This is a genomic window from Burkholderia reimsis (assembly GCF_003294055.1).
In the GTDB taxonomy this organism is placed as follows: domain Bacteria; phylum Pseudomonadota; class Gammaproteobacteria; order Burkholderiales; family Burkholderiaceae; genus Burkholderia; species Burkholderia cepacia.
On record NZ_QMFZ01000031.1, the window covers coordinates 1 to 104344 of the forward strand.

The window sequence follows — 104344 nt, forward strand, 5'->3', positions numbered from 1 at the left end:
CGCGGAATCTGCACCCCCCCGAATCCACCACCCGCCCAAGGACTCGACACCCGCACCCAGCACGACGAATCCTGATTGCTTTGCCCATACCGATCCCAGCGGAATTGCAGCTTCACGCGCCCATACTGATCGGTCCAGATTTCCTCCCCCGGCGGCCCGACCACGGTGGCCGTCTGCGGCCCGTTGGTGCGCGGCCGCGGCGTGTCGCGCGGCGACCGGTAAGGCAGGCTCGACGGCTGCACGAGCATCATCGTCTGATGCACGACAGCCTCCGCGCCCTGGTCGCTCGCATACGCGTTCTCCTGGAAGCGGTACTGGCACCGCACGATCAGGTATTCGCGGTTCTGGTCCGCACGCGGACAATGCGCCAACGTGAACAGGTAACCCGGCGCAGCACCACGCACATCGGTATCGGCACTCGCCCGCTCATGCTCAGCCTGCTGCTCCTCGAGCCGCACGCGGCTGTAATGCGCACCGGGCGCATCGTCGCGATACCCGCCCGGCCACTCGAACGACGCGAAGCTATCGTGATCATGACCACGCGGATCGACCTTCTGCGACGAAAGATCGGCGCGCGGCTTCGTGTAGTCGTAGTCGGTGGTCTGGTGCTTGCCGACGCTCACTTCCTGCGCGGGCAGCCAGCCGTCGATATGCTCCTCGTCAGCGATCGCGGTGCGGTCACGCGCGATGTACGGAATCGTCTCGTAGCCGGGCAGCGCCGTGTGCGACGACATCGCGTCGCTGAGCATCAGCGTATGCGTGTCCTCCGCATGGCGGAACCAGTAATAAATGCCCTCGAACTCCATCAGCCGCGACACGAACGCGGCGTCGGTCTCGTTGTACTGAACGCAGTAATCGCGCGGCACATACGTCTCCGCCAGGTGGCTCTCGATCGGAAAGCCGTACGTCGACAGGACCTCCTGCACGATCTCCGGCACGGTCTTGTTCTGGAAGATCCGGCAATCGGAGCGGCGCGTCGCGAGCCACAACCAGGGCCGCACGATCAGCTCGTAGCCGTAGTACCTTTCGGCGCGCCGGCCGGCGAGCGACGCGCGCGCCACGATGCCGTTCAGGTAGCGCGTCGACAGGTCCTGCTGTTCGATCCGGACCGTCACGGGTTTCCCGAGCATGTTCTTCAGCGACAGGTTGTGACTGTCGGCGAGCGCCTCGATCCGAAATTCGAACAGCCGGCCGAGTTCGTCGCTGCCATCGAGCGTATGGAACTTGAGGTCGTCGCCGTGCGGGCTGTCGAGTGTGAATACGCGATTCAAGTCGTTTCCTCCTCGTCGAACCGGTAGGCGAATTCGCCGTCGGCCGCGCCCAGCTCGATCGACGACAGCGTGCGGCCTTCGAGCGTCGCCTGCAGGATCGCGCGGCCGATGCGCGGCATCACGGTATGCGTGAGGATCGCGTCGACCATCCGGCCGCCGGACTCGATCGTCCGGCAGCGCTCGACGACCAGCGCGGTCGCCGCGTCGGTGCAGCGCAGCCGGATGCCGTGATGCGCGTCGATCCGTTGCTCGATCCATCGCAATTGCAATGCGACGATGCGCGCAAGCGTCGCGTCTGTGAGCGGGTAGTACGGCACGACGGTCAGCCGGCCGAGCAGCGCGGCGGGAAACACGTCGAGCAGCGGCGCGCGCAGTGCATCGGCGAGCGTCTGCACGTCGGGCAGGCGCTCGGGATCGCGGCACAGCTGCATCACGCGCTCGGCGCCGACGTTCGACGTCAGCAGGATCACCGTATGCCGGAAATCGATGTCGCGCCCTTCGCCGTCCTCCATCCAGCCCTTGTCGAACACCTGGAAGAAAATCTCGTGCACGTCGCGATGCGCCTTCTCGATCTCGTCGAGCAGCACGACGCTGTACGGGCGCCGTCGCACGGCCTCGGTGAGCACGCCACCCTGCCCGTAGCCGACATAGCCGGGCGGCGCGCCCTTCAGCGTCGACACGGTATGCGCCTCCTGGAATTCGCTCATGTTGATGGTGATCGCGTTGTGTTCGCCACCGTACAGCGTGTCGGCCAGCGCGAGCGCGGTTTCGGTCTTGCCGACGCCGGACGGCCCGCACAGCAGGAACACGCCATGCGGTTTCTTCGGGTCGTCCAGCCTGGCGCGCGCGGTCTGGATGCGCTCGGCGATCAGTTCGACCGCATGCTTCTGGCCGACGACGCGTTCGCCGAGCGTATCGGCGAGCTTCAGCACGGCCTGCGTTTCGTCGCGCACCATCCGGCCGAGCGGAATGCCGGTCCAGTCGGCGACGACGGCGGCCACGGCGTGCGTGTCGACGGCGGGCAGCACGAGCGGCGCATCGCCCTGCAGGTCGGCCAGCGCCTGCTGGGCGGCCGACAGACGGGTTTGAGCGGCGACGCGTGCGTCGGCGTCGAGCACATGCGACGGGTCGTCGTCGAGCAGCAGCGCGCGGGCATCGACGATCGCTGTCAACGCGTCGCGTTCGGTCTGCCAGCGCGTGTCGAGCCGGTCGAGTTCGGCATGGGCGGCGGCGATGTCGTGATCGATCGCATCGCGCCGCGCGGTATCGCCGGTGCCGAGCGCGCATTCGCGCCCGATCCGCTCCTGTTCGACGCGCAGGCTGTCGATGCGGCGGCGCGCATCCTCGACCGGCGCGGGCACCGCGTGCTGGCTGACGGCGACGCGCGCGCAGGCCGTGTCGAGCAGGCTGATCGCCTTGTCCGGCAACTGGCGGGCGGGAATGTAACGGTGCGACAGCGTGACGGCGGCCTGCAGCGCGTCGTCGAGCACGAGCACGCGGTGATGCGCCTCGAGCTTCCCGGCCAGGCCGCGCAGCATCGTCAGCGCGGCGGCCTCTTCCGGTTCGTGCACGTGCACGAGCTGGAAGCGTCGCGTCAGCGCCGGGTCCTTCTCGATGTACTGCTTGTACTCGGACCACGTGGTCGCGCCGATCGTGCGCAGCAGGCCGCGTGCGAGCGCGGGTTTCAGCAGGTTCGCGGCGTCGCCGGTGCCGGCCGCCCCGCCCGCGCCGACGAGCGTGTGGACTTCATCGATGAACAGGATCGCCGGCCGCTCGGACGACATCGCTTCGTCGATCACGCCGCGCAGCCGGCTCTCGAACTCGCCCTTCACGCTCGCGCCGGCCTGCAGCAGCCCGATGTCGAGCAGGTACAGCGCGACGTCGCGCAGCGACGGCGGCACGTCGCCGGCGGCGATCCGCAGCGCGAAGCCTTCCGCAACGGCCGTCTTGCCGACGCCGGCCTCGCCGACCAGCAGCGGGTTGTTCTGCCGGCGCCGCAGCAGGATGTCGACGATCTGGCGAATCTCGGCGTCGCGCCCGACGACCGGGTCGATCTCGCCGGCCCGCGCGCGGGCGGTCAGGTCGACGGCGAAACGTGCGAGCGCCGGGCCGTCCGAGGCGCCGGCCGCGCCGCGCATCGCCGTGCCGCCGCCCGGCGCCGCTTGCCCGGCCGGCGGCGCCTCGGGCGAGCCTTCGACGATCGATTCGAGCGCGTCGGCGAGCACGTCCGGCACGATGCGCTCGAATTCGCGCGTGATCGCCAGCAGCACGTTGCGCAACTGCGGCGTCTTCAGGATGGCGAGCAGCAGCACCGCGCCGCGAATGCGCGTCGCGTCGTACTTCAGCGTCGCGTATACCCACGCACGTTCGACGGCGTCGTCGATATGCACGGACAGATCCGACACCGAGCCCGCGCCGCGCGGCAGCTTGTCGAGCGCGGCGACGAGCCCGCGGTCGATCGCGGTGTCGTCGATCGCGAAGTGGCGCAGCACGCGCGGCAGGTCGCCGTCGGGCCGTTGCAGCATCTGCTTGAACCAGTGCGCGAGCTCGACGTACGGATTGCCGCGCAGCCGGCAGAAGCCGGTCGCCTGCTCGAGCGTCTCGTAGAGGAACGGATTCAGTTTTCCGAACAGGTTGACGCGGCCGATATCGGACATGACGGTTCCCGTTTAGGCGGTTTCGCGATGAAGGGGGGCGCCGGTGCGCCGCACGTCGTAGCGGACGACGAGGTCGCGCGCGGGGCCCGGTTCGAGCCGCTGCCCGAGCCACGCGGTGCGGCCGATGCCCTGCGGTGCGCCGAGCGCGATCGCCGGCACCGCGTCGGCCGCCAGTTCGAGCAGCACGTCCCAGTCGAACTCGATGCCGACGTATTCGCGCACCCAGTGCGCGAGCTGCCGGGCATGCGGGCCGCCCGGCAGGAAGCGGCGGTACGCGTCGAGCGACAGCGGGCCGAGCACGATCCGGAAGCGCGACTGCGCATCGCGCACCGCGATGCCGAGCGCGACGGCGCCCAGCCGCAACGTCGGCCGCGTCGCGCGGATCGTGCAGCGCTGCGACCGCTCGATCGCGACCCACTGCGGCACGTGCTCGACGATGCGGGCCTCGACACCGAAATGCCGGCGCAGGATCTGCACGAGCCCTTCCGGGTTGCGCGTGTGCCGGACGAGATGGCCGGCATGGAAATAACGCGCATGCGGCGCGAGCGTGTCGGCGTCGGCATGCGCGGCGGGATCGTGGTCGTGTGCCGCGCGCCCGATCAGGCTCGCGACATACCCGTCGAAGCGCGCGCGTTCCGGGCGATCGAGGCTCACCGTCGGCTGCGCGTCGGCCCACGCGCGGTAGAACAGCAGGATCAGGCGGTGATGAAACAGGTCGGCGAACGCGGCAAACGTCGGGTCGTCGTGCTGCGCGGCGCGTTCGTGCGCGTATTCGGTCAGGTGCGTCGGCAGCGGCCCGTTCGGGCCGAACAGCCCGAATCCGTGAATCGCAATGCGCGGCGGCACGGTGCCGTCGTCGGACACGCCGGCGAGCATCGACGCCGCGAACGCGAGCGACGGTCGCTGCCCGAGCCGCACCGGCTCGTCGCGCGGCCGCGTGGCATGGCCGAGCGGCGCGCGGCCGGGCGACAGCGCATCGAGCCAGCGCAGCGCCTGGAACAGGTCGTAACCGTGCGGCGCGGCACGCAGGCGCGCCCACCACGCGTCGCGGCGTGCGGCTTCGGTGGCCGTTCCGGCACGCGGAGACATGTCGCGCTTCATATCGCGGGCCGCCTGCCGACACGCGCCGGCCAGTGCGCGAGCGTGCCGCGCTGCGCGCTGGTCAGCACGCATTCGGCGAACGCGTTGATCGACACGTGGCGCGCGAAGAACTGTTCGAGCACCGAGCCGAGCAGGAACGGGCTGTCGCCGGAGAACGCATGGTCGTCGACGGTCACGTCGACCTGCACGCCACGCCCGAACATCAGGGGGCCGGACGCGGGCAGCCGGCGGAACACCGGCGAGAACGCCACGCGCAGCACGCCGTCGATCTGCCGGCGCATCGCGGCATCGGCCGGGTCGGCGTGCAGGCCGAGCAGTTCGCGCAGCGCATGCGCGCCCTCGTCGTCGTCGAGATCGGTCAGCGTGTGACGTGCGAGCCCGAGATGGCGGATCAGCCGCCACGCGGTTTGCGCGTCGGCGATCGGCGGGCGCGGCCGCGACGGGCCGCGGATCGCGACGATGCTGTCGACCGGGGCCGACACGCGCAGCGTGAACGTGTTCGCATCACCGGGCGGCTGCAGCAGCACGAGGTCGCGGTTCGTGCACAGCGTGTCGGCCGCCAGGTAGCGCATCGTCTCGTCGTATGGCGCGCACTGGCTGTCGACGAGCGACACGTAGGTCTCGCTGCCGACGTAGCCGGTGCGCGTGCCATTCGCGCGCGCCTGGGCGGAGACGAGCCGCGGTTCGCGCCGCACCGTGTAGTACGCGCCGTGGTTGCCGTCGTCGCTGGCGAACGACGCGTGAAACGGCCGGAATTCGCGCGACTGGCAGTCGTCGCGCTGCTCGCTCGCGAGGCGCTGCACCGCATAGACCTCGTAGTCGAGCGGCCGGCTGCGATCGACGGCGACATGGTGTTCGCGCGCACCCGGCTGCAACTGGATACGATCGGCGCGGCGCGCGAACAGGTTCACGGCCGGCGTGCAGTTCAGCGCGAGATGGCGCGCGCCGACGGCCGCTTCGAGTGCCGCATCGTGACGGTCGAACAGCACGGTCAGTTCGAACTCGTCGCCGGTCGCGCGTGCGAGCGCGGCACGCAGCCCGCCGATGCTGAAGAACAGGAAACGCGCCGGAAACGCGAAATACTCGCGCAGGAGCCGGTAGCCGTGGAAGCTGCGGCCGTCGTCGGGCAGGATCGCCTGCGCGGGATCGAAACCCTCGTGGACGATCGCGTCGGCATCGAGCGTATGCAGCCAGCGCGGCGGCTGCGCCGGGTCGTGGCACACGACGCCGAGCGCATGGGCGGCGATCAGTTCGAGCAGATGCAGCGCGTCGCGCTCGGGGCCCGCGAGATGGAACATCAGCCGGTCGAGCGGCAGTTGCGACAGTCTGGCGCCGCCGCGCGCCTTCAGCCGGATGCGCAGCGCACCGCGCACGTCCTGCCGTGCGGCGACGACGCCGCGCGGCAGCCACGACGGTGCGCCGGTGACGCTCGCATCGGTCAGTTCGAGCGGCCACAGCGTCAGGTCGTGCGCGGTACGGAATTCGCACGCGGTCTGCTCGGACGCGGCCGGCCGCGCACGCAGCGCCGTGCCGGCCGGCAGCCGCCAGCCTTGCGCGAGGCTGCCTTCGTTCAGCATCGGCGCGAACCGCACGATCGCCATCGACGGCAGCGGCGCGACATAGCCGGGATACACGGCATCGAGCAGCGCCTGCGTGAAGCGCGGAAACTCGGCGTCCATCTTCAACTGCACGCGTGCGGTGAGGAAGCTGAAGCCTTCGAGCAGCCGCTCGACGTATGGGTCGGGCGGCCCCGATTCATTGAGCCGCAGCCGCGCGGCCACCTTCGGGAACTGCTGCGCGAATTCGCCGCCGAGCTCGCGCAGGTACGCGAGTTCACGGTTGTAGTAGTCGAGCAGGCGCGTATCCATCGCGTCAGGCTCCCGCCACGGATTGCAGCGACATCGCGCCCGTCTCGAGATCGAGGTCGGAGCGCAGCACGAATTCGAGCGGATGCGGGATCGACCACAGCGTGCCGCGAATCTCGAACAGCAGCACGTTGTGACGCCGTTCGCCGGCGCGGCCGCCCGGCGCATCGGTCACGCTGCGGACATCGATGCTGTCGGGCGCGATGCGCGGTTCGAAGCGGACGATCGCGTCGCGGATCGACGCCTCGACCGACATCCGCTCGACGCCCGACATCGGTTTGCCGACGAGCGGCCGCATCCCGTAGTTGAGCACCGACGCCTGCGCATGCGCGAACGCCGGCCAGTCGACGAAACCGTCCTCGGCGTTGCGCGTGTTGAGCAGCCATGCGAGATCGCGCAGCACGGCTGCACGCAGGCGTTCGGTGCCGATCCACTGCGCGCCGGGCGCTTCGCTCGCGCGCTGCGGCGTGTCGTCGGTGAGCCGGTCGAGCAGCGCGGGCTGTAGCCGGTCGCGCAGGTTGCCCTCCCGGCCGTCGCGGGTTCGCGGGTCGTCCATGGTCGTCTCCGCGCCGTCACATCTCGGTGTTTTCCTTGATGTTCCAGCCGACGGTCACCTCCGCGCCCTTGCCGCCGTTGTCGTTCTGCTGCCAGTACTGCTTCTTCACCTTCGCGGCCTGGAAGCCGTAGTGCATCATCAGCCGGTCGGCGACGTCGCCCGGATCGATCCCCGCGACCTGCGCGGACGTGACGAGCACCTCCTGCAGCGTCACGCGCATGAACTCGACCTGCGTGCCGCCCGTCTTGCACGCGGAGATCTCGACCGACGACAAATGCTTGCCGTTCGCGCAGTTCTTGATGATCGCGGGTGCCCCCTTGTCCATGTACGCGGCGACGACCAGATCGTTGAAGCTCGCCTTGCCCGCGTTGCCGCCGCTGCCGCTCGCCATTGCGCCCGGCTGGCTCGCGCCCCACGTGAACGACTGGATGTCGGTCCAGCCCTTGTGCTGCGCGTCCGCCGATTCGCCGGTCACGCCGTCCACCTTCATAAACATTGCCACGCCCATAACCGTCTCCGTTTCAGTGCGATGTCAGGATGAATGCCGCGTTGAAGTCCAATCGTTGCGTGTGCCGCCGCTCATTCGTTGGCCGCCTTCGCGGTCGGCAGCCGCGAGATGAGCCGCAGCGACACGGTGAGCCCTTCGAGCTGGTAATGCGGCCGCAGGAAGAATTTCGACGTGTAGTAGCCGGGGTTGTCCTCGACCTCGTCGACCACCACCTGCGCGGCCGCGAGCGGCTTGCGCGCCTTGGTTTCCTGCGACGAATTGACGGGGTCGCCGTCGACGTAGTTCATGATCCAGTCGTTCAGCCAGCGCTCCATGTCGTCGCGTTCGCGGAACGAGCCGATCTTGTCGCGCACGATGCACTTCAGGTAATGCGCGAAGCGGCAGCACGCGAACAGGTACGGCAGGCGGCCGGACAGGCGCGCGTTCGCGGTCGCGTCGGGATCGTGATACTCGGCCGGCTGGTACAGCGACTGCGCGCCGATGAACGCCGCGAAATCCGAGTTCTTCCGGTGCACGAACGGCATGAAGCCGTTCTTCGCGAGTTCGGCCTCGCGGCGGTCGCTGATCGCGATCTCGGTCGGGCATTTCTGGTCGACGCCGCCGTCGTCGGTCGGGAACGTGTGGCTCGGCAGCCCTTCGACCGCCCCGCCCGATTCGACGCCGCGGATCGACGAACACCAGCCGTACTGCTTGAACGAGCGGTTGATGTTCGCGGCCATCGCGTACGCCGAGTTCGCCCACGTGTAGCGGTCGTGGTTCGCGGCGTCGGTGTCTTCCTCGAAGTCGAATTCGTCCACCGGGTTGGTGCGCGCGCCGTACGGCAGCCGCGCGAGAAAACGCGGCATCGCGAGCCCGATGTAGCGCGAATCCTCCGATTGCCGCAGGCTGCGCCACGCCGCATATTCGGTGTTCTGGAAGATCTTCGTCAGGTCGCGCGGGTTCGACAGCTCCTGCCACGAATCCATCTGCATCAGCTCCGGCGACGCGCCGGCGATGAACGGCGCGTGCGCGGCCGCCGCGATCTTCGACAGCTCGCCGAGCATCTCGACGTCGGGCGGGCTGTGGTTGAAATGGAAATCGCCGACCAGGCAGCCGAACGGCTCGCCGCCGAACTGCCCGTATTCCTCCTCGTAGATCTTGCGGAACAGCGGGCTCTGGTCCCACGCGACGCCCTTGTAGCGTTTCAGCATCCGCGCGACTTCGTTGCGCGACGCCGGCAGCGCCTTGATCTTCAGCAGCTCGTCGGTCTCGGTGTGCGTGACGAGGTAATGCAGCCCGCGCCATGCACCTTCGAGCGTCTGAAACTCGTTGTGATGCAGGATCTGGTTGATCTGCTCGGACAGCTTGCGGTCGATCTCCGCGATGATCTGCTTCACGCTGCCGTATGCGTCGGTCGTCATGCCGACCGTATGTTCGAGCGCCTGCTGCGCAAGCGTGCGCACCGCGCGCTCGACCGATTCGCGCGCCTCGGCCGTCTTCGGCTTGAACTCCTTCTGCAGCAGCGCCGCGAATTCGTCGTGCGCGACGGCGGGTTGCGCGGCGTCGCGCGCATCGGCGCGGGACTGGACAGGATCATTCATCGCGGGCCTCCGGTTGGGTCGCGTCGCCGCTCTGCGCGCTCGTGTGCGGTTCGCGCACGAGCGTCTTCAGCAGGTCGGGGTCGTTGATCGCGCGTTCGATCAGTTGTTCGGCACCGTGCTTGCCGTCCATGTACGACAGCAGGTTCGACAGCTCGGTGCGCGCCTCCAGCAGCCGGCGCAGCGCGTCGACGTTGCGTGCGATCGCGGCCGGCGAGAAATCGTCGATCTGCTCGAACGTCATGTCGACGTTGAGCATCCCTTCGCCCGTCAGTGTGTTCGGCACCTGGAACGCGACGCGCGGCGCGATCGATTTCATCCGCTCGTCGAAGTTGTCGACGTCGATCTCGAGAAACTTGCGCTCCGGCAGGTCCGGCAGCGGCTCGGCGCGCTTGCCCGCCAGGTCCGAAATCACGCCCATCACGAACGGCAGCTGCACCTTGCGTTCGGCGCCGTAGGTCTCGACGTCGTACTCGATCTGCACGCGCGGCGCCCGATTGCGCGCGATGAACTTCTGTCCGCTGCCCGCCGCCTTGGTTCTGTCCGTCATCGTCCACTCCTTCACATCGATCAGGTTGCGCAGTCCGTCGTTGCCGCCCGCATGGCGGTTTCTTTCGTTCGGTTCATTCGTTTGATTCGCTTCGCTCGCCGCTCAGCAGGTCCAGCTTCGCGAGGCTCTCCGGCGCGAGGTCGCGGATGATTTCGTAGAAGTCGAGCGCGAGCAGCCGCTGCGCGCGCCGCAGCAGCAGCGGCGCCGGGTGGCTCGGTTCGTGCTGCTCGAAATAGCGGCACATCTTGTCGAGACCGATGCGCACGTCGTCGCGGCTCGTGATGGCGGCTTCGCGCCACGCGTGGGCGTTCGGCATCGGCGTCGACGCAGCGGGTGCCGAGACGGCCTGCGATGCGTCGCCGGGAACGGCCTGCTGCGTGTCGGGCGACACCGGTTGCGGCTCGGGTAGCGGCACCTCGCGTGTGATGCGCCGCAGCGCCCTCTCCGCGTCGCCTTCGTCGGGTGCCCATTCGCGGCCCAGCTTGTCGGTCACGCACACGCGGATCGCATCCAGCGCGTGCAGTGCCGCGCGCGCCGCGTCGAGCGGCGTCGTGCCGTCGCCCGACGCGGCCGACAGCGCGGCCAGCAGGCTTTCGCGGCTGCCGGTCGCGGGGCTGCCGATGTCGTCGCGGCCATCGAGCAGCCGTTCGGCGTCGCGCACGCTCGGCCCGCCTTCGAACAGCGGCTGGCGGCGCGCCGCGCGCGCGCAGTCGTGTGCGCCGGCCACGTCGGCGAGCGCGTTCATCCGCGGTGTCGGGTCCGGTTCGCCGTCTGCGTCGAGCCGCGGATGCAGGGTGTCCCAGCGGTGCTCGAGCAGGTTCGCGACGAGCGCGAGCGCGTCCGCATAACCGGGGATGCCGTGCTGCTCGGTCCAGCTTCGCACGAGACAGGCGATCACGCGCAGGTCCTTCGTGCGCGCGGACAGCGCCAGCGCGAGCCGCTCGACCGTGCGCCAGTCGGGCGCTTCGGCCGGGATCACGGTGTCGCCGTATTGCTGCTCGGCGCGCGGCGTCGCACGCTCCTGCAACTGCAGGAACTCGGCGTCGTATTCGAGGTTCGCGCCGCACGGCGCATCGGGCGCGACATCCGCGAGCAACGGGCCGATCAGGCCCGCGCGCGGCGTCGCCGGGATGCCGGGCGGCACCGCTGAAAATGCGGCGGCGGCCAGCGCCGCCTGGCTGACGTCATTCGAATGCATAGTCGATGTTGACCGGTTTGCTGCCGAAATCGATCGCCACGGTGCGGTGCAACGGCGGCAGCGAGCCGTTGCGGATTTCGATCACGTAGACGCCCGGCGTCAGCGATACCGAACGCAGCGGCGGGCTCGCGCCGCGCCGCGCGCCGTTCACGTAGACGTCGCCCCAAGGCCGCACGTTGAAACGCACCTGCACGGTTTCCTGCGCCTTCGGCGCACGCGGCTGTTGCTCGGCGGGCAGCGCGGTCACGGCGGCGACGGGCATCTGGCTGTCCGGCGGTTTCGGTGCCGGGGATGGCGTCGTCACCGGCGGTACGGCGGCTTCCGACGGCGGCACGTTGACGATGCGCTCCGACGCGTCGAGGCTGCCGGCGGGCGCGATGGCGGGACTGGCGCCGGCCGGCGGCGGGGCCGCGTTCGTCACGGTGGTCGCCACCTGCGGCGCGGGCGCGGCGGCCTCGACGGCCGGCGCGCTGGCGGGCTCGGCGGCGACGCGTGGCGGCGCAACCTGGGCAGACGATCCGGCCGGCAGGCTGGACGGCGGCACGACGATCGGAGTCGGCCCCTGCTGGGCCAGTGTGGCAGCCGGCGTGCTCGCGGGCGGCGACGTGCCGGCCTGCTGCTGGCTCGCGACGGGCGCGGGCTCGTCGGCCACGCGGGCAGGACGCGACAGATAGGTCGCGGCAAGGCCGACGGCGATCAGCGCAACGACCGCGCCCCCGGCGTAGACCGGCAGCCGGCGCTTGCGCGATCCGGCGGGGGCCTGGCCGAGCTGGGCGCCGGTCGGCACGGAAGCGCCGCCTGACACCGCCGACGACGATGCGGCGGGATACGGTGCGGTTGTACTGGCGGCACCGGCACCCGCACCGGCACCGACGCCAGCACCAGCATCTTCACCCGCGAACGTGACCGCTTTCACGGAACCCGCCGCACCACGCGCGCCGATCTCCGTATCGGGTCTTGCGGATCGCGCACTGGCTTCGTCGTGCGTGTCGGTTCGTGCTGCGGCCGGTTCTTTCGCGCGTTCGACGTTTCCATTCGGCGCATCGGATTCAACCGGTTTCGCGGCCGGCCGGGACGCATGCGATGCGGAAGCTGCGAGCGCTCCCGCAGCCGCCGTGGCGGCTGCGCCTTGCGTGGCCGCTTTCAACGTCGAAGACCCATCATCGGTTTCCGGCTTGCCGTCCGACACACCGGGCGATGCGGATGCCGTGTCCGTGGGCGTCGATACAGGGCCCGCACCCGCCTGCGTTGGCAGCCGCGCGTCCGGCGCAGCGCTACCCGAAGCGGTCCCACCCGCACCGATCGAAGTCGCTGCCGCAGCCGACTGGGTACCGGCCTCGACAGAAGCCGCCCCCTTGTCTCCCTCGCCCCTGCCCGCATCGCCCACGGGCGGCACCGCGTGCGCGCCATACCCGCTGCCGGTCCGGTCGAAGTCCCGCAACCCGAGTTCCGCCGCGAATGCCGCGACCGATTCCGGCCGGTCCGGAATCCGCAACTGCAGCGCATGATCGACGGCCGCGAGAAAAGCCGGGCTGTACACCTCGCCGGCCGGCAGTTCACGCGACGCGAGCGGCCGGTACGTGTCCTTGATGCTGCGCACGACGGCCGCGGGCGGCAACTCGCCGGTGATCATCGCGTGCATCACCGCGCCGAGCGCATAGAGATCCGTCCACGGCCCCTGGCTGAACGCGGGATCGTCGGTGTATTGCTCGATCGGCGCGTAGCCGGGCTTGATCATCATCGCGCCGTCGTCGACCAGATCGCCGATCCGTTTGCGCGCCGCGCCGAAGTCGAGCAGGATCGCGCTGCCGTTCGGGCGGATCAGCACGTTGTCGAGCGCGACGTCGCGATGGAAGCACTGCGCGCGATGCAGCGTGTCGAGCGCGCCGAGCAGCGCGCCGACGATGTTGCGCAACTGCGTCTCGCTGATCCGCATCCCGCCGTCGAGCAGCTGCTTGAGCGTGCGCCCCTCGTAGAACGGCATCACCATGTACGCGGTGCCGTGGCTTTCCCAGAAGTGCAGGACCTTGACGAGCCCCGGATGGTCGAATTGCGCAAGCAGGCGCGCTTCGTTGAGGAACGCGCCGCGCCCCGCGTCGAATGCCTGCGCGAACCGCTCGGAGCGCAGCGATACCGTATAGTCGCCGCCGCGCGTGGCCAGCATCGACGGCATGTACTCCTTGATCGCGACCGCGCGCCGCAACGTGCGGTCGAACGCGCGATAGACGATCCCGAAGCCGCCGATGCCGAGCACCTCGTCGAGCTGCAATTCGCCGAGGCGATGGCCGAGCGGCAGCGGCCGCACCGTGAATCCGGATGCGTCGCCGCGTGTCGCCGTGTCGTGCTCGTTGTCTCTCGATCCAGCGTCCTTCATCTCCACCACCTCTCGAAACCGCGTCCTTTCCGCCCGCCGCCGCGCCCGGCGGCCCGCCGTCCTTCTGTCCGGCCGCTAACCGCCGCCGAACAGCGTCAGGAACAGCGCGTTGTCGGGCGTGCCCGTGTGCGCGTGCGTGCGCAGCGGCGATCCGTCCGCGCGATTGGTCCACCAGAAACTGGTGCCGCCGTGCGGATCGAAGTAACCGGACAGCCCCGGCCATGCTGCCGGCGCCGTGCGGTCCGGCAGCGCCGCCGGCATACCATCGACGATGTCCGCCGCGTCGCGACCGACGCCCGGTGCGAGCCGCACGCGTTCGAGCGTCCGCTCGAGATCGCCCGGCGCGCGGGCATGGCGGATCGCGTCGAGCAGCGCCTGTCCGACCTGCCAGTAGAACGCGTCGGCGGCGTCCGGCAGCCCGTTCCAGTAATCGGCCGCACGCATCGGCAGCGTGACGATCACCGGGTAGTAGCGCCCCACGCGGTCGCAGCTCGGCGCGAGGCAGCCCGGCTGCACGCACGACGCGCCGGCGCCCGCCGGGATCAGGAAATTCCAGACCGGCGCGACCGTGTAATGGCGCTCGATCTCGTCCGCGCCGCGCTGGCGCATCGCGGCCATCCCCTGCTGGAGCCAGCGCTCCCACCACAGCGCGAGCGCATGCGGCAGCCGGCTGTTCACGAAGTCGCCGGCGCCGGGAATCTTCCCGTACCAGGCCGGCGCATCGCCGTCGGTACGCGTGAACGGCGGTGTCGGGCTCATGGCTTCGGAGGGCATGTAAAGGACTCCATCTGGGGCAGCCTGAACGGGTTGCGGACACTGCCCGCATTCACTTGCAGCACGATCGGTTTGCCGTCGACCGTGAAGCGCGCAATCATCTGGTCGGAGCCGCGCCCGGCCGATACGGCCGCGCGGTCGAACAGCCGGTGCAGCGCCCACGGCCCGTCGGTCGAGAAGCCGTCGGTCGCGCCGGCCTGGCCCGACACCTGCAGCCGCACCTGGTTGCTGCCGCGCGGGCCCGGCCAGTCCACCGCGCTCTGCACGAGCGGGCCGTGCGCGTAACGGACGATCTGCCCGTCGACGTCGAGCACCATCTCCGTGATCGACGGGTCCATTTCGAGCGGCTGGATCTGCACCTTCAGCTGCGCGGTGCGCGCACCGCCGCCGAAATAGGCGTCGCGGATCACCGCCGCCTTCTCGAACGACGCCAGCATCGCGGCGGCCGATGGATCGGCGTCCGCATTGCGGTTCGCGAAGCGCCACGGGTGCGACGTCGTATCGACGATCGACTGCAGGTTCTTCTGGAAGAAGTCGTCCATCAGGCCGCCGGGTGCGAACATCTGCGCGAAATCCGCCGGCGCGACGTCACGCGACGAGCCGCGCGCGAACGGATAGCGCCCCGCGATCGCCTGCCGGCAGAAGTCGCCGACGTTCGCGCCGGCCCGCGTCGCGACGCTGCGCTGCTCGACGGTCGCCACGCTGCCGTTCGCGACGTTCGACAGGTCGTCGAGCACTTCGCGGAACGGCGTCGGCAGGCGGCCTGCCTGTGCGCGCAGCTTCGCCGGCGCGTCGGACGGCGGCGGCTGCGCGCCGCTCCTCAATGCGTCGTCGGTGGCCGTCAGGTAGGTGTACAGCGCGTCGATCGACTTCAGCACGTCATTGAACGCCTGCGCCTGGTCGCCGCTGCCCGGCGCGAACGTGCGCAACCCGGCGAAGTGGCTGTCGACGATCTGCTCGGCGCTCGCGGGCGCCGCGGCGGACGTGTTCGCATCGCTTCCCTGGCTCGCGAAGATCTGCGACAGCGAGCTGCGTGCCTCGTCGACCTTGTCCTGCGCGCGCGTGGCGAGATTGCGCGCCCCGCCGCCCGGTGCATCGCCGAGCGCCGTGTCGCGCGCGAGCGCGACCATCAGCCGCGTGAGCGGCGAATCGGCGGACGACAGCGCGCGCGCCACCTGGATGCTCTGCGAGAGCGTCGCGGTGCGCTGCAGCTTGATGTCGGCGAGATAGTCGTCCCAGATCTTCAGATAGTCGTTCAGGTAGAGCTGGCGGATATCGCGGGCCCACGCGGCCGCGTCGTTCGGCCCGGGAATCTCGGAGAGCCCGAGGTTCAGCACCCACACTTCCTCGCGCCCGTAGGCGTCGACCTCGCCGGCCAGGCGCGGCGCGAACACGTTGCGATAGCCGTTGCGCGTATAGAGGCCCGGCACGCCTTCCGACAGCGGCTTGCCGCCCTGGCGGCGGAACACCAGCGATGCGTCGGGGCCGACCGCGCGCGCGACGCTGAAGTCGAACGCGGCGGTGGCCGGCCGCAGCGTCAGCGTGAGCTGCCGGTACAGCCGCTGCGAGAACGGCACCTGCCGCAGCCGGTCGCGCACGTCGGCCACGAGCCGCTCGTTCATCGGATACGGCGACACCGCGACGCGGCCGCCGAACAGCGCGGCGAGATGCGCACGCAGCGCGGTGCGTTCGGCCGGCGAGAAATCGGGCGGCAGCGCGCGTTCCATTTCGAGATCGACGACGGCCTGCACGAACGCAGGATCGTAGTGCGCGCTGTCGTACAGCATCAGGTACGCCTTCAGCGCCGCATACGCGAATTCGGTCTCGTCGGGCCGCGCGTCGCGCAGCGCGGCCTCCATCCGGCTCGCGGCGATCGGCAGCAGCACGTCCTCGAGCGCGCGCCGGTACACGGCATCGACGGCCTCGCCGATCTTCTCGCCCTGGAACAGCCCCCACCGGTACGCGAGCGGCGGATGCTGCAGGTCGACGCCGCCGGTATTCGCAAGGCCGCCGAGCGCGTCGAGCACGGGCAGCAGGCGGGCGACGTCGGCCGCATCGGAGAATTTCGCGCCGGCAATCTGCGCATCGACGGCCGGCACGCGCGCGCCGATCTGGTCGAGATACGCGCGATTGTTCGAATAGCTGCGCAGCCAGGCGGCCAGCATGGCCACGCACACCAGCGCGAGCAGCACGTAGCCGGCGATCTGCAGCACGCGCCGCTTCTGATGCCAGCGCAGGTCGCTGCCGGCGAGCGAGGCTTCGCGGAAGATGTGCTCCTGCAGCAGCGACTTCAGGAAGAAGCTGCGGCCGCTCGAGCCGACCTGCGCGACCGGCGGCACGCCCTCGATCTTCAGGAAGCGCTTGATGCCGCTCATCACGCGATCGAACGCGGTGCCCTCCTGCGTGCCGCTCGTCAGGTAGACGCCGCGCAGCATCGGCATCGGTTCGTAGCTCGACACGGAAAACACCTCGGCGACGAACTGGCCGAGCATGTCCTGCAGGTCGGCGATCTGCTGCGGCAGCAGGTACGTCATCTCGCGCTGGCGCGCGTCGGTCTGCGCGGCGAGCAGTTCGGGCAGACCGTCGTTCAGCCGCTGGTGCAGCAGCCGGTATTCGCGATCGAATGCCGCACGCAGGTCGAAACCCGGCGCCTCGCTTTGCGCGAGCGGGAACGTGAAACCCCACACCTGCGCGCATTCCGCGCGGCCGTAGTTGCCGAAATACTCGGCGAAGCCCGCGAGCAGGTCGGCCTTCGTCACGAGCAGGTACACGGGAAAGCGGATGCCGAGCTGCGCGCGCAGTTCGAGCAGACGCTTGCGCAGCACCATCGCGTGCTGGGTGCGCTCGGCCTCCGACGCGCCGAGCAGGTCGGCCACGCTGATCGTCAGCATCGCGCCGTTGAGCGGCTGGCGCGTGCGGTACTTCTTCAGCAGGTCGACGAAGCCTTTCCATTCGGCCTCGTCGAGCGCGCGGTTGCCCTCATGTGTCGTATAGCGGCCGGCCGTGTCGATCAGCACCGCGTCGTTCGTGAACCACCAGTCGCAATGCCGCGTGCCGCCCACGCCGCGAATCGCCGCGCGGCCGAACTGCTCGGCGAGCGGAAAACTGAGCCCGGAATTCACGAGCGCGGTGGTCTTGCCCGAGCCCGGCGCGCCGATGAACACGTACCACGGCAACTGGTACAGATACTGGCGCGACATCCGGTCGAACCAGCGCGGCAGGCCCTTGCGCACGGTGTCGGCCTGCCCGAAGCGGACCTTCTTCAGCAGCGTCGCGGCTTCGTCGAAGCGGCTGCGCAACTCGTCGAGCTGCGCTTTCGCCGGATCGTCGGCGGTGGCCGGCCCGGGCGCCGCCTCGCGCAGCTGGTTCAGCAACTGCGCGTTGAGCCGGCCGGCGCGCCAGCTGCGCCACGCGACGCGCGCGCCCCACGCGATGAACAGCACCGCGATCGTCAGCCCGCGCGCCCAGCTGCTTTCGAGCGGACGGACCTCGGCGAACGCGAACAGCGGGCCCGCGAGCCACACGAAGCATGCGAGCACGACGAGACCGGCGAAGGTCCAGATCTCCCGCGACGGCAACGGCCGGACGAAACGCGCGACAGCCTGGTTCATGTCAGTTGGCCCCCTGCGTTGCGCTCGCGCCGACGGCGGCACTGCCGGGCGCCGGCAGCAGCGTGATCTCGACGCGCCGGTTCAGCGCGCGATTCGCGGGCGAATCGTTCGGCGCGACCGGGTCGAGCGTGCCGCGCCCTTCCGCCGCGAGCCGTTCCGGATGGTCGAGCCGCGCGGCGATCATGCCGCGCACGGCTTCCGCGCGTTCGCGCGACAGGTCCCAGTTCGACGCGAAGCGCGCGGTATGCACGGGTGTGTCGTCCGTGTAACCGGTCACGCGCACGTTGCCGGGCACCTTGTCCAGCGCATCGGCCACACGGGCGAGCACCGGCACGTAGCGGTCGATCACCGACGTCGAACCCGACTTGAACAACCCGTCGCCGCGCAGCACGATCACGCTGCGATCGGCGGCGTCGCGCACCGACACGAGGCCGGCCGCGATCTCCGGTTCCAGGAACTTCGCGATGCGCGGGGCCGGTGCCGCGCGCGGCGGCGCTTGCGCGGGCTGCAGCTTCGGCACGTGCAGCGCGTCGATCGACGCGAACAGCCGGTCCGAATGCCAGGCGAGCGCGATCCGCAGCCCGACGAACACACCGAAGCCGATCAGCAGCGCGAGCGCCACGCACACCCACAGCGGCACGACGAACCGGCGCGCGACATCGCGCGTGACGACGTCGCGCCAGTGCGGCGACAGCGCCGGCTCGAATTCGCCGCGCACCGAGCGGATCGTGAGCGCGAGCTGGTGGCGCAGCGCGTCGAGCTGCGCATGGCCGTTGTCGAGCACGCGATAACGGCCCTCGAAGCCGAGCGCGAGACAGAAATACAGCAGCTCGAGCAGGTCGAGATGCTGGCGCGGCTGCTGCGACAGGCGTTCGAGCAGGTGGAAGAATTTCTCGCCGCCCCAGGTCTCGTTGTGGAACGACACGAGCAGGCTGTGCGACGACCACACGCTGCCGCCCCATGGCGTCAGCGCGGCCGCCTCGTCGAGCGCCGTGCACAGGCAGTAGCGCGCGCCGATGATCGCTTCCGACGGCACGCCGGCCTCCTGCGCGCGCGCCTCGAACTGCCGGATCTCGACCACGAGATGCTCGCGCAGCCACGCGGGATTCGGGTGGTGGACGGTCGAACGGATCTGCGGCACGAGGTTGAGCAACGGATTCGCGGCCGCGACGAGCGGGTTCGTGCCGCTCGCGGCCCAGCGCCCGGGGCGCGGCTGCGTCGCGGTCGGGCCGGCCGCGCCCGCCGCGGCCGGATGCGTGCCGCCCGGATTCGGCGGCACGAATCCGCCTGCGCCGGGGGAGATCGAATCGGAGGAGGAATTCATCGCGTCGCCCCGCCCTCACCCGCGTATCGCCCAGAACTCCATCGAGAGTCCAGGGAATTCGCCGGCGAAATGAAAGGCGAGACCGCCGGAGCGCGCCAGCTGCTTCCACAGGTCGCTGCCCTTGTCGATCTCGAAGTACGTATGGCCCGCGTGATACGGGATCTGCCGCGGCGCGACCGGCAACTGGCGCATCGTGATGCCCGGCAGTTGCAGCTGCACGAGATCGCGGATCCGCTCGACCGGCCCGAGCTTGGCCTGCGCGGGAAAACGTGCGCGCAGGCTGTCGGCCGGTACGTCCGCGCGCACCGCGAGCACGAAGCCGGCCGTGTCGCGCAGCACCGGGTCGGCCAGCGTCGCGACGCGGATGCCGTTGCCCGCATCGCGCAGCTCGATCTGGATCGCGTTTTGCTCGAGCACCGTCGACAGCGACCGCCGCAGTTCGGTCATCAGCTCCGCGAAGCTCGTGCGCAGGTCGTCGTGCACGTAGACGGCGAGCGACTGCGGGCGCCGGCCGGCCGCCGTGAACGTGCTCAGGTCGCACGCGAGCTTCAGCCAGTCGCAGAACAGCGCCTCCGGATGCGTCGACACGTGCTGCTGCGCATGCCAGGTCAGCGCGAGATAGCGGTTCACGAGCTGCAGCAGCAGGAAGTCCGCGACTTCCGACACGCCGCCGCGCCCGGGCTCCGACAGCCGTTCCGCGAGCGCTTCGCTGCGTTGCGTGAGCAGCCCGTGCAGCTCGCGTGCGTAGGCCAGCAGCACGGCGTCGTGCTGCGCGACGAGGCGCGGCGGGATGTAGCCCTCGTCGACCAGCAACCGCGCATCGGTGCGCCGCTCGACGATCCGTGCGACGCCGAGTGCGTGCCAGTCGCCGGTCAGCTCGGCTCCGAGCATCAGCCGCACGTTCAGGCGCCCCGTCTGCAGCAGTGCGGGACCGAGCGCGACCGCGTTCGCGTCGGCCACTTCGTATTCGCGCACGACGTAGCGCGCGACATCGGCGCCGCCGTTCGTGCCGCTCGTACCGTTCGCTCCGTTCGCCGCATGGCCTCCGCCCGCACCGAACGACACCTCCTCGCCGCCGCCGCGCCACAGCGGCAACGCGAGCACGACGAGCTGGTCCTTCGCGTCGGCCGGCACGTCGAGCGGTTCGGGAAGATCGTCCGGATGGGACAGGTCGAACGGCGTGCCGTCGCGCATCACGCCCGACGCGGTGCGCAGCGCGACCTTGCCGAGCGCCAGTTGCTCGCGGTCGAGCTCCAGCGTGTCGAAACCCCAGAAGAAGCCTTGCAGCGGGAGGCAGCGCAGCGCGACGTAGCGTTCCCAGTGCCGTTCGAGCTGCTGGAAATGCTGCGGCCGCAGGAACATCCCCTCGGTCCACACCACCCGCTGGCGGAGCGCCGCGACCGGTGTCGCGGACATCGTCGGTTCGGTCATGGGCGCCCCTTCGCATCGTTCAGTGCGAGGCCGCCGTTGCGCACCGCGATCGACAGCTTCAGCTCGCCCGGCGACGTCTGCCAGAACTTGTAGAGATTGAGCTGCTTCGCGCGCGGCAGCGGCACCGTCAGCCGCCAGCGGTTCTTTTCGAGCATCCGGTATTCGGCAACCACGCCGATCGCGCCGGCCTCGACGTTGCCGCGATAGTGCAGCGTGCGCGACTCGCCCGGCCGCAGGATCACGCGATCGGTGCCGAGCAGGTCCCCGCCGAGCACGTTCTCCGGCTTGTCCTGCAGCGTGAAGAAATCCGCGCTGTCGAACGACGATGCCGCGCGGAGCTGGAACACCTTCAGCACGATCGGCGCAGGCTTGCGGTTCGGGTCAGGGTTGACGTCGGGCGCAACGTCGACCGTGATCGCATACGGCACCGCCGCGGCGTGCTCCGTCGCGCCGCACCCCGGCAACAGCATCACGCATCCCCATACGATGAAACTGCTCGACCGCCATTGCATATTCCACCCTCGCCACCCAATAGCCGTTCGCCGGTTTTCGACCACGAAACCGGATGATCCGATTGAAAAAGGGACAATTAATTGATCGGTAATTGTGTAATCCGTATATCCATCCATCGCAATCTGTATCGGCAAATTGTTCTTGTAAAAAGCCGGGTCATATCATTCATGGATTTTTAAAATAGATTTGTCGAGATAGTGGTCAATTCAGAATTGGGGTTGATGAATTAATGGCAAAAATCAATCCGACCAGTTCGCCATCGCGGCCCGGTTCTGTGGCGTGGACACCTGTCGGATGGGCTCGGGGCGCAAGCCGGCCGGGCACCGGGCAACGGACGCTCAGCGGCGCTGACGGTGTGCCAGGCTATTCGTTTCGCACGAACGGACGGCCCGTTTTTTCGTGCATTGACGTGCGCTGACCAAACAACTGACGAATCCGAAAAACACAGCGAACTATAGGCCGTTTTTCCGGATTCACAAGCACTGAAATTCGTAGTCGATTCTGCATTCACGTGGAAATGGAATGGCCAAATGAAACAAAACGTAACAGGCGATTCCGTATCGATGATTCGCACTAGAATCCAACAGCGCTTGTGTGGCACCTTCCAATTACGCCAATTCCTGATTTCAATAATGAAAGGTCGTTCATCGCTCGTTCTTTTCCTCGGCGCATTGTTGCTGGGGGCCGGCGGGTGCAGTACGTCCCCGACCCGGTCGGCTGCACGCGCGACGGTCGACAGCGCGCGCGTCGCGTACGACAGCGGCGACTACGGGCGCACGATCGCGCTGCTGAGCCACGCGAAGGAAATCGACGGCGCCGACACCGACACGCAGGTTGCCGCGCACAAGCTCCTCGCGTTCAGCTATTGCGTGACGAACCGCATCACGCCTTGCCGCGCCGAGTTCTCGAAAATTCTCGACCTCAACCCGCGCTTCGACTTGTCCCCTGCCGAGAAGGGACATCCGATCTGGGGGCCCGCGTTCGAATTCGCGCGCCGCAGGCATGCGTCGTCGTCCTGAACGAACCGGCCTGCGCGCGAGCACTTCACCGAGCGACGTATGACATGCAACTGATCGTGATCGAACATGCCGGCGAGCCGGTCGAAAACGACTCCTACGACGCCGTCGTGTTTCATCCGCCGGGCGGCACCATCGGCCGGGCCAGCGACAACCATCTCGTGTTGCGCGACGACACGCGGCAGATTTCGCGGCTGCAGGCGCTGCTGCAGGTGGGCGACGACGCCTGCCTGCTGAAGAACCTGAGCAGCGTCTCGACGATCGAGGTGAACCGCGAGCCGGTCGGTTATGCGCAGGAGCGCGCGCTCAACACCGGCGACATCATCCGCATCGGGCCGTACGTGCTGCGCGCCGAACGTGACGACGGCGGCGACGGCGTCGATGGCGGCCACGCACCGGTCATCGACATGGCGACCGATACCGGCATGCGCGTCGATACGCAAGCGCAAGCGCAGGCGAACGCCCGGGCGGCAGCGGCACCCGCGCAACCGTCGTCATCGCGTATCGATACGAAAGGCGCCGGCAACCGGCTGTGGGGGCTCCTCCAGGATCGTCTCGCACCGCGCGGCAAGGCGGCGGACGCCGCTACGCGGCCGGGCGGCCCCGCACGGACGGGCGCCGCGCAGCAGGCCGCACCGCCCGCGCCGTCGCAGCGCGACCTGCACCAGCTGTCGACCGATCCGCTCGACCTGTTCGCGCAGTCGTCGGGAGACCTCGGCGCAGCGGGCATGGCGGCGCACGCCGATCGCGGCAACGCGGATCGCGATGCGTCATCCGCGACGCAGGCGGATCACGCGCCCGAGTGGACGCAGCACGTGCGCGTGCAACCGGCCGCCGCGCGCACCGATACGCGGCCGGCCGACGATCCGGCGCAGCATGCGGCGCCGCATGCTGCGCGCGCGCCGACCCCCGACGAACTGTTGAGCGCGTTCTTCGAAGGCGCGGGGCTAGACACCGCCGCCGAATCGCATCAGTGGTCGGCCGAGCAGCTGTTCATCGCGGGCCAGTTGCTGGCGCTGTTCGCGAACGGCACGGTCGAGCTGCTGTCGTCGCGCAGCATCCTGAAGCGCGAGGTGAAGGCGCACATGACGATGCTGCTCGATCGCGAGAACAATCCGCTGAAGCTGCTGCCCGACGGCGGCGCCGTGCTGCGGCAGATGTTCGGGCTGCCGCTGCCGGGCTTCATGTCGCCGCAGAGCGCGGTCAGCGACGCGTTCCAGGATCTGCACGCGCACCAGATCGGCATGGTCGCGGGCATGCGCGCGGCGTTGATGGACCTGCTGACGCGCTTTTCACCGCAACGCCTGCGCGAGCGCGACGACGCGACGCGCTGGTACGAGAAGCGCGTGCCCGTGCTGTACAAGGCGAGGATGTGGGATCGCTACGCGGCGACCCATCGCGACACGGTGTTCGCGATCGAGGACGATTTCGCGTCGGTGTTCGGCAAGGCGTTTCTGGCGGCTTACGACGCGGAAGTGGAAAGCTATCGCGGCAGCGGCCGGCATTGAGCGTCGTACCGCGCGCCCGCCATCGATCGCGGACGACGGGTGCCGGCGGAGGCGTCAGGTGGCCGCACTACACGACGCGACCTTGTTTCGCCCCGTTTCCTTCGCGTGGTACAACGCCTCGTCGGCTGCCTTGATCACCGACTCGACCTCCCCTTCCTGCCCGGGCGCCCAGCTTGCCACGCCGATGCTCGCGGTGACGCGCCCGAATTCGCTTTCCGCATGTTCGATCGCCAGTCCGTCGATGGCTGCGCGAATCCGTTCGGCGATCTCGGTCGCGCCCGTCGCCGGCGTATCCGGCAGGATCACGACGAATTCCTCGCCGCCATAGCGGGCCGCGGTGTCCGCCGGGCGCCGGATGTTGTCGCCGATGCATCGTGCGACCGCCGCCAGCGCGTCGTCGCCGGCCTGGTGGCCATACGTGTCGTTGTAGGCCTTGAAGCGGTCGACGTCGACGAACAGCAGCGAAAACACCGATCGGGCACGGCGCGCGCGGCGCCATTCGAGCTCCAGCACCTCCCCGAACGAGCGGCGATTGTTGAGCCCGGTGAGGCCGTCGGTGCGCGCGAGCATGACCAGCTCGGATTCGGCGCGCATCCTGCGCCGCAACTGCGAGCCCAGCATGAAGGACAGCACGATGAACGCCACGCCGAAGGTGGCGACCAGCGCGCCGATCGTGATGGCCCGGTGCCGCCACGCGGCGTAGATGTCCTGCTCCGCCTCGGCGACCATGATGATCAGCGGCAGGTGCGGCAGCGTCTTGAAGTAGTACAGGCGGCGCACGTTGTCGATCGTCGAGGTCTCGACGAACGAGCCTTCCGGCGCCGTCATGAAGTGGCGAAACGTTGCCGCCTTGCTGATGTCGCGACCGATGGTGCGCACGTCGTACGGCTGGCGCATGAACATGATGCCGTTCGTGCCCACCAGCGAAATCGCGCCGTGCGAGCCGAGCGCGAGGCCGGCGAACAGCGTGTGGACATACTCGAGATTGACCGCGATCATCACGATGCCGGCGAACGAGCCGTCCGGGTTCGACACGCGGCGCGTCAGCGCGACGCTGAGCGAGCCGCCACGCAGGCGGGACGCATAGGGATCGCTGATGTAAAGCCCGACGTCCGGATTGTCGCGGTGAACCGTAAAGTACTTGCGGTCGCCGAAATTGCCCTGGCGCGGCACGTCGTTCGCCGAATCCAGGATGATGTTGCCGGCGGAATCCAGCACGAGCATCGAGCCGAGAAAATTCGCCGTCATCGCGTGATCGAACAGGATGCCGCGCCGCAAGGCCGGCGATGCGGCCATGACGTCCGGCCGCTGGAGGCCCTGGATCACCGCCTCGAGCGACAGGCCGTACAGCTCGATGTTGCGTTCGATGTCGCGCTCGGCGACGAGCGCCAGATTCCGCGACGTCTCGCGCGCGCGATCGAGCGCATCGTGACGGCTCTGAAACAACTGCAACACGCAGAGGCCCATCAGCGCGCACGCTATCAAGGTCCCCGCCAGCACAACGTAGTACGGCGCTGCCGCCCGCGGATGCATCCGTGTCCTCTCAGATTGGCCCGGCGCTGACGCACCGGTCGTTATGGTTTGTTCTGAATAACCTATACCAAAAAGTACGGCTTCCGGGTACGAGGTGCAGTCCTGACTTGTCGGGTGGTGTACGACCTGACATGAGCGGTGTCGAGCGGATCGTGCTCCGCTCGGCCGGCACAGGGTGTCGTCGCTCGTTCACCGACGCGCGTCGCGTGGTCTGGCGTGTGGTGCTGTCGATGACGGAATCGAAACAATCCATCCGCAGCGGTACGCGTATTGAAATTCCCGTCAGGTTGCCATGCGAATGCACGGCCGGCGGGAAAACCGGCGGGAGAGCGGGCATGCCGTTGCGCAGTGCGCAACGCGAGTGCCGCCCGGCCCGCGCCGATCGCGCGCGCCGCGCCAACGGCGCCGCGCACGCGATCGGTCGGCCGTCAGACGGTCGTCAGACGGCCATCACCGTCACCGACTTCGTGACGAGGTACGGTTCGAGCGCTTCCGGCCCGCCTTCCGAGCCGTAGCCCGAGTCCTTCACGCCGCCGAACGGCATTTCCGGCCACGGCGTCGCGGGCTGGTTGATCCACAGCATCCCGACTTCGAGGCGCTGCGTGAGCAGGTGCACGTTCGCGAACGAACGCGTGAACGCGTAGCCGGCGAGACCGAACGGCAGACGGTTCGCTTCCGCGATCGCGTCTTCGAGCTTGTCGAAACCGCGGATCGCCGCGACCGGGCCGAACGGCTCGTTGTTGAACACGTCCGCTTCGAGCGGCACGTCCGCGATCACGGTCGGCGCGAAGAAGTTGCCTTCCGAGCCGATCCGCTCGCCGCCGGTTTCGATGCGCGCGCCGACCTTGCGCGCGTTGTCGACGACGGATGCCATCGCGGTGAGCCGGCGCGGGTTCGCGAGCGCACCGAGCGTCGTGCCTTCCTCGAGGCCGTTGCCGACCTTCAGCCCTTCGGCATGCTTGACCAGCGCGCGCGTGAATTCGTCGCGGATGCTGTTGTGCACGAGAAAGCGCGTCGGCGAAATGCAGACCTGCCCCGCGTTGCGGAACTTCGCGCCGCCGGCGGCCTTCACCGCGAGCGCGACGTCGGCGTCCTCGGCGACGATCACCGGCGCATGACCGCCGAGCTCCATCGTCGCGCGCTTCATGTGCAGGCCGGCCATCGACGCGAGCTGCTTGCCGACCGGCGTCGAACCCGTGAACGTGACCTTGCGGATCACCGGGTGCGGGATCAGGTACGACGAGATTTCCGCCGGATCGCCGTACACGAGGCCGATCACGCCGGACGGCACGCCCGCGTCGACGAACGCGCGCAGCAGCGCGGCCGGCGACGCCGGGGTTTCTTCCGGCGCTTTCACGAGGAACGAGCAGCCGGTTGCCAGCGCGGCGCTCAGCTTGCGCACGACCTGGTTGACCGGGAAATTCCACGGCGTGAACGCGGCGACCGGGCCGACCGGCTCCTTCACGACGGTCTGCTGCGCGCCGAGGTTGCGCGGCGGTACGATCCGGCCGTACACGCGGCGGCCTTCGTCCGCGAACCATTCGATGATGTCCGCCGCCGACAGCACTTCAACGCGTGCTTCGGTGAGCGGCTTGCCCTGTTCCTGCGTCATCAGCTGCGCGATCGCGTCGGCACGTTCGCGCACCAGCGCGGCCGCCTTGCGCATCGTCGCCGCGCGCTCGTGCGCGGGCACCTTGCGCCACGCCTCGAAGCCGCGTTGCGCGGCGGCGAGCGCACGGTCGAGATCGGCGATGCCCGCGTGGGCCACCTTGCCGATCGGCTTGCCGGTCGCCGGGTTCACGACGTCGATCGTCTTGCCGCTCGCGGCGTCGACCCACTCGCCGTCGATCAGCAGTTGCGTATCCGTATAAGTCACGTTAGCCATCCAGACACCCCTACATTGCGTCGATAAACGCGCGCTGCCGCGAGCGGCCGCGCGCCGGTTGACAGAAAAAGCCAGGCCGCCGGGGCTGGCACGCACCCGGCGGCATCGACGGCAGGCACGCCGGCCCGCCATCGTTCCGCATGGAGTCGCGCTCAGCGCGCGGCCGCCGTCGCCTTGCGGAGTTTCGCGACGTCCGCCGCCTGCACGGCCGGCGCGCCGTTGTTCCAGCCGGCGCGCATGAAGGTCAGCACGTCGGCGATCTGCTGGTTGTTCAACTGGTTCGAGAACGCCGGCATCGGATAAGCGGACGGCACGCCATCGATCACGAGCGTCTCGCTGCCGTTCAGCGTCACGTTGATCAGCGACGCGGCATCGCCTTCGAGCACGTTCGGATTGCCGGCGAGCGGCGCGAGCAGCGGCGCGTAGCCGCGCCCGTCCGCGCCGTGGCAATGCAGGCAGTAAGCGTTATACACCTTCGCGCCCGGATCGGCTGCCGGCCGGCCCAGCGCGACCTGCGTCGCCTTCGGATCGTAGCGGTACGGCGGCGCCCCTGTGCCGCCTGCCGCCGGCAGCGATTTCAGGTAACGGGAGATTGCCGCCAGATCGTCGTCCGTGAGTGCCTGCGTGCTGTGGTTGATCACGCTCACCATCGAACCGAACGCGGTCGCATGGCGGTTCGCGCCGGTCTTCAGGAACTGCGCGACCTCGGCCTCGTTCCAGCGGCCGAGCCCCGTGTTGGGCTCGCCGGTCAGGTTCGATGCGAACCAGTTGTCGATCGGCGCACCCGACAGGAACGCCGCGCCGCCTTCGTCGAGCGCCTTCTCCTGGAAGCCGACGCCGCGCGGCGTGTGGCACGACCCGCAGTGCCCGAGCCCCTGCACGAGGTACGCGCCGCGGTTCCACATCGCGTCCTTGGCCGGCTTGTCGGCGTAAGGCGTCGTGTCGAGGAACACCATGTTCCACAACGCGAGCGGCCAGCGCATGTTGAGCGGCCACGGGATGTCGGACGGCCGGTTCGCCTGCTTCACCGATTCGACGCCGTGCATGAAGTACGCGTACAGCGCCTTGACGTCCTCGTCCTTCAGCTTCGCGTACGACGGATACGGCATCGCCGGATACAGGTTGTGGCCGTCCTTCGCGACGCCCTTGCGCAGCGCGCCGGCGAACTCGGCTTCCGTATAGCCGCCGATGCCCGTTTCCGGATCGGGCGTGATGTTGGTCGTGTAGATCGCGCCCATCGGCGTGACCATCTTCAGGCCGCCGGCGAACGGCGTGCCGCGCGGCGCGGTGTGGCACGCGACGCAGTCGCCCGCTTTCGCGAGGTATGCGCCGCGCGCGACGAGCGCGCTGTCGGCCGGCGCCGTCTGCGCGGCCTGCGCGGCCGGGCCGGCCAGCATCGCGGACAGCGCGAGCAGCGATGCACGGAACGTATTCAGGGTGAGGTTTCGCATGATCGTCGCCTCCCCTCAAGCCGTCTTCAGCTGGTCGCCGACCGGCAGCTTGCGCAGCCGCTTGCCGGTCGCCGCGAAGATCGCGTTCGACAATGCCGCGGCCGTCGCGGCCGTGCCCGGTTCGCCGATCCCGCCCGGCGCTTCGCCGCTTTTCACCAGATGCACCTCGATCGGCGGTGTCTCGTTGATCCGCAGCATCCGGTAATCGGTGAAATTGCTCTGCACGACACGGCCGTCCTCGATCGTGATCTCGCCGTACAGCGCGCCCGTGATCCCGAAAATGATGCCGCCCTGCACTTGTGCCTCGATCGTGTTGGGGTTGACGGACATGCCGCAATCGACCGCGCACACGACGCGCTTGACCTGCACCTCGCCGTTGTCCACCGCGACGTCGATGACGATCGAGAAGAAGCTGCCGAACGCGTGCATCACGGAGACGCCGCGCCCTTGCCCCGTCGGCAGCGACGGGCCCCAGCCGGCCGCCTTCGTCGCGACGTCGAGCACGTTGAGCGCGCGCGGCGTCTTGCCGAGCAGTGCGCGGCGGTATTGCACGGGGTCGGTCTTGGTCTGCGCGGCCAGTTCGTCGATGAAGCTCTCGACGACGAACGTGCTGCGCGTCGGCCCGACGCCGCGCCAGAACGCGGTCGGTACGTGGCGCGGCTCCTGCCGCACGTAGTCGATCAGCTGGTTCGGCAGGTCGTACGGCAGGTCGGTGGCCACCTCGACCGCGTCGGGATCGACGCCGTGCTGGAACGCGGGCGGCGCGAAGCGCGCGAGGATCGACGAGCCGACGATCCGGTGCTGCCACGCGATCGGCTTGCCGTTCGCGTCGAGGCCCGCCGAGATCCGGTCGTAGTAGTACGGGCGGTACATGTCGTGCTGGATGTCTTCCTCGCGCGTCCAGATCACCTTCACCGGCGCGTTGACCTGCTTCGCGATCTTGACCGCCTGGCCGATCATGTCCGTCTCGAGGCGCCGGCCGAAGCCGCCGCCGAGCAGGTGGTTGTGCACGACGATCTTCTCCGGCGGAAAGCTCGTGAGCTGCTGCACGGTGTCGACCGCCCGCGTCGGCACCTGGGTGCCGACCCAGATCTCGCAGCCGTCGGCGCGCACGTGCACCGTGCAGTTCACGGGCTCCATCGTCGCGTGCGCGAGGAGCGGCTGCTCGTACACGGCGTCGACGCGCGTCTTCGCATCCGCGAAACCCTTGCCGACGTCGCCGTCCTTGCGGGCGACGGCACCCTTGCCGTTCGCCGCGGCCTGCGCGAGATCGGCGACGATGTCCTTCGTCGATACCTTCGCGCCGGCGCCTTCGTTCCACTTCACGACCAGCGCCGATGCGCCGCGCTTCGCGGCCCAGGTATGATCGCCGACGACCGCGACCGCGTTGTCCGCGCGCACGACCTGGCGCACGCCCGGAATCTTCTTCGCGGCCGTATCGTCGATGCTCGCGACCGTGCCGCCGAACACCGGGCTGTTCACGATCACCGCGTACAGCATGCCGGGCAGCCGCACGTCGAGCCCGAACTGCGCGGTGCCGTCGACCTTCTCCGGCGAATCGAGCCGCTTCGCGGGCGTGCCGATCAGCTTGAAATCCGCCGGCTTCTTCAGCGCGACGTCCTTCGGCACCGGCAGCTTCGCGGCGGCGTCGGCGAGCTGGCCGTACGACGTGCGCCGGCCGCTCGGCGGATGCTGCACTTCGCCGTTCACCGCACGGCAGGATGCCGGATCGACGTTCCATTGCTTCGCGGCGGCCGCGACCAGCAGCGTGCGCGCGGTCGCGCCCGCGCGGCGCAGCGGCTCCCATGCGTAGCGTATCGACGTCGAGCCGCCGGTGAGCTGGCCGCCGAGCAGCGGATCGAGAAAGAGCTTCTCGTTCGGCGGCGCATGGTCGAGCGTCACGCTCGACAGCGGCACTTCGAGTTCCTCGGCGATCAGCATCGGAAGCGCCGTGTAGACGCCCTGCCCCATCTCGACTTTCGGCATCACCAGCGTGACCTTGCCGGCGCGGTCGATCTGCACGAATGCGTTCGGTGCGAACACGCCTGCGCGCGCGGTTTCATCGCCGTCGCCACCGATCACCGAACGGCGTGCATCGTCGCCTGCCGCCGGCAGGCTGAAGCCGAGCAGCAGGCCACCGCCCGCCGCCGCGCCCAGCGACATGCCGAGCTTGAGGAACGAACGGCGCGATACGCCCGCGCCGGCGGCTTGTCCAGCGACCTTGCCTGCTTCGATCAGTCCTCGAGACATGTCACGCCTCCTTCGCGGCTTGCTTCACGGCCGCGCGAATCCGGTTGTACGTGCCGCAGCGGCAGATGTTGCCTGCCATCGCCGCGTCGATGTCGGCGTCGCTCGGGTTCGGGTTCGATGCGATCAGCGCGGTGGCGGCCATCACCTGCCCCGACTGGCAATAACCGCACTGGACGACGTCGAGCTCGCGCCACGCCTGCTGGACCTTGTGGCCGGCCGGCGTCGCGCCGACGGCTTCGATCGTCGTGATCTTGCGGCCCGCGACGGCCGCGACCGGCAGCACGCACGAGCGCGCGGCGACGCCGTCGAGATGCACGGTGCACGCGCCGCATTGCGCGATCCCGCAGCCGAATTTCGTGCCGGTGAGGCCGACGACGTCGCGCAGCACCCAGAGCAAGGGCATGTCGTCGGGGGCGTCGACCGTGCGGGTTTCGCCGTTGATGTTGAGGGTGACCATTCAGCCTCCGGGCCGGTGTATTGGGGAAACGACGCGCATCGCGCGCCGCGCGGGGTTTTCGATTTCGTCGCTGTCTTCGCCGTTGCCGGGCGAGACGGCTGCCGCGCGGCCCGGGTCGGGGCGGGCCGCGGCGTGGGTGCTGCGTTGTTACTCGGCCACGTCGATGCCCGACAGCACCTTGATGACCGGCGGCGCCGCGAACCAGTCGGCCGATTTCACGCGGAATTCGCCGAAATACGGGCTCGCGAGGTGTGCATCGAACGCAGCCTGGTCGTCGTAGATCTCGTACAGGTGCAGGTTGGGCGAACCGTCCTGTTCGCGGAACAGGTCGTAGCGCCGGTTGCCGGGCTCGGTGCGCGTCTTCGCGACCATGCTGCGCAGTTCGGCTTCGGCGGCCTCCGCGTGTTCGGGTTTCAGGTACAGGGAAGCAATCACGTGAAGCGCCATCTTGTCACTCCTTTTGAATCGAAATCGAGCATGCCACAAGCCGGCGTCGCGCGACGCCAGCGTGCAACCGTCATGGTTTGCCGTGCCGCGATATCAGGCCAGTTCGTCCGGGCCCACGCGCACGACGACCTTGCCGAAGTTCTTGCCGGCCAGCAAGCCGATCAGCGCTTCCGGCGCGTCGGCCAGGTCGGGGACGACGTCCTCGAGCGTCTTCACCTTGCCCTGCGCGACCCATTCGCTCATCTCCTTCAGGAACGGTGCATAACCAGTCGCATAGTGGTCGAGGATGATGAAACCCTGCATCCTGATGCGCTTGCGCAGGATCGTGCCCATCAGTGCCGGCACGCGATCACGGCCGGTCGACACCGCGGTGTCGTCGTATGCCGCGTCGTTGTAGTGCGCGATGATCCCGCACACCGGCACGCGCGCGTGATCGTTGAGCAGCGGCCACACCGCGTCGAACACGGCCCCGCCGACGTTCTCGAAATAGACGTCGATGCCGTTCGGGCATGCGTCCTTCAGCTTCGCGGCGAATGCCGGGTCGCGGTGATCGACGCACGCGTCGAAACCGAGCGTATCGGTCACGTATGCGCACTTGTCGGCGCCGCCCGCGACACCGATCACGCGGCAGCCCTTCAGCTTGGCGATCTGGCCGACCACCGCGCCGACCGCGCCGCTCGCCGCCGCGACGACCACGGTTTCGCCGGCCTTCGGCTCGCCGATTTTCAGCAGCCCCGTATAGGCGGTGAAGCCCGGCATGCCGAGCACGCCGAGTGCATACGACGGATGCGCGACGTCGCGGCCGAGCGGAATCAGGTCGCGGCCGTCGGACAGCGCATAGTCCTGCCACCCGGCGCCCGCGACCACGAGGTCGCCTTCGCGGAACGCGGGCAGGTTCGACGAGACGACCTGGCTGACGGTGCCGCCGACCATCGGCTGGCCGAGTTGGGCCGGCGGCGCATAGGACGGTGCATCGCTCATCCGGCCGCGCATGTACGGGTCGAGCGACAACCAGACCGTGCGCAGCAGCACCTGGCCGGCACCGGGCGTCGGCACGGCACCGGATTCGGCGCGGAAGTTGCCCGGTGTCGGCGCGCCGACCGGGCGCGAATTCAGGACAATCTGGCGGTTTGCGGTCTTGCTTTGTGGCATGTAAGTCTCCGTCAATAGAAATGGACGTGCTTCGTGGGCACGATCGGATCAGGGGCGGACCAGCGGAGACGCCCGCATGCTGCAACGTCGGCGATCGGGCCGTCGCGGCTGCGTGCGGGCGCTTGAAACAATCGGGAACAGCGTAACGCGGCGTGGCACGTTCGTCATACTTGTTTGAGTAGACCAGTCGTCTAGATTCAGGGCAAAAACAAGGCGCGCCGATGCGCGCCCGGGTTACGACTGTGCTCCGCCATGCTCGGCCGGCGGCAGGTTCAGCATGCGCCGTGTTTCGACCATCGCCCTTTCGAGCGGCTTGCGGTCGCGGTGAATCTTTTCCAGCAGCGTCGCGCCCAGCCACATCTCGTAGAGGATCGCGGCCGTGTGCGACGGATCGGCGATCCCGCTCAGCGAGCCGTCGGCCAGCCCGGCCTCGATGCCGCCCGCGAGCCGCTCGATGATCTGGCTCGTGCCCTGCCGCAGCACCGCGCGCATCGCTTCCGAGAGATCCGACACTTCCGCGCCGAGCTTCACCGCGAGGCACTTGCCTTGCGGATCGTCCGCGCATTGAGTGTGCAGCCAGTTGCGCCAGTACGTCATCAGGCGCTCGGCGCCGGTGCCGGCCTGATGCTTGAGCAGGTTGTCGAGATGCGCGTGATAGCTGTCGAAATACGCTTCGAGCAGCGCTTCGCCGAATGCCTCTTTCGAGCCGAAGTAATGGTAGAACGAGCCCTTCGGGATGCCCGCCGCAGCGAGAATCTCGTTCAGGCCAACCGCCGAAAACCCCTTGTGGAGCATGATCGGCTTGGCGATATTCAGGATGTGCTGGCGGACTTCGGCGCCCGAAGATGCATTCATGGTGGCGTATGTTAGCAACGATTAGACCGGTCGTCTAGCGGCATCGGCCCGGCATGTTGAGCGGCACTTTACCCGATCCCCGGCGGGCACCCAAACGCTGCGCAGGCTTTCCTCGTTCCCGCCCGCGTTGCCGCGCGTGCGGCGTCACACGCACGACTCGGTTTCGTCGCAGGCGTTTCATCGATCTCCCTCATAAATACGCGCGGCGCATGCGCCGGCGGGCTGCGCACTTTCCACCGGCATTGCACACGTGTGCAATGCGCCGGATCGTCGATGCAGCCTCCCCAAACCAGTGACCAGGAACGCCCATGACCGCTTCGAAACCCGAACGCCCGTCCGCGCCGAACCGCCGGCGCTTCATCCAGCGCGGCGCCGCGCTGACCCTGTCGCCGCTCGTCGGCACCCTGGCTGGCTGCGGCGGTGACGGCAGCCCGACTGCCGCGTCGTCGTTCGCCGCCGGCGCCGCGAATACCTCCACGCGCAGCTACGGCATCGCCGACCGCTCGATTACGATCAACGTGGTCAATGCGATTCCGTCGACGACGCTCGCATACGGCAATGCGGCGAGCCAGAGCGGCTCGCTGCCGCGGGCGTCGCAATCGACGATTGCGACCGGGCAATCGACGGCTGTCGGCGCGTCGAACAGCTGGGGCGATTGCACGGGATCGTTCGGCCTTGCCGGCGGCGACGCGTCGTTTGCGATCTCGTACACGCATCCGTTCGGGTCGCAGCCGACCACCGTCAGCGTCACGCCGTCGGCAGGTTACGTGTCGGGCGCCGACGCCGCGACGTTTCCCGGTCACGACTCGGTCGCAAATCTCACGCTGTATCGCGGCGTCGCCACCGCGAACGGTGCGTGGATCGTCCCGCTCGCGCAACTGGCTACGCCGCCGGGCAACAACTGCCAGGATTTCGCGAACAGCATGTTCGGCAGCAACGTGCGCACCGCCGCGGCGATCCAGTCTGCGTACCAAAGCACGGGCTCGCTCGGCTACGTGCCGCCCGCCGACTTTACCGGCGGCCAGCTCGCGGGCTTCGTCGCGCAATGGGTGCAGCGCTGGCAGAACGGCTCGGCGTATGGCGTGCTGCCCGCTGCCGATGCGCAGCTGATCGATGCGTTGAAGCAGTATGTATCCGGCGCATCGAATGCCGGCCCGCTGACGATGTGGGTGCCGCAGATCGCGTGGCGGGCCGGAACCGATCCGGCAGTGTTCGCGCTGACGGGCTATCGCGCGTTTCCGTTCGTCGATGCGCAGGGCAACTGGATCGCCGGTACGCTCTCTGCGTTCCTGACGCTGCTCGCGGCCGGTTCGCACATCGTCGCGATCAGCGCGACGAGCGACCTGCCGGCAGGCGTCACGATGCAGGCGTTCGACAGCTTCATGGGTGCGAGCGGGCTGACGACGTCGACGGATGTCGGCAACTCGCACTACGCGTCGGTCCTGAACACGACGGGTCGTTATTACCTGAGCGTCGGCAGCGATTTCGCGCCGGCGAACTGCGGGCTGATCCTGTCGTTCCTTTATGGGCGCACGGTGAACAACCTGCTCGCGGGCGCCGGCACGTACAACACGTTCATCCAGCTGGAAGGCTGGCAGGCCGGCGGTTCGCGGCACAACGCCGACTATGCGACGTATCAGCAGACGCTGTGGAACATCTCGACGTACGGCGCGTCCGCGTATAGCGAAAAGCGCGCGACGTCGATCTTCCTCGCGCCCGCCGGGTGGACGCCGCAGGTCTATCAGACGACGCGGATGATGCCGTACGTCGGCGCCTATGCGCAGTCGAACGGTACGCCGCAGGGCTGGTTGAACACGTCGCTCGTCACGATTCCGGCAGATGCGCCGGCGCTGCCGTCGCGGTATGTGTCGAGTTGAGCTGTTGCGGTGGGCGGGCGAGCGATCGCGCTGGTGGGATTCGGCTCTTGCCTGCTTGTTGAGGGATTAGGGCGTGCGCCGCCATCGGCTGATGCACGCTCGCGGCCGCGCCGTCAGCGCGGCACTTCGTCAGCACGCTTCCTCGTGCGCGCCCGTCGGTCATCCCGTTGCGCAGCCGGTGCCGCCTTGGCACCGCGCAGCGGCGCGCGGCGCACGAGCACCGTCATCTCGCGCCGCAGTGCATCGAGTTCCTTGGCGCGCGCCGCATCGGTCGCCTGCGCAGCGTCGAGCTGCCCCTGAAGTACGCCGCATCGATGCAGCGCGTCGCCCAGTTGTGCCTGCAGCGCGGCAACATCTTTCCGCTGCTGCGCATCGCGCTGCTCCGCGCGCGATGTCGCGGCATCGAGCTCCTTTTGCAGTCGTGCGGCGGCGAGCCGCTCTCGATCGATCTCCTGGAGCGCCCGCTTCTCCGACGCACGCAAGCGTTCCTCGGCCCGGCCGGCGTCGTCGCGTAACCGGTCGAGCTGGGTGGTGAAATCCGCGCGGGCCTGCGCGAGTGCACGGTCGCCTTCCGCGTTGTCGGCTGTCAGGCGCTCGATGTCCGCTTGCAGCGCTTGCCGCGATGCTTCGTCGGCCGCCCTCGCCTGCTCCAGTTCCTGAATGCGCACCTGCGCGGCCAGCAGCGCGGCCGTGCGTTGCTCCAGCGCGGTTTCGGTACGGGCCAGCTCAGCCTGCAGCGCCGCGACTTCCGCCTTCGCCGCCGTCCGCTCGGCTTCGACTTCCGCGCGCAATGCGTCGAGCGCGGTGGCCGCGTCGGCGCTCGACCGATTCCAGAGCGCCGCGACCAGTTCGCCGGCGGCGGCCTGCAGATCGGCCGGCAGGTCGGGATGCTCGATGCGGACGCGGCTCTTTTCCCGCAACTCGGCCCAGAACTCGCCGAGGACGGCTGTCGGTGTGCTCATGCTCCCCTTGCGGACGAGCTGGTACAGCCGGTTCGCGGTGGGCGTGATGCCGAAGCGGAAGAACAGCAGCGCGCAGGCTTCGCGATACAGCTCGCGGGTTTTCGGAAAGTCGGCCTTGAGGCGCTCGATTTCGGCGGTCAGGCGGGATTCGTCGGCGGCGAGATCGGACATGGCGGGGTTCGGTGGAAATTTCGTGAATAATATAACGTAAACCGTCAAAAACCCAATTCATCACATTCTATAATTTGACATTATTTCTATAATGTCGAGTTCGATGCGTATCGACGCGGCGTGTGAAACGGCAGATGTCTGGTTGCCTCTCCTTCCGCATCCGCGCATGCCGGCTGAGCCGATGCAATCGCCTGTCGAGAAAGTTGTCGTCGCGCCCGATTCTTCATACGCTTAGGGATCACTCCTGCCGGGAGATCCGAAATGGTGGACGTCAGATTGAACGTGCCGTTGGTCGATCAGAGCGGCGTAAAGAAGACCAAATCAGGATCCAGGGCACTGAAGAACGCGTGCTGGTATGCGGCGGCATGCATGGTTTCGTACTTCCACCGCCCCGGGCCGCGGCTGGGCATGCCGGAGTTATGGCGGGCGGATCAGGGGCTTCCCCCGTCGCGGATCCCCGACTTGTGCGCGGCCGAAGGGCTCGTGCCGCTCAATCAGCCGACGGTCATTACACCCGAGTGGCTTGCGTCGGTACTGACGGACTACGGCCCGATCTGGGCTGCGGGGCACTTCCTGGATCGGCCGGACCAGCCTGAAATCGGTCACGTGATCGTCATCACGGGCATCCAGCAGCGCATCGTTCATTACAACGACCCGGAGGGACCACCCGCGCGCACGATGCTGCTGGGCACGCTCGACGCCGGACGGTGGAGACCCGACGGACTGCTGGTGAAGGGGCAACACCGTTATTGATGGCCTTGCGGGCGTCCATTCCCCGCCCGGCGGAAACGCCCCAGCAACCGCCTCGGAAAACCGTCGACATTGCGGGATTGAGCGCCGGTGCCCTGCCTTGCCGCGTCGTCGGCATCCACCCGGCACAGCCGTGACGAAACGTGAACCGCACGCTGACCGTGATCTCGTGCGTCGCCGCCGGGTGCGGCGTGTCGCTGCTGCCGCGTTCGATTCATACGTTCGCGTTCGAAGGCGTCGCCTACAGCACCATCCGCGATGGCGGCGCGCTGCCGCTGTTCGAACTCAGCGCGATCTGGCCCGCGCGGTCGCGCCCGACGCTCGCGGATCGCTTCGCCGCGCTGCTGCCGTCGGCGGACGTGCAGCGCTAACCGGCCGCGCCGCATCCGGCGTTGTCACCGATCTGCCACCGTCGCCCGGTAGCGTTCGGGTCTGACCCACGCTATCGACAGACGAATCCGCCATGCAGCGCACGTCGCGCGCCACGCCCCACGTTTATGCGGCCACGTCCCGTGCCCTCGCCGCCAGCCTTGCGATCAACCTGCTGCTGCTCGTCGTCGAGACGGTCGCGGCATGGTCCGCGCATTCGTCGGGGTTGCTCGCGGACGTCGCGCATGCGGCGATCGATCTCGCAGCCGATGCGCTGATCCTCGTTGCATGCCGGCTCGACGCGCGCCTGCCGCCGGAACGGCGCCCGACCTGCGAGCCGCTTGCGCTCGCGGGCCTCGGCGCATTGCTCGTGGCGACCGGCGCGCAGATGATCTGGCACGCGACGAACCGGTTCGCTGCGCCGCCCGTCGTACAGCCAGGCATGACGACGCTCGCGCTCGTTGCCGTCACGCTCGCCGGCAAGGCCGCGCTGTCGCACTGGATGCTGCGCAAGGCACGCGAGACGGGCTCCGCACTGCTCGAGGCGAGCGGCTGGCATGTCCGGACCGATGCGCTGGCGTCGCTGCTGGCGGCGCTCGCGATGGGCGCGGCACGGGTCGGATTCGGTCGTCTCGACGATCTGGCCGCGCTCGCGATCGGCGCGCTCGTGATCCGCACGGGCGCCGGTTTCATCCGGCGCGGTTGCGCACAGTGGCCGGCGCTGGCGTCGTGGGCGGGTCGTTCCACGCGCGGGTCGTAAACGTGCCCGGCAGCGCCGGCGTCGGGCATCCGGTCTCCGCGAGCGGCTGCGCTGGATGAAGGAGCGGCTCGCGCGGGTGCGAGCCGCTTTCGCGTGATGTCGTCGCCACGGCGTGGCACGTGACGCGTCGATCGTTGCCGATGTATCGCCGGACGAATGCGGCCGGTTCCGATGAATCGGCGTCGGCTGTCGCTTACCCGAGCGGCACGACGCTCCCGAGCAGAATCCGCACGAGCGTCGCCTGGCGCGTGACGCCCGTCTTCGAGAAGATCGCGCGCAGGTGCGTGCGGGCGGTGTTCTTGCTGATCCCCGATTCCTCCGCGGCCTCCTCGAGCGTCAGCCCGTTCGTCAGCAGCAGCGCGAGCGACGTCTCGGCCGGCGTCAGGTCGAACAGCTTGCGGATGATTTCCTGCGCACCCTGCGGCTTGCGGTCGGGGTCGCGCAGGAACAGCGTGACGGCCGGCCGCCGCTTGTTGTCCTCCGACCAGTCGGACAGCAGCACCGTGCGCACCAGCAGCCCGAGGCGCGGCTTGTCGAAGCTGCGCGTGATCGGCATCGCCTCGACGGTCGCCGCGGCCGTGCCGTGGTGCCCCATCACCGCGTGGCGGATCAGCCGCTTGAGCGTGCGGTTCTCCTGCGCGTCGGTCGCCTCGATCGTGCCGCGCGCAATCGTCAGACCGTTGTTCTGCTTCAGGATCTCGTCGGCGACGCTGTTCATGTCGATGATCGTGCCGTTCTCGTCGAGCGTGATCGTGCCGATCTGCATCCGGTTGATCGCGTTCGCGTAGATCGAGCGCTCGACCTCGGCCGTGTCGAGCCGCGAATGCAGCTCGACCGCACGCTTCAGGTGCGGCAGCAGCAACGCGCAGATCGCCTTGTCGCGCGCGGAGAACTGCTTCGAAGCATGGTTGCGGCATACGCGGAACCGGCACTCGACGCCCGACGGCGTGCGCAGGTCCGCGCCGAGGATGTAGCGCACGTCCTGCGGCTTCAGGAACTGCTTGTACAGTTCGCTCGACAGCCAGCCCGTGTCGCCGAACACGTCGTCGACCGTGACCACACGATCGGCCGGCAGGCCGACGAACGGATCGAGCGAATAGTAGTAGTTGTTGTACGACGCTTCGCCGTCACCCGGCACGACCGGGCCGTATTCCGATGCGTGCACGGACAGCGGCGCGCGGCGGTCGCTCGCGGCCGCACGCAGGATCAGCGTCACGTAGTTGGCCTGCAGCAACCGGCGAACCAGCTCGAGCGCGCCCGCCCACGGCGGCGTTTCCAGCGGGCCCTGGTAGATGCGCGCCATCAGCTCGCTGAAATCCGCGACGCCGATGTCGGCTTCGTCACTGGTTGCCTGGCTCTCTTGCGGAGCCCATCTCGTCTCCATCAGCACGCTCCATCCTCCATACGACATGTTTCCGACGCGACCCAACCGCGCCGCCATGATTAAGACGCGTCTAAATTCCGGCGTCATCGGGAGATTCACTGAATGGTGAGAATTGGCCATCCGGACGAACCAACCATCGTCCGATCGGATGATGTGGCGCCCTGCCCGCTACGCTGGAATGCCCGTCAGGCCGTGCCGGCAAGCGTCCGGCCCGGACTCAGGGAAAACCGCGACACGGGTTTACCTGATTCAAACCGCATCCGATTCAGACAGGAGTCCCCATGCCGCTCGACCCACAGGCGCAGGCGCTGCTCGCCGCGTTCGCCCAGGCACCCGCGATCGATTTCGCGCAGCTGACCGTTCCCGCGTATCGCGCGAGTCTCGCCGCCGGCGGCGCGTTCGCCCCGGGCGATGCCGTCGCCGCCGAAGAGGACTGGCAGATTCCCGCATCGGGCCGTCAGTTGTCCGCACGGCTGTATCGGCCCGCTGCCGACGGGCCCTTGCCGCTGACGGTGTTCTTCCACGGCGGCGGCTTCGTGGCGTGCGGCATCGATTCGCACGCGAACCTGTGCCGCAGCCTCGCGGCCCGTGCGCGCACGCTCGTGCTGTCGGTCGACTACCGGCTCGCGCCCGAGGCGCGTTTCCCGGCCGCCGCGCACGACGCATGCGACGCCGTGCGGTGGGCCGCCGCCAGCGCGCGCGATCTCGGCGCACGCGCCGGCGCGCTGGCGGTCGCTGGCGACAGCGCCGGCGGCAATCTTGCGGCGGTCGCCGCGCTGCAGTTGCGCGACTCGGGCATCGCGATCGCGCACCAGTTGCTGCTGTATCCGGTCGTCGATTGCGCGACCGAGCATCCGTCGTACGAAACGCTCGGCAACGGCTATTTCCTGACAGCGGACATGATGCGCTGGTTCAAGCACCACTATTTCGATGACGGCGCCGATCGCGCGTCGCCGCTTGCAAGCCCGCTCGCCGCGCCGGACGTCGCGGGCGCGGCGCCGGCGACGATCGTCAGCGCCGAATTCGATCCGCTGCGCGACGAGGCCGAAGCGTATGCGCTGCGTCTCGCACAGGCCGGCACGCCGGTGACCGTCGTGCGCTGGCCGGGCCAGCTTCACGGTTTCGCCAGCATGCTCGGCGCGATCGATGCGGCCGACCGCGTGCTGACCTTCGGCGCCGACGCGCTGCGCCGCGCGTTCGACGCGACGGAGGCGCCATGAGCGTCGCCGGCACGCTGGAGATCGTCGACGAGCTGCGTGCGGGGCGGATGGTCCTGCTCGTCGACGAAGAGGATCGCGAGAACGAAGGCGATCTCGTGATCGCGGCCGATCACGTGACGCCGGAAGCGATCAATTTCATGGCGCGCTTCGGGCGCGGGCTGATCTGCCTGACGCTGACCGCCGAGCGCTGCGAGCAGTTGCGCCTGGCGCCGATGGCCGATCACAACGGTACGCCGTTCGGCACCGCGTTCACCGTCAGCATCGAGGCGGCCGAAGGCGTGACGACCGGCATATCGGCCGCCGATCGCGCGCATACGATTCGCGCGGCGGTGCGGGCGGGCGCCCGCCCCGACGATCTCGTCCAGCCGGGCCACGTGTTCCCGATCGCCGCGCGCCCGGGCGGCGTGCTCGTGCGCGCGGGGCACACCGAGGCCGGCTGCGATCTCGCGGCGCTCGCGGGGCTCACGCCCGCGTCGGTGATCTGCGAGGTGATGAACGACGACGGCACGATGGCGCGGCTGCCCGAGCTGAAGGCGTTCGCCGCGCATCACGGGCTAAAGATCGGCACGATTGCCGACCTGATCCATTACCGGCGCGAACACGAATCGCTCGTCGAACGCATCGGCGAGCGGCCGCTGCATACGCCGTGGGGGCGATTCCGTGCGATCGAGTATCGCGACACCGTGCACGGCGCGCCGCATCTCGCGCTCGTGCGCGGCGATCCCGATCCGTCGACGCCGGTGCTGACGCGCGTGCACGAATGCCATTCGCTGCTCGACCTGCTCGATGCGGAGCCGTCCGCGCATTCGTGGCCGCTGCATGCCGCGCTGCAACGGATCGACGCGGCCGGCTGCGGGGTCGCGGTGCTGCTCGACTGCGACATGCGCGGCGACGCGATGCGGATGCCGGCGGGCCATGCGCGGCGCGACGGACGCGTGACGGGAATCGGCTCGCAGATCCTGCGCGAGCTCGGCGTGCGGCGGCTGAACGTGCTGTCGAGCCCGTTCCGGTTGCCCGCGCTGTCGGGACACGACCTGGAGATCATGGCGTTCATTCCGCTCGGCGACGACGATCCGGAAAGCGTGCGAAGCGCGCATGCGAATCCGCTGCGGGCGGCGTGACGCGTTGCCGCGGGATGGTCGGCAGGTCACCCGCTTGACAGGCTATCGTTTGTTTTTGTTGAATACAGTCTTTGGTTTGTATTTTGACAATACATGCTGTAGATTGTATTTTCCGATTACAAACGATCGCCTGTCATTCCGCGGAGCGCCCGATGGCCTTTCCTGTCCAGACCCTGACCCAGCTGCGTCCGATACTCGTCGGCTTCCGGAAATCCGCGGGGCTCACGCAGGCGCAATTGGCCGCCCGCCTGGGCGTCACGCAGCAATCCTATGCGCAGCTCGAAGCCAACCCGTCGGCGGTCAGCATCGAGCGGCTCTTCAAGGTGCTGAACGCGCTCGGCGTGCGCATGACGCTCGCGCTGGGCACGCAGGACGCTTCGGCGGCATCGGCCGATCCTGTGCCTGATGCCGATGCCGATGCCGATGCCGCGCCGGCGGTTCGCCAACCCGCCGCGAGCAAACGCAAGCCGGATGCGGCGCGCAGCACCACGGCCGCCAAGAAACCAGCCCGGCCTGCGGCCGCCGCCGCGCGCAAGCGGCCCGCGACGGCGACACCCGGCAAGCCACGGGTTTCGAAGCGGGAGGACTGGTGACGATGGCCACGCGTGCCCGTCACGACCGGCTCGACCTGTGGATGAACGGCATTCCGGTGGGCTACTGGGAAGTCCGGCGCGGCGTCGAGCGCCTCGTCTACCTGCCGGCCTGGCTCGACGATCCACAGGGGCGGCCGCTGTCGCTGTCGCTGCCCTTCACGCCCGGCAACCAGCCGCACCAGGGCGCGATCGTCGCCGATTATTTCGACAACCTGCTGCCGGACAGCGAGCCGATCCGCCGCCGCATCGCGCAGCGTTACCGGCTCCGGTCGACGGCGCCGTTCGAGCTGCTCGCGTCGATCGGCCGCGATTGCGTCGGCGCGATCCAGATGCTGCCGCCCGGCGAAACGCCCATCGATCTCGAGACGATCGACGGCGTGACGCTCGACGATACGGCCGTCGCCGAGGTGCTGCGCCACGCGACCGCCGCGCCGCTGCCCGGCCATGCGGAGCCGGAAGGCGACCTGCGCCTGTCGATTGCCGGCGCCCAGGAAAAGACGGCATTGCTGCGCCAGGGAAACCGCTGGCTGCGGCCGTCGGGCAGCACACCGACGACGCATATCTTCAAGCTGCCGCTCGGGCGTGTCGGGAACATGCAGGCCGACATGCGGACGTCCGTCGAAAACGAATGGCTGTGCGCGAAGCTCGTCGCCGCGTACGGCTTGCCGGTCGCGGCGTGCGACATCGGCCGGTTCGACGACCAGAAGGCGTTGATCGTCGAGCGCTTCGACCGGCGTGCTTCGCGCGACCGCACGTGGATCCTGCGGTTGCCGCAGGAGGACATGTGCCAGGCGACCGGCACGCCGTCGGGCGCGAAATACGAGTCCGACGGCGGCCCGGGCATCGACACGATCATGGGCATCCTCGCCAATTCGGCCGACGCCGCGCCCGACCGGATGAATTTCTTCGTCGCGCAGCTCGTGTTCTGGGTGCTGGCGGCGATCGACGGGCATGCGAAGAACTTCAGCATCGCGCACCTGCCCGGCAACACGTACCGCAGCACGCCGCTGTACGACGTGCTGTCCGCGCATCCGATCATCGGCACGCGCCGCAACCAGCTTCCGCCGCGCCGCGCGCGGCTCGCGATGGCCGTGTGCGGGAAGAACCGGCACTACGTGATCGGCGAGATCCAGCCGCGCCACTGGATCGCGCAGGGCCGGCGCGTCGGCCTGACCGAAGACGACGTGCACGCCGCGATGGCGGCCGTCGTCGCTCGCACGGAACCCGCGATCGCGGAAGCCGCGGCGCAGATCCCGGCGGAATTTCCGGTGGATGTGGCGGATGCGATCTTCGACGGGATGCGTCGTCAGGTCCGCAAGCTCCGGGCAGGCGATCTCGTGTGACGGATCGACGGGAGGCGGTCGGGGTCGGGGCGGGCTTTGGCGTCCGGTGGCGCGCTTCGATGTACTGAATCAGGCGCCCGCCCGGAACGGGTTGTGCCGGGCTCGTCCACCCGGACGATGCGCGCCTGCGCCACCGCCGCACAATGGTCGCCGTGCCCAATCCCGCCCCTCGCCCCCTCATGGAATCCGCCGACCTCACGACCGCGTTCAGCCCGTTGCAGATCGGCCCGCTGACGCTGCGCAACCGCCTGATCAAGTCAGCCACCAACGAGGGCATGACGCCGAACGGCGTGCCGTCGCGCGCGCTCGTCCGTTTTCACGAACGCATCGCCGAAGGCGGCGCCGCGCTGACGACCGTCGCGTACTGCGCGATCAGCGACGACGGACGCACCTTCGTCGACCAGGCACGGCTCGACGTGCCGACGGTCCGCCAGTTCCGCGCGCTGACCGACGCCGTCCATCGCCACGGCGCCGCTGCCTCCGCGCAGATCACGCACGGCGGCTGCTTCACGTTCCTGCCGTCGCTGTCGACCCGACGGCCGTTGAGCGCATCGGGCGGTTTCAACAAGGTCGGCGTGATGAGCGGCCGCTTTCTGAAGCAGGCGATGACGCGCGACCAGATGTCCGCGATCGCCGACGAATTCGCGCAGGCCGCACGCCATGCGCGCGACGCCGGCTTCGATGCGGTCGAGATCCACATGGGGCATGGCTATCTGCTCAGCCAGTTCCTGTCGCCGCTGTACAACCGCCGCCGCGATGCGTACGGCGGCGACGCGGCACGGCGTGCCGCTTTCCCGGCCGAGGTGCTGCGCCGCGTGCTCGACGCGGTGGGCCGCGATCTCGCCGTCGTCTGCAAGATCGGCGTGACCGAGGGCGTGCGCGGCGGCGGAACCGCCGACGACGCATGCGAGATCGCGCGGCGGCTCGAAGCCGAAGGCGCGCACCTGCTCGTGCTCAGCGGCGGGATGAACGTCGAATCGGTGTGGCAGCTGTTTGGCAGCCCGTTGCCCGGCGACGCGCGCGCGAACGCCGACAACGCAATCGTGCGCGCGGCGATGGCGCTGCAGAAACTCACCGAGCCGAAGATGGGCGCGTTTCGCGAGATGTATTTCCTCGAGCACTCGAGGAAGTTGCGCGCGTCCGTCCGGATGCCGCTCGCTTACCTCGGCGGCGTACGTTCGCGCGGGAACGTCGAGCTGGCGATGCGCGAAGGGTTCGATGCGGTCGCGCTCGCCCGCGCGCTCGTGTTCGAGCCGGATTTCGTCAACGGACTGCGCGACGGCCGGCTTGCGCAGTCGGGCTGCACGTCGTGCAACCGTTGTGTCGTGTCGATGTACACGCCGGGCGGCACCGCGTGCGTCCTGCACGAGCCGAACGACCCCGCGCCGAACCGGGTGCCGGCCGCCGGCACGTGAGGCGCGAGGCGGGGCGCGGGACACCCGATGCGGGCGCCGGCGCTGCTCAGCCGGCGTCGCGCGCGCGGGCGAGCGCCGCGAGATTGCCTTCGCCGAACCCGTGGTGCCCCTTGCGCTGCACGATTTCGAAGAAGATCTCGCCGGGCCGGCGCTTGACGAAAGTCTGGAAGAACAGCTTCGGCACGCCGTCGCCGCCGATCTCACCGTCGACCAGCACCGCGCGACGGCGCAGCGCGTCGAGATCGACACCATGCCCCGGCAGCCGCGCGTCGACGTCATCGTAATAGCGGGCCGGCGGCTCGATGAATTCGACGCCGTTCGCCCGCAGCGCATCGACGCAGGACAGGATGTCGTCGGTCGCCAGCGCGACGTGCTGCACGCCCTCGCCCGGATGGTCGGGCAGATACGCGTGCATCAGCTCGGTGCGCCGCGTGCCTTCCTCGTAGACCGGAATCCGCACCGCGCCGCACGGCGACACCATCACACGCGATTCCTCCGACACATGCCAGTGCGCGTCGATTTCGTGGATCTCGCGAAAATGCAGCAGGTCGTGGTAGAAATCCAGCCACTCCCGCATGCGCCCCGCACCGACGGTCTGCGTGAAATGATCGACCTGCTGCAGCCCGACGCCCACGCAGTCGAGATCGGTATGCGCGGTCGCGATGTCGATCGGCCGGAAATCGATGTCGAAGATCGAGATGTCGCCGACGCCGCCCCGCTGGCCGTCGCGCCCGCGCCAGCGGTCGACGAAATAGAGGTGCGAATCGCCGATGCCCTGGATCGCCGGGATCTTCAGCTCGCCGACCCCGACCTTCTCGCCTTCGAACGCCCACGCACCGAGCTCGATCGCCCGCTCGAACGCGCGCCGGGCGCTGGCCACGCGCAGCCCGATCGCGCAGACACCCATCCCGTATTCCTCCGCGTAGCGCGCGGCGAACGAATCGGGCTCGGCGTTGATCAGGAAATGCATCTGACCTTGCCGGTAGAGCGTGACGTTCTTGCTGACATGCCGCGCGATCGCCTTGAACCCGAACTGCTCGAAGCGCTGAGCGAGCGCCTCGGGCACGGGCGCCGCGAATTCGACGAATTCGAGGCCGGCCATCCCGAGCGGATTGGCAGCCGGATCGGCAACGGGCGGCGTATCGCTGGACAGGGGGTGGGAATTGCCGGGCATTCCAGTCTCCGGGGGCATGCGTTCGATGGGGATGGCGCCCGTCGCTGGCGGCAAGCGCGGCCAACGTGGCGACCGCATCCGCTCCGAACGGGCAAGTTCTCAATGCTGCAGATTTTAACCAGATCGTTCACGGCGGCACACCCTGGCCAAACGGGATATCGTCGCACCGCCTAGTGCAAACCCGAAAAGCGTTCGATAATCGCACGGACTTGTACGATAATCGCGCATCTTGTCCGATTGGCCAATTGCCGCCGTACGGCGCGCGCCCTATTCTCCGTTCACTCATCGACTTCAATGCAGCATCGGACGCGGCGCCGCCACGATTCCACGATGCGCCGTGCCAGGAGACACCGCCATGACCCCAACCTTCGACACCCTCGACGCCGCCGCCAGCGCCCGCAGCCAGGCCCGCAAGGCCGCGATCGGCAGCTTCGTCGGCGCCGTTGTCGACTGGTACGACTTCCTGCTGTACGGGATCGTCGCCGCGCTGGTATTCAATTCCGAGTTCTTCCCGAAAGTCAGCCCGACGATGGGCACGCTCGCGGCGTTCGCGACCTTCGGCGTCGGTTTCCTGTTCCGGCCGCTCGGCGGCATCGTGTTCGGCCACTACGGCGACCGGCTCGGCCGCAAGCGGATGCTGGTGCTGACGGTGATGCTGATGGGGCTGTCGACGGTCGCGATCGGCCTGCTGCCGGCATTCTCGACGATCGGCTGGTGGGCACCCGTGCTGCTGGTGCTGATGCGCGCGATCCAGGGTTTCGCGGTCGGCGGCGAATGGGGCGGCGCGGCGCTGATGGCCGTCGAAAGCGCGCCGAAGCAAAAGAAGGCGTTCTACAGCAGCGGCGTGCAGGTCGGCTACGGCGTCGGCCTCGTGCTGGCCACGGGCATCGTGTCGATCCTGAGCCATACGCTCGGCGAGGCCGCGTTCAAGTCGTGGGGCTGGCGCCTGCCGTTCGTGTTCAGCATCGTGCTCGTGCTGATCGGGCTGTGGGTGCGCAAGAACATGGACGAATCGCAGGAGTTCGTCGAGAAGGTCGAGCACGGCAACCGCAAGCTGCGCCTGCCGGTGCTGGAGGCGCTGACGCGCCATCCGAAGGCGTTCCTGCTGATCATTGCGCTGCGGCTCGCCGAGCTGTTCACGATGTACATCGTCACCGCGTTCGCGCTCAGCTATTCGACGACGAACCTCGGCATGTCGCGCGACCTGTTCCTGAACATCGGCCTGCTGGTGGGGGCGGTGAGCTGCGTGACGATCCCGTGTTTCGCATGGCTGGCCGACCGCTACGGCCTGCGCCGCATCTACCTGATCGGCGCGCTGATCGGCGTCGCGTCCGCGGTGCCGTTCTTCCTCGCGCTGGAGGCGCGGTCGATCGCGTGGATCGTGATCTTCTCGATCCTGCTCGCGAACGCTGCGCACGACATGGTCGTGAGCGTCCAGCAGCCGCTGTTCACCGAGCTGTTCGGCGCCGAATACCGCTATAGCGGCGCGGGCGTCGGCTACCAGTTCGCGAGCGTGGTCGGCGGCGGGTTCACGCCGTTCATCGCGGTCGGCCTCGTCAGCGTGGCAGGCGGCTCGTGGCACCTCGTCGCCGGTTATCTCGCGGTGGGCTGCCTGATTTCGCTGATCGTCGCCGCGCGGATGCGGGCAGCGCAGTAACGACCCGATGGCCGGCCCCCACCGTGGCCGGCCGTCACGCAACGCTCGATGGCGGCCGCCAACGGCGTCGCTCGTCGTGCGCGCGACGTCAAACACTGTCAGTTATACGCCCCGATTCCCCCTTTTCCCCTCTGAACATTCCACGCCGCCCGCCGACCAATGGCATCATATGGGCCTACGTCAGTCACCGATACGCCCCCATATCATGTCGAATCTCATCGTCCACGGCGGCACTCCGCTGCGCGGGGACATCAAGCCGTCCGCGAACAAGAACGCCGTCCTGCCGATTCTGTGCGCCACCCTGTTGACCGACCAGCCGTTGCGCCTCATCGGCGTGCCGGACATCACCGACGTGCGCAAGATCCTCGACATCTTCCGCACGCTCGGCAGCGACGTGTCGGTCGACTTCACGACGGGCCTGCTCGAACTCCACCATCGCGACACGAAATTCGATCCGGCCGTCCATCGGCTGCCGGAAGCGATGCGTTCGTCGATCATGCTGATTCCGCCGCTGCTCGCGCGCTTCGGCGTCGCGCGCCTCGAGAACGACGTGAAAGGCTGCACGCTCGGCGTGCGCGAGATCGATCCGCACGTCGAGGTGTTCGAGCGCTTCGGCGCGCACATCGAGCGCACGCCCGATTCGCTGATCGTCCGCACCGATGGCCCGCTGACGGCCAACGATCACTGGCTCGACTACGCGTCGGTGACGACCACCGAAAACTTCGCGCTGTGCGCGACGACCGCGAATGGTACGTCGACGCTGATGAATGCCGCGTCCGAGCCGCACGTGCAGGAGTTCTGCCAGTTCCTCGCGATGATCGGCGTCGCGATCGAGGGGATCGGCACGTCTCGGCTCTGCGTGACGGGCGGCCGCAAGCTCGGCGGCGGCGAGTTCCGCTTCGCCGAGGATTTCCACGAAATCGCGACCTTCCTCGCGCTCGGCGCGATCACCGGCGGCGACATCACGGTACGCAACTCGTCGCCCGAACACTTCCCGCTGATCGACCGCACGTTCGCGAAGTTCGGCGTCAACGTCACGCACCGCGACGGCTGGTCGCGCGCGGAACGCGACGGCCCGCTGCGCGTGCGCCGGCCGTTCACGCAGAACATCCTCACCAAGGTCGAAGCCGCGCCGTGGCCGTACCTGCCGGTCGACCTGCTGCCGATCTTCATCGCGCTCGGCGTGCGCGCGGAAGGCAGCGCGATGTTCTGGAACAAGGTCTACGACGGCGCGCTCGGCTGGTCCGGCGAACTGTCGAAGTTCGGCGCGCACGTGCTGCTGTCCGATCCGCACCGGCTGATCACGTTCGGCGGGCTGCAACTGACGCCGGCCCGCGTCGAGAGCCCGTACATCATCCGCGTCGCGATCGCGCTGCTGATGGTGGCCGCGAGCATCGAAGGCCGTTCGGAAATCATGAATGCGCTGCCGATTCGCCGCGCGCATCCGCATTTCGTCGAGAACCTGCGCTCGGTCGGCGCGAACGTCGAATGGACGAGCAGCGAGTAAGACGCTGAAGGTACGGCGTACGCCACACGAGCGCCGTACCGCCGCCCGCACCCGGTTGGCGGCTGTGTCAGCCGCCTTCTCCCATCTCTCTCCCGCCGCCCGCTCCCCCGTTACTCGCCGCCCCCGCAATCGGCATCGCCGGCGCCCATGTGGTCGAACCCGTAGAGCATCACGGCCGTCGTCCCGCGCGCCGGGTTGCTCGGGCGCTTCGCCAGGCTTTCGTCGAGCGGGGACGACGGATACTGGACACTCGTGTCCATCAGGTTGCCCGGCGCCGAGCGCAACTCCGCGTCGGTCAGCTTGCGCGCTTCCGCGCGCGGCAGCCCGAACGCCTTGCGCACGTCCGCTTCGTTCCAGGTTCCCTTGAGCGTGACGGTGACCATCTGCAGATCGCCGTGCTCCCAGTCCAGTTCGACCTTCGTCGCGAGCGGATGCACGCCGGCCGCGAGCCGGTCGGGGAACACCGGGCCTTCGTAGTAGGCCTTCGTGTTCCCGCACGCATCGCCGGTATTCCGGTACTTCTTCAGCGCGCAATTGAAGCGCTTGTCACGGTAGCCGAAGGTTGTTTCGACGTAACAGCCGAATTTCGGCGACGTCATGCGCGGCCACGCACGCACGTCGACGGCCGGCTTCGGGAGGGGCGTGCCGGACGAGGGATTCGCCGCGGCAAGCAGCGGCACGGCCGCGACGAGCACGGCCAACACGGATTCGCGAATTTTCATTGTTGTGTTCCAGTCGAGGCAGCGATTCTAGCGCGGCTTCGCCAGCGAGATCGTCCCCGCGATGCCGCCGAACAGCGGCAAGGCCTGCGGCATGTCTTCCACACAGGTCGCACACGTCAGGCCGATCCGGTAGTTCGGCGTATCACCGAGCGCCATGTACAGCCTGACGCGCTCATGATTGGGGCCGATCTTCGGCGAATACACGGTTTCCTGCCCCTTCACGCCACCGCCGAGATCGATCGGTGTCACATGCTCGATCACGCCGAAGATCGAAATCGTCGACTCGATCGACGCCTTCAGGTTGGCGATCGCCTCCGGTGAAATTCGCGCGATAATCGCCCACTCACGCGCGATTACCGCGCACCGAGACGCCACCTTCCGACGATGAAAAAGCCCGAACTCGACCGACGCGACTGGATTGCCGGCCTCGAAAAAGGCCTGGCGATCCTCGAGGCATTCGACAGCCAGCACGCGCGCATGACGCCCACCCAGGCCGCCGCGCGCACCGGTCTCACGCGCACGGCCGCGCGGCGCTATCTGCTGACGCTCGAATCGCTCGGCTACGTGTACACCGATGGCAAGCTGTACGGCCTCACCCCGCGCGTGCTGCGGGTCGGCTGGTCGTACTTCGATTCGGCGCGCCTGCCGCGCACGGTCCAGCCCTATCTGCAGCAACTGAGCGCGTCGCTGAACGAATCGGCGTATGTGAGCGTGCTCGACGGCTGGGAGCTCGTGTTCATCGCGCGCAACGGCGTGTCGCGCGTGATGACGACCGGCTTCGTGCTCGGCGCGCGCGTGCCGGCGCCGCTCACGTCGCCGGGCGTCGTGCTGCTTGCCCACCATCCCGATCGCGAAGCCGTGCGCGCATGGCTCGACGACACCGAACTGCCGCCGTTCACGCCGCACACAGTCACCAACAAGGCGCGCCTGCTCGAACAGGTCGACCAGGCACGCGACGCCGGTTTCGCGGCGATCGAACAGCAATTGCAGGTCGGCGTGCGCGGCATCGCGGTGCCGCTGAAGAACCGTCACGGCGAAGTGGTCGCCGCGCTGAGCACGAACATGCCGATCGGTGCGGAGACGACCGACGCAGCCGTGCGGCGCGTGCTGCCGCATCTGCAGGAAGCCGCGCTCGCGATGCTCAACGTGCTGTAGCGACGTGCCGGTACGGGAAAGCCGCGCGCAGCGTCGCGCCCCCGTCACCCGATCCGCCACCACCGCGGCAGCAGATCGCGCACCTCCCGCCGCCGGTAGCGGTCGTCGATCAGATGCACGACGCCTTCGTCGTGCTCGGTGCGGATCACGCGCCCGGCCGCCTGCACGACCTTCTGCAAGCCCGGATACAGGTACATGTAGTCGTAGCCGTTGCCGAAGCGCGCGTCCATCGCACGCCGCATCTGCTCGTTGACGTCGTTGACCTGCGGCAGCCCGAGCGTCGCGATGAACGCGCCGATCAGCCGCTCGCCGACCAGGTCCACGCCTTCCGAGAACGCCCCGCCCAGCACCGCGAAGCCGACGCCGCGCCCGCCCGCGTCGAAGCGCGCGAGAAACGCGTCGCGCTCGCCTTCCGTCATGCCGGGCGCCTGCGCCCAGACGGGCACGTCCGGGTGCCGTGCCTGCATCAGCGCGACCACGCGCCCCAGATAGTCGAAGCTGCTCAGGAACCCGAGGTAGTTGCCGGGCCGCGTCGCGTATTGCGCGGCGATCAGGTCCACGATCGGTTCGAGCGACCGGTCGCGGTCGCGCCAGCGGGTCGACACGTGGCTCGCGACGCGCACCGTCAGCTGCTCGGCGCGGAACGGCCCGTCGACGTCGAGCCAGCCCGTGTCGCCGGGCAACCCGAGCGTGTCGCGGTAGAAATGAAACGGACTCAGCGTGCCCGAGAAAAGCACGGTCGCGCACGCGGCTTCGTAGCGCGGCGCGAGAAAGCCGGCCGGAATCACGTTGCGCACGCAGAGCGTCGACTGGACGCGGCGCCGGCGGCCGGCCGACGCAACGCCGTCGAGCGCCGGCTGGCGCGGCATCGGTTCGCCGTGCAGCGTCGCGTCGAAGATCGACGCGCTGTCGAACGCTTCGGCAAGCACGCCGAACTGGATCGCCTCGAAATGAAACCGCAGCAGCGCGTCGCCGTTCGCGCGCGGCGCGTCGGCCAGGTGCTCGCCGACCGCCGCGACGAGGTTCTGCAACGCCGACACGATCGGGCCCGGTATCTCCGGATACGCGGCATAACGCTCGGCCTGCGCGCGATTGACCGTGCCCCACGCGCGGGCAAGCCGGTCGAAGGCCTTGCGCAGCGCGGCGGGTGCGGCCTCGCGCGCGGCCGCGAATGCGAACGGATCGAGCGATGCGCTGTACATCTTGCGCGCACGATCGAGCAGGTTGTGCGCTTCGTCGACGAGCACGCCGACGCGCCACTGGTTCTGCTGCGCGAGCGTGTGCAGCATCGCGCTGCCGTCGTAGTAGTAGTTGTAGTCGCCGATCACCATGTCGGACCAGCGCGCGAGTTCCTGCGACAGGTAATACGGGCAGACGTCGTGCGCGAGCGCAGCCGCGCGCACGGTGTCGCGGTCGAGCAGCCCGGCCTCGATCGCCGCGTCGCGCGCGGCCGGCAGCCGGTCGTAGAAACCCTTCGCAAGCGGGCACGACTCGCCGTGGCACGCACTGTCGGGATGCTCGCACGCCTTGTCGCGCGCAACGAGTTCCAGCACGCGCAGCGGCAGCGCGGGCGTGCCGGCGCCGAGCGTCGCCGCCGCTTCGAGCGCGAGCGCGCGGCCGGGCGTTTTCGCGGTCAGGAAGTACACGCGGTCGAGTTCGCCCTCGCCGCAGGCCTTCAGCAGCGGAAACACGGTGCCGAGCGTCTTGCCGATGCCGGTCGGCGCCTGCGCCATCAGGCAACGATCGTCGCGGGCCGCGCGGTAGACGGCCACTGCCAGCTCGCGCTGGCCGCTGCGGAACTGCCCGTGCGGAAACGCGAGCGCGCGCAGCGCCGCGTCACGCGCCGCGCGATGCGCCGTCTCGCGTTCGGCCCAGCCGACGAAGCAGGCGCACTGCTCGGCGAAGAACGCGGCGAGCTCTGCCGCCCCCAGCGTTTGCGTCAGCACCGTCTCGCGCTCGGACACGATGTCGAAATAGACGAGCGCGACGTCGATTTCCGCGAGATCGCGCGCGTTGCACATCAGGTGCGCGTAGACCTTCGCCTGCGCCCAGTGCAGCGCGCGGTGGTTGGCCGGCATCGCGTCGAGGCTGCCGCGGAAGGTCTTGATTTCCTCGAGGCGGTTCGCCACCGGATCGTAGCCGTCCGCGCGGCCGCGCACGGTGAGCGTGTCCCACGTGCCCGTCAGCGCGATCTCGGTTTCGTAGCGTGCGCCGCGGTTCGACGTGACCGCGCCGTGGCCGGCGATGCCTTCGAGCGCGGTGGGCGCGGGCGTGAAGCGCAGGTCGAGATCGCCGCGCCGCGCGGTGAACTCGCACATCGCCCGCACCGCGACGACGTAGCTCATGCGGACAGGCCCGCCGCTTCGACGGGCGCGACGTCCGCGCCGGCCCACTCGACATCGATCACGCGCACCGGAATGCCGTGCGCGACGCAGTATGCGAGCCAGCGCGTCTGGTTGTCCTGCAGGCGGTCGCCTGGGCCTTTCACCTCGACGAGTTCGTAGCGGCGCTCGCCGGGCCAGAAGCGGACGAGATCGGGCAACCCCGAACGGTTGCTGCGGATATCCGCGAGCAGGCGCGTGAACCACAACCGCAGATGTTCCGGCGGCAGGCACGCAAGCGCCTCGTCGAGCAGTGCGTCGCTCAGCACGCCCCAGAACACGAACGGGGATTGCAGCCCTGCCTTCGTCGCGAAATGCCGGCGAATCGTCTCGCGATAAGCGCCCGAATCGAGTTGCGCGAAGCACGCGGCGAATGCGTCCGCACGGCGCACGGCGAAATCGGGCGCGTGCAGGTCGGCCGGGCCGCGCTGGAACGGATGGAAGAACGCGCCGGGTACCGCGGCGAACACGGGTTCCCAGCACAGCAGCCCGAACAGCGAATTGATCAGCGTGTTCTCGACGTAATGGACCGGCGAAGCCGGTAGCGCGAGATGGTCGCGCACCGCGAATTCGACACTGACGAACGCATCGGGGCGCGCGAGCACGAGCGTTTCGCGCGGCACGTCCGCCGCCGGGGCCGCGCGTTCGACGCGCTGGCCGAGCCGGCGCTGCAGGCGCGGCAGCATGCGCTCGACACGCTGGCGCTCCTCGTCGCTCTCGAAACTGCCGCGCGCCTCGAGCGCCAGCGCGAGCGCATCGTCGTCACGCCCGCAGCGTTCGAGCACGCGGATGCGCCGATGGCGGCTGCCCGGCCAGGCGCTGCGCACATACGCGTCGAGCGCGCCGGCCCAGTCCGCACGGCGCTCGCACGTCTGCCCGAGGGCGAACAGCAGCTTCGCGCGACGCGTCGCGAGCCAGGGCTGCGCGCAGCCGACCGCATCGATCGCGCGCACCAGGTCGTCGAACGGCAGATCGTCGGGCCAAGCGTCGAGCGCATCGCGGCACGTCTGCAGCGCGAGATACGCGTCGACGTCGCCGCGCTGCTGGAACGCGCGCGACGACGGCGCGATCGGCACGCTTTCGTACTGGAACACGCCGAGATCGGCGAGCACGAATTCGCTCCAGTCCTGGTGGAGATTGCCGAAGAACATCAGGCGCAGCCGGTCGCACAGCGCGCCGACCGTCACGCGCAGCACGCGGTCGCCGGCCTGCGCGCACCACGCGTCGAGCGGTTGCGCGATATCGTGCGCGGGCCGCAGCCGTTCGAGCCACTCGGGCTTGCGCTCGCCCGCGTGCGCGGCGAGTGCCGGGAAGATACGCAGCAGATCGGCCTTGGTCGACAGCGCGAACAGTTCGTCGAGCGTCAGCACGGGGGCCGGATCGACCCAGCCGAGTTCGACGAGCGGCGCGGCCGCGTCGAGCGCGCAGCCGATTTCGTCGTACACGAGCTTGCTCGCGCGGAAATCGGACCCGTTGCGCATCAGCATCCGGACGAGCAGCGCGCGCGACGCCTGCGGCAGCGCGGCGAACTGCCGGACGAACGCGTGCTCGTGCGCATCGAACAGGTCGTCGTAACGCGCGCCGAGCCAGGCCAGCGCGCGTTCGAAATTGGTCAGGTAGTAAAACGCCGGGGGCGTCGGCGAAGCAGGCGTCACGGGGATCGATCACTGTACATTTGTACAGGTCGGAATCATATCAAATGTGACGGGAAATGCCGCTGCCCCGATCGCCTCCCTGCTGCCCGGCCGTGCTCAGAACTGGTAGTTCACCGACATGTCGAACACGCCGTTGGTCGACTGCTGCGTGATCGGGCTGCGCGCGGCGCGGCCGACGAGCTGCTCGATCGCGCCGTCGATCGTGATGAACCAGTGCTTGTTCACGAACCAGGCCATGGTCACGCCCGCACCGTACGACTTGATCCCGGCCCCCGACGAATACGCCGGCAGCCCCGAACGCGCGGCGGCTCCCTGGTTCACGCCGAACCAGCTGTTCATGTAGCGCGAATCGGCGAACGACACGGTCGGCCCCGCGAACCAGAAGAAATGCTCGTTGCTGCCCGGCAGCGGCATGTACGCGGAGAAATCGCCGACCCAGCCGTTCGAGCCGCCGATGCTGCGCCGGATATCCGCGCGCAGCACGAGCGGAAACTCCTTCGAGATCACGTAATCGGCCGCCAGTTTCATCACCGGTGCCGCGTTGATGTTGTCGAGGCCGTTCAGGTGCTGGATATCGTCGGCCGAACGGCGCCCGAGGTCGTAACCGACGGACAGGCTCACGCGCCAGTTCGGCCCGCGCAGCACGTTCGCGCCGAGCCCCTCGCCCGTCGACAGGAAGAACAGGTCGCGATAGCGGATGTCGAGGTTCGGGCCGCCCATCACGCGATAGCGGTCGGAGCCCGCATAGCGCGGCTGCAGCGTCATCGCGGCGCCCACGCTGATATTCCACGTGGAAATGTTCGGGTCGAACAGTTTTTCGAGCGGCACACCCGCCGAGTATTGCCACTCGCCGAGCGGCGAAGGCGTCTGGGCCGACGCATCGCGGGTGCCGGCCGCGGCAAGCGCCGCGCATGCCGACAGGCCGGAAACGAACCGGCGTGCGCCGGGTGACAGCAACAGGCGAGCAACTGTGGCCAAGGTGGTCTCCGTCGGTTGCGTGAAACGAACCTGAGGGGAAGCGCAACGCGCCTCTTCGGCCGCAGCGGCTGCCAGGCTGCGGCGCGAACGTAGCGTGTGCTGAATTAACGGACATCCTACGCGACGCGCACGCAGACGCAAAGCGCCCGCTGCGCGCGGGCACTTTGCCCCGCGCGGGGATAGCGGCGAAGCAGGGACGAATCAGAATCGTTCGACGTGATAGTCGCCCGCCAGCGTGGCCGGGCTGCGTGATGACATCATCCGCGAGAAGCCGTCGGCGAGCCGACCGAGCGCCAGCTGCTTCTGGCTCGCATCCCAGTGCGTATAGGTGTCGTACGCGGCATCGTCGAACGACACGGTGACGGCAACCGGGCGCCCGCTGGCGCGAAAGCCGATCTGCAGCACGCCGCCCGGCAGTTCCTCGATGTGATAGCGCAGCGAACGCGATTCGAAATAGCGGCCCAGCACCTGAGCGATCGCGCGCTTGTCTGGCGATTGCACGTGAATGTCCATGACGGTCCTCCTTTTCAAGGTTCGCGCGGCCGGTCGCGGCGCACCGCTTCCGCCCGGCATCCGCATCGGCGGCGGGTTCGACGGCGGGTCGCCCTGCGGCAGCCCGTCAGGCACCGGCGGGTCGACCGGATCGTCGTGTCCGGGCGGCGGCGGGTCCGGGTCGACGTCGGGAGTCGTCGGCTCGGGGCGGTGCAGCATGGATGGTGTCTTCATGTCGCTCCTGCGCGGCGGCGTGCGCATTTCGATGGCGCGGCGAGCGCGCAAGCAGCATGCCTGCTGTCGTGCCGCGCCCGTCGGCGGCTTCGCTCAGTCGTCGCAGGCCGCCATCACCAGCCACATCGTGCGTCCTTCCGCGGTCAGCCGCACCGCGAGCGCGTACGGGTCGGACGGCGCGCATTGCCCGACGAGCGCCCGCTGCGCGCGCGCCGGGCTGTCGTAGACGGTACGGTTCAGTTCGCGCACCTCCTCCTTGCCGTCGAACATGCGCCGCTCGGGCCGGTAGACCAGCGATTCGCGTTTCCACGTGTCGAAGCGCTCGCGCACGTGACCGAAATCGCCGCCGCATACGTTCGCGTCGTAACGTATCCTTTCCCTGGATGCATCCATCACGTTGTCCTCTCGTCCCCGCCGACGGCGCGTGCCTCGTGGCCGCGCCCGTCCGCCGCCCCCGGCGCGCAAGCGCCGTACCGCCGATGCATGACGGGCACGGCGCTTGCGCCTTCAATCGTCATCAAGGAGGTTCGACCATGACCGTTCACGCCCCCGGCCGCCACCACGCCGTGCCACCGGCTGCCGGACTGCTCTGGCTCGCCACGTCGCGCCCGCCGTCGAAAGACAAGACGGAGGAGCGCATCGACGAGGGACTCGAGGAGACGTTTCCGGCCAGCGACCCGCCCGCCGTTGGCGGCGCGACCCGTATCGACCCTGCCAGGCCGTCCGGCGAGCACGAACGCCGCGCGCCGCACGTTCCTTCCCCGCCCCGCGATCACGGCTGACGGCGGCACCCGGCTCGCGCTGCGCGGCGGCGCAGCGGCGCGCCGGAGCAATCCGGAGTTGATCTGATGAAACGCCTTGAACGCAGATGGCATGAAATCAGCGGCGCCGCCGGCGTCGCGGCGCTGGCGGCAATCGAAAGCGCAGTGGTGCTCGCGATCGTCGCGATGACGGGCATCGGCCACTGACACCCTGTACGGCCCGTTCGCGGCTTGCGCCGTGGAAGATGTACAAGCGGGCTGGCAAATTTCTCCGTCGCAGGGCCGTCGAGGCCCGGAGTGTGTCCCGGCGTGTGCCCCGGCATGTGAGTTACGCGCGCGGCACGCCATCTGCTTGCACATCGTCCCGCTCACGAAGGAGGCTTCATGTATCGCGTCACCGAGATCATGTCGCGCGACGTGGTGTGCGTCGCGCCGACCGACACGATTCGCCACGCGGCCGAGCTGATGCGGCGCTTCGATATCGGCGTACTGCCCGTTTGCGACGGCGACGAACTCGTCGCGATCGTGACCGACCGCGACCTTGCGGTGCGCGGGCTGTCGCACGGCCATTCGTTCGATACGCCGGTGCAGGCGGTTGCGTCGAGGCCCGTGCAATGGTGCGTCGAGGACGACGGTGTCGGCGACGTCCAGCAGCGGATGGCCGACGTGCAGCTGCATCGATTGCCGGTACTCGACCGTCACCGGCGGCTGGTCGGCATGGTGTCGCTCGGCGACATCGCGACGCGCGCGGGCGGCCCCGAGCGCGACGAACTGGCCAATACGCTCGAGGACGTGTCGCTGCCGCGCCGGCGCTGACCGGCGCCGTTCATATCGGCGACCCGCCCGGGTGCCCGGGTGCCGTTTCGACCAGGAGGTGTTCGATGACAACCGACAGACCGTCGCGCGACGACACGCGCATCGTCGGCAACGACCGCCGCACGGCCGGCGGCGGGCCGGGGCCCGACGTGATGGCCGCCCGCACGCTCGAAGGCGATCGCGTGCTGACGATGGACGGCGACGACATCGGCCAGATCGACGACATCATGCTCGACGTGCGTTCCGGCCGCATCGCGTATGCGGTCGTTTCGTCACGCAGCCAGCCGGGGATCGGCGACAAGCTGCTCGCGGTGCCGTGGAACGTCCTCGTGCTCGACGTCGAGCGCCAATGCTTCGTGCTGCCCGTGGCCACCGAACGGGTGCGCGAAGCCCCCGGCTTCGACAGGAATCGCTGGCCGGCAATGGCCGATCCGGACTGGGCCGAGGCGCTGCACGCGTACTACGGCAGTTCGCCGTACTGGCTCATCGAGGAAGGCGAAACGGCGCTCGACTCGCCGCCGTACGAGGCGTCGCCGGAAGGTCCGGAAGGTACGAAAGGCGGCAAGCGGTAACGCGATCGTCGGTCACGCCGGTCAGTGCGCGGCCGCCACCGTCCGTTCGAGTTGCCGGGCGGCCGCCAGATGCGCGTTGAGCATCGGCAGCGTGTTGGCCGCGAACGCGCGAAGCTGCGGATCGCGGCCGTTCCGTGCCTCCGCTTCGTAGAGACGGATCGCCGCTTCATGCGCGCGCGGGCCCGCCAGCGCGACATAGGCCGTGTCGAACGCGCGCCCATCCCTGGTTCTCAATGCCGTGACGGCCGGATCGACGAGCATCCGCGACTGCACCGGCAGGCCCTTGGCCGCCCCGAGTTGCTGCAATTCGCCGGCGATCCGTCGATGATCGTCGACCATCCGGCGCGCGAACGCCTTCACGTCCGGGTTCGACGAGCGGTCGAGCGCGAGCTGGCTGGCCTGCCGCTCCACCTTGCCGATCATGCCGGCCTTGTCGACGAACTCGGCGTCGATACCGGTCGGCCGCTGCGTCATGCCGGCCTCGTCGGCCGTCGTGCCGGGGCGGATCACACCGGGCCCGACCTGCGCCGACGAAGCGGGCGACGCCTGGGCCGGCGGGAACGCGGCGGCCAGCAGGCCGACGGCCGCGGCCAGCACGGCCGCCGCCGGCCGGCGGGTTCGGTTCGCTTTCATCGCGACCTCCGTGTGTCTCGACGGAACGCGCCGGTCGCGCGGGTTCCCTTCCCGTCACGCCGGGCGCCGCTCCGCGCAGTGTTGCGCCTGCCCGAGCGTCGAAAAACGGCCGGCAATGATGGTGTCCATGTCGATCCCTCCTGCCCGGCAAAGTACCGGGTCGGGCCGCGCGCACGCGGCGCGCGACCGGCCCGGTGCTTTGCCGGTGCGTCACGTTGCTTCCGGCGGATCTGCCGCCTGTCGAGTACGCCGCTCACGCCGCCGACGTCGTACGCCGCAGTTCGTCGGATACGCTGCCCGTCAGTTCGGCCACACGATGGCGAACCTGCACGTCGATAGCGCCGGATGCCCGGGCTCCCTGCCGCTACCGGTCACGCGGGTTCCGATCGTGCCCGGCATCCGGCGCGACATCGGCGATCACGCTCGCCAGCGTCGGCATGTCCACCGGCTTGCACAGATACGCGTCGAAACCGGCGGCCATCACGCGGTGCCGGTCGGCATTGCCGGCGTGCGCCGTGACCGCGACGACGGGCAGACGCCCGCTGCCACCCGGCAAATGACGGATGCGGTCGAGCAGCCAGAAACCGTCGCCGTCCGCCATCGCGAGATCCGACAGCACGACGTTCGGCGCATCCTGTTCCACCACTTCGAGTGCGTCGTGCCCCGATTGCGCGGTCGACACCTGCGCGCCCATCGTTTCGAGTGCCGCGGCGAGGCTCGCGCGCGAGGTCGCGTCGTCGTCGACGACGAGCACGCGCCGGCCGTCGAGCGCCACCGTATCCGGCGTGCCGGCCGCGTGCAGCAGGTCCTCGGCAGGATCGTCGGCATCCCACCGGGCCGGCAGCGTGACCGTGACGGTCGTCCCGCGCCCGGTGCCCGCGCTCGTCGCGACGACCTCGCCCCCGTGCAGTTGCGCGATGTTGCGCACGATCGACAGGCCGAGCCCGAGGCCGCGCCTCGGCGATGCGAACGCGCGTTCGGGCCGGCTGAACGTCTCGAACAGGTGTGGCAGGTATTCCGGCGCAATGCCTTGGCCCGTGTCGGCGACCGACAGCCGCACGCGCTCGCCGGCCCGGGTCAGCGACACGACGACGCGGCCGCCGGACGGCGTGAACTTGATCGCGTTCGACAGCAGGTTCGACAGGATCTGGCGCACGCGCTCGCGATCCGCCGGAATCACGCAGGTCGCCATTTCGTATTTCGTCGACAGGTCGAGCCCGTTCGCCTGCGCCGTCGCGTCGAGTTCCCGCATGGCATCGCGCACGATCCGCACGAGATCGACCGGCACACGCTCGAGGCGCAACCGGCCCGTCGCGAGCGACGACGCGTCGAGCAGGTCGGCCACCATGTGCGACAGCGACCGCGCGCTGCGATCGATCGCGTCGACCGCCTGTTGCGCGAGCCCTTCGCCGTCGACGTTGCGCAGGACCTCGACCCAGCCGTAGATCACGTTCAGCGGCGTGCGCAGTTCGTGCGACACCGTGGCGAGCAGTTCGTCCTTCAGCCGGTTCGACGCGTCCGCCTGTGCGCGTGCGTCGCGCGCGCCGCGCAGCGAGCGCATGTTGCGCCGCTCGCCGCGGCGCCGTTCGTGCGCGTCGCGCAGCGTCATCGACAGCCCCGTGCAGTCGCCCCGCGCATCGACGATCGGCGATGCGGCGAAAGTCGCACGAAAGCGGCCGCCGTCGCGTCGTACGCACAGCACGTCGAGCGGACCGACCGGCGCACGTAGCGTCGCGAACGATCCGGACAGCGGATGCCGCCTCAACCAGCGCGGCGCGATCAGCTCGGCAACGTCGAGCCCGGTGGCCTGCGCCGCATCGATGCCGAAGATCCGTCGCGCGGCCGGGTTCCAGCTCGTGATCCGGTGTGCGGTATCGACGCCGACGATCGCGTCGGGCGACGCGTCGACCACCCGGCGCAGCAGGACGTCGTCGGGTACGGGCACGCGCGCGGCCGGCGAAGGCTCGCCATGCGGCTCGCGGGCACCGGCGTCGCCATCGTCATGGATTTCGCGGAGACGATCGCTCGCGAGCAGCGGTTTCACGGCCATCACGAGCACGCACTCGACGAAGCTGATCGCGACGAACGCGCCGGCCTGTTCGAGCAGCGTGGCCAGCGGCGCATTGCGCCACCAGAGCGCGCAGATCACGGCCACACTCGCGGCGGCCGCGACCAGGCCGCCGCCGAACGACGCCAGCCATGCGACGGCCGCAACGCCTGCATAGAAAGGCAGCGGCGCAAATGGCGCGTGCTCGCCGACGACGCGAACCGTCCACGCCTGCAGCGCGGACGCCAGCCCGACGGCCAGCACAACCCATGCACCCTGCCGTAACAGCTCACGGGTCAGGGTTCTCATTGCATCCTTGCCTCGCGCCGGCTCCCGTCGCACGGCGTCATGCCGCTTGTCGACCGACCTGCCGTCGAGCGTGCCGGGCGAGCCTGATGGCATCAGCAAGCGACATGCCCGATGCGTTGCTTCAGGCGGCCGGCCGGCGCCAGCCTGCCTGGCTGCTCCGCAGGCCGCGGCCGGTCGGGCGCCGGCCGGTATCGGGGTACGCATCGACGCAAGGCGTCGCGACCGTCTTTTTCATCGGAGCGCTGTAAAAAAGCACCGATGTACCCCTCGATCCCGGAAGGGCCGCAATTCGTGCCGTGAATCGATGGCCTGTTTCTTCCGCCCCCGCCGCACACATTGGAAATTTCTATTCCGAGGCACCTTCGTGGTCGTTTCGCTGTCGATGATAAATATTGCAATCAACGGAACGGGTGATGCCGATTTTCAAAACGACCCGCTAATGCCGATGGGAGATACCGCAAACCGTTCGAAGCAGCGTGCAGACGGCCGCCGTTTGTCGGGCCGCTCGTCCGCGATGCGCACGCTGCTCGGCCGCATCGAGAAAATTGCGCCGACCCGCGCCAGCGTGATGATTGCCGGCGAAAGCGGGGTCGGCAAGGATATCGTCGCGCGCCGGCTGCACGATCTCAGTGCCCGGCGGGACGGCCCGTTCGTGCCCGTGAACTGCGGCGCGATTCCGCCCGATATCGCGGAATCGCAATTGTTCGGGCACGAAAAGGGCAGCTTTACCGGCGCGATCGCGCAGCGGGAAGGTTTCTTCGAAGCCGCGCGCGGCGGCACGCTGCTGCTCGACGAGATCGCGGAAATGCCCGTGTCGCTGCAGGTGAAGCTGCTGCGGGCGCTCGAATCGAATGCGATCGTCCGGGTGGGCGGCACCGAGCCGATTCCACTCGACGTGCGCATCGTGTCGGCCACGCGCCACAACCCGGCCGAAGCCGTGCGCGACGGCCGGCTGCGCGAGGACCTGTTCTATCGCCTCGCCGCGTTCGCGTTGTACGTGCCGCCGCTGCGCCAGCGCGACAGCGACATCGAGACGATCGCGCTGGAGTTCGTCGACGCGCTCAACGCGCGGCACCGCGCGCACAAGCGGCTGACCGACGCGGCGATCGCGGCACTGCGCGCGTATTCGTGGCCCGGCAACGTCCGCGAGCTGCACAACACGATCGAGCGCGCGTACATCCTGTCGGACGAAGGCATCGACGTCACGCTGCCGAAGCCGGCGGTGCCGCCCGAGCGTCTGTCGGAGGACACGATGGCGCTGCCGCTCGGCGCGACGCTGCACCATGCGCAGCAGCGCTTCATCGCGGCGACGCTGCGCCACTTCGACGGCAACAAGCCGCGCGCCGCGAAAGCGCTCGGCATCAGCCTGAAAACGCTCTACAACCGGCTCGCGCTGATGCGCGACAACGGCCGCTCCTGAGCGGCGCGGCCGTATCGCCCGCGCACCGCATGCCGCGGCTGCGCGTGGCGCAACATGATTACGCGACCTTGAACCGCCCGACCGTGGTCGCGAGCGCGTTCGCCTGCGACTGCAGCGCGGTCGCGGCGGCGGTCGACTGTTCGACGAGCGCCGCGTTCTGCTGCACCATTTCGTCGAGCTGCGTCACGGCGCGATTCACTTCCTGGATGCCGCGCGTCTGCTCGTTCGCCGCGTGCGTGATCTCCGAGATGATCGTCGTCACGTTCGCCACGTTGGAGACGATCTCGCGCATCGTATCGCCGGCCTGACGCACCTGCCCGGACCCGGCCGACACGCTCGCGACCGTCGATTCGACCAGTACCTTCACTTCGCGCGCGGCCTGCGCGCTGCGCTGTGCGAGGCTGCGCACTTCCTGGGCGACCACCGCGAAGCCGCGGCCCTGCTCGCCCGCGCGCGCCGCTTCGACGGCCGCGTTCAGCGCGAGGATGTTGGTCTGGAACGCGATCCCGTCGATCACGCCGATGATGTCGCCGATCCGGCCCGACGCTTCCTCGATCTTCTCCATCGTCGCGACGACGTCCGACACCACCACACCGCCGTGCGACGCGATCCGCGACGCGGCTGCCGCGCGTTCGTCGGCCTGGCCGGCGGCCGCCGCCGACTGGCCGACGGTCGCGGTGATCTCTTCCATCGATGCGGCCGTTTCCTCGAGGCTCGCCGCCGCCGATTCCGTGCGCGACGACAGGTCCTGGTTGCCCGCCGCGATCTCGTTCGCGGCCGTGCGCACCGATTCGCTCGCATCGCGGATCTCGCGCATCACGTCGTTCAGCTTGTCGACGAAGCTGTTGAACGAGCGTGCGATGTCGGCCACTTCGTCACGGCCGTCGGCCGGCAGGCGCTGCGTCAGGTCGCCGGCGCCCGAGCCGATCGCGGCCATCGCCTGGCGCACTTGCGACAGGCGGCGGAACGCGGTCGCGGTGATCGCGCCAATGATCAGCGACGCGACGCCGACGATCACGAGCAGCGTGATCAGCGAAGCGGTCAGCAGCGAGCGCATCCCGGCCGTCGCCTCGTTCTTGTCGAGCAGCACCAGCGCGTACCAGTCGGTACCCGGCACGGGGCGCGCGCGCACCAGCTTCGCGTCGCCGCCGACGCTCACCTCGACCGGCGCCGTCGCGGCCGCGATCGTCGCGCCGTTCGTCGCGCCGAGTTCGGGCGACACGTCGGCGACCGGCTTCAGCGTGAGCTTCGGGTCCGGGTGCGCGACCACGTGGCCGCTGCTGTCGATCAACATCCCGAAGCTCGCGGGCGTCGGGTGGATCGACTTCACGTTCGCGATCACGGTGTCCATCGCGACGTCGGCGGCGACGACGCCCTTCAGCGTGCCGTCGCGCAGGATCGGCACCGCGAACGTGACGACGAGGTTGCCCGTGCCGGCATCGACGTAAGGCGGCGTGACGACCGGCTTGCCGGCCTGCGCGGCCTGCTTGTACCACGGGCGGCCGGTCGGATCGTAGTCGGGCGGGATGCCGGTCGGGTCGGAGAAGTGGAACGCCTTGTCGGCGTAGCCCGCGTAGACGTTCGTGAAGCCGCCGGCCGTGGCCATCTGCTTGAACACCGGCAGCGGATCGGGCGTCAGCGCGGCATCCTGCAGCGACGCGATCATCCGGCTCCGGGTGGCGACCCAGTCGGCGATCCCGACCACGTGTCCGCTTGCGACGGAGGTCAGGTTGCGGTCGATCGCGTCGTCGTTGTACGAGCGCGCGATGAAGTAGTTGATGAGCGTGGTGGCGACGAGCGCGAATACGACGATGGCGACGCACGCGGTGAGGATGCGGGCGCGGATGGACGAGAACATGGCAACGACTCGGTAAGGGAGCGCGAACGCCCGGTGGACGAATTCACCGGGTAAACGGCAATCGCGCCGCTTACTTGAGGCTGCTGTGACAATTCAGTGAAACGTCTGACAAAACGCATTGCCGATCGTCAGCGGATCGTCGGCGAATCGTCAGGATGGGTGCACCGTCCTGCGCCGTGCGCGCACGCTGCCGGGACGCGTCGACGGTACCTGCTGGCGTGGGCAGGAGGAGCCGGAAAGGAGGTTGAGACAGGCCGGTTCCCGGTCGACGGATGCACGCGTGTCGACTGGAACCCGGCCGTGGCGCGGCGACGGATCGCGCCCCGCGCTGTCACCAGTCGCGGCGCACGCCCGTCACAGGCGATGGCCCGGACGCGGATCGGCTTCCGCGGGCGGCCCGTCGGCCCGCGTGTCGTTGTCGAGTTCGTCCTGCCGGCGCATCCGTTCGCGCAGGTGCCGGATCGCGAACACGTGGATGTAATCGTGCACCCGCGCGTCGGACGACAATACGCGCACTTCGTCGTCGAGCATCGCACGCAACTGATCCGCGCCGATCGCACGCTGTTTGGCGGCTTCCTTGAGTGAATCGAGCAAACTGTCCTTGGACATCGACGGACTCCTGACGGTCGAGGAACGAAAAGAAGAAGGTACTGGAAGCTTAAAGACTGAACGGCCGCGCGGCGTGCGATGCGCCGGCGCGTGTTTGCGCGCGATCAACGGCACGTTGCGTGCCGCCGCGCCGATCCGTCCCCGAACCGGCCGCGCAAGATTCGCGGCGCAAACGGCCCGCGAACGAGACTGGAAACCTGCCACGCCACCCCGGGGCGCGGCACCGGCCGGCGGGCGAACGATGGGACGCTGCTCGACGCCGATGCATTCGCGAACTTAGACCGGCCGAAATCATGCGTCAAGCGCGCTCCGCCACGCGCCGGCCATTCGTCGGAACGAACGGGCCGGATTGTCGCCCGGACGGCCGATCGGGCGCCCCGCGTGTCAGCGGATTCCGATACGCGCCGCGCAATCCCTGACAGCGACTTCAGCGCACGCTGCTTGGCAGGGTACTGGCGCCCCACGATACTGGTGACATGGACGAAACGTTCATACAGGTCATCGCTCAGCCGGCCGTCGAGCCGGCATGCGGGGCCTGGCGCAGGAGACCAACCATGGCACATCGCAACTTACCGGGCCGGGACGGCCAACGGCGCGCGTCGGGCAACACGCGCGCCCTGCCCGCCCGGGCCGTGCCGACCGGCAACCGTCCGTCGAGCAACACGCGCGCCCTGCCCGCCCGGGCCGTGCCGGCCGGCAACCGTCCGTCGGACGATATCGACACCTTGCTTGCGCTCGCTCGCGAAGCCGGGTTGCTCGTCACGCTCGACGGGCAGATCGGCCGCGAAAAGTACCAGAGCGTCGCGGGCTCGGTTCTCGCGCTGCAACGGTTCGCCGCGGCACTGTGCGCACGGGCCGCACCCGACGCGCCGGCTGCGGTCGAGGCACGCCGCAAGGCGCGCCCCGGCTGGCCGCATGCGAATCGCCTGCGCAACCGTACATGCAGCATTTGCGCGCCGCTGCACGTCGCGCGCCAGCGCCCGCGGGTACGCCGCGGCGCAGGCCGGCGACACGACTTGCGGTCGATGCTTCGCACCGGCTGAGCGGGCAAGCGGCCGGCACGGGGCCGTGGAATGGCTGCTCACCGCGCAACGTCGGCAGCGCCTGCCGCACGCCGTGCCTTTACGACGACGGCGCGGCGCCGGTGAGCCTGCCGCGACCTTACCGATCCGCATCGGCGCGACCGTGCGCCATCACGCATCACCACGCGCCGTTCCACACGGTCGCAATGACAACGATTCCTGCGGGGAATGCACTTCAGACGGGGCCAACGACAACACCAATGCGGAAAGCGGACGGGGTGACATGCACCCCGCCCGTCCTCCAAGGCAGCCGACGGCTGCCTACCCTCGTGCCAGAGAGTTCTCGGCCGGATGACGCGCCGTGCATCGCACGTCGCGGCTCCGGAAAATGATGTGACGCCTGTGAACGCACCGTCGATCACGGCCTTCGACGCTCGCGCGGCTGCGCGGTGCATGCACGACAGACCGGCCGCGTGGCCGGTTGTTCCGTCAATGTCTCACGCGATACTTGCGCCATTTCTGATGCAGATCAAACCAGGCCGGTTTCGATCTCGACGCCGCGCGATTTACTCGGTACCGCGCACGAGCAGCACGGGCACCTGGGCGAGATGCGCCACGCGACGCGCGACGCTGCCGATCAGCCAGGCGGCGATGCCGCGCCGGCCGTGCGTGCCGACCACCAGCAGTTCGGCACGCCAGTGCACGGCGTCGCGCATCAGTGCGTGGGCCACGTCGTCGCTGGTCGGGCGGGTTTCGACGATACTGCGCTTGGTCGGGTTCCCGGTCGCATGGAACAGCGGGCCGATCTTCGCGAGAGCATCCTCGCCCTCCGCGCGATAGGCATCCTCGAGCGCGCGCACCGGCACGATATCCGTCAGACGAACCGCGCGATCGATCACGTATGCCGCGTACAGCAACGTTGTCGGCGTCGCGAAGCCGAGCCCGACGCGCACCGCGTGCAGCGACGGCTCACTGCCGTCGACCGCGAACATCAGCCGCTGCAGGCCGCCATTCGACGGCAGCGCATAGGCGGCCGGCACGATCAGCAGCGCGCAGCGCGCGCGTGTCGTCAGCGTGTCCGACATCGCGCCTTCGACGAGCCGCAGCAGCCCGTGATGCGGATTCGCGCCGACTATCAGCACGTCCGCGCGCCATTCCGACGTGTCGTTCACCAGTGCATCGGCCACCGAGCCGCCCGTCACCGACGTATCGACGATGGCCTGCTCGACCTCGATCCCGCTATCGGCGAACAGCGCGGCGATCCGCTCGTTGACGGCTTGCGCTTCGCGCATCATGTCCTCGCGCGCGGACGTCAGCAGCGCGTCGATGCGCGGGATGTCGGGCAATACGAGGCGGGGGTTGTCGATTGCGCAGACGATGCGCAATCGCATGCCGGGACGCAGCAGCGTGCGCGCATAGCGTGCGGCGGACAGCGATTCGGGCGTCGGATCGACGGCCAGCGCGATCCGCGCAAGCGTCGGGATGGGCTGGGCAGGCTGCATGGCGAAGGCCTCCGTGCGTGCGCGTCGTCGCGGAACGACGACGGGAGCTTCGCGCGGAAGCGGCGCGCGGCGGCCGGATGGCCGCCACGGTCGCGGGGATCGGCGGGTTGCCACGCGAAGCGCGGACAAGCGATGCGTTCAGCATAGAACGTCCGGCCCGCGCGTGCATGATCGCGATCAAGGGTCGCACGGGCTCCTGCCCGCGCCGCTTACGACTTCGTCGGCACCGATGCCGCCGGACGGTTCGCGTAGAACAGCGCGTACGCGATGCCGAGCAGCACGATCCACACCGGCCCGATCACGAGCGCGACGCGCGTGTCGGGCGTGAACGCCATCAGCACGACGACCAGCACGAGAAAACCCAGTGCGACGAACGAACCGAGCGGATAGAACGGCACGCGGATCGGCAGGCGCGCGATCCTGTCGGCCGACAGCGTGCGGCGAAAGCGCATCTGTGCGATCAGGATCACGCACCACGTCCAGATCGCGCCGAACGTCGACACCGACGTGAGCCACGTGAACACGTGCTGCGGCGCGAGATAGTTGAGCAGCACGCCGATCAGCAGCAGCGCGACCGAGACGATCACGCCGTACACCGGCACGCCGTTGCGGTTGACCTTGCCGAGCTTGCCCGGTGCCTGGCCCTGCTGCGCGAGGTTGTAGAGCATCCGCGCGGTGCTGAACAGGCCGCTGTTGCACGACGACAGCGCCGCGGTCAGCACGACGAAGTTGATGATGCCGGCGGCAGCCGGGATGCCGAGCCGCGAGAACGTCATCACGAACGGGCTGCCCTGCGTGCCGATCTGGTCCCACGGATAAAGCGACATGATCACGAACAGCGCGCCGATGTAGAAAATCAGCACGCGCCAGAACACCGAGTTCACGGCCTTCGTCAGCGACTTCTCCGGGTTGCGCGCCTCGCCTGCCGTGAGACCGAGCATCTCGACGCCCAGATACGCGAACATCACGATCGGCAGCGCGGCGATCACACCGTTGATGCCGTTCGGCATGAAACCGCCGTGCGCCCACAGGTTCGACAGGCCGATCGTGACACCGCCGTTGCCGATGCCGAACGCGATCATCAATCCGCCGCCGATGATCATCAGCACGATCGTGACGATCTTGATCAGCGCGAACCAGAACTCGAATTCACCGTACAGCTTGACCGCGATGAAGTTCACCGAGCCCATCGCCATGAGCGCCGCGAGCGCCCAGATCCAGTTCGGCACGGAGGGGAACCACATGTGCATGTAGACGCCGACCGCGGTGATTTCCGCCATGCAGGTGACTATCCACACGAACCAGTAGGTCCAGCCGGTGAGGTAGCCAGCCAGCGGCCCGAGGTAGTCGCGCGCGTAGCGGCTGAACGCGCCGGCGACGGGATTGGCGATCGCCATCTCGCCGAGTGCGCGCATGATCAGGAAAATCGCGATGCCGCCCAGCAGGTAGGTCAGCAGGATGGCCGGGCCGGCGACGCGGATCGCGGTGGCCGAGCCGAGGAACAGGCCGACGCCGATCGTCGCGCCGAGCGCCATCAGGTTGATGTGCCGCTCTTCCAGCCCACGGTGCAACTGGTCTTCTGGTTGTTTCAAGTCCGTCTCCTGGCAGCCGTGAACGGGCCGCCGTCATTGTCGATATCAATGCGCGACCGTTCATGCCGAACCCGGCATGCCGAAAACGAAATAATCTCCGCTGTCGTTTTCCGAATAAGAAACGACACGGATGCTGCGTCAATCCGATGGGAATCGCCGCGGATTATCCGTATCTTCCGGAACAATCCGGAAAACGGATCGGGCCTTTCACGGAATACGCCCGTGCGGCCCGTGTGACGCGGCTGAGCGCGTAACGGACGGCACCGGGATCAATCGCTTTCGGCGCGAACGAATACGCGTCGAATGTGCGCGATCATGCGCACGCAATATGCAGGCGGGATTATATGGAGGATCAGTGGTTTCACGCCAGTCGATTTTCGTGGAAATCGTGGCGGGTTCCGACTCGCGTGATCGCGACGGCCCATGTCCGTCTGGATCAGTTCGTGGCAAACGCAGGCTCTTAAGGAACCGTTGCGGACTTCACTCATTCGACGTTGCCAGACCACCGTACACCGCGTCCTTCCGCAGGAGATACTGATCTAGTCCGGGAAAGCCAATCCGCTGCCGAACGGAGAATCCGTGTCGCAAATAGAGCGGAAGATTTCGTACCTCGCCAGTCTCAAGGAATACATTCTTGTCTGGTTCGATATCTTGGAGATATGCCAGCGTAGTCCGTAGGAGCGATGCGCCAATTCCGTGACCCTGCATCAGTGGAGAAACGGCGATGAATTCAATCCGACTGCAGTCGTGACATGAGAGTTTTGACTCTACGACCCTCCGGAGCAAGTCAATTCTGTGCAAGGATCGCTTGCCACAACCAGATGCGATCTGATGCCCTAGTTCTGCAAGGCTGGATGTATTTTCCGTAGTTGAACCCGGCGTAAAATAGCTGACGGCAACCAGTGCATCCCGCACCCATACACCGAGAACGGGAAGCGAAGCGTCGTGATGATATTGCAAGTAGCTTCTGAGGTAATTCGTCCGGCGGGCATCGAATCCCGGGGTTTGAGCAGACAGACACCATGCAAGCGTTGGATCACGCGAGAACGCTGCGTCAATCAATGCGATTGATGACTCAAGAAACTGACGGGATAGCGGCACTACTTTCGATTCGGTGGGATACATGATCGAGTCGGTGAACGTTTCTTGCATCGGGAATACAACGACACGCGAGTTGACATTAGCACGGAGTTGAACGTCACAACATCGACCGTCAACCGCGTTCGATCTACCTCACACGTCCACCGACATGACGTGCTGCGACGGAATGAGTAACGGCGGCGCCGGACACTTGCAAACGCACAGATCATCACTCAGCGCTACGCGGCGACCATCTGGCCCGGTCATCGGAATTCGCGGGCCGATGCATTTGATCTTGCCGATCGTCTTGCATACCGGGCAGAACACATCGTCATCCTCATGCGCGATGTGCCTGCCGTCGAGCGCGAACGGCGTAGCCTTAGCTTGTACCGTTCCGGCCACCGTCGTATGATCGCCGTCGAAAATCATGTATCTCGTCATGATCGTTAGCCGTGTTGTATTGCTCGTCAGGTATCGTACCCAACTGGCTCTGTTCGATGACAGGCGGTGCTCATGCCTTTCTCGAACTGGCACCGACTTCCTGCTTACCGCGAGGACGAGCCAATAACCAACCTGCGGACCGAAACTCTACTCACGTCAATACCTCTTCAAAGCCTCTTCGAGTCTTTGACGGTATTTCGCAGGCACTCCATCATTACCGGTCAATAGCTCTTCAAGTATCATGCGCGCGTCAATTTTCTCGGTATTTACGTGCCCTTCCACCCACCTATCAAACTTCCCATGAGCAGTAAATTTCCGAAAATAGCTAGCTTTAATCCCGAAAGCAACATTTGCAAGGAGCATTGGAATCCCCCAAGCTAACGTCAGCAAAGACGTTTGAGGTGTAATCGCATGCTTGAAAATGTTCCCCCGGTCAACACACGAGTCTAGGTTTCCAAGCGCCTCGATGAGCCAGTGTCGCTGCGGCCTTACACTCGCAACCATAATGCGATCAACAAGAAAATCCTGAAATCGCAAGTCTCTTTTTATAATTTCTGGGCAAATTCTCTCGCTTGCCCGATGAATTGCTCGAACGCTGGACAAGTTCTGTCCCGCAGCCTCGATAAAGCCATTGTCCTGAAGCGCGACGCACACCGTATTCAAGACAAACGAATCGCAAACACCGGAAATATTTTTCCTGACGATCGCTTCAATCTCACCAGTCATTCTTCCCCCGACGTCGAATATTCAACGCTACCCGTTCTGTTTCTCACTCGGCGACCAGTGCCAGTTTGTCGTACCCCAAGAACTGCCTTCGATCACCGGCATGGTTTCGCCCGCTTCGAAATAGCGACGGCTTCCAGCCTTAGCTGGTGTATGCCACCAACCCGCTTCCGGACATGCACTGCCGCCCCGCACACTTTGGCGGGCCGGTTCGCGATTTGCGGGCGGCGGAACTATCGTCGGCGGCTCAGGAATCGGCGGGGCATCGGGCAAATCGAAGCGTGCTACCCACTTGCGTGCGTTCTTCACATCCGCGCTCGGAAGGTCGGGAATGTAGGTATGCAGTGCGTCGGGTTTCGGATCGCGCAGGATGCGCAGGACACTGTTCACGAACACGTACGGCTCGGGCAAACCCTCTTCAGGAGCGCCAAGGCGCGGGAAGTCGCCCGCACGGATCATCACGCATGCATTGGCGCGCTCGATGTGAATATCGGGACGATCAAGCTTTTCTCGGATTACCGCCTCGCCACCCAAACGCTCGATGAACAGTTCGCCTAGGATCGTGAACCAGTTCACACCCTTGATGAAGCCCCACCGCCCGACCTTCGCACCGGGATGCAGATGATCATACGAGGCGGTTAGATCGTCTTTGGATTCACCTTCGTAGGACACCGGGTCGTACTCTTGTTTCTGCAGGTGCGCGGTACTGTCAATGTCTAACCCGCTGAAACGTTCCGCAAGTGCCCATTCTTGCGGCATATATCGGTGATAGCTATACGCAAGAACAGGCGCAAGCCCACCATAGCCACCACGCACTACGAGCTTGTTACACACATAACGCAGAAATTCCTCGTACTTCGCGACTCCTTCAGCGGTAGTGACCAAGTTCATCGGCACATTGAATTTCAAATACGATAAACCCGTCTCCCGTCCCTTAGGCACTCTCAATCGTCCGGTGGGCGAAACATAGTCCTCTTGAAGTGCCGTCCCGGTTAACACCCCGATATTGTATTCCGCCGCTGTATCTTGGTCGGTTGCACTGGAACGCAACACACTGACTTGCATATATGACGGTGTATCGGAAATTGCACGGCGAATCTTCTCAACACTCTTGGCATTTCGCGCCGTGAATTTTCCAAGGTCAGCATCCTTGCCTCCCTTCAGATGCTCGCCGAACATTTCATCAAAGCGGTCGAAGCAGTCGAGGATCGCCTGTCGCACCTCAGGCTGCGAACCACGCTCGAAGAACACCGTACCGATGACACCCGGCAACACACCCATCGAGTTGTCGGCAAGGCGCACGCTCAAATCTTCTTGATAGCGGGAAAGCGCCTGCAACGGCGTCAAGACAGGTTTCGGATCACTCAAAGTCATAATCGGGTCGTCTATTGATCAGTCGGGCATAAATTCAGTCAACTCGCAGCAAGCGCTGCTACTGCACTCCCACCGCCAAGCACTACGCCAAGCGCCGCAGCTAGCCCCGCAGCCGCTTCCGCACCAGCCGCGATAATCGCACACAGAGCAGCGAAAATCGCGATCAACTCAGGCAGCAACAGGATCACGATCGCGACGCCGACGACGATGGCGACCGCTATCGCGGCTCCTTTCAGCAGAGTCACGCCGACCTGAGCCCAATCGATATGAGTGAGCACGTCCCACGTCATATCGGTCATTTGCACAATTGCCTCCCATCCGGCCTTGAGTTGCGCAGCCGTGTAGCGGAATATTTCGTGCCCTTTCTCGTCAACCCATACCCAAGCGCTATGCGCCTTGTCAGCGACCCACTGACCCGCCGTAAACATCCACGCCGCATGCTGATGCAGGAACGCACTGGTTTCAGCAGACACGTATGAATATCCACGATGAACGGCATCCCAAACAGGGGCAACCGCATGTTCGACCTCTTCGCCGAACTCGTGCGCCTTTTGCCACCAGTCCTCATACCAGACATGGTGCGGGACAGCGGGGACGCTACGAATGGGCACTGTCTGCTGGTCCTTCTCATCGTTGGTTTTCGGCGCGGGAATAGGTGCAGGCTTAGGGATTTTCTGCAAGTCCCCATTGCAATCAGTCACATCGATCACGGTCATGCGATTTTTGAAGTCGCCGGAAATCGCCCGGTAAGCTTCCTCTTGCCCCGGTCCCCAGTTGTCACCCGGGAATTTGACTTCGACCAATCGCAACATATTGTTGGCATGATGCCCGCCTTCGCGATCGACAGTTCCACGCCCGGGCCAGAGAATCGCCTCGCTTTCCACAATGATCACATCGGGTCGCCGAAGAGCACCTACCTTCGCTCCGGGCGGAAACGGGTTCCGGCTTCGACGACGCTCTGTCCCGTGGGGTTTTTCATTACTCAAGAAGGGAATCGGAGCGGCAACGCCGCCTGTCGCGAAGAACGGCATCATGTCGAAGCTCACTTCAGCCTTGTACTTGAATAGCCACTTCCACTCGAACTCTTCCTCGACCATCATTGGCACACTCATCGCTGACTGCATGAGCAGCCGGTAGACGATCGAGCCATCGCGCAACCTGACGGGAACGTATTTCGCCGTTTTCAGCGCTTTCTCGACCTTTTCCCGCAAATATCCCTTGGTTCCCGGCGGTAAATATGCGTACTCAGGTACGCGCTCTTTGATCGTCTCGCACGCGCCTGCCGGTTGAAGTGATCCGCCCATTGCGTTCTCCTAGTATCGTTGGCGCTCACGTGCGCTCGTCAGGGTCAACCTTCAGGTAATCGGCCCAAATGTCAGGTTCCCCACCACCCGCATACTTCCACGGCTCCACGTCCTGCTTTTCCTGCTTGAACGCCTTGAGGCTCACGCTCTGTGCATTCGGCGTAAAGACCGGTACTGTCTCGCCAAGATCGTTCGTATGGCCGAGCACGGTCCGCCCTGATGGCAGCTTCAGTTCGTACGCGTGTCGAATCATCGGCGTGTCATCTGCTTCGTTCTTCAAGACGTATTGCGCCTGATACGACGGTTTGAACTGCGGCATCGTGTACGACTCGCTAACCGGCCCCGCGAAACTGAACGACGCGCCCTTGAAGTCAACGTTACCCGGTGCATGTATTGAGACGTTGCCGCCCTTGACGCGGATCGTTGCACCGCCGCAGTACAAGACAATCTCTTGATCCGCTGCGATTTCCATCCGTCCGGCCACCGACAGCAATTTCACAAGCTGCTGCGCGATCATTTCCAGATCACCAGCCTGCGCCTGTATCTCGACCTTGCCGTTACCCGCAACGGCCTTGATGCCCTGATTACGTGCGAACAGGCTCAGATGATTTACCGTAGCCGCATGCATCGATCCGCCCGCCGCGAAATATGAATCCTGGCCGCTGATCCAGTTCGCCTGTTGGTCGGCGCTCGCGTGTAGCGACTGATGTGTGGACAGGCCGATACCGGCCGGACTGCCGAGCAGCAACAGCGGCTCAGCGAATGAGTTGGCGTTACCCGTGCCACCGCCTGCCGTCCGACCTCCGGATGATTCGCCGGATGCCGCTTGCTTCGTTGCGTCGGTGAACGTCGTCAGCGCATCGACACCGAGTTTCAGGCTCTCGGCCTGATGCTGTTCACTTGCGTCCGAAATACTGCCGAGCAGGTCTTTTGAGCGTGTAAGCTGTTCACGCGCTTCGTCAACATCGAGTTGATCACTGTCACGCGACACGGGATGGGCGCTGATCGACACGCCCCGGCTGCCGCGCACAGATGCGTAATGGTCGGCGTGCAACAGCAATCCCGAACCGAGATATCGCCCGCGCGTGTTTCCGCTCTGCTGAATCAAGTATCCCTGCGCGATCGATGCGTAGCTGCTGCCCGTGTAGCTGACGAGCCGTGTACCGCCTTGGTTCGTGGCGTCGTCGTGGACGAACGAATTGAACGCGCCCGTACCGCCGAACCCCTGCGACTGGAATCCCGACAGCAGGACATTCGAATGCCATTGCGAAGGCGTCGTGCCGCCGTTGACGCGCCCCAAAATGAACGGCTTGTCGCAATCGTTTGCCCAGTAGGCGATTAAAACCCATTCACCGGCCCGTGGCACGTGCACCGAGCCGTAGCCGTTGCCCGTATCGGCCTGCATGGTCGATAGCAGCGGCGACGATGCGAAGGTGCCGTCCGGGTTCTTGCGGTCCCATGCGAAATGCACACGTACCTGGTTCCGCTCGTTCGTCCACGCTTCCGATCCTTGCTGCGTCACGACGATCGCATGCTCGATGGTCATGTTCGGCTTGGAATGCGCGAGCGGGCTGCGATATTCGACACTCGCCTCTTGTGCCTCAACCTCGATGACGAAAAACCCGGCCGTCCCGTCCTGCGGGTGCTCTGGTGTCTTGAAGCGCGTCCCCTGTGCTGCCTGCTGCTCGGCCAGCGTTGCGCGCAGACTGCGCGGATATTCCGTCGCCTGTTGACCAATCGACACGTTGTTTTCGATGAACCAACGCGCCTCAATGACGAGGAATTCCCGCTTCTTGGGATCGCTATCGGGGTGACGCGGATGATTGTCCAACGTGAATCGCGATCCGGCATCGAGCCATCGCAGACCGCCGACTCCGAAATAGCGACGCGCACGCGAATCCCACTCTTCAACACGACGACGGGCACGGCCTTCGCCGCTGTCTGAATCCGGATAGCCGTACGCCGTCGGCTGATAAATCGTCATCGGTGCAGCAGGGATGCTGCGCGATTCCGACTGCCGCCCGCCGTCCATTACATATGTCGTGGATTGCAGGGCACTTTCCGTCTGGAAATGGGATGTCGGGCGCTTATAGTCGAACGCACGCGACATATAACTCAGGCTCTGCATGGTCTGCATGACCGCCCACTGAGTGAACCCGTCCGCCTCGTGATCACTGTTCCCGCGATAATATTCGGCCGGTTTTGCTTCCGGCACCGACGATACGCGGTCCACGATAACAAGCGTTGTTTTCGGCGGCTCGCCTTCCTTCGTCGGTTCGTGGACCCAACGAAGATACATTCCCTCATCTTCGAGAAGGCGGTACACGAAATGAAGATCGGATTCGCTCTGACGGCACCATGAGCGCACCGCAGGTTCGCGCGTCAGGTCGAACCGGAACCGCCCTTGCAACTGCGAATAGCGGTTGAACACGTCGGAAATGATTTCACGCGCGTCTTTTTCGAGCCAGCCTTCATCGTTGTGGGTCTTGCTCAGGAAAATCAGCGCGGATGAAAATTCAAGCTGGTATGTTGAAACGCTACCGTCCCCGCCCAAATATCCAACCTGATGCACGAAACCGTGCACGGGTCGATAGACCGAATCTGCATACAGTGCCGTACGCTGTTGAATCCACAGGGTGACGGGCTGATGCATCAGCGACAGCAGCGCCGTATCGTCACGCAGCGACGCAACGTCGATTGTCCAATGGTAGTCACCGCCAATCCCGGACGATCCGCGTGCCCGCAGCGGGGTCAACGCGTTCTTGCCGAGTGGTGTATCCAGCATCAACAGCCGGTCGTGCTGCAACAACCCGCGATGAACGGCCTCGTACAGGTCGCGATTCTTCAAATCCCCGGGCGCGGGTCGTCTAAGCGCCATTTTTTGTCGTCCTTCTCTCAGGTTCGCTACCGTCAGCGGAACAACGCAAAGACAGTCAGCCGGCAGCGACGTCAGGTCGCTCGGGCACGATTGTAGTTAAAGACTGAGGAATATTTGCCGACTCGACACGCACTTACGCAGGGCCGCCGGAAGCGGCGCGCGCATGCATGCGTCACTCGACCTTGTCGGGAGGCATCGCAAATTGTTACCAAGCGTGCCAAAGGAGGTAAGGACTCCGTCCCTAAGGGATGGCATAACAATGGAGCCGGATCGATTTCCAGCGCTATCGCGATTCGTTCGACATGGTCGACCGATACGTTTCTTTTAACCTGATGGATAGAGGTCCGATCCAGCCCGGCGGCGAAACCAAACTCTTCTTGAGATAGCGCCCTTGCAACCCGCTGAACGCGAATGTCGTATGCCAATACATCTCGCAACCAGACGAGTTTGGCTTTCGGATTGGGACCTCTGAGCGCCGCAGGTCAGCTTACCGCCCACCCGAAATTGGGCACGCTTTCTTCGTCACGAACGGCCCCTCTGGGCGTCACTTCGACAGCGTCGCGCGCACCGTATATTCGCCTTCGAGCGCCCCGTGCTCGGGCCGCACGAAATAACGCGACGCATCGAGATCGGCCGGCATCGGCTCGACCGGGTAGCCGTGCTTTTCCCACGCATCGAGGCCGCCCTTCAGCGCCCGGATGTTGTGGATCATCTTCTTGCGCTGCATCTTCGCGATCAGGCGCTTCGCGGTGGCTTCGTTCGGGCACACGCAATAGACGACGATCGGCCGTTTCAGCAATTCGGGGTCGAGCAGGTCCGGCGAATCGAGATCGACCGGCACCGCGCCGGCGATCCGGTACGGTTCGCGCTCGCGGATCGCCTTCGGCCGCGCGTCGAAAATCAGCGGCGGCTCGTCCGACGTCATCATCTCGACGAGCTGCGGCGGCGAGATGCGCACCTGTGCGAGATAACGGCGGAACTGCACGCGGCGCACCCAGCGGTACAGCAGGAACGTGATGAAGATCGCGAGGAACGCGTCGAGGATCGTGCCGCCGCTCGCGCGCACCCACAGCACGAACTGGACGATCTGGTCGTGAATGGCCGCGCCGCCGACCAGCCAGAACGCGGCCCACAGCGACGCGCCGGCCAGATCCCAGAACAGGAATACGCCGACACCGATCGCGGTCGTGCCGAGCAGCGGCGCCGACACGAGGCCGAGGCCCGGCAGGAACTTGGACAGCACGAGCAGCGGCGCACCGTATCTTTCGAATACGTTACGCGCGAAACGCAGCGTGGTGTCGAGCGACAGCGAGAAGCGCACGAGGCCGTTCAGCAGGCGCCGGCCGCGCGTGCGGCCCATGAAGAACCACAGCGAATCAGCCAGCATCGTCGCGCCGATCGCCGCCGCGAACATGCTGACCCAGGATGCCTGCCCCATTGCCGCCATCGTGCCGCCGAGAATCAGCATCGGCACGGCCGGCACCGGCACGCCGAGCTGCGTGATCAACACGCTCGCGAACACGGCCCACGGGCCGAGCGACGATGGAATAGCGATGGGAAAGTGCCACACGGCGGCGCTCCTGGAAGACATGCGGCCGCGCGACGAGGGCCGTCGGACCGGCTGGGCAGCGGCCGCCGCGGCACGTCCGCGGCCAACCAGTGCATGACGGGCATTCTAAACGGGTTTGGCCGCGATCGCGCGGAACCCGCGCCTTCGGCGCGGGCTTCAGGAGGTTGCCGGCACCGCCGTCGCGCTCACGCGTCCGGGCGCTGCGCAAGCTGCGCGACGTATTCCGCGTAGTCGGGAAACGCGGCGGCCAGCGCGGCTGCGTCGGCCAGTTCGAATTCCGCGAACTCGAAACCCGGCGCCACCGTGCAGCCGACGAGCGCGACGTGCTCCGGCGCCGCGCAGCGCGCGCCGAACCAGCTCCCGGCCCGCACGACCGCCTGGAACACGGTGCCCGGATGCGTGAGCGGGTTGCCCAGCCGGTGGATCGTCAAGCCGTCGCGCTCGTCGAGCACCCATACCTCGATCGGATCGCCCGCATAGAAATGCCAGACTTCGTCGGAACGGATCCGATGCCACGACGAGTAAGCGCCGTCGCACAACAGGTAGTAGATCGCCGTCGACGCGGCGCGCGGCGCGCCGTCGGCAGGTCGCACGACCGAATCGGTCGCACGGTAGGTTTCGCGAAAATAGCCGCCCTCGGGGTGCGGCTGCAGGTCGAACTGGCGAATCAGGTCGGTAGCGGAAATCGGCATGGCGGATGACGTCGGTTAGGTAAGGAACCGGACACCCGGCGCACCGGATCGCTTCGCCCGTCGCGAACGCGACCGCATGCCGCCGGATGCCGCTGGGTCGAACGCCGCGGCCATGCGCGCGGCGAACAAGCGGACACCGGCCGATGCTGCCAGAACTGCGCATCGGGATGCAACCATGGGTACGCGATTGCGCCCATGGGGCGCATCGAGTGTACCGCCCTCGCCCGGCCGGTGGCCGGCGCGACAGAAACGGCAGCCCCGTTCACACGCCGAGCGTCGGCCGGCGCGTCGTGCGTTTCCGTTTCGTCAGGCCGTCATCCGGCGAATCCGCGCGACAGCCGCCGCCCGCGGCCGCCGATGCGTCAGCGCCGCGCCCACGACGTCACTCAGCCGACGGCGCGCCGGGCTCGCTGTGCCGCACCAGCAGCACGGGCCGGTCGGCCGCGCGCAGCAGCGATTCGGCAACGCTGCCGAGCAGCAGCCTGCGCAGGCCGTGCCGCCCGCTCGTGCCCATCACGATCAGGTCGGCATCGGTTTCGGCCGCCGTGCGCATCAGCACGGTGGCGACATCCTCGCCGTAGGCGTCGAGCGCGCGCACGGTGCCCGGCACATGCTCCTGGGCGAGCACCGCTTTCGCGGCGTCGAGCACCGGCGTCGCGGCATCGGTCGCGGCCGCATCGCCATCGCGCTCGGCCGCGAAACCCGCATCGACGTCGACGAGCTGCGGCCGGTGCTCGACGACATATGCGCAGGTGACTTCGCCGCCTGACGCCGCCGCGATCCGGATCGCCTCGTTCAGCGCGAGACGCGCGCTCGGGCTGCCGTCGAGCCCGACGAAAATCCGCTTGTACATGGTCCGTCCCTCCGACCGGGCACGCCTCGCGCGTTGCGCGACAGCGGCCCGTTATCGCCACCCGGCCCGGTGCCGGGTGGCCTGCCGAACAGTCTGCCCCACGTGCCGACGCGCCCGTTGATGCGCGTCAAGTGCGGCCGGCGCACCCGCTGCTTCACGCCGGTTGCCGCAAATTCTAGTGACCCCATTACAAAAAACGTGTAAATCGCGCACAATTTCATCTTGAAAATAGACGTTGCGTGCACCCGGTGCGAGTTTTGCCCGGTTTTGCTGCGCTGCCCTCGTGCCACGGGGCGGCCCCCGACAACAGAATGGCCATCGAATGACCGCCAGTGGAACCCCGACGCGTGACGCCCGAGGGCCCACGCGCCTCCAGATCATGTTACGCCAGCCGCTCGCGGCCGGCGTCGTTGCGCTGTGCGCCGGCGCGGCGCTGTCGCTCGGCGTTGCGCTGCTCGTGCGCGAGCAGTGGCAAGGCGCCGTCCATACGCGTTTCGAGCGCCGCACGTCGCACGTGACCGCCATGCTCCGCCACGAGCTGCAGTCCGGCGTCGCCGTGCTCGAAGGCGCGCGCGGCGCGTTCAGCCTCGTCCCGGACATGACGCCCGAGCAGTGGCGCCGGTACGCGGACACGCTCGACCTCGACAGCGGCCGCTCGCCGGTTCGCCAGATCGGCTATGCGCCGCTGCCGCCCGCGACCCGCACCGCGCTCGCCGGCACGAACCCGATGCCGGCCGGCACGCTCGCGACTGCGGTGCTCAGCGCGCCCGCGTCGAATTCGCCCGTCGTGCGCTTCGGCGCATCCGACGCGGCACCGCTCGCGCGCGCGCTGCAGACCGGCGACATCGCGCTCGGCGTCCACCCGGCCGACGACGACACATCCCGCGACGCCCGCACCTTCACGCTGTTCGTGCCGGTCGCCGCGTCGCCGCACGCGGCCGCACCGCCGTCCGGCACGCGCGACACCGCCGCCGACGGCGTGCTGTTCGCGGCGTTGAGCCCGCGTCGCCTGATCGAGCGCGCGCTCGACGCGGAACGCGGAATCGACGTGTCGATGACCGCCGGCGGCGACCGGCGTGCGATCGTCAGCGTCGAAACGACGACCGACGAGGCGTCGGCATCGCCCGACCTGATGCGGCGCACCGACGAGCTGAGCTTCGGCGGCACCGTGCTGACGCTCGCCTATTCCGCGGACGGCCGCCCGAGCGCAACCGGCGCGCAACGCGCGGCCGGCACCGTGCTCGCCGCCGGGCTGATCGCGTCGATCGCGTTCGCGATGCTCGTCCATGCACTGCTGCGCCGCACCGGTGCCGCCGATTCCGGTGCGAGCAGCCGCGGCATCCTCAACGAGGCGCGGATGATGGGCATCATCCGTTCGTCGATGGAAGCGATCATCACGATCGACGAGAAGCAGACGGTCGTGATCTTCAATCCGATGGCCGAGCAGGTGTTCGGCGTGTCCGCGATGGAAGCGATCGGCGCGCCGCTGTCGCGCTTCATCCCCGAGCGGTTCCGCGCCGCGCACGCGAAGCACGTCGACCAGTTCGGCGTGACGGGCGTGTCCGAACGTCAGATGGGCCGCCAGCGGGTGCTGTTCGGGCTGCGCGCCAACGGCGAGGAGTTCCCGATCGAGGCGTCGATCTCGCAGATCCGCGACGCGTCCGGCAAGCTCTACACGGTCATGCTGCGCGACATCACCGAGCGGCAGCGCGCGGAGAATGCGCTGAAGCTGTCGCGCGAGGAATTGCGCGAACTGTCGGCGAACCTGCAGAACGTGCGCGAAGAGGAAAAGACCCGCATCGCGCGCGAACTGCATGACGACCTCGGCCAGCAGCTCACCGCGCTGAAGATGGATCTGTCGGTGGTCGAACAGCAACTGCGCGTGCCCGGCCGCGCGCTGCCCGACGAGGGCGTGCTGTCGCACCTGCAGGGCATGCGGCGGCTGATCGACGCGACGGTCGCATCGGTGCGGCGCATCGCGGCCGACCTGCGGCCCGTGATGCTCGACGATCTCGGCCTCGTGCCGGCGATCGAATGGCTCGCGAACGATTTCACGAACCGCTACGGGATCGACGTCGAGCGGCACATCGAAACGGGCGGCCTCACGTTCACCAGCACGGGCGCGACCACGTTGTTCCGGATCGTCCAGGAAGCGCTGACGAACGTCGCGCGCCATGCGGATGCGACGCGCGTCGCGCTGCGGCTCGACGTGGAGGAAGGCTTCTGCGTGTTGCGCGTCGCGGACAACGGCCGCGGCTCGGCACCCGGCGGCCCGGCCCACGAAGACAAATCGTTCGGCCTGATCGGCATTCGCGAACGCGCCCACATGCTGGGCGGCACCGTGACGATCGACACCGCGCTCGCGCGCGGTTTCTCGATCACCGTCGCACTCCCGCTCAGCACCGTACAACAGGAAACGCTCATCACATGATCAAGGTCCTCATCGCCGACGACCATACGCTCGTACGCGACGGTCTGCGGCACATCCTCCAGAACGCCACCGGGTTCGAAGTGGCCGGCGAAGCCTGCGACGGCCCGTCGACGATCGCGCTCGTGCGCGCCACGCCCGCCCAGGTGCTCGTGCTCGACCTGTCGATGCCGGGCCGCAACGGCGTCGAGCTGATCAAGCAGATCAAGGACGAGAAGCCCGCGCTGCGCGTGCTCGTGCTGACCATGCACGCGGAGCAGCAGTACGCGGTGCGCGCGTTCCGTGCCGGCGCGTCGGGGTATCTGACGAAGGAAAGCGCGAGCGCCGAGCTGGTCGGCGCGGTCACGAAGGTGGCGTCGGGCGGCGTCTACGTGAGCCTCGCGATGGCCGAGCAGTTCGCGCAGAGCCTGAACGAGCCGGCCGAGACGTTGCCGCACCAGCGGCTGTCCGATCGCGAATTCGACGTGTTCCGGCGGATCGCGGCGGGCCAGACGCTGACCGAGATCGCCAACGCGCTGTGCGTGAGCGCGAAGACGGTCAGCACGTACAAGACACGTATCCTGGAAAAGATGCAGATGCCGCACGAAGCGGCGCTGGTGCGCTACGCGATGCGGCACAAGTTGCTCGACGAAACGGACGACGTCTAGCGACGTCTGGCCGCGGATGGCGTGCGCCGCCCGGCCGCGCACCGTGCGCCCGGCCGCGGGCGGCTCACCACGCCTACTTCGCGGGCACCGGGCACGCGAGATCGCCTTCCTCGCACGACAGATAGCCCTTCAGCGTTTCGGTGCGCGCTTTCGTCAGATCGTCGAGGCAGGTCGACACGACCATCGGATACGCGCTGCCGCCCTCGGCGTTCGCGCTGGAGAAGCTGCATTCGGCATCGCGGTACGCGATCCACGCACGCTGCGCGTTCACGAGCTTGTCGGCGAGCGGCCGCGCATCGCGCAGGCGCGCGGTGACGGCCTGGTAGATCCGGTTCAGTTCCCCGTCGGATTTCCTGTACGCGCGATCGGCGCATGCCGTCATCGCCGCCTGGTCCGTCGCGTCGGCACAATTCGCCTGTGCATGGGCGACGTTCGCCGCCAGCGCCAGTGCGCACAGCAAACCGGTCAAGACACGCATGGATGCTCCTTGTTGTTCGTTGAAGTCGTGGAACCCGGTGCCGGGCCTGTCGTGCTGTCGAGCATCGGCCGCCGTGCGGCGGCGATGCCGATCGCGATGCTAGCGCACGCGCGCCGGCTTGTCAGCCGGCATCGCAGCGCCCGCGACGGCTTGCATATCGGCCCCGCGCACCTACACTGGAAAATCGATACGCCGCTTCAGGCCCGCGCTATCGCATCCATCCCGTCTCCGCTTCCGCGCATTCCTCAGCGCATTTCGCGTTCGCATCGCCGAGCGGGGTGACGACTCGTCAGTCAGGTTCCTCCACCCGGCCCAACGTGCTTTCGCCGTCGCTCCCTGGAGGGAATCATGAGCTATCACCTGGAAGGCCGTCTGCTCGAGGTCTGCAACTGTCGCGTACTCTGCCCGTGCTGGATCGGCGAGGACCCGGATTTCGGCGTCTGCGACACGATCGTCGCATGGCATGTCGACAAGGGCACCGTCGACGGCGTCGACGTGAGCGGCAACACGATCGCCGCCGTGTGCCGCGTGCCGGGCAACATCCTGCAAGGCAACTGGACGGCCGCGATCTACGTCAGCGACACGGCATCCGACGCGCAGGAGCAGGCGCTGCTGAAGGTCTACACCGGCCAGGCCGGCGGCCCGATCGCCGAACTCGCGAAACTGATCGGCACGGTCGTGTCGATCGAACGCGCCCCAATCGCGTTCAACGTCGAAGGGGCACGCGGCACACTGTCGATCGGCACCGACTACCACGCGGAACTCGAGCCGTATCTCGGCCCGAGCGGCGCGCAGACGACGCTGACCGACACCGTGTTCTCGACGGTACCCGGCGCGCCCGTGTTCGTCGGCAAGGCGCCGGTCTATCGGTCGAAGAACGCGGCGATCGGCATCGACGTCGATCTGAAGAATCACAACGCGCTGCAGAGCACGTTCCTGTTCGACGCGTGAAGCGCGATTGCAGGCCCACGGTCATGGCTGCTTCGCTGCATCGGCGCCTGTTTCCGCTCGTGCTCGCGAGTCTCGTCGCGTTCGCGTGGCTCACGCTGTGGGCATGGACGCGCAGCCCGTACGGGCGCTACCTCGACCACGGCGACAGCGCATTGTCCGCACCGTTCAGCGCGCTATGCCGCGCGCTGCCGGGCGGCACGCTGTGGCTGCCTGCCGCGTTCGACGCGGCCGGCTGGACGCTGATGATCCTCGCGATGATGCTGCCGACGACGTTGTCGCTGTTCGATGCGTTCGCCCGGGTCGTCGCGAGCCGCCCCGACCAGACGCGCCTGCTCGCGCTCGTCGGCATCGGCTACGTCGCCACGTGGAGCGGTTTCGGCCTCGTCGCGCACGGCCTGCACGGGCTGGTGCTGGCAGGTGTCGCGCGCGTGCCGGCGCTCGCGTGGCGCGGCTGGCTGATCGGCGCGGCCGTCTTCGCGCTCGCGGGCGCGTTCCAGTTCAGCGGACTGAAGACGCATTGCCTCGATCGTTGCCGCACGCCGTTCAGTTTCGTGATCAGCCGCTGGCGTGGCCGCACGCCGATGCGTCACGCGTTTGCGCTCGGCGTCAGCCACGGGCTCTTCTGCGTCGGCTGCTGCTGGGCGCTGATGCTGCTGATGTTCATCGTCGGCGCCGGCAGTCTCGGCTGGATGCTGGCGCTCGCCGCGTTGATGGCACTCGAGAAGAATGCGGCGTGGGGGCAGGCGCTCACCGCGCCGCTTGGCGCCGCGTTGTTCGGCGCGGCCGTGCTGATCGTTGCCAGCCACGCGTGAGGCCCGCGATGCGACCGCTTGCCACCACGTTCGCGCTGCATGTCCGGCCGGGCATGCGCGTCGCCGCGCTGACGTCGATCGCGATGCTCGCGTTCGCGTCGAATTCGCTGCTGTGCCGGCTCGCGCTGCAGGCCGGACGGATCGACGCGGCCAGCTTCGGCAGCCTGCGTCTCGTATCCGGCGCGCTGATGCTCGCGATCGTCGCGCGCGCGGGTGCGCGACGGCCCGCCCCGCCCGCGGACTGGCCCGCCGCGGCGATGCTGTTCGTGTACGTCGCGTGCTTCTCGTTTGCGTACCTGACCGTCAGCGCGGCCACCGGCGCGCTGATCCTGTTCGGCGCGGTGCAGCTGACGATGTTTGCGGCGGGATGGCACGCCGGCGAACGGTTTGCCGCGACCGGCTGGGCCGGGTTCGGCGCGGCGCTCGGCGGACTGGTGTATCTCGTGTCACCGGGGCTCGCCGCGCCGACGCCGCGCGGCGCCGCGCTGATGACGGCCGCGGGCATCGCATGGGGAATCTATTCGATACGCGGCCGTCGGCCCGTCGATCCGGTCGCGGCGACCGCCGGCAATTTCCTGCGCGCCGCGCCGCTGGCGCTCGCGCTGAGCGCCGCGCTCGCCGCCCGCTTTCACGTCACGCCGGCCGGCGTCGTACTCGCCGTGCTTTCGGGCGCGCTGACCTCGGGCCTCGGCTACGTGCTCTGGTATGCCGCGCTGCGGCACCTCACGGCGATGCGCGCCGCGGCGGTTCAGCTCTCCGTTCCCCCCGTCGCTGCATGCGGCGCCGTGCTGTTCCTGTCGGAACAGCCGACCTGGCGGCTCGCGCTCGCATCGGTCGCGATCCTCGGCGGTGTCGCGGCCGTGCTCGCGACACGCGCGCGCCAGGCGGGCAGCCGCCGCTGATGCGCATCGGGCACAACGCGCTCGCGGCCCCCGACGATTCAGGCAGCCAAAAGCAAAACCCGCACACGGACACCGTGCACGGGTTTCGGAAGAGACGGCAAGCGCCGGGCGCCCTTGCGGGCGCTGCCGGGCTTAGTGGCCGAAGAACACCGACGAACGGTCGGTGGCGGCCGGCACCAGCACGCGCTGACCCGACTGCGACGTCCCGATAGGGTTCGAGCCGTAGCCCGTTGCGTCGGCTTGCGCGCCGGTGTTCTGTGCGGCGGCGATCTTCGCCTGCGCGGCCTGGATGTTTTCCGGGTAGTTGATCCAGTCGTTCGGGTTGTAGCCGGCCTTTTCGAGCTGGACCAGCTCGGCGCGCACTTGCGCGCGCGTCAGCGGCTGCTGGCTCTGGGCGAACGAAACGACCGGTGCGGCCACCAGGGCGGCCAGTGCAACTGCCTTGATCAGCGATTTCATGATGCATTACCTCCAGGATTGTTTTGTCAGGCGCTTCGGACTCGGGGTCGTTGCGCATGAGTAGAAGTCTAGGAGGCGGCTCTATCAGGGTAAATACTTAAATCACGAATTCACTGTTGACGGAAAACATACAATCATCGCGGAATTCACTGAATCGTCAGACGATTATCGGCGTTCGCGCACCGAATGCCGCGATACGGTACCCGGCGCGCCCCGCCGGACATCAGCGCCCCGACGACGCCATCAGCCGGTCGAACAGCAGCGCCTTGAGGCGAATCAGGTCGTCGGCGCCGATCTTGCCGAACGCCGCGTGATGCAGCGTCAGTGCGGGCGCCGCCGGGTCGGCATGGACGGCCCGCACCGTGCTGTCTAGCGCCAGCAGCTCGACCCGGCCGCCCGTCGCGTACGGCAGCAGCACGCGCAAGGGCTCGCCGATGGCGGCAATCGGCCGGTCGACGGCAATCGACAGCCCGCTCACGCTGATGTCGTGCACCATCCCGATGCCTTCCGCGCCCTCCGCTCCGCCTGCGCAGCAGGCGGCGATCCGCACCGGCACGCGCGGCTCCGCGCGCGTGCGCAGGCGGTCGACGAAACCCGGGGGCGACAGGACCAGGAACCGCGCGCCGCCCGCCCCCTGCACCGACTCCACCGTCGCACCGAAACGCGACACCGCGGCACGGCCGATGGCCACCGCCTCGATGTCGTCGCCACTCGCGAAGTCGAACGCGGCCGCCGGCTGCGGCTCGACGAACAGTGCACCCGATGCGGCAATGCCGATCAGCCGGTAGCGCTGCAGCCCGCGGGTCGTGCCGACCCGGCGGCGGATGCCGATCGCGGCGCCCGCCGACAACCCCATTCGCGTGGCGTGCGGCACCGCGTCGGGCACGCGCGGCGCGGTTTCGGTTTCGGCTTCGGCTTCGGTGTCGTCGCGCCGACGTACCGGCCGGAAATGGTCGAACAGGAATGCATGCTGCGCGGCATCGCGCAGCGTCGTGCCCGCCGGCAGCAGCGCGGCGCCGTCGGCATCGTAGAGATCGAAGGCGAGCGGGACACTGGCGGCGAGATCGTCGCGCGTGAGCGCGACGTAGTCGGAAAATAGCCTCATCGGAGAGGCGCGGAGCGACCGCGCGAGCTGTCGTGACACCGTGATTACGGCAGCCGCGCGCGAAATCTGAACGGCTTCGTTACTGCGAAGCGCCGCTCGCGTCGGGAGCGGCCGGCACGGGCGGCTGGGCCGGTGCAGCCGAAGGGGCGGCGGCCGGTGCGGTACCGAGGCCCGAGCTGCCCCCGCCCGGCATGCTCGCCCCCGCTGGCGGCTGAGCAGGCTGCGGTTGCGACGCGCCGGCCGACAGCGCAGCAGCCGACGCGGCCACTTCCGACGCCGGCACCCATTCCTCGACGATGCCACCCGATGCCGCCTCCGGCGCGGAGGCGGCCGAGGCGGCCGATTCCGTGCCGGTGTCAGCCTCGGGCGCGCGCTCCACCCGCTGCGTCCTGGCCGGCGCGGGCGCCTTCTCAGGCTTGGGCGGGAACCATGTGTCGAACAGGTCCGTCACGCGCTCGCGCAGCGACGCGAACCAGCCCGGCGACGGCTCGGTATCGAATTTCGCCTTCGTGTCGACGATCCGGGCGCGCTGCGCACGCTGGAAGAAATCGCCGACGATCGGCAGCGCGCTGTGCGCACCCTGCCCCCAGTAATCGCTGCGCAACGTCACGCGGCCGTCGTCGAAACCGACCCACGCGCCGGCAACGAGGCCGGGCTGCATCAGGATGAACCAGCCGTCCGCGTTGTCCTGCGTCGTGCCCGTCTTGCCGGCCACGTCGCCGCGAATCCCGAAGCGCGTGCGGATGCTGCCGCCCGTGCCGCGCGTCACGACGTCGCGCATCACGCTGAGCAGCGTCTTGTCGGTTTCGGCGTCGAGCGCGCGCTCGGGCGGCGCCGGCGCGTATTCGGCGAGCACGTCGCCCTGGCGGTTCTCGATGCGCGTCACCATCTGCGGCTCGACATACAGCCCGCCGTTCGCGACCGTCGCGTACGACGCGACCATCTCCTTCAGCGTGACCGGGCTCGTGCCGAGCGCGAGCGACGGCACGCGTTCGAGCGGGCTTTCCCGCACGCCCATGTCGCGCGCGAGCCTGGCGACGGAGGCCGGCCCGACCTTCTCCATCACCTGCGCGGTGATCCGGTTGCGCGACAGCGCGACCGCGTCGCGCAGCGTCATCGGCTTGCCCGTCGGCGGCACGTCGTCGTTCGGCCGCCAGATCTCGCCGCCCTTCAACGGGATCTCGACCGGCTGGTCGATGAACGTGTCGTCCGGCTTCATCCCGTTCGCGAACGCGACGCCATAGACGAACGGCTTGAACGTCGAGCCCGGCTGGCGCCGCGCCTGGGCGACGTGATCGAACGGCTCGCTGGTGAAGTCGCGGCTGCCGACCCACGCGCGGATCTGCCCGTTGCGCGGGTCGATCGCGAGGAAGCCGGCCTGCACGTCGGTCTTGGTCTTGCACAGCGCACGCATGAAACCGCGGTCGGCCGCGAGCAGCTTCATCGCGGCCGCGTCGTCCTTGCCGGCGTCCTGCGCGGCCTTGTACTCGGGCGACTCACGCATGAAGGTGCGGAAGACCTCGTTGTCGGTGCCGCAGCCGTCGCGGCCGCTCCACGCGTTGTTCGCGATGCCCTGCAACTGGTTGCCCTGCAGCGTGAGCGCCTGCGTCGCCATCTGCTGCAACCGCGAGTCGATCGTCGTGCGCACGATCAGCCCGTCCGCGTAGATGTTGTAGTCGTTGCGGTCGGCCCACGCGATCAGCCATTTGCGGAGTTGCTGCGCGAAATGCGGCGCCGGCCCGGGCGGCTCCTTCTGGCGCTCGAAATCGATCCGCAACGGCCGGCGCTGCAATTGCGCGAACTGCGCGGGCGACAGCTTGCCGTACTTCACCATCTGGCCGAGCACCGTATTGCGCCGCTGCAGCGCGCGCTCGGGGTTCAGCACCGGGTTGTAGTAGCTGTTGCCCTTCAGCATCCCGACGAGCGTCGCGCTGTCGAGCACGTCCAGCTCGTCGGCGGACTTGTCGAAATAGGTGCGCGCGGCCATCTCGACGCCGTACGCGTTGTACAGGAACGGCACCGTGTTCAGGTAGGTCTCGAGGATCTGGTCCTTGCTGTAGACGGCCTCGATCTTCAGCGCGGTGATCGCCTCCTTCACCTTGCGCGTGAGCGTCGGCGCGCGGCCGATTTCGTCCGGATACAGGTTGCGCGCGAGCTGCTGCGTGATCGTCGAGCCGCCCTGGCGGCTGCCCGAGAACGTATGGAGCGCGGCCGATGCCGTGCGCTTCCAGTCGAGGCCGTGGTGCTCGTAGAAGCGGTGATCCTCGGTCGCGATCAGCGCGTCGACCATGTGCGGCGAGATCTGCTTGAGCGGCACCCATTCCCGGTTCGACGGCTTGAATTCGGCCAGCAGCTTGCCGTCGGCGGACAGCACCTGCGCGGGCTGGTCGACACGCGCCTTGCGGATGTCGCCGATGCCCGGCGTAAACGGGATGAGCACGACCACGTACACCACGAACAGCGCCGGCACGGCGGCGCCCGCGAGCAGCACGCCGCGGCGCGTCGGATGACGCAGGTGGTGCCACGCAACGGCGGCGAGAGGCTTGACCCTCGCGACGGCGGCAGCCGCGACGGGTTGGGCGCGCGCGACCCATCTGGCACAGAAGTCACGCACTGACGACACGTTTCGGCGATTCACGCGGGTGGAGCTCGGCTGAAAAGGGTGCATCGTACCAAACTCGCGCGGCCGGCCGAACCGCGACGGCGTCGCGCCCGCCTGCACGGGCGGCCGGGCGCCGGTTCACACGCAAAAAAGGCGCGCGCTCCCTGACGGGAACGACGCGCCAAGCCTGGTACGACAAACGGGAAGTCGCGCAACGCGCGGCCGATCGGCGCGGCGACTCAGCGCACGAGAAAACCGTAGGTCAGCGGATCGCGCTCGTCGACGATCCAGTTCGCGAACCCGCAGATATGCGCGCTGCCTTCCACTTCCGGAATCACGGCGGGCATCCCGCCGACCGTCGTTTCGCGCAGCACGCGCCCCTTGAAGACCGTGCCGACGATCGATTCGTTGACGAGCGTGTCGCCGGCCGCGAGCAACCCGCGCTGGTAGAGCTGCGCGACCCGGCCGCCGGTGCCGGAGCCCGTCGGCGAGCGGTCGACCTCGCGATCCGCGAACACGCAGCAGTTCGCCTGCGTCGAGCCCGGATGGCGCGGCGCGTTCGCGATGATCGTGCCGTAGATGTGGTTGATTTCCGGAATCTCCGGATGCACGACCGGGTATTTCGCGTTCGCGGCGGCCTTCACTTCCGCGCCGAAGCGGATCAGCCTTTCCACTGCCGCTTCGCGCACCGGCAGGTCGAACGGCGCGCCGTCGACGTAGAAATAGAACGCGCCGCCGTACGCGATGTCGCCGGTCACGGTGCCGAACGACGGCGTCTCGACCGACACGTCGCGCTGCCAGATGAACGACGGCACGTTGACGAAGCGCACCGGCCCCGCATGCTCGCCGTCCCACTTCACGAACGCCTCGATGAAGCCGCACGGCGCGTCGATGCCGACCCGCGTTTCCGGCACCGTGCGCTGCACCCAGCCGAGCTCGACGGCGGCGGTCGACAGCGCGATCACGCCGTGCCCGCAATGGTCGCTGTAGCCTTCGTTGTGCACGAAGATCACGCCGAAATCGGCATTCGGCGACACCGGCTCGGTGAGGTAGCCGCCGTACATGTCGGCGTGGCCGCGCGGTTCGAACATCAGCGCGCGGCGGATCTCGTCGGCGTTCTCCTTGAGCCACGCGCGGCGCTGGACGATCGTGTCGCCCGGCAGTCTCGGCAGCCCGCTCGTGACGATGCGGAACGCTTCGCCGCCCGTATGCACTTCGACGGTGGAAAGGGATCGGGAAATTTTCATGGTCGATCGGATGCGTGGAAACGAAGGACGGCGGTCGCGCCGCCGTCCGGTGACAGGCTTGAGCGGCGCCTGGTGCGTCGCTTGGTCGCTTATTTCGCGTACGGCTCCGGCAGGCCATTGCGGATCACGTAGACGGTTGTCGGCGCGCCCTTCAGGTCGCCGTTCGCGTCGAACGAATAGGTGCCCGCGACGCCCGCGTAGTTCGACTTCGCGAGCTGCGCGATCAGCTTCGCCTTGTCGGTGGTCGTACCGGCCTTGACCATCGCGTCGGCGAGCAGCTTCATCCCGTCGTAGTAGTTCACGCCGTAGACCTGCGTATCGGTGTGATACGTGTCGTGGTACTTCTTCAGGAATTCGCGGCCGGCCGCCGTCTTCTCGAGCGCGACGCCGCCCTGCGCGCAGTAGACGATCGACGCCGCGTCGCCCGCGACCTTGCCCATGTCGGCCGAGCAGATGCCGTCGCCGCCGAGCAGCTTCGCGCGCAGGCCGCGCTGCTTCATCTGCTTGGCCATCGGCGCGCCCTGTGCCGCATAGCCGCCGAGGAAGATCACGTCGGGGTTGCTGGCCTTGATCTTGGTGAGGATGCCGAGGAAATCGGTGGCCGACGAGTTCGTGTATTCCTGGTCGACGATCCTGATCCCGTTCGCCTTCGCGACGTTCATGAACTGTTCGGCGACGCCCTGCCCGTACGCGGTGCGATCGTCGATCACGGCGGCGGTTTTCGCGTTCAGCGTCTTCGCGGCGAACGTGGCCATCGTGCCGCCGAGCTGCTCGTCACTCGCGCCGATCCGGAAGATGTTCTTGAAGCCCTGCTTGGTCAGCGCCGGGTTCGATGCGACCGGCAGCATCGGCACGCCGGCATTCGAGTACACGCGCGATGCGGGAATCGCGACGCCCGAGTTGTACGGGCCGAGCACCGCCACGACGCCCTTGTCGACGAGGTTCTGCGCCACCTGCACGCCCGCTTTCGGGTCGGCCTGGTCGTCGTCGGAAACCAGTTTGAACGTGACGGTCTTGCCGGCGACCTTGATGCCGGCCTTGTTGAGTTCGTCGACGGCCAGCCGCGCGCCGTTTTCATTGTCCTTGCCGTTCGCGGCCTGCGGGCCGGTCAGCGGCGCCGAATGGCCGATCATCACGACTTCCTGCGCGTGCGCGGAAGTCAGCGCGCCGGCGGCGATGGCCACCGAAAGCGCGGTAACGAGGTGTCGCATGATGTCTCCTGATTGGTTTTGTGTGAAACCAATGTAGGACACGCGTGGTCACCGCGCAAGCAATTTCAAAATAAAGTGTTCGATTCTGGTCATTTTTCAGACCAGAACGATTTCGACGCGGTCACTTCGGCGCGATGTCGCGCCGCACGCGGCGGATGTGCTGTTCGACATAGAACGCCGCCGCATCGGCGTCGCCCGACACGATCGCCTCGTAGATCAGCCGATGCTCGGACACGTAGAGCCGGATCCGGCCCGCGTCGTAGATGCCGTCGTCCTTCAGCCGCTTCCACAGCGGCTGGTCCATCGTCTTCGCGACTTCGTCCGCGATCTTCACGATCAGCGCGTCGCCCGTCATCAACGCGAGTTGCCGGTGGAACAACCGGTCGCTCTCGTTCCACAGCGCCCGCTGATGCGGATCGTCGACGTCGGTAATGGTTTCCATCTGGGCCAGGTAGCGTTCGGCGCCGGCGTCGGGCCGGCCGTGCGCGGCCGCGAGGCGCGCGATCGCCGGCTCGAGGATCAACCGCACGTCGAGCGTCGACGTCGGGCTGAAATCGGCTTCGGACGCCTCGTGCGTGTCGCCGCGCTGCGCGAGCACGTCGAGCGGCGCCGCGACGACGTAGGTGCCCGAATTGCGCTTCGTGAACACGAGCCCTTCGTTCTGCAGCGCGCCGAGCGCTTCGCGCACGGCCGGCCGGCCGACCTGGAACAGCCCCGCGAGCTCGCGCTCGGACGGCAGCCGCGACTCGGCGGCGTAGCGCCCCGCGCGGATCTCGTCGCGGATCTTCTCGGCCACCTGCTCGTAGATCTGCAGCGGCTTGAATCCACCTTCGAGTGAGTCGGGACGCGCGGACATCATCGTGTAGCTCCTGCCCGGTCGCGGGCGTGAATCTGGAATGGGTTCGCACTATACCGGAGCGCGCCGGCATCGAGGCCAAGGCGGCCCTTCTGGACAGATATTAGAACCAAAAACGGCGAGGCGCTTTATTTTCTGGGTTGCGGGCAGGCCAGAAAGTGGTATAGATTCGATCCACACTGCCCTGTGCCACGGTATCCGGCAGCTTTGTGGCGGGCGCGGCATGCGCCCGTCGTCCACGCTCACCGACGCATGCGACGTACACGATGACCGCGCTTTCCCCGATTCCCGTTTTCGATGCGGCCGACACGGCCGCGCTGCTCGACTACCCGGCGCTGCTCGCCACGCTCAGGCAGGCCGTCGCCGACTATGCGGCGGGCGAGATCGTCAGCCCCGAGCGCCTGGTCGTGCCGCTGCAGGCCGGCGGCGTGATGCTGTCGATGCCGTCGAGCGCGCGTGACCTCGCGACCCACAAGCTCGTGAACGTGTGCCCGGGCAACGGCGCGCGCGGGCTGCCGACGATCCTCGGCCAGGTGACCGCGTACGACGCGACCACCGGCGAGATGCGCTTCGCGCTCGACGGCCCGACGGTCACCGGACGCCGCACGGCGGCCATCACCGCGCTCGGCATCCAGGCGCTGCACGGCGCCGCGCCGCGCGACATCCTGTTGATCGGCACCGGCAAGCAGGCGGCCAATCACGCGGAAGCGCTCGCGGCGATCTTTCCCGACGCGCGCCTGCACGTGCGCGGCACTCGCGCCGACAGCGCGGCGGCATTCTGCGCCGCGCACCGCGCGCACGCGCCGCATCTCGCACCGCTCGACGGCGACGCGGTTCCCGATGCGATCGACGTCGTCGTGACGCTGACGACGAGCCGCACGCCCGTCTACCGCGAAGCCGCGCGCGAAGGCCGGCTCGTGGTCGGCGTCGGCGCGTTCACCGCGGACGCCGCGGAAATCGACGCGAACACCGTGCGTGCCAGCCGGCTGGTCGTCGACGATCCGGCCGGCGCCCGCCACGAGGCCGGCGACCTGATCGTCGCGCAGGTCGACTGGCAGCAGGTCGCGTCGCTCGCCGACGTGCTGGGCGGCGCATTCGACCGTACCGGGCCGCTGCTGTTCAAGAGCGTCGGCTGTGCGGCGTGGGATCTGGCCGCGTGCCGAACCGCGCGCGATGCGCTGGACGCGCGCCGGGCCGGCTGATCCGGCAGCACGACCCGCCCGCCTCACACGCGGCACGTCATACCGGGGCCGATCCGGCGATTTCCCGTACGCGTTGTAGGAATCGCCCTACAACGCGTCGCCGCGGCCTACATCAACTTCCAATTCGGCCGATTTCATTTTCGGCGGCGCAACACGATACTGCCGGCATGAATGCCAGCCAGTTGCCCGCCGCGCTCCGGGTGTTTCTCGTCGATCACGCCGTCGCCGTCCGACAGCGGATCGCGCTGCTCGTCGGCGCGATCCGCGGTGTCGCCGTCGTGGGCGAGGCGGAAGACGGCCAGGACGCGTGGACGCATATCCGCAGCAGCCAGGCGGATGTCGTGATCGTCGACCTGCGGCTGGCGGACGGCAGCGGCCTCGACCTGATCGGGACGCTGTCGAAGGCCGCGCCGCGCATCGTCACGATCGTGCTGACGAATCACTCGGCGCCGGCATTCAGAGAGGCATGCGCGTCGGCCGGAGCCGACTACTTCTTCGACAAGACCGTCGAATTCGACGCCGCATGCCGCGTCATCGAATCCCTGGTGCACGCTCGCGTGCACCGCCCCTGACGAGCCGGAGTGACTCATGTCCACAGCCACCGCCTGCGCCGCCGACGTATCCATCACGCCCCGGCCGACGATTCCGCTTCGCGCGGTCACGCGTGCCGACGCCGCCAAGCATCCCGCCGCGCGCTGCTCGGCGTGCGCGATGCGCTCGATGTGCCTGCCGCCGCAACTGACGGCCGCCGAATACGGCCGCCTCGACGCGATCATCTGCACGACCCGGCAGGTACGCCAGGGCGACGCGCTGTTCCGCACCGACGATCCGTTCCAGAGCATCTACGCGGTGCGCGCGGGTTCGTTCAAGACGGTGATGATGCATCGCGACGGCCGCGAGCACGTGACGGGCTTCCAGATTGCCGGTGAAACGCTCGGGATGGACGGCATCGGCAGCGGCCAGCACTGCTGCGACGCGATCGCGCTCGAAGACAGCGTCGTGTGCATCATCCCGTTCGGCGCGCTCGAAGCGGCGTGCCGCGAGATCAAGCCGATGCAGCACTTCCTCTACCAGATGCTGAGCAGCGAGATCGTCCGCGAATCGAGCCAGATGCTGCTGCTCGGCACGATGTCGGCCGAACAGCGGGTCGCGCAATTCCTGCTGAACCTGTCGTCGCGCTTCGAGGCACGCGGCTATTCGGCGACGGAATTCAACCTGAGGATGACGCGCGAGGAAATCGGCTGCTATCTCGGGATGAAGCTCGAAACCGTCAGCCGGATGTTCTCGCGGTTCCATCGCGAAGCACTCGTCGAGACGCGCGGCAAGCGCGTGCGCATCATCGATTCGCAAGCGCTCGCCCGGGTCTGACCGGGCACGCCGACGCCCGGCCGCCGGCGCGGCATCGCGTGCGATGCCTCATTGCGCCGGGCTGCCTGCCGCCGCGTCGCGCAGCCCCACCCTTGCACCGCCCGCCTGGCACGCGATCAGCGCCTGTTCGGCCTGCATGAACGCGCGGCGCAGCGTGTCGTCCATGTCGTCGCCGACACACGCCGGCAGCAGCCAGGGCGCCGTGTCGTGCATCACGAGGTCGAGCCGCACGTCGAACCGGCGCACGCCATCGGCCGCGGCACGCGATTCGATGGCGAGGTGGCAGCCGCCGATCAGCGCGCGGAAGCGCTCGAGCCGCACCAGCAGCGCGCCGGCTTCGGCTTCGATCGCGGCGGTACCCGCGAATCCATGGCAGGCGATCTGCATGCCCACGCCCATGTCGTGTCTCCTGACGGGGCCGCCCGCTCGTCGACCGCCTTGCATATGCCGCCCGCATCGAAATGCGGCGGCATGTGTTGCCCGTGGCACGGCGCGATTTCTTCGATCGCTGCCCGGCCGATAGTCTGCCCGCGCCTTCGTCGGCGCGGGATCGTTCATACGTTGAAGGTCTGCGACGCCTTCATCTCGATCCACGTCATGCCTGCCCGCAGCCCTTCGATCATCGCCTCCCGCTCGGTCGGATACGCATGGCTGTGCTCGAACGTATGGTGAAAGCGCGCGGCGCCGGCGCCATGCTCGACCGACACGCGGCAGCGGAATTCGCCCGATTCGCACGGGCGCGTCTCGACTTCGACGGACCAGTCGCGTTCGTGAATGTTGCCCTGCAGTGTCATGCACCCTCCTGCTGTATCCGTCTCAGAGCCGGAAGTGGCCGCTGTGCAGCAGCACCGGCCGGCCGCCGATTTCCTCGAGCATGCGTCGCGCCATCGCCTCGATCGCCGACCGGTGCGCTTCGAATGCGGCCAGCAGGTCGCGTTCGAGCAGCGACGGCGCGCCGAAATGATCTTCCAGCGCCTCGGCCGTGACCGCGCACTGCACGCAACGTCCGTCGACCAGCGCCGAAAACGCCACGACCAGATCGCGTGCGCAATATTCGGGCGGTTCCGGCGGGAAGGCAATCTGCATCTGTCCGCCTGTCATCGTCGTGATCGCTCCATGACAAGAGCATAGTGGCGCGCGCGCCTCCACGCTTGACCCACGTCAACGGGTTCGCTGCGCCGCACGATGGACGGCGCGGCAGCGTGCCGCCGCGACTGGCGACGCCACGCTCGCTCGCTTTCAACCCGCCTTCAACCCACGTTCAACCGACGCTCAACCCGCGTCGGGCTCGATCGTCGCGCCGCGTTCCGCGAGCAGCTCGCGCAGCACGCTGCGGTGGCAATGGCGTTCGTCGTCGCAATAGCAGCCGATCGAGAACGCGGTGGTCGCCGACAGCGCCGCCAGCAGGTCGAGCACCTTCGGCGCATCGCCATGCGCCATCTCCGCGCGGAAGTGACGCCGGAACGCGTTCCATTCGGCGGCCGTTTCGGCGGCCTGCGCCTGCGCGACGAGTTCCGGGCTCGGCGACAACGTCGGCAGCCATACATCATAGTAGTTGCGCGACGCGAATTCCGCCTTCGGCACGCCGCGCGGCGGCCGCCGCACCGTGCCGATCCGCAGGCCCTCGCCGGCCGCGCGCGGCGTGCCGAGCTGGATGATCCGGATGCCCATGTCGCTCCTGTTCGTGTTGCGTCCGATTGCGTGATCGTACCCCCGCGCCTGCGCCCGCGTCAGCCGGGTGGCGGACATTTCGGCCGCACAACGAAAAACCGGCTGCCCCCTTGCGGGAGACAGCCGGTTCGGCCAGCCGCGTTGCGCGCCGCGATCAGACGCCGCTCTTCAGCACCTTGCCGATCGCATCGGCCACGATGGCGACGTTCGAGTCGTTCAGGCCCGCGACGCACATCCGGCCCGAACGCAGGATGTACACGCCGTGCACTTCGCGCAGCGCGTCGACCTGCGATTCGGTCAGGCCCGTGTACGTGAACATCCCGCGCTGCTTCACGTAGCGCGTCAGTGCCTCGCCGCTGACGTGGTCGCGCAAGCCGTCATGGATCGACTGGCGCATCCGCGCGATGCGGCGGCACATCGCCGCCAGTTCCTCTTCCCACTGCTTGCGCAGCGCCGGCGTGCCGAGCACGGCGGCCACGACCTTCGCGCCGTAGGTCTGCGGGTTGCTGTAGTTCGAGCGCACGGCGCCGGCCAGCTGGCCGAGCACGCGGTCGGCCGCGGCGGCATCCTCGCAGACGACGCTCAGGCCGCCCACGCGCTCGCCGTACAGCGAGAAGTTCTTCGAGAACGAGTTCGCGACCAGCGCCGGCACGCCGCGGCGGGCGAGTTCGCGCACCGCGAACGCGTCCGCGTCGAGGCCCGCGCCGAAGCCCTGGTAGGCCATGTCGACGAACGGCAGCAGCCCGCGCGCCTCGATCACGTCGATCAGCTTCTCCCACTGGCCTTCGTCGAGATCGACGCCGGTCGGGTTATGGCAGCACGCGTGCAGCAGCACGATGCTGCGCGCCGGCAGCGCGTCGATCGCCGCGAGCATCGCGTCGAACTTCAGGCCGCCCGTCGCCTCGTCGTAGTACGGATACGTGTTCACCGTGAAGCCGGCGCGCTCGAAGATGAAGCGGTGGTTTTCCCAGCTCGGATCGCTGAGCCACACCTGCGAATCCGGGAAATAGCGCTTCAGGAAATCGGCGCCCACCTTCAATGCGCCGGAGCCGCCGAGCGTCTGCAGCGTCGCGATGCGGCCGGCCGCGCGGGCCGGGTGATCGGCGCCGAACACGAGCGCCTGCACGGCGTCGCGATACGCGGCGAGGCCGACCATCGGCAGGTACGGCTTCGCGCCGAGGTCGCGCTGCAGCGCGGTTTCGGCTTCGCGCACGGCGCCCATGACCGGAATCCGGCCTTCGGCGTCGAAGTAGATGCCGATGCTCAGGTTGACCTTCTGGTCACGCGGATCTTTCTGGAAGTTCTCGTTGAGCGTCAGGATCGGGTCGCCCGGGTACGCGTCGATGTGTTCGAACATGGCTTGAGTCTGTCTCGTTTGGAAGAATGATCGGGCCGGCCTGCGTCAGCGTGCGGATGCGCCGTCGTGCACCGCATAGCCTGCATTCTTCTGACGGAAGCGATACCCGACCGCGAGCACCGCGAGCCATACCGGGATCAGGTACACCGACAGGCGGAGATCCGGCGTCAGGTACATCACGACGAGAATGCCGGCCATGAATGCCAGGCACAGGTAATTCGTGAAAGGATAGCCCAGACTGCGGAATGAAGTCTCCTCCCGGGCCGCACGCTTCGCCTGGCGGAACTTCAGGTGGATCAGCGTGATCATCGCCCAGTTGATGATCAGCGCCGACACGACGAGGCCCATCAGCACCTCGAACGCCTTGCCCGGCATGAAATAGTTGACCAGCACGCACACGCCGGTCGCGAGCGCCGACGCGCCGAGCGCGGCGAGCGGGATGCCGCGCCTGTTCACCGAGCACAGCACCTTCGGCGCATTGCCCTGCTGCGCGAGGCCGAACAGCATCCGGCTGTTGCTGTACACGCCGCTGTTGTAGACCGACAGCGCGGCCGTCAGCACGACCACGTTCAGCACGTTGGCCACCAGGTTGCTGCTCAGCGCATGGAAGATCAGCACGAACGGGCTGCCGCCGGTGACGACCTTTTCCCACGGATACAGCGACAGCAGCACGGCGAGCGCGCCGATGTAGAAAATCAGGATGCGGTAGATCACCTGGTTGGTCGCGCGCGGAATGCTGCGCTTCGGATCGTCGGCCTCGGCCGCGGTGATGCCGATCAGCTCCAGCCCGCCGAACGAGAACATGATCGCGGCCATCGACATCACGAGCCCCGACACGCCGTTCGGGAAGAAGCCGCCGTGCTGCCACAGGTTCCGGACGCTCGCCTCCGGGCCTGCATGGCCGCTCGCGAGCAGCCAGCCGCCGAAGCCGATCATGCCGACGATCGCGGCGACCTTGATGATCGAGAACCAGAATTCCGTCTCGCCGTACGACTTCACGCTCGCCAGGTTGAGCAGGTTGATCGCGACGAAGAACACCAGCGCCGACACCCAGGTCGGCACGCCGGGCCACCAGTACTGCACGTAGATCCCGACGGCCGACAGCTCGGCCATGCTGACGAGGATGTACAGCACCCAGTAGTTCCAGCCCGACAGGAAGCCGGTGAAGTGGCCGACGTACTTGTTGGCGAAGTAGCTGAACGAGCCGGCGACGGGCTCGTCGACGACCATCTCGCCGAGCTGGCGCATGATGAAGAACGCGACGATGCCGGCCACCGCGTAACCGAGCAGCACGGACGGGCCGGCCATCTTGATCGTCTGCGCGATGCCGAGGAACAGCCCCGTGCCGAGCGCGCCGCCGAGCGCAATCAGCTGGATGTGCCGGTTCTTCAGCCCGCGCTTCAGGCCGTCGCTCTCGTTTCCAGAAACCATGTCTTCTCCACTCTGTCCGCCTCCGCCTGAAGCGGGGTGCGGTGCGCCTCGGTGTGCCGGGCGCTGTTTTGCTGTGCCGGGGCCGTTCGTGGAGCCGCCGGGTTGGGGACTGCAATCTTCGCGTGGCGGCGCCCGATTCGCGTCGGCGTCTCCGCCACACCGGCCGCCGACCGTCGCCGCGCCCGCCTTGCTGCGATCGCACACGAAAATCCGGCGTCAGTTTAGCGTCGCGACGGCGAAATCGGGTTTCGTAACCCGTTCATGCAAACCCTACATTATGAGATAAGATTGCATCCAGGAGACGGATGAGGAAATAAAAATGCATGAACCGGTTCTGGATCGCCTCGATCGGCACTTGCTCGCGATCCTGCAGGAGAACGGGCGCGCGTCGAACCTCGATCTGGCGAAGGCGGTCGGCCTGTCGCCCGCGCAGACACTGCGCCGCCACCGGCGGCTGGAGGAAATCGGCGCGATCCGCCGCTACGAAACCCGGCTGTGCCCCGACACGCTCGGTTTTGGCGTCACCGCCTTCGTGCACGTGACGATGGAGCGCGGGCATATCCGCGACCTGTCGAAGTTCCAGAAACTGGTGTCCGATCTCGCGCAGATCCAGGAGTGTTTTTCAGTGACGGGCGATATCGACTACGTGCTGAAGGTCGTCGCACGCGACCTGAAGGGGCTGTCCACGTTCCTGCTCGAGACGCTGATGCGCATTCCCGGCGTGAGCGGCGTGCATTCGAGCGTGTGCCTCGACGAGATCAAGTGCACGAGCGCGATGCCGGTGGAAGGCTGAGGCCAGCGGGCGCCCCAGCGACCGGCCACTCGCCGAGCAGCATCGGCGCTATCGGTCGCAGCGTTGCCGCCGTACGGTCAGCGTCGAAATTCGGTTCGCACAGAGTCGGATGCTCGTATGCGTGGCCGGCCGGACCACAAACCTGGCAGTTGTATCCGGATACCAGAACGAAAGTTCCACACGGATTTCTGGCCGCGCACGCCGCGGCTGTCGGCACACGACGTGATCGCGATCAACCTGCTCTCCGGCACTACGATCGCCTGTCCTTGACAGTCAGCATATCGCCTCCTTCCACTATCGACGATAGGCTCGAAAATCTAGCGCACGCCCATCGCATCTATGCGTGATAACCGCACTCATGCAACTCATGCAACTCATGCAACTCATGCAATTGGCACCTACAGCGCGAAAATGCTGTCGGAAATTTGAATATATCCGATAGACAACGCAATTCTCATCGGTGATCGCCTGGATTCTTCAACTTGTCGGGTATGCGTAGTCTACGGCCGAAATCGCACATACCGATTGTCCATACTTTCTTCACTCATCGATACGGCCTCCTGCGATGGTGTGCACGTCACATGCAAATCCTGCTTCCGTCTGTTTCAATACCGCAACAATCTGCTCGACACTGAAGCGCTTGCGTTTCATCGTACGGCTCCTTTCCATCGAAAAGTCCGCCGAAAACTCGGTCACATGATGGCACTTTTTACTGGGGGCCGCTCACCACCGCTTCTGTCTCTTCTCAGTGTGGACCGATCTGCGAACGATGCCAGGCCCAAATCCGACGTTTCGCTTAGAGATGCCCTGATTCCTTCGTTACGCAGACGCTCGGAGCAAGTTCGGCTACCTTACACCTTAGACTCTAGCTTCAAGTGCAACACCTTTGATGAGATAGGGTGTTGCGATGACGAAATACAAGCATCTGAGCGCCGAAGAGCGCGCGGTGATCATGATCGAGAAGGCCCGGAACACGAGCGTCAG

89 protein-coding genes and 1 pseudogene are annotated in these 104344 nt (G+C 67.7%); 29 read left to right on the plus strand and 61 right to left on the minus strand.

Going from position 1 to position 104344, the window contains the following annotated elements; all coding sequences use genetic code 11:
- From tssI to tssJ, 15 genes are all read right to left on the minus strand, one after another.
- Window positions 1–1271: type VI secretion system tip protein TssI/VgrG (gene tssI / locus DPV79_RS29410; protein ID WP_113047123.1), on the minus strand; the 1271-nt coding region annotated here is incomplete at its 3' end.
- Window positions 1268–3928 carry a type VI secretion system ATPase TssH gene (tssH, locus tag DPV79_RS29415; RefSeq protein WP_113047124.1) on the minus strand — a complete coding sequence of 887 codons (2661 nt, stop codon included), beginning with the start codon at window positions 3926–3928 and terminating at the stop codon, window positions 1268–1270. The genes tssH and tssI, both read right to left, overlap by 4 nt.
- Window positions 3929–3940: 12 nt before the next feature.
- The gene (tssG, locus tag DPV79_RS29420) at window positions 3941–5017 is read right to left on the minus strand and encodes a type VI secretion system baseplate subunit TssG (RefSeq protein ID WP_244321829.1); all 1077 of its coding nucleotides are present in this window, start codon (window positions 5015–5017) and stop codon (window positions 3941–3943) included.
- Window positions 5018–5025: 8 nt separating this feature from the next.
- Complete coding sequence (gene tssF, locus DPV79_RS29425; protein WP_113047125.1) at window positions 5026–6897, minus strand: type VI secretion system baseplate subunit TssF; 1872 nt, start codon at window positions 6895–6897, stop codon at window positions 5026–5028.
- Window positions 6898–6901: 4 nt separating this feature from the next.
- Window positions 6902–7450, minus strand: a complete 549-nt coding sequence (gene tssE, locus DPV79_RS29430) for a type VI secretion system baseplate subunit TssE (RefSeq protein ID WP_021157089.1) — start codon at window positions 7448–7450, stop codon at window positions 6902–6904.
- A 16-nt stretch (window positions 7451–7466) separates the two neighbouring features.
- The gene (locus tag DPV79_RS29435) at window positions 7467–7958 is read right to left on the minus strand and encodes an Hcp family type VI secretion system effector (protein WP_027791618.1); all 492 of its coding nucleotides are present in this window, start codon (window positions 7956–7958) and stop codon (window positions 7467–7469) included.
- 71 nt (window positions 7959–8029) lie between these two features.
- Window positions 8030–9538, minus strand: coding sequence for a type VI secretion system contractile sheath large subunit (gene tssC, locus DPV79_RS29440; RefSeq protein ID WP_059707537.1), 1509 nt, complete (start codon window positions 9536–9538; stop codon window positions 8030–8032).
- Entirely contained in the window at window positions 9531–10085 is a 555-nt protein-coding gene (gene tssB / locus DPV79_RS29445; RefSeq protein WP_059677885.1) for a type VI secretion system contractile sheath small subunit, read from the minus strand. The genes tssC and tssB overlap by 8 nt, the downstream gene beginning before the upstream one ends.
- A gap of 73 nt (window positions 10086–10158) precedes the next feature.
- Window positions 10159–11283, minus strand: a complete 1125-nt coding sequence (tssA, locus tag DPV79_RS29450; RefSeq protein WP_113047126.1) for a type VI secretion system protein TssA — start codon at window positions 11281–11283, stop codon at window positions 10159–10161.
- Window positions 11270–13657, minus strand: coding sequence for a serine/threonine protein kinase (locus DPV79_RS29455; RefSeq protein WP_113047127.1), 2388 nt, complete (start codon window positions 13655–13657; stop codon window positions 11270–11272). Before DPV79_RS29455 ends, tssA begins: the two co-directional genes overlap by 14 nt.
- Window positions 13658–13732: 75 nt before the next feature.
- On the minus strand, window positions 13733–14431 hold the full coding sequence (gene tagF, locus DPV79_RS29460; RefSeq protein ID WP_104768556.1) for a type VI secretion system-associated protein TagF: 699 nt from the start codon (window positions 14429–14431) through the stop codon (window positions 13733–13735).
- Complete coding sequence (gene tssM, locus DPV79_RS29465) at window positions 14413–18042, minus strand: type VI secretion system membrane subunit TssM (RefSeq protein WP_113047128.1); 3630 nt, start codon at window positions 18040–18042, stop codon at window positions 14413–14415. The genes tagF and tssM overlap by 19 nt, the downstream gene beginning before the upstream one ends.
- A 1-nt stretch (window position 18043) precedes the next feature.
- Window positions 18044–19366, minus strand: a complete 1323-nt coding sequence (locus DPV79_RS29470; RefSeq protein WP_113047129.1) for a DotU family type VI secretion system protein — start codon at window positions 19364–19366, stop codon at window positions 18044–18046.
- A 15-nt stretch (window positions 19367–19381) separates the two neighbouring features.
- Entirely contained in the window at window positions 19382–20797 is a 1416-nt protein-coding gene (gene tssK / locus DPV79_RS29475; protein WP_113047130.1) for a type VI secretion system baseplate subunit TssK, read from the minus strand.
- On the minus strand, window positions 20794–21309 hold the full coding sequence (gene tssJ, locus DPV79_RS29480) for a type VI secretion system lipoprotein TssJ (protein ID WP_113047131.1): 516 nt from the start codon (window positions 21307–21309) through the stop codon (window positions 20794–20796). The genes tssK and tssJ overlap by 4 nt, the downstream gene beginning before the upstream one ends.
- 633 nt (window positions 21310–21942) lie before the next feature.
- On the opposite strand from tssJ, the gene DPV79_RS29485 reads away from it, so the two are divergent.
- Both DPV79_RS29485 and tagH read left to right on the plus strand, forming a co-directional pair.
- Entirely contained in the window at window positions 21943–22329 is a 387-nt protein-coding gene (locus DPV79_RS29485) for a TssQ family T6SS-associated lipoprotein (RefSeq protein ID WP_113047132.1), read from the plus strand.
- A gap of 44 nt (window positions 22330–22373) precedes the next feature.
- Window positions 22374–23834, plus strand: a complete 1461-nt coding sequence (gene tagH, locus DPV79_RS29490; RefSeq protein ID WP_113047133.1) for a type VI secretion system-associated FHA domain protein TagH — start codon at window positions 22374–22376, stop codon at window positions 23832–23834.
- A gap of 54 nt (window positions 23835–23888) precedes the next feature.
- Here the strand turns inward: tagH and DPV79_RS29495 are convergent, their stop codons facing one another.
- From DPV79_RS29495 to DPV79_RS29530, 8 genes are all read right to left on the minus strand, one after another.
- On the minus strand, window positions 23889–25367 hold the full coding sequence (locus DPV79_RS29495; protein ID WP_059853754.1) for a sensor domain-containing diguanylate cyclase: 1479 nt from the start codon (window positions 25365–25367) through the stop codon (window positions 23889–23891).
- 439 nt (window positions 25368–25806) lie between these two features.
- Window positions 25807–27252: an NAD-dependent succinate-semialdehyde dehydrogenase gene (locus DPV79_RS29500; RefSeq protein ID WP_059552233.1), complete on the minus strand. Its 1446-nt coding sequence runs from the start codon at window positions 27250–27252 to the stop codon at window positions 25807–25809.
- A 152-nt stretch (window positions 27253–27404) separates the two neighbouring features.
- Complete coding sequence (locus DPV79_RS29505) at window positions 27405–28703, minus strand: c-type cytochrome (protein WP_113047134.1); 1299 nt, start codon at window positions 28701–28703, stop codon at window positions 27405–27407.
- A 15-nt stretch (window positions 28704–28718) separates the two neighbouring features.
- On the minus strand, window positions 28719–30953 hold the full coding sequence (locus tag DPV79_RS29510) for a xanthine dehydrogenase family protein molybdopterin-binding subunit (RefSeq protein ID WP_021162721.1): 2235 nt from the start codon (window positions 30951–30953) through the stop codon (window positions 28719–28721).
- Window position 30954: 1 nt separating this feature from the next.
- Window positions 30955–31410, minus strand: a complete 456-nt coding sequence (locus tag DPV79_RS29515; protein WP_021162722.1) for a (2Fe-2S)-binding protein — start codon at window positions 31408–31410, stop codon at window positions 30955–30957.
- A gap of 147 nt (window positions 31411–31557) precedes the next feature.
- Window positions 31558–31857, minus strand: coding sequence for a putative quinol monooxygenase (locus DPV79_RS29520; RefSeq protein WP_021162723.1), 300 nt, complete (start codon window positions 31855–31857; stop codon window positions 31558–31560).
- Window positions 31858–31950: 93 nt separating this feature from the next.
- Window positions 31951–33009, minus strand: coding sequence for an NADP-dependent oxidoreductase (locus DPV79_RS29525; protein WP_021162724.1), 1059 nt, complete (start codon window positions 33007–33009; stop codon window positions 31951–31953).
- Window positions 33010–33243: 234 nt separating this feature from the next.
- Window positions 33244–33864 (minus strand): TetR/AcrR family transcriptional regulator, encoded by a 621-nt coding sequence (locus DPV79_RS29530; RefSeq protein ID WP_021162725.1) that lies wholly within the window; start codon window positions 33862–33864, stop codon window positions 33244–33246.
- Window positions 33865–34172: 308 nt separating this feature from the next.
- On the opposite strand from DPV79_RS29530, the gene DPV79_RS29535 reads away from it, so the two are divergent.
- On the plus strand, window positions 34173–35741 hold the full coding sequence (locus DPV79_RS29535) for a hypothetical protein (protein ID WP_113047135.1): 1569 nt from the start codon (window positions 34173–34175) through the stop codon (window positions 35739–35741).
- Window positions 35742–35854: 113 nt separating this feature from the next.
- On the opposite strand, the gene DPV79_RS29540 is transcribed toward DPV79_RS29535, so the two are convergent.
- The gene (locus tag DPV79_RS29540; RefSeq protein ID WP_113047136.1) at window positions 35855–36874 is read right to left on the minus strand and encodes a DNA-binding protein; all 1020 of its coding nucleotides are present in this window, start codon (window positions 36872–36874) and stop codon (window positions 35855–35857) included.
- A gap of 261 nt (window positions 36875–37135) precedes the next feature.
- Between DPV79_RS29540 and DPV79_RS29545 the strand changes: the two genes are divergently transcribed.
- From DPV79_RS29545 to DPV79_RS29555, 3 genes and pseudogenes are all read left to right on the plus strand, one after another.
- The gene (locus DPV79_RS29545) at window positions 37136–37627 is read left to right on the plus strand and encodes a papain-like cysteine protease family protein (protein WP_059814131.1); all 492 of its coding nucleotides are present in this window, start codon (window positions 37136–37138) and stop codon (window positions 37625–37627) included.
- Between the two features lie 134 nt (window positions 37628–37761).
- Window positions 37762–37995, plus strand: a pseudogene (locus tag DPV79_RS29550) (LysR substrate-binding domain-containing protein); the annotation flags it as partial.
- Window positions 37996–38087: 92 nt separating this feature from the next.
- Entirely contained in the window at window positions 38088–38753 is a 666-nt protein-coding gene (locus tag DPV79_RS29555; RefSeq protein WP_059650693.1) for a cation diffusion facilitator family transporter, read from the plus strand.
- A gap of 193 nt (window positions 38754–38946) precedes the next feature.
- On the opposite strand, the gene DPV79_RS29560 is transcribed toward DPV79_RS29555, so the two are convergent.
- Window positions 38947–40137: a helix-turn-helix transcriptional regulator gene (locus DPV79_RS29560; RefSeq protein WP_021162732.1), complete on the minus strand. Its 1191-nt coding sequence runs from the start codon at window positions 40135–40137 to the stop codon at window positions 38947–38949.
- Between the two features lie 281 nt (window positions 40138–40418).
- Here DPV79_RS29560 and DPV79_RS29565 point away from each other — a divergent pair, with 281 nt between their 5' ends.
- From DPV79_RS29565 to DPV79_RS29585, 5 genes are all read left to right on the plus strand, one after another.
- Window positions 40419–41357, plus strand: a complete 939-nt coding sequence (locus DPV79_RS29565; RefSeq protein ID WP_113047137.1) for an alpha/beta hydrolase — start codon at window positions 40419–40421, stop codon at window positions 41355–41357.
- Window positions 41354–42478: a bifunctional 3,4-dihydroxy-2-butanone-4-phosphate synthase/GTP cyclohydrolase II gene (gene ribBA / locus DPV79_RS29570; RefSeq protein WP_113047138.1), complete on the plus strand. Its 1125-nt coding sequence runs from the start codon at window positions 41354–41356 to the stop codon at window positions 42476–42478. Before DPV79_RS29565 ends, ribBA begins: the two co-directional genes overlap by 4 nt.
- A gap of 152 nt (window positions 42479–42630) precedes the next feature.
- On the plus strand, window positions 42631–43071 hold the full coding sequence (locus tag DPV79_RS29575) for a helix-turn-helix transcriptional regulator (RefSeq protein ID WP_113047139.1): 441 nt from the start codon (window positions 42631–42633) through the stop codon (window positions 43069–43071).
- A 2-nt stretch (window positions 43072–43073) separates the two neighbouring features.
- Complete coding sequence (locus DPV79_RS29580; RefSeq protein WP_113047140.1) at window positions 43074–44414, plus strand: type II toxin-antitoxin system HipA family toxin; 1341 nt, start codon at window positions 43074–43076, stop codon at window positions 44412–44414.
- 179 nt (window positions 44415–44593) lie between these two features.
- Window positions 44594–45829, plus strand: a complete 1236-nt coding sequence (locus tag DPV79_RS29585; protein ID WP_113047141.1) for an NADH:flavin oxidoreductase — start codon at window positions 44594–44596, stop codon at window positions 45827–45829.
- Between the two features lie 46 nt (window positions 45830–45875).
- Here DPV79_RS29585 and DPV79_RS29590 read toward each other — a convergent pair whose 3' ends face one another.
- On the minus strand, window positions 45876–47003 hold the full coding sequence (locus tag DPV79_RS29590) for a 4-hydroxyphenylpyruvate dioxygenase family protein (RefSeq protein ID WP_059683518.1): 1128 nt from the start codon (window positions 47001–47003) through the stop codon (window positions 45876–45878).
- A gap of 355 nt (window positions 47004–47358) precedes the next feature.
- Here DPV79_RS29590 and shiA point away from each other — a divergent pair, with 355 nt between their 5' ends.
- Together shiA and DPV79_RS29605 are read left to right on the plus strand one after the other, a co-directional pair.
- Window positions 47359–48660, plus strand: a complete 1302-nt coding sequence (gene shiA / locus DPV79_RS29600; RefSeq protein WP_113047142.1) for a shikimate transporter — start codon at window positions 47359–47361, stop codon at window positions 48658–48660.
- Window positions 48661–48865: 205 nt separating this feature from the next.
- The gene (locus tag DPV79_RS29605) at window positions 48866–50167 is read left to right on the plus strand and encodes a UDP-N-acetylglucosamine 1-carboxyvinyltransferase (RefSeq protein WP_027791585.1); all 1302 of its coding nucleotides are present in this window, start codon (window positions 48866–48868) and stop codon (window positions 50165–50167) included.
- A 110-nt stretch (window positions 50168–50277) separates the two neighbouring features.
- On the opposite strand, the gene DPV79_RS29610 is transcribed toward DPV79_RS29605, so the two are convergent.
- On the minus strand, window positions 50278–50889 hold the full coding sequence (locus tag DPV79_RS29610) for a hypothetical protein (protein WP_113047143.1): 612 nt from the start codon (window positions 50887–50889) through the stop codon (window positions 50278–50280).
- 27 nt (window positions 50890–50916) lie between these two features.
- Window positions 50917–51264 (minus strand): hypothetical protein, encoded by a 348-nt coding sequence (locus tag DPV79_RS29615; protein WP_113047144.1) that lies wholly within the window; start codon window positions 51262–51264, stop codon window positions 50917–50919.
- A 9-nt stretch (window positions 51265–51273) separates the two neighbouring features.
- Between DPV79_RS29615 and DPV79_RS29620 the strand changes: the two genes are divergently transcribed.
- Window positions 51274–52044 (plus strand): IclR family transcriptional regulator domain-containing protein, encoded by a 771-nt coding sequence (locus tag DPV79_RS29620; protein WP_021162744.1) that lies wholly within the window; start codon window positions 51274–51276, stop codon window positions 52042–52044.
- A 44-nt stretch (window positions 52045–52088) separates the two neighbouring features.
- On the opposite strand, the gene DPV79_RS29625 is transcribed toward DPV79_RS29620, so the two are convergent.
- From DPV79_RS29625 to DPV79_RS29645, 5 genes are all read right to left on the minus strand, one after another.
- The gene (locus DPV79_RS29625; protein WP_113047145.1) at window positions 52089–54389 is read right to left on the minus strand and encodes an ATP-dependent DNA helicase; all 2301 of its coding nucleotides are present in this window, start codon (window positions 54387–54389) and stop codon (window positions 52089–52091) included.
- Window positions 54386–56080: a VRR-NUC domain-containing protein gene (locus DPV79_RS29630; protein ID WP_113047146.1), complete on the minus strand. Its 1695-nt coding sequence runs from the start codon at window positions 56078–56080 to the stop codon at window positions 54386–54388. The genes DPV79_RS29625 and DPV79_RS29630 overlap by 4 nt, the downstream gene beginning before the upstream one ends.
- Window positions 56081–56176: 96 nt before the next feature.
- On the minus strand, window positions 56177–57058 hold the full coding sequence (locus tag DPV79_RS29635) for a MipA/OmpV family protein (RefSeq protein ID WP_021162747.1): 882 nt from the start codon (window positions 57056–57058) through the stop codon (window positions 56177–56179).
- A gap of 201 nt (window positions 57059–57259) precedes the next feature.
- Window positions 57260–57571, minus strand: coding sequence for an ATP-binding protein (locus tag DPV79_RS29640; RefSeq protein WP_111943579.1), 312 nt, complete (start codon window positions 57569–57571; stop codon window positions 57260–57262).
- Window positions 57572–57877: 306 nt separating this feature from the next.
- Window positions 57878–58177 (minus strand): hypothetical protein, encoded by a 300-nt coding sequence (locus DPV79_RS29645; protein ID WP_113047147.1) that lies wholly within the window; start codon window positions 58175–58177, stop codon window positions 57878–57880.
- A gap of 140 nt (window positions 58178–58317) precedes the next feature.
- On the opposite strand from DPV79_RS29645, the gene DPV79_RS29650 reads away from it, so the two are divergent.
- The 3 genes from DPV79_RS29650 to DPV79_RS29660 all read left to right on the plus strand — a co-directional run bounded on the left by DPV79_RS29650 (window position 58318) and on the right by DPV79_RS29660 (window position 59933).
- Window positions 58318–58566 carry a hypothetical protein gene (locus DPV79_RS29650; RefSeq protein ID WP_021162008.1) on the plus strand — a complete coding sequence of 83 codons (249 nt, stop codon included), beginning with the start codon at window positions 58318–58320 and terminating at the stop codon, window positions 58564–58566.
- A gap of 363 nt (window positions 58567–58929) precedes the next feature.
- A complete protein-coding gene (locus DPV79_RS29655; RefSeq protein WP_027791577.1) occupies window positions 58930–59361 on the plus strand; it encodes a CBS domain-containing protein in 432 nt (143 codons plus the stop codon).
- A gap of 65 nt (window positions 59362–59426) precedes the next feature.
- A complete protein-coding gene (locus DPV79_RS29660; RefSeq protein WP_113047148.1) occupies window positions 59427–59933 on the plus strand; it encodes a PRC-barrel domain-containing protein in 507 nt (168 codons plus the stop codon).
- 21 nt (window positions 59934–59954) lie between these two features.
- Here the strand turns inward: DPV79_RS29660 and DPV79_RS29665 are convergent, their stop codons facing one another.
- Both DPV79_RS29665 and DPV79_RS29670 read right to left on the minus strand, forming a co-directional pair.
- The gene (locus tag DPV79_RS29665; protein WP_113047149.1) at window positions 59955–60566 is read right to left on the minus strand and encodes a DUF4142 domain-containing protein; all 612 of its coding nucleotides are present in this window, start codon (window positions 60564–60566) and stop codon (window positions 59955–59957) included.
- A gap of 364 nt (window positions 60567–60930) precedes the next feature.
- Window positions 60931–62922 (minus strand): hybrid sensor histidine kinase/response regulator, encoded by a 1992-nt coding sequence (locus tag DPV79_RS29670; protein WP_113047165.1) that lies wholly within the window; start codon window positions 62920–62922, stop codon window positions 60931–60933.
- A 382-nt stretch (window positions 62923–63304) separates the two neighbouring features.
- Between DPV79_RS29670 and DPV79_RS29675 the strand changes: the two genes are divergently transcribed.
- Complete coding sequence (locus tag DPV79_RS29675) at window positions 63305–64342, plus strand: sigma-54 interaction domain-containing protein (protein WP_059683847.1); 1038 nt, start codon at window positions 63305–63307, stop codon at window positions 64340–64342.
- 58 nt (window positions 64343–64400) lie between these two features.
- Here the strand turns inward: DPV79_RS29675 and DPV79_RS29680 are convergent, their stop codons facing one another.
- Together DPV79_RS29680 and DPV79_RS29685 are read right to left on the minus strand one after the other, a co-directional pair.
- Complete coding sequence (locus tag DPV79_RS29680) at window positions 64401–66200, minus strand: methyl-accepting chemotaxis protein (protein WP_113047150.1); 1800 nt, start codon at window positions 66198–66200, stop codon at window positions 64401–64403.
- 354 nt (window positions 66201–66554) lie between these two features.
- Window positions 66555–66809 (minus strand): DUF3562 domain-containing protein, encoded by a 255-nt coding sequence (locus DPV79_RS29685; protein WP_059683489.1) that lies wholly within the window; start codon window positions 66807–66809, stop codon window positions 66555–66557.
- 554 nt (window positions 66810–67363) lie between these two features.
- On the opposite strand from DPV79_RS29685, the gene DPV79_RS29690 reads away from it, so the two are divergent.
- The gene (locus tag DPV79_RS29690) at window positions 67364–67852 is read left to right on the plus strand and encodes a hypothetical protein (RefSeq protein WP_113047151.1); all 489 of its coding nucleotides are present in this window, start codon (window positions 67364–67366) and stop codon (window positions 67850–67852) included.
- Window positions 67853–68397: 545 nt separating this feature from the next.
- Here the strand turns inward: DPV79_RS29690 and DPV79_RS29695 are convergent.
- The 11 genes from DPV79_RS29695 to DPV79_RS29750 form a co-directional block, all read right to left on the minus strand.
- A complete protein-coding gene (locus DPV79_RS29695) occupies window positions 68398–69333 on the minus strand; it encodes a universal stress protein (RefSeq protein WP_021159144.1) in 936 nt (311 codons plus the stop codon).
- A 209-nt stretch (window positions 69334–69542) separates the two neighbouring features.
- Window positions 69543–70925: an amino acid permease gene (locus DPV79_RS29700; protein ID WP_113047152.1), complete on the minus strand. Its 1383-nt coding sequence runs from the start codon at window positions 70923–70925 to the stop codon at window positions 69543–69545.
- 480 nt (window positions 70926–71405) lie between these two features.
- Window positions 71406–72050: a GNAT family N-acetyltransferase gene (locus DPV79_RS29710; RefSeq protein WP_165843590.1), complete on the minus strand. Its 645-nt coding sequence runs from the start codon at window positions 72048–72050 to the stop codon at window positions 71406–71408.
- A 108-nt stretch (window positions 72051–72158) separates the two neighbouring features.
- On the minus strand, window positions 72159–72446 hold the full coding sequence (locus DPV79_RS29715; protein ID WP_048023022.1) for a PAAR domain-containing protein: 288 nt from the start codon (window positions 72444–72446) through the stop codon (window positions 72159–72161).
- A 156-nt stretch (window positions 72447–72602) separates the two neighbouring features.
- On the minus strand, window positions 72603–73172 hold the full coding sequence (locus DPV79_RS42285; protein ID WP_133295742.1) for a hypothetical protein: 570 nt from the start codon (window positions 73170–73172) through the stop codon (window positions 72603–72605).
- A 27-nt stretch (window positions 73173–73199) separates the two neighbouring features.
- The gene (locus tag DPV79_RS29720) at window positions 73200–74543 is read right to left on the minus strand and encodes a type VI immunity family protein (RefSeq protein WP_113047154.1); all 1344 of its coding nucleotides are present in this window, start codon (window positions 74541–74543) and stop codon (window positions 73200–73202) included.
- Window positions 74544–74581: 38 nt separating this feature from the next.
- Window positions 74582–75847, minus strand: a complete 1266-nt coding sequence (locus DPV79_RS29725) for a VRR-NUC domain-containing protein (protein WP_113047155.1) — start codon at window positions 75845–75847, stop codon at window positions 74582–74584.
- Between the two features lie 25 nt (window positions 75848–75872).
- Window positions 75873–78725 carry a type VI secretion system Vgr family protein gene (locus DPV79_RS29730; protein WP_113047156.1) on the minus strand — a complete coding sequence of 951 codons (2853 nt, stop codon included), beginning with the start codon at window positions 78723–78725 and terminating at the stop codon, window positions 75873–75875.
- A gap of 544 nt (window positions 78726–79269) precedes the next feature.
- Window positions 79270–80295, minus strand: coding sequence for a DedA family protein/thiosulfate sulfurtransferase GlpE (locus tag DPV79_RS29740; RefSeq protein ID WP_021159151.1), 1026 nt, complete (start codon window positions 80293–80295; stop codon window positions 79270–79272).
- A 185-nt stretch (window positions 80296–80480) separates the two neighbouring features.
- Window positions 80481–80987 (minus strand): cupin domain-containing protein, encoded by a 507-nt coding sequence (locus DPV79_RS29745; protein ID WP_048023031.1) that lies wholly within the window; start codon window positions 80985–80987, stop codon window positions 80481–80483.
- Window positions 80988–81369: 382 nt separating this feature from the next.
- Window positions 81370–81840 carry a universal stress protein gene (locus DPV79_RS29750; protein WP_113047157.1) on the minus strand — a complete coding sequence of 157 codons (471 nt, stop codon included), beginning with the start codon at window positions 81838–81840 and terminating at the stop codon, window positions 81370–81372.
- Between the two features lie 322 nt (window positions 81841–82162).
- Between DPV79_RS29750 and DPV79_RS29755 the strand changes: the two genes are divergently transcribed.
- Complete coding sequence (locus DPV79_RS29755; RefSeq protein ID WP_113047158.1) at window positions 82163–84271, plus strand: PAS domain-containing sensor histidine kinase; 2109 nt, start codon at window positions 82163–82165, stop codon at window positions 84269–84271.
- Window positions 84268–84915 (plus strand): response regulator, encoded by a 648-nt coding sequence (locus DPV79_RS29760; protein ID WP_006483707.1) that lies wholly within the window; start codon window positions 84268–84270, stop codon window positions 84913–84915. The genes DPV79_RS29755 and DPV79_RS29760 overlap by 4 nt, the downstream gene beginning before the upstream one ends.
- Before the next feature lie 73 nt (window positions 84916–84988).
- On the opposite strand, the gene DPV79_RS29765 is transcribed toward DPV79_RS29760, so the two are convergent.
- The gene (locus tag DPV79_RS29765; protein WP_021159155.1) at window positions 84989–85393 is read right to left on the minus strand and encodes a lysozyme inhibitor LprI family protein; all 405 of its coding nucleotides are present in this window, start codon (window positions 85391–85393) and stop codon (window positions 84989–84991) included.
- Between the two features lie 9 nt (window positions 85394–85402).
- On the opposite strand from DPV79_RS29765, the gene DPV79_RS42290 reads away from it, so the two are divergent.
- The 4 genes from DPV79_RS42290 (at window position 85403) to DPV79_RS29780 (ending at window position 88058) form a co-directional block, all read left to right on the plus strand.
- On the plus strand, window positions 85403–85675 hold the full coding sequence (locus DPV79_RS42290; RefSeq protein ID WP_133295743.1) for a hypothetical protein: 273 nt from the start codon (window positions 85403–85405) through the stop codon (window positions 85673–85675).
- A 66-nt stretch (window positions 85676–85741) separates the two neighbouring features.
- A complete protein-coding gene (locus DPV79_RS29770) occupies window positions 85742–86344 on the plus strand; it encodes a DUF1326 domain-containing protein (RefSeq protein WP_059683480.1) in 603 nt (200 codons plus the stop codon).
- A 23-nt stretch (window positions 86345–86367) separates the two neighbouring features.
- The gene (locus DPV79_RS29775) at window positions 86368–87156 is read left to right on the plus strand and encodes a DUF2182 domain-containing protein (protein WP_059492262.1); all 789 of its coding nucleotides are present in this window, start codon (window positions 86368–86370) and stop codon (window positions 87154–87156) included.
- A gap of 8 nt (window positions 87157–87164) precedes the next feature.
- Window positions 87165–88058: a DMT family transporter gene (locus DPV79_RS29780; protein WP_113047159.1), complete on the plus strand. Its 894-nt coding sequence runs from the start codon at window positions 87165–87167 to the stop codon at window positions 88056–88058.
- A 132-nt stretch (window positions 88059–88190) separates the two neighbouring features.
- On the opposite strand, the gene DPV79_RS29785 is transcribed toward DPV79_RS29780, so the two are convergent.
- From DPV79_RS29785 to DPV79_RS29810, 6 genes are all read right to left on the minus strand, one after another.
- Entirely contained in the window at window positions 88191–88517 is a 327-nt protein-coding gene (locus DPV79_RS29785) for a DUF4148 domain-containing protein (protein ID WP_113047160.1), read from the minus strand.
- 223 nt (window positions 88518–88740) lie between these two features.
- On the minus strand, window positions 88741–89622 hold the full coding sequence (locus DPV79_RS29790; protein WP_113047161.1) for a PilZ domain-containing protein: 882 nt from the start codon (window positions 89620–89622) through the stop codon (window positions 88741–88743).
- Between the two features lie 79 nt (window positions 89623–89701).
- Window positions 89702–92290 carry a penicillin-binding protein 1A gene (locus tag DPV79_RS29795; RefSeq protein WP_113047166.1) on the minus strand — a complete coding sequence of 863 codons (2589 nt, stop codon included), beginning with the start codon at window positions 92288–92290 and terminating at the stop codon, window positions 89702–89704.
- 173 nt (window positions 92291–92463) lie between these two features.
- Window positions 92464–93471: a trans-3-hydroxy-L-proline dehydratase gene (gene lhpH, locus DPV79_RS29800; protein ID WP_021159162.1), complete on the minus strand. Its 1008-nt coding sequence runs from the start codon at window positions 93469–93471 to the stop codon at window positions 92464–92466.
- An 89-nt stretch (window positions 93472–93560) separates the two neighbouring features.
- A complete protein-coding gene (locus DPV79_RS29805; RefSeq protein ID WP_048023043.1) occupies window positions 93561–94682 on the minus strand; it encodes a branched-chain amino acid ABC transporter substrate-binding protein in 1122 nt (373 codons plus the stop codon).
- Window positions 94683–94803: 121 nt separating this feature from the next.
- Window positions 94804–95541: a FadR/GntR family transcriptional regulator gene (locus tag DPV79_RS29810; RefSeq protein ID WP_113047162.1), complete on the minus strand. Its 738-nt coding sequence runs from the start codon at window positions 95539–95541 to the stop codon at window positions 94804–94806.
- 263 nt (window positions 95542–95804) lie between these two features.
- Between DPV79_RS29810 and lhpI the strand changes: the two genes are divergently transcribed.
- The 3 genes from lhpI (at window position 95805) to DPV79_RS29825 (ending at window position 98108) form a co-directional block, all read left to right on the plus strand.
- Window positions 95805–96740, plus strand: coding sequence for a bifunctional Delta(1)-pyrroline-2-carboxylate/Delta(1)-piperideine-2-carboxylate reductase (gene lhpI / locus DPV79_RS29815; protein ID WP_059853708.1), 936 nt, complete (start codon window positions 95805–95807; stop codon window positions 96738–96740).
- A 167-nt stretch (window positions 96741–96907) separates the two neighbouring features.
- The gene (locus tag DPV79_RS29820; RefSeq protein WP_027791549.1) at window positions 96908–97312 is read left to right on the plus strand and encodes a response regulator transcription factor; all 405 of its coding nucleotides are present in this window, start codon (window positions 96908–96910) and stop codon (window positions 97310–97312) included.
- Window positions 97313–97328: 16 nt separating this feature from the next.
- The gene (locus DPV79_RS29825) at window positions 97329–98108 is read left to right on the plus strand and encodes a helix-turn-helix domain-containing protein (protein ID WP_021159167.1); all 780 of its coding nucleotides are present in this window, start codon (window positions 97329–97331) and stop codon (window positions 98106–98108) included.
- A gap of 48 nt (window positions 98109–98156) precedes the next feature.
- Here DPV79_RS29825 and DPV79_RS29830 read toward each other — a convergent pair whose 3' ends face one another.
- The 6 genes from DPV79_RS29830 to DPV79_RS29855 all read right to left on the minus strand — a co-directional run bounded on the left by DPV79_RS29830 (window position 98157) and on the right by DPV79_RS29855 (window position 102567).
- Window positions 98157–98507, minus strand: coding sequence for a metal ABC transporter ATPase (locus DPV79_RS29830; RefSeq protein WP_113047163.1), 351 nt, complete (start codon window positions 98505–98507; stop codon window positions 98157–98159).
- A gap of 155 nt (window positions 98508–98662) precedes the next feature.
- Entirely contained in the window at window positions 98663–98902 is a 240-nt protein-coding gene (locus DPV79_RS29835) for a hypothetical protein (protein WP_006479066.1), read from the minus strand.
- 22 nt (window positions 98903–98924) lie between these two features.
- The gene (locus DPV79_RS29840; RefSeq protein WP_027791546.1) at window positions 98925–99209 is read right to left on the minus strand and encodes a DUF1488 family protein; all 285 of its coding nucleotides are present in this window, start codon (window positions 99207–99209) and stop codon (window positions 98925–98927) included.
- Between the two features lie 171 nt (window positions 99210–99380).
- Window positions 99381–99779, minus strand: a complete 399-nt coding sequence (locus tag DPV79_RS29845) for a DUF488 domain-containing protein (RefSeq protein ID WP_111943460.1) — start codon at window positions 99777–99779, stop codon at window positions 99381–99383.
- A gap of 154 nt (window positions 99780–99933) precedes the next feature.
- Complete coding sequence (locus DPV79_RS29850) at window positions 99934–101136, minus strand: amino acid aminotransferase (RefSeq protein WP_021159172.1); 1203 nt, start codon at window positions 101134–101136, stop codon at window positions 99934–99936.
- A gap of 45 nt (window positions 101137–101181) precedes the next feature.
- Complete coding sequence (locus DPV79_RS29855; protein ID WP_059623033.1) at window positions 101182–102567, minus strand: amino acid permease; 1386 nt, start codon at window positions 102565–102567, stop codon at window positions 101182–101184.
- A 319-nt stretch (window positions 102568–102886) separates the two neighbouring features.
- Between DPV79_RS29855 and DPV79_RS29860 the strand changes: the two genes are divergently transcribed.
- Window positions 102887–103360, plus strand: coding sequence for an Lrp/AsnC family transcriptional regulator (locus DPV79_RS29860; protein ID WP_021159174.1), 474 nt, complete (start codon window positions 102887–102889; stop codon window positions 103358–103360).
- Window positions 103361–104344: the final 984 nt, after the last annotated feature.

Excerpts from the sequence above, each read along its gene's own strand:
- DPV79_RS29660 (WP_113047148.1), top strand. The coding sequence starts at position 59,427 with ATGACAACCGACAGACCGTCGCGCGACGACACGCGCATCGTCGGCAAC.
- DPV79_RS29510 (WP_021162721.1), bottom strand. The coding sequence starts at position 30,953 with ATGTCTCGAGGACTGATCGAAGCAGGCAAGGTCGCTGGACAAGCCGCC.
- DPV79_RS29605 (WP_027791585.1), top strand. The coding sequence starts at position 48,866 with ATGTCGAATCTCATCGTCCACGGCGGCACTCCGCTGCGCGGGGACATC.
- tssE (WP_021157089.1), bottom strand. The coding sequence starts at position 7,450 with ATGGACGACCCGCGAACCCGCGACGGCCGGGAGGGCAACCTGCGCGAC.
- DPV79_RS29620 (WP_021162744.1), top strand. The coding sequence starts at position 51,274 with ATGAAAAAGCCCGAACTCGACCGACGCGACTGGATTGCCGGCCTCGAA.
- DPV79_RS42285 (WP_133295742.1), bottom strand. The coding sequence starts at position 73,172 with ATGACTGGTGAGATTGAAGCGATCGTCAGGAAAAATATTTCCGGTGTT.
- DPV79_RS29695 (WP_021159144.1), bottom strand. The coding sequence starts at position 69,333 with ATGCAGCCTGCCCAGCCCATCCCGACGCTTGCGCGGATCGCGCTGGCC.
- ribBA (WP_113047138.1), top strand. The coding sequence starts at position 41,354 with ATGAGCGTCGCCGGCACGCTGGAGATCGTCGACGAGCTGCGTGCGGGG.
- DPV79_RS29765 (WP_021159155.1), bottom strand. The coding sequence starts at position 85,393 with ATGCGTGTCTTGACCGGTTTGCTGTGCGCACTGGCGCTGGCGGCGAAC.
- DPV79_RS29590 (WP_059683518.1), bottom strand. The coding sequence starts at position 47,003 with ATGCCCGGCAATTCCCACCCCCTGTCCAGCGATACGCCGCCCGTTGCC.
- tssH (WP_113047124.1), bottom strand. The coding sequence starts at position 3,928 with ATGTCCGATATCGGCCGCGTCAACCTGTTCGGAAAACTGAATCCGTTC.
- DPV79_RS29745 (WP_048023031.1), bottom strand. The coding sequence starts at position 80,987 with ATGCCGATTTCCGCTACCGACCTGATTCGCCAGTTCGACCTGCAGCCG.
- DPV79_RS29535 (WP_113047135.1), top strand. The coding sequence starts at position 34,173 with ATGACCGCTTCGAAACCCGAACGCCCGTCCGCGCCGAACCGCCGGCGC.
- DPV79_RS29840 (WP_027791546.1), bottom strand. The coding sequence starts at position 99,209 with ATGACAGGCGGACAGATGCAGATTGCCTTCCCGCCGGAACCGCCCGAA.
- DPV79_RS29850 (WP_021159172.1), bottom strand. The coding sequence starts at position 101,136 with ATGTTCGAACACATCGACGCGTACCCGGGCGACCCGATCCTGACGCTC.
- DPV79_RS29555 (WP_059650693.1), top strand. The coding sequence starts at position 38,088 with ATGCAGCGCACGTCGCGCGCCACGCCCCACGTTTATGCGGCCACGTCC.
- DPV79_RS29715 (WP_048023022.1), bottom strand. The coding sequence starts at position 72,446 with ATGACGAGATACATGATTTTCGACGGCGATCATACGACGGTGGCCGGA.
- DPV79_RS29680 (WP_113047150.1), bottom strand. The coding sequence starts at position 66,200 with ATGTTCTCGTCCATCCGCGCCCGCATCCTCACCGCGTGCGTCGCCATC.
- DPV79_RS29485 (WP_113047132.1), top strand. The coding sequence starts at position 21,943 with ATGAAAGGTCGTTCATCGCTCGTTCTTTTCCTCGGCGCATTGTTGCTG.
- DPV79_RS29640 (WP_111943579.1), bottom strand. The coding sequence starts at position 57,571 with ATGGACATTCACGTGCAATCGCCAGACAAGCGCGCGATCGCTCAGGTG.
- DPV79_RS29565 (WP_113047137.1), top strand. The coding sequence starts at position 40,419 with ATGCCGCTCGACCCACAGGCGCAGGCGCTGCTCGCCGCGTTCGCCCAG.
- DPV79_RS29515 (WP_021162722.1), bottom strand. The coding sequence starts at position 31,410 with ATGGTCACCCTCAACATCAACGGCGAAACCCGCACGGTCGACGCCCCC.
- DPV79_RS29585 (WP_113047141.1), top strand. The coding sequence starts at position 44,594 with ATGGAATCCGCCGACCTCACGACCGCGTTCAGCCCGTTGCAGATCGGC.
- DPV79_RS29820 (WP_027791549.1), top strand. The coding sequence starts at position 96,908 with ATGAATGCCAGCCAGTTGCCCGCCGCGCTCCGGGTGTTTCTCGTCGAT.
- DPV79_RS29560 (WP_021162732.1), bottom strand. The coding sequence starts at position 40,137 with ATGGAGACGAGATGGGCTCCGCAAGAGAGCCAGGCAACCAGTGACGAA.
- DPV79_RS29665 (WP_113047149.1), bottom strand. The coding sequence starts at position 60,566 with ATGAAAGCGAACCGAACCCGCCGGCCGGCGGCGGCCGTGCTGGCCGCG.
- tssB (WP_059677885.1), bottom strand. The coding sequence starts at position 10,085 with ATGACGGACAGAACCAAGGCGGCGGGCAGCGGACAGAAGTTCATCGCG.
- DPV79_RS29785 (WP_113047160.1), bottom strand. The coding sequence starts at position 88,517 with ATGAAATCGCTGATCAAGGCAGTTGCACTGGCCGCCCTGGTGGCCGCA.
- DPV79_RS29860 (WP_021159174.1), top strand. The coding sequence starts at position 102,887 with ATGCATGAACCGGTTCTGGATCGCCTCGATCGGCACTTGCTCGCGATC.
- DPV79_RS29435 (WP_027791618.1), bottom strand. The coding sequence starts at position 7,958 with ATGGGCGTGGCAATGTTTATGAAGGTGGACGGCGTGACCGGCGAATCG.
- DPV79_RS29830 (WP_113047163.1), bottom strand. The coding sequence starts at position 98,507 with ATGGGCGTGGGCATGCAGATCGCCTGCCATGGATTCGCGGGTACCGCC.
- DPV79_RS29770 (WP_059683480.1), top strand. The coding sequence starts at position 85,742 with ATGAGCTATCACCTGGAAGGCCGTCTGCTCGAGGTCTGCAACTGTCGC.
- DPV79_RS29655 (WP_027791577.1), top strand. The coding sequence starts at position 58,930 with ATGTATCGCGTCACCGAGATCATGTCGCGCGACGTGGTGTGCGTCGCG.
- DPV79_RS29645 (WP_113047147.1), bottom strand. The coding sequence starts at position 58,177 with ATGGATGCATCCAGGGAAAGGATACGTTACGACGCGAACGTATGCGGC.
- shiA (WP_113047142.1), top strand. The coding sequence starts at position 47,359 with ATGACCCCAACCTTCGACACCCTCGACGCCGCCGCCAGCGCCCGCAGC.
- DPV79_RS29725 (WP_113047155.1), bottom strand. The coding sequence starts at position 75,847 with ATGGGCGGATCACTTCAACCGGCAGGCGCGTGCGAGACGATCAAAGAG.
- DPV79_RS29545 (WP_059814131.1), top strand. The coding sequence starts at position 37,136 with ATGGTGGACGTCAGATTGAACGTGCCGTTGGTCGATCAGAGCGGCGTA.
- DPV79_RS29500 (WP_059552233.1), bottom strand. The coding sequence starts at position 27,252 with ATGGCTAACGTGACTTATACGGATACGCAACTGCTGATCGACGGCGAG.
- tagF (WP_104768556.1), bottom strand. The coding sequence starts at position 14,431 with ATGCCCTCCGAAGCCATGAGCCCGACACCGCCGTTCACGCGTACCGAC.
- DPV79_RS29690 (WP_113047151.1), top strand. The coding sequence starts at position 67,364 with ATGGCACATCGCAACTTACCGGGCCGGGACGGCCAACGGCGCGCGTCG.
- tssJ (WP_113047131.1), bottom strand. The coding sequence starts at position 21,309 with ATGCAATGGCGGTCGAGCAGTTTCATCGTATGGGGATGCGTGATGCTG.
- DPV79_RS29730 (WP_113047156.1), bottom strand. The coding sequence starts at position 78,725 with ATGGCGCTTAGACGACCCGCGCCCGGGGATTTGAAGAATCGCGACCTG.
- DPV79_RS29540 (WP_113047136.1), bottom strand. The coding sequence starts at position 36,874 with ATGTCCGATCTCGCCGCCGACGAATCCCGCCTGACCGCCGAAATCGAG.
- DPV79_RS29835 (WP_006479066.1), bottom strand. The coding sequence starts at position 98,902 with ATGACACTGCAGGGCAACATTCACGAACGCGACTGGTCCGTCGAAGTC.
- DPV79_RS29610 (WP_113047143.1), bottom strand. The coding sequence starts at position 50,889 with ATGAAAATTCGCGAATCCGTGTTGGCCGTGCTCGTCGCGGCCGTGCCG.
- DPV79_RS29685 (WP_059683489.1), bottom strand. The coding sequence starts at position 66,809 with ATGTCCAAGGACAGTTTGCTCGATTCACTCAAGGAAGCCGCCAAACAG.
- DPV79_RS29755 (WP_113047158.1), top strand. The coding sequence starts at position 82,163 with ATGACCGCCAGTGGAACCCCGACGCGTGACGCCCGAGGGCCCACGCGC.
- DPV79_RS29775 (WP_059492262.1), top strand. The coding sequence starts at position 86,368 with ATGGCTGCTTCGCTGCATCGGCGCCTGTTTCCGCTCGTGCTCGCGAGT.
- DPV79_RS29720 (WP_113047154.1), bottom strand. The coding sequence starts at position 74,543 with ATGACTTTGAGTGATCCGAAACCTGTCTTGACGCCGTTGCAGGCGCTT.
- DPV79_RS29710 (WP_165843590.1), bottom strand. The coding sequence starts at position 72,050 with ATGTATCCCACCGAATCGAAAGTAGTGCCGCTATCCCGTCAGTTTCTT.
- DPV79_RS29470 (WP_113047129.1), bottom strand. The coding sequence starts at position 19,366 with ATGAATTCCTCCTCCGATTCGATCTCCCCCGGCGCAGGCGGATTCGTG.
- DPV79_RS29795 (WP_113047166.1), bottom strand. The coding sequence starts at position 92,290 with ATGCACCCTTTTCAGCCGAGCTCCACCCGCGTGAATCGCCGAAACGTG.
- DPV79_RS29520 (WP_021162723.1), bottom strand. The coding sequence starts at position 31,857 with ATGGCGCTTCACGTGATTGCTTCCCTGTACCTGAAACCCGAACACGCG.
- DPV79_RS29530 (WP_021162725.1), bottom strand. The coding sequence starts at position 33,864 with ATGAATGCATCTTCGGGCGCCGAAGTCCGCCAGCACATCCTGAATATC.
- tagH (WP_113047133.1), top strand. The coding sequence starts at position 22,374 with ATGCAACTGATCGTGATCGAACATGCCGGCGAGCCGGTCGAAAACGAC.
- DPV79_RS29575 (WP_113047139.1), top strand. The coding sequence starts at position 42,631 with ATGGCCTTTCCTGTCCAGACCCTGACCCAGCTGCGTCCGATACTCGTC.
- lhpH (WP_021159162.1), bottom strand. The coding sequence starts at position 93,471 with ATGAAAATTTCCCGATCCCTTTCCACCGTCGAAGTGCATACGGGCGGC.
- DPV79_RS29525 (WP_021162724.1), bottom strand. The coding sequence starts at position 33,009 with ATGCCACAAAGCAAGACCGCAAACCGCCAGATTGTCCTGAATTCGCGC.
- DPV79_RS29505 (WP_113047134.1), bottom strand. The coding sequence starts at position 28,703 with ATGCGAAACCTCACCCTGAATACGTTCCGTGCATCGCTGCTCGCGCTG.
- DPV79_RS29760 (WP_006483707.1), top strand. The coding sequence starts at position 84,268 with ATGATCAAGGTCCTCATCGCCGACGACCATACGCTCGTACGCGACGGT.
- DPV79_RS29580 (WP_113047140.1), top strand. The coding sequence starts at position 43,074 with ATGGCCACGCGTGCCCGTCACGACCGGCTCGACCTGTGGATGAACGGC.
- tssC (WP_059707537.1), bottom strand. The coding sequence starts at position 9,538 with ATGAATGATCCTGTCCAGTCCCGCGCCGATGCGCGCGACGCCGCGCAA.
- tssA (WP_113047126.1), bottom strand. The coding sequence starts at position 11,283 with ATGCATTCGAATGACGTCAGCCAGGCGGCGCTGGCCGCCGCCGCATTT.
- lhpI (WP_059853708.1), top strand. The coding sequence starts at position 95,805 with ATGACCGCGCTTTCCCCGATTCCCGTTTTCGATGCGGCCGACACGGCC.
- DPV79_RS29675 (WP_059683847.1), top strand. The coding sequence starts at position 63,305 with ATGATAAATATTGCAATCAACGGAACGGGTGATGCCGATTTTCAAAAC.
- DPV79_RS29825 (WP_021159167.1), top strand. The coding sequence starts at position 97,329 with ATGTCCACAGCCACCGCCTGCGCCGCCGACGTATCCATCACGCCCCGG.
- DPV79_RS29650 (WP_021162008.1), top strand. The coding sequence starts at position 58,318 with ATGACCGTTCACGCCCCCGGCCGCCACCACGCCGTGCCACCGGCTGCC.
- DPV79_RS29455 (WP_113047127.1), bottom strand. The coding sequence starts at position 13,657 with ATGAAGGACGCTGGATCGAGAGACAACGAGCACGACACGGCGACACGC.
- DPV79_RS29670 (WP_113047165.1), bottom strand. The coding sequence starts at position 62,922 with ATGAGAACCCTGACCCGTGAGCTGTTACGGCAGGGTGCATGGGTTGTG.
- DPV79_RS29625 (WP_113047145.1), bottom strand. The coding sequence starts at position 54,389 with ATGAGCTACGTCGTCGCGGTGCGGGCGATGTGCGAGTTCACCGCGCGG.
- tssF (WP_113047125.1), bottom strand. The coding sequence starts at position 6,897 with ATGGATACGCGCCTGCTCGACTACTACAACCGTGAACTCGCGTACCTG.
- tssG (WP_244321829.1), bottom strand. The coding sequence starts at position 5,017 with ATGTCTCCGCGTGCCGGAACGGCCACCGAAGCCGCACGCCGCGACGCG.
- DPV79_RS29855 (WP_059623033.1), bottom strand. The coding sequence starts at position 102,567 with ATGGTTTCTGGAAACGAGAGCGACGGCCTGAAGCGCGGGCTGAAGAAC.
- tssK (WP_113047130.1), bottom strand. The coding sequence starts at position 20,797 with ATGACCGAACCGACGATGTCCGCGACACCGGTCGCGGCGCTCCGCCAG.
- DPV79_RS29495 (WP_059853754.1), bottom strand. The coding sequence starts at position 25,367 with ATGCATCCGCGGGCGGCAGCGCCGTACTACGTTGTGCTGGCGGGGACC.
- DPV79_RS29845 (WP_111943460.1), bottom strand. The coding sequence starts at position 99,779 with ATGGGCATCCGGATCATCCAGCTCGGCACGCCGCGCGCGGCCGGCGAG.
- DPV79_RS29810 (WP_113047162.1), bottom strand. The coding sequence starts at position 95,541 with ATGATGTCCGCGCGTCCCGACTCACTCGAAGGTGGATTCAAGCCGCTG.
- DPV79_RS29750 (WP_113047157.1), bottom strand. The coding sequence starts at position 81,840 with ATGTACAAGCGGATTTTCGTCGGGCTCGACGGCAGCCCGAGCGCGCGT.
- DPV79_RS29780 (WP_113047159.1), top strand. The coding sequence starts at position 87,165 with ATGCGACCGCTTGCCACCACGTTCGCGCTGCATGTCCGGCCGGGCATG.
- DPV79_RS29790 (WP_113047161.1), bottom strand. The coding sequence starts at position 89,622 with ATGAGGCTATTTTCCGACTACGTCGCGCTCACGCGCGACGATCTCGCC.
- tssM (WP_113047128.1), bottom strand. The coding sequence starts at position 18,042 with ATGAACCAGGCTGTCGCGCGTTTCGTCCGGCCGTTGCCGTCGCGGGAG.
- DPV79_RS29805 (WP_048023043.1), bottom strand. The coding sequence starts at position 94,682 with ATGCGACACCTCGTTACCGCGCTTTCGGTGGCCATCGCCGCCGGCGCG.